Source organism: Actinomadura sp. DC4, from assembly GCF_030406325.1.
Classification (GTDB): domain Bacteria; phylum Actinomycetota; class Actinomycetes; order Streptosporangiales; family Streptosporangiaceae; genus Actinoallomurus.
Window position 1 is genome coordinate 170657 of the sequence record NZ_JAUEQY010000008.1, and the last position, 114558, is coordinate 285214.

At 70.7% G+C, this 114558-nt stretch carries 106 protein-coding genes and 1 tRNA gene (1 of these 107 running past the window's edge); 64 read left to right on the plus strand and 43 right to left on the minus strand.

All coding sequences use genetic code 11. The features are described 5' to 3' along the window. Positions 1–19: 19 nt before the first annotated feature. A complete protein-coding gene (locus tag QWU11_RS15725; RefSeq protein WP_290109145.1) occupies positions 20–1222 on the minus strand; it encodes a sigma-70 family RNA polymerase sigma factor in 1203 nt (400 codons plus the stop codon). 16 nt (positions 1223–1238) lie between these two features. Then, a complete protein-coding gene (locus QWU11_RS15730; RefSeq protein ID WP_290108922.1) occupies positions 1239–1640 on the minus strand; it encodes a YciI family protein in 402 nt (133 codons plus the stop codon). Between the two features lie 145 nt (positions 1641–1785). Between QWU11_RS15730 and QWU11_RS15735 the strand changes: the two genes are divergently transcribed. From QWU11_RS15735 to QWU11_RS15750, 4 genes are all read left to right on the plus strand, one after another. After that, on the plus strand, positions 1786–2133 hold the full coding sequence (locus tag QWU11_RS15735) for a YciI family protein (RefSeq protein WP_290108923.1): 348 nt from the start codon (positions 1786–1788) through the stop codon (positions 2131–2133). Then, positions 2130–3320, plus strand: coding sequence for a sigma-70 family RNA polymerase sigma factor (locus QWU11_RS15740; RefSeq protein WP_290108924.1), 1191 nt, complete (start codon positions 2130–2132; stop codon positions 3318–3320). Before QWU11_RS15735 ends, QWU11_RS15740 begins: the two co-directional genes overlap by 4 nt. A gap of 122 nt (positions 3321–3442) precedes the next feature. Then, complete coding sequence (locus QWU11_RS15745; protein WP_290108925.1) at positions 3443–4576, plus strand: inorganic phosphate transporter; 1134 nt, start codon at positions 3443–3445, stop codon at positions 4574–4576. A 13-nt stretch (positions 4577–4589) separates the two neighbouring features. Continuing rightward, the gene (locus QWU11_RS15750; RefSeq protein ID WP_290108926.1) at positions 4590–4814 is read left to right on the plus strand and encodes a hypothetical protein; all 225 of its coding nucleotides are present in this window, start codon (positions 4590–4592) and stop codon (positions 4812–4814) included. 31 nt (positions 4815–4845) lie between these two features. Here the strand turns inward: QWU11_RS15750 and QWU11_RS15755 are convergent, their stop codons facing one another. Further along, positions 4846–5898, minus strand: coding sequence for an aldo/keto reductase (locus tag QWU11_RS15755; protein ID WP_290108927.1), 1053 nt, complete (start codon positions 5896–5898; stop codon positions 4846–4848). A 59-nt stretch (positions 5899–5957) separates the two neighbouring features. On the opposite strand from QWU11_RS15755, the gene QWU11_RS15760 reads away from it, so the two are divergent. Next, positions 5958–6284 (plus strand): putative quinol monooxygenase, encoded by a 327-nt coding sequence (locus QWU11_RS15760; RefSeq protein WP_290108928.1) that lies wholly within the window; start codon positions 5958–5960, stop codon positions 6282–6284. A gap of 76 nt (positions 6285–6360) precedes the next feature. On the opposite strand, the gene QWU11_RS15765 is transcribed toward QWU11_RS15760, so the two are convergent. After that, positions 6361–7602: a D-arabinono-1,4-lactone oxidase gene (locus QWU11_RS15765; protein WP_290108929.1), complete on the minus strand. Its 1242-nt coding sequence runs from the start codon at positions 7600–7602 to the stop codon at positions 6361–6363. 56 nt (positions 7603–7658) lie between these two features. On the opposite strand from QWU11_RS15765, the gene QWU11_RS15770 reads away from it, so the two are divergent. Continuing rightward, a complete protein-coding gene (locus QWU11_RS15770) occupies positions 7659–8024 on the plus strand; it encodes an MmcQ/YjbR family DNA-binding protein (RefSeq protein WP_290108930.1) in 366 nt (121 codons plus the stop codon). Here the strand turns inward: QWU11_RS15770 and QWU11_RS15775 are convergent. Continuing rightward, a complete protein-coding gene (locus tag QWU11_RS15775) occupies positions 8021–9274 on the minus strand; it encodes a protein kinase (RefSeq protein ID WP_290108931.1) in 1254 nt (417 codons plus the stop codon). The two genes, QWU11_RS15770 and QWU11_RS15775, sit on opposite strands and share 4 nt — an antisense overlap. Positions 9275–9376: 102 nt before the next feature. Beyond that, a complete protein-coding gene (locus QWU11_RS15780) occupies positions 9377–9814 on the minus strand; it encodes a hypothetical protein (RefSeq protein WP_290108932.1) in 438 nt (145 codons plus the stop codon). A 553-nt stretch (positions 9815–10367) separates the two neighbouring features. Between QWU11_RS15780 and QWU11_RS15785 the strand changes: the two genes are divergently transcribed. The 6 genes from QWU11_RS15785 to rpmG all read left to right on the plus strand — a co-directional run bounded on the left by QWU11_RS15785 (position 10368) and on the right by rpmG (position 13668). Next, positions 10368–10829: an SRPBCC family protein gene (locus QWU11_RS15785; RefSeq protein WP_290108933.1), complete on the plus strand. Its 462-nt coding sequence runs from the start codon at positions 10368–10370 to the stop codon at positions 10827–10829. Positions 10830–10921: 92 nt separating this feature from the next. Then, a complete protein-coding gene (locus QWU11_RS15790; RefSeq protein ID WP_290108934.1) occupies positions 10922–11239 on the plus strand; it encodes a WhiB family transcriptional regulator in 318 nt (105 codons plus the stop codon). Positions 11240–11365: 126 nt separating this feature from the next. Continuing rightward, entirely contained in the window at positions 11366–11497 is a 132-nt protein-coding gene (locus QWU11_RS15795) for a hypothetical protein (RefSeq protein WP_290108935.1), read from the plus strand. A 14-nt stretch (positions 11498–11511) separates the two neighbouring features. Then, positions 11512–11892, plus strand: a complete 381-nt coding sequence (locus tag QWU11_RS15800; RefSeq protein ID WP_290108936.1) for a DUF5709 domain-containing protein — start codon at positions 11512–11514, stop codon at positions 11890–11892. Between the two features lie 342 nt (positions 11893–12234). Continuing rightward, complete coding sequence (locus QWU11_RS15805; protein WP_290108937.1) at positions 12235–13419, plus strand: S53 family peptidase; 1185 nt, start codon at positions 12235–12237, stop codon at positions 13417–13419. An 84-nt stretch (positions 13420–13503) separates the two neighbouring features. Then, positions 13504–13668, plus strand: a complete 165-nt coding sequence (gene rpmG, locus QWU11_RS15810; RefSeq protein ID WP_290108938.1) for a 50S ribosomal protein L33 — start codon at positions 13504–13506, stop codon at positions 13666–13668. Here rpmG and QWU11_RS15815 read toward each other — a convergent pair. From QWU11_RS15815 to QWU11_RS15835, 5 genes are all read right to left on the minus strand, one after another. Beyond that, positions 13646–14467, minus strand: coding sequence for a metal ABC transporter permease (locus QWU11_RS15815; protein WP_290108939.1), 822 nt, complete (start codon positions 14465–14467; stop codon positions 13646–13648). The genes rpmG and QWU11_RS15815 overlap by 23 nt on opposite strands. Then, positions 14464–15306 (minus strand): metal ABC transporter permease, encoded by an 843-nt coding sequence (locus tag QWU11_RS15820; protein ID WP_290108940.1) that lies wholly within the window; start codon positions 15304–15306, stop codon positions 14464–14466. The genes QWU11_RS15815 and QWU11_RS15820 overlap by 4 nt, the downstream gene beginning before the upstream one ends. Then, a complete protein-coding gene (locus QWU11_RS15825) occupies positions 15303–16058 on the minus strand; it encodes a metal ABC transporter ATP-binding protein (protein WP_290108941.1) in 756 nt (251 codons plus the stop codon). Before QWU11_RS15825 ends, QWU11_RS15820 begins: the two co-directional genes overlap by 4 nt. Before the next feature lie 2 nt (positions 16059–16060). Continuing rightward, entirely contained in the window at positions 16061–17005 is a 945-nt protein-coding gene (locus QWU11_RS15830) for a metal ABC transporter substrate-binding protein (RefSeq protein ID WP_290108942.1), read from the minus strand. A gap of 272 nt (positions 17006–17277) precedes the next feature. Continuing rightward, complete coding sequence (locus tag QWU11_RS15835) at positions 17278–18318, minus strand: TetR family transcriptional regulator (RefSeq protein ID WP_290108943.1); 1041 nt, start codon at positions 18316–18318, stop codon at positions 17278–17280. A 91-nt stretch (positions 18319–18409) separates the two neighbouring features. Between QWU11_RS15835 and QWU11_RS15840 the strand changes: the two genes are divergently transcribed. Beyond that, positions 18410–19555: a cytochrome P450 gene (locus QWU11_RS15840; RefSeq protein ID WP_290108944.1), complete on the plus strand. Its 1146-nt coding sequence runs from the start codon at positions 18410–18412 to the stop codon at positions 19553–19555. On the opposite strand, the gene QWU11_RS15845 is transcribed toward QWU11_RS15840, so the two are convergent. Further along, entirely contained in the window at positions 19552–20448 is an 897-nt protein-coding gene (locus tag QWU11_RS15845) for a LysR family transcriptional regulator (RefSeq protein WP_290108945.1), read from the minus strand. The two genes, QWU11_RS15840 and QWU11_RS15845, sit on opposite strands and share 4 nt — an antisense overlap. Positions 20449–20544: 96 nt before the next feature. Here QWU11_RS15845 and QWU11_RS15850 point away from each other — a divergent pair, with 96 nt between their 5' ends. Beyond that, positions 20545–21081, plus strand: coding sequence for a helix-turn-helix transcriptional regulator (locus QWU11_RS15850; RefSeq protein WP_290108949.1), 537 nt, complete (start codon positions 20545–20547; stop codon positions 21079–21081). A 41-nt stretch (positions 21082–21122) separates the two neighbouring features. Here the strand turns inward: QWU11_RS15850 and QWU11_RS15855 are convergent, their stop codons facing one another. Continuing rightward, complete coding sequence (locus QWU11_RS15855; RefSeq protein WP_290108954.1) at positions 21123–22613, minus strand: aldehyde dehydrogenase family protein; 1491 nt, start codon at positions 22611–22613, stop codon at positions 21123–21125. A 181-nt stretch (positions 22614–22794) separates the two neighbouring features. On the opposite strand from QWU11_RS15855, the gene QWU11_RS15860 reads away from it, so the two are divergent. Further along, the gene (locus tag QWU11_RS15860) at positions 22795–23658 is read left to right on the plus strand and encodes an NAD(+)/NADH kinase (RefSeq protein WP_290108956.1); all 864 of its coding nucleotides are present in this window, start codon (positions 22795–22797) and stop codon (positions 23656–23658) included. A gap of 131 nt (positions 23659–23789) precedes the next feature. Next, complete coding sequence (locus QWU11_RS15865) at positions 23790–24563, plus strand: SigB/SigF/SigG family RNA polymerase sigma factor (RefSeq protein WP_290108957.1); 774 nt, start codon at positions 23790–23792, stop codon at positions 24561–24563. A gap of 9 nt (positions 24564–24572) precedes the next feature. On the opposite strand, the gene QWU11_RS15870 is transcribed toward QWU11_RS15865, so the two are convergent. Beyond that, positions 24573–25274, minus strand: a complete 702-nt coding sequence (locus QWU11_RS15870; protein ID WP_290108958.1) for a hypothetical protein — start codon at positions 25272–25274, stop codon at positions 24573–24575. Between the two features lie 188 nt (positions 25275–25462). Between QWU11_RS15870 and QWU11_RS15875 the strand changes: the two genes are divergently transcribed. Continuing rightward, complete coding sequence (locus tag QWU11_RS15875) at positions 25463–25633, plus strand: hydrophobic protein (RefSeq protein ID WP_290108959.1); 171 nt, start codon at positions 25463–25465, stop codon at positions 25631–25633. A 66-nt stretch (positions 25634–25699) separates the two neighbouring features. On the opposite strand, the gene QWU11_RS15880 is transcribed toward QWU11_RS15875, so the two are convergent. Beyond that, the gene (locus QWU11_RS15880; RefSeq protein WP_290108960.1) at positions 25700–25867 is read right to left on the minus strand and encodes a hypothetical protein; all 168 of its coding nucleotides are present in this window, start codon (positions 25865–25867) and stop codon (positions 25700–25702) included. Between the two features lie 259 nt (positions 25868–26126). Between QWU11_RS15880 and QWU11_RS15885 the strand changes: the two genes are divergently transcribed. Both QWU11_RS15885 and QWU11_RS15890 read left to right on the plus strand, forming a co-directional pair. After that, the gene (locus QWU11_RS15885) at positions 26127–27038 is read left to right on the plus strand and encodes a DUF1722 domain-containing protein (RefSeq protein ID WP_290108961.1); all 912 of its coding nucleotides are present in this window, start codon (positions 26127–26129) and stop codon (positions 27036–27038) included. Positions 27039–27137: 99 nt separating this feature from the next. Next, positions 27138–27770, plus strand: a complete 633-nt coding sequence (locus QWU11_RS15890) for a hypothetical protein (RefSeq protein ID WP_290108962.1) — start codon at positions 27138–27140, stop codon at positions 27768–27770. Here QWU11_RS15890 and QWU11_RS15895 read toward each other — a convergent pair. Next, the gene (locus tag QWU11_RS15895; RefSeq protein WP_290108963.1) at positions 27767–29197 is read right to left on the minus strand and encodes an alkaline phosphatase family protein; all 1431 of its coding nucleotides are present in this window, start codon (positions 29195–29197) and stop codon (positions 27767–27769) included. The genes QWU11_RS15890 and QWU11_RS15895 overlap by 4 nt on opposite strands. Positions 29198–29414: 217 nt before the next feature. Between QWU11_RS15895 and QWU11_RS15900 the strand changes: the two genes are divergently transcribed. Then, a complete protein-coding gene (locus QWU11_RS15900) occupies positions 29415–29924 on the plus strand; it encodes a DinB family protein (protein WP_290108969.1) in 510 nt (169 codons plus the stop codon). A 111-nt stretch (positions 29925–30035) separates the two neighbouring features. Here the strand turns inward: QWU11_RS15900 and QWU11_RS15905 are convergent, their stop codons facing one another. Continuing rightward, the gene (locus QWU11_RS15905; protein WP_290108974.1) at positions 30036–30398 is read right to left on the minus strand and encodes a roadblock/LC7 domain-containing protein; all 363 of its coding nucleotides are present in this window, start codon (positions 30396–30398) and stop codon (positions 30036–30038) included. A gap of 182 nt (positions 30399–30580) precedes the next feature. After that, positions 30581–30946 carry a hypothetical protein gene (locus tag QWU11_RS15910; RefSeq protein WP_290108975.1) on the minus strand — a complete coding sequence of 122 codons (366 nt, stop codon included), beginning with the start codon at positions 30944–30946 and terminating at the stop codon, positions 30581–30583. Between the two features lie 467 nt (positions 30947–31413). On the opposite strand from QWU11_RS15910, the gene QWU11_RS15915 reads away from it, so the two are divergent. The 4 genes from QWU11_RS15915 to QWU11_RS15930 all read left to right on the plus strand — a co-directional run bounded on the left by QWU11_RS15915 (position 31414) and on the right by QWU11_RS15930 (position 34782). After that, positions 31414–32202, plus strand: coding sequence for a hypothetical protein (locus tag QWU11_RS15915; protein ID WP_290108976.1), 789 nt, complete (start codon positions 31414–31416; stop codon positions 32200–32202). Between the two features lie 116 nt (positions 32203–32318). Further along, on the plus strand, positions 32319–32726 hold the full coding sequence (locus QWU11_RS15920; RefSeq protein WP_290108979.1) for a DUF1003 domain-containing protein: 408 nt from the start codon (positions 32319–32321) through the stop codon (positions 32724–32726). A gap of 123 nt (positions 32727–32849) precedes the next feature. Next, positions 32850–33698, plus strand: coding sequence for an LLM class flavin-dependent oxidoreductase (locus QWU11_RS15925; RefSeq protein WP_290108982.1), 849 nt, complete (start codon positions 32850–32852; stop codon positions 33696–33698). 34 nt (positions 33699–33732) lie between these two features. Then, positions 33733–34782 carry a serine hydrolase domain-containing protein gene (locus QWU11_RS15930; protein ID WP_290108987.1) on the plus strand — a complete coding sequence of 350 codons (1050 nt, stop codon included), beginning with the start codon at positions 33733–33735 and terminating at the stop codon, positions 34780–34782. 6 nt (positions 34783–34788) lie between these two features. Here QWU11_RS15930 and QWU11_RS15935 read toward each other — a convergent pair whose 3' ends face one another. Further along, positions 34789–35805, minus strand: coding sequence for a cytochrome c oxidase assembly protein (locus QWU11_RS15935; protein ID WP_290108989.1), 1017 nt, complete (start codon positions 35803–35805; stop codon positions 34789–34791). 181 nt (positions 35806–35986) lie between these two features. On the opposite strand from QWU11_RS15935, the gene QWU11_RS15940 reads away from it, so the two are divergent. The 4 genes from QWU11_RS15940 (at position 35987) to QWU11_RS15955 (ending at position 41050) form a co-directional block, all read left to right on the plus strand. Then, positions 35987–36472 carry a MarR family winged helix-turn-helix transcriptional regulator gene (locus QWU11_RS15940; RefSeq protein WP_290108990.1) on the plus strand — a complete coding sequence of 162 codons (486 nt, stop codon included), beginning with the start codon at positions 35987–35989 and terminating at the stop codon, positions 36470–36472. A gap of 316 nt (positions 36473–36788) precedes the next feature. Further along, positions 36789–38318 (plus strand): right-handed parallel beta-helix repeat-containing protein, encoded by a 1530-nt coding sequence (locus QWU11_RS15945; RefSeq protein WP_290108991.1) that lies wholly within the window; start codon positions 36789–36791, stop codon positions 38316–38318. Positions 38319–38345: 27 nt separating this feature from the next. Continuing rightward, complete coding sequence (locus tag QWU11_RS15950; protein ID WP_290108992.1) at positions 38346–40592, plus strand: hypothetical protein; 2247 nt, start codon at positions 38346–38348, stop codon at positions 40590–40592. After that, on the plus strand, positions 40565–41050 hold the full coding sequence (locus QWU11_RS15955) for a hypothetical protein (protein ID WP_290108993.1): 486 nt from the start codon (positions 40565–40567) through the stop codon (positions 41048–41050). Before QWU11_RS15950 ends, QWU11_RS15955 begins: the two co-directional genes overlap by 28 nt. 372 nt (positions 41051–41422) lie before the next feature. Here QWU11_RS15955 and QWU11_RS15960 read toward each other — a convergent pair whose 3' ends face one another. The 5 genes from QWU11_RS15960 to QWU11_RS15980 all read right to left on the minus strand — a co-directional run bounded on the left by QWU11_RS15960 (position 41423) and on the right by QWU11_RS15980 (position 48820). Beyond that, the gene (locus tag QWU11_RS15960) at positions 41423–42025 is read right to left on the minus strand and encodes a hypothetical protein (RefSeq protein WP_290108994.1); all 603 of its coding nucleotides are present in this window, start codon (positions 42023–42025) and stop codon (positions 41423–41425) included. Then, on the minus strand, positions 42022–42543 hold the full coding sequence (locus tag QWU11_RS15965) for a hypothetical protein (RefSeq protein ID WP_290108995.1): 522 nt from the start codon (positions 42541–42543) through the stop codon (positions 42022–42024). Before QWU11_RS15965 ends, QWU11_RS15960 begins: the two co-directional genes overlap by 4 nt. Positions 42544–42623: 80 nt before the next feature. Next, complete coding sequence (locus QWU11_RS15970; RefSeq protein ID WP_290108996.1) at positions 42624–46235, minus strand: glycoside hydrolase family 3 C-terminal domain-containing protein; 3612 nt, start codon at positions 46233–46235, stop codon at positions 42624–42626. A gap of 585 nt (positions 46236–46820) precedes the next feature. Continuing rightward, the gene (locus tag QWU11_RS15975; protein WP_290108997.1) at positions 46821–48035 is read right to left on the minus strand and encodes a CHAP domain-containing protein; all 1215 of its coding nucleotides are present in this window, start codon (positions 48033–48035) and stop codon (positions 46821–46823) included. Between the two features lie 143 nt (positions 48036–48178). Next, a complete protein-coding gene (locus QWU11_RS15980; protein WP_290108998.1) occupies positions 48179–48820 on the minus strand; it encodes a hypothetical protein in 642 nt (213 codons plus the stop codon). Between the two features lie 370 nt (positions 48821–49190). Here QWU11_RS15980 and QWU11_RS15985 point away from each other — a divergent pair, with 370 nt between their 5' ends. Continuing rightward, positions 49191–49748 carry a dihydrofolate reductase family protein gene (locus QWU11_RS15985; RefSeq protein WP_290108999.1) on the plus strand — a complete coding sequence of 186 codons (558 nt, stop codon included), beginning with the start codon at positions 49191–49193 and terminating at the stop codon, positions 49746–49748. A 3-nt stretch (positions 49749–49751) separates the two neighbouring features. Here QWU11_RS15985 and QWU11_RS15990 read toward each other — a convergent pair whose 3' ends face one another. Next, positions 49752–50606, minus strand: a complete 855-nt coding sequence (locus tag QWU11_RS15990; RefSeq protein ID WP_290109000.1) for a hypothetical protein — start codon at positions 50604–50606, stop codon at positions 49752–49754. 353 nt (positions 50607–50959) lie between these two features. On the opposite strand from QWU11_RS15990, the gene QWU11_RS15995 reads away from it, so the two are divergent. After that, on the plus strand, positions 50960–52426 hold the full coding sequence (locus QWU11_RS15995) for a multicopper oxidase family protein (protein WP_290109001.1): 1467 nt from the start codon (positions 50960–50962) through the stop codon (positions 52424–52426). A gap of 33 nt (positions 52427–52459) precedes the next feature. Here the strand turns inward: QWU11_RS15995 and QWU11_RS16000 are convergent, their stop codons facing one another. Continuing rightward, positions 52460–52771 carry a hypothetical protein gene (locus QWU11_RS16000; protein ID WP_290109002.1) on the minus strand — a complete coding sequence of 104 codons (312 nt, stop codon included), beginning with the start codon at positions 52769–52771 and terminating at the stop codon, positions 52460–52462. Between the two features lie 226 nt (positions 52772–52997). Between QWU11_RS16000 and QWU11_RS16005 the strand changes: the two genes are divergently transcribed. From QWU11_RS16005 to QWU11_RS16095, 18 genes are all read left to right on the plus strand, one after another. Further along, entirely contained in the window at positions 52998–54011 is a 1014-nt protein-coding gene (locus tag QWU11_RS16005; protein WP_290109003.1) for a hypothetical protein, read from the plus strand. Beyond that, positions 54008–54715, plus strand: a complete 708-nt coding sequence (locus QWU11_RS16010; RefSeq protein ID WP_290109004.1) for a hypothetical protein — start codon at positions 54008–54010, stop codon at positions 54713–54715. Before QWU11_RS16005 ends, QWU11_RS16010 begins: the two co-directional genes overlap by 4 nt. A gap of 461 nt (positions 54716–55176) precedes the next feature. After that, positions 55177–56082: an ABC transporter substrate-binding protein gene (locus QWU11_RS16015; RefSeq protein WP_290109005.1), complete on the plus strand. Its 906-nt coding sequence runs from the start codon at positions 55177–55179 to the stop codon at positions 56080–56082. Beyond that, positions 56082–56897 (plus strand): ABC transporter ATP-binding protein, encoded by an 816-nt coding sequence (locus QWU11_RS16020; RefSeq protein WP_290109006.1) that lies wholly within the window; start codon positions 56082–56084, stop codon positions 56895–56897. Before QWU11_RS16015 ends, QWU11_RS16020 begins: the two co-directional genes overlap by 1 nt. Positions 56898–56900: 3 nt before the next feature. Beyond that, positions 56901–57752, plus strand: a complete 852-nt coding sequence (locus QWU11_RS16025; RefSeq protein ID WP_290109007.1) for an ABC transporter permease — start codon at positions 56901–56903, stop codon at positions 57750–57752. Positions 57753–57758: 6 nt separating this feature from the next. After that, positions 57759–58616 (plus strand): amidohydrolase family protein, encoded by an 858-nt coding sequence (locus QWU11_RS16030; protein ID WP_290109008.1) that lies wholly within the window; start codon positions 57759–57761, stop codon positions 58614–58616. Positions 58617–58673: 57 nt separating this feature from the next. Further along, positions 58674–59687, plus strand: a complete 1014-nt coding sequence (locus QWU11_RS16035; RefSeq protein ID WP_290109009.1) for an ABC transporter substrate-binding protein — start codon at positions 58674–58676, stop codon at positions 59685–59687. 76 nt (positions 59688–59763) lie between these two features. After that, on the plus strand, positions 59764–60780 hold the full coding sequence (locus tag QWU11_RS16040) for an ABC transporter substrate-binding protein (protein WP_290109010.1): 1017 nt from the start codon (positions 59764–59766) through the stop codon (positions 60778–60780). Positions 60781–60813: 33 nt separating this feature from the next. Further along, complete coding sequence (locus tag QWU11_RS16045; RefSeq protein ID WP_290109011.1) at positions 60814–61416, plus strand: SRPBCC family protein; 603 nt, start codon at positions 60814–60816, stop codon at positions 61414–61416. Further along, positions 61416–62276 (plus strand): aldolase/citrate lyase family protein, encoded by an 861-nt coding sequence (locus QWU11_RS16050; protein WP_290109012.1) that lies wholly within the window; start codon positions 61416–61418, stop codon positions 62274–62276. The genes QWU11_RS16045 and QWU11_RS16050 overlap by 1 nt, the downstream gene beginning before the upstream one ends. 26 nt (positions 62277–62302) lie before the next feature. Then, a complete protein-coding gene (locus QWU11_RS16055) occupies positions 62303–63346 on the plus strand; it encodes an amidohydrolase family protein (protein WP_290109022.1) in 1044 nt (347 codons plus the stop codon). Positions 63347–63368: 22 nt separating this feature from the next. Beyond that, positions 63369–65027 (plus strand): thiamine pyrophosphate-binding protein, encoded by a 1659-nt coding sequence (locus tag QWU11_RS16060; protein WP_290109023.1) that lies wholly within the window; start codon positions 63369–63371, stop codon positions 65025–65027. 32 nt (positions 65028–65059) lie between these two features. Next, positions 65060–66034 (plus strand): hypothetical protein, encoded by a 975-nt coding sequence (locus QWU11_RS16065; protein WP_290109024.1) that lies wholly within the window; start codon positions 65060–65062, stop codon positions 66032–66034. A gap of 26 nt (positions 66035–66060) precedes the next feature. Beyond that, positions 66061–66927, plus strand: a complete 867-nt coding sequence (locus QWU11_RS16070; RefSeq protein WP_290109025.1) for an amidohydrolase family protein — start codon at positions 66061–66063, stop codon at positions 66925–66927. Positions 66928–66945: 18 nt separating this feature from the next. Then, entirely contained in the window at positions 66946–67617 is a 672-nt protein-coding gene (locus tag QWU11_RS16075; RefSeq protein ID WP_290109026.1) for a GntR family transcriptional regulator, read from the plus strand. 60 nt (positions 67618–67677) lie between these two features. After that, entirely contained in the window at positions 67678–68406 is a 729-nt protein-coding gene (locus QWU11_RS47310; protein WP_354670851.1) for a VOC family protein, read from the plus strand. Between the two features lie 90 nt (positions 68407–68496). Further along, a complete protein-coding gene (locus tag QWU11_RS16090) occupies positions 68497–69789 on the plus strand; it encodes a VWA domain-containing protein (protein WP_290109027.1) in 1293 nt (430 codons plus the stop codon). Between the two features lie 2 nt (positions 69790–69791). After that, positions 69792–70577 carry a hypothetical protein gene (locus tag QWU11_RS16095; RefSeq protein ID WP_290109028.1) on the plus strand — a complete coding sequence of 262 codons (786 nt, stop codon included), beginning with the start codon at positions 69792–69794 and terminating at the stop codon, positions 70575–70577. 43 nt (positions 70578–70620) lie between these two features. Here QWU11_RS16095 and QWU11_RS16100 read toward each other — a convergent pair whose 3' ends face one another. The 5 genes from QWU11_RS16100 to QWU11_RS16120 form a co-directional block, all read right to left on the minus strand. After that, the gene (locus QWU11_RS16100; protein ID WP_290109029.1) at positions 70621–72306 is read right to left on the minus strand and encodes an Ig domain-containing protein; all 1686 of its coding nucleotides are present in this window, start codon (positions 72304–72306) and stop codon (positions 70621–70623) included. Positions 72307–72435: 129 nt separating this feature from the next. Then, on the minus strand, positions 72436–73044 hold the full coding sequence (locus QWU11_RS16105; RefSeq protein ID WP_290109030.1) for an ATP/GTP-binding protein: 609 nt from the start codon (positions 73042–73044) through the stop codon (positions 72436–72438). Next, positions 73025–73384 (minus strand): DUF742 domain-containing protein, encoded by a 360-nt coding sequence (locus QWU11_RS16110; protein ID WP_290109031.1) that lies wholly within the window; start codon positions 73382–73384, stop codon positions 73025–73027. Before QWU11_RS16110 ends, QWU11_RS16105 begins: the two co-directional genes overlap by 20 nt. Next, positions 73381–73794, minus strand: coding sequence for a roadblock/LC7 domain-containing protein (locus QWU11_RS16115; RefSeq protein ID WP_290109032.1), 414 nt, complete (start codon positions 73792–73794; stop codon positions 73381–73383). Before QWU11_RS16115 ends, QWU11_RS16110 begins: the two co-directional genes overlap by 4 nt. A 99-nt stretch (positions 73795–73893) precedes the next feature. Further along, entirely contained in the window at positions 73894–75303 is a 1410-nt protein-coding gene (locus QWU11_RS16120) for an ATP-binding protein (protein WP_290109033.1), read from the minus strand. A gap of 505 nt (positions 75304–75808) precedes the next feature. Here QWU11_RS16120 and QWU11_RS16125 point away from each other — a divergent pair. From QWU11_RS16125 to QWU11_RS16150, 6 genes are all read left to right on the plus strand, one after another. Beyond that, the gene (locus QWU11_RS16125) at positions 75809–77032 is read left to right on the plus strand and encodes a cytochrome P450 (RefSeq protein ID WP_290109034.1); all 1224 of its coding nucleotides are present in this window, start codon (positions 75809–75811) and stop codon (positions 77030–77032) included. A gap of 286 nt (positions 77033–77318) precedes the next feature. Then, positions 77319–79928: a class III lanthionine synthetase LanKC gene (lanKC, locus tag QWU11_RS16130; RefSeq protein ID WP_290109035.1), complete on the plus strand. Its 2610-nt coding sequence runs from the start codon at positions 77319–77321 to the stop codon at positions 79926–79928. Positions 79929–80146: 218 nt separating this feature from the next. Beyond that, positions 80147–80593, plus strand: coding sequence for a hypothetical protein (locus QWU11_RS16135; RefSeq protein ID WP_290109036.1), 447 nt, complete (start codon positions 80147–80149; stop codon positions 80591–80593). A gap of 694 nt (positions 80594–81287) precedes the next feature. Next, positions 81288–81425, plus strand: coding sequence for a hypothetical protein (locus QWU11_RS16140; protein ID WP_290109037.1), 138 nt, complete (start codon positions 81288–81290; stop codon positions 81423–81425). Positions 81426–81746: 321 nt separating this feature from the next. Further along, a complete protein-coding gene (locus QWU11_RS16145; protein ID WP_290109038.1) occupies positions 81747–82946 on the plus strand; it encodes an FxsB family cyclophane-forming radical SAM/SPASM peptide maturase in 1200 nt (399 codons plus the stop codon). Next, the gene (locus QWU11_RS16150; RefSeq protein ID WP_290109039.1) at positions 82943–84286 is read left to right on the plus strand and encodes an HEXXH motif domain-containing protein; all 1344 of its coding nucleotides are present in this window, start codon (positions 82943–82945) and stop codon (positions 84284–84286) included. The genes QWU11_RS16145 and QWU11_RS16150 overlap by 4 nt, the downstream gene beginning before the upstream one ends. On the opposite strand, the gene fxsT (QWU11_RS16155) is transcribed toward QWU11_RS16150, so the two are convergent. Further along, complete coding sequence (gene fxsT / locus QWU11_RS16155) at positions 84287–86803, minus strand: FxSxx-COOH system tetratricopeptide repeat protein (RefSeq protein ID WP_290109040.1); 2517 nt, start codon at positions 86801–86803, stop codon at positions 84287–84289. It lies immediately after the preceding gene. A 287-nt stretch (positions 86804–87090) separates the two neighbouring features. On the opposite strand from fxsT (QWU11_RS16155), the gene QWU11_RS16160 reads away from it, so the two are divergent. The 6 genes from QWU11_RS16160 to QWU11_RS16185 all read left to right on the plus strand — a co-directional run bounded on the left by QWU11_RS16160 (position 87091) and on the right by QWU11_RS16185 (position 97444). Next, positions 87091–87261 (plus strand): hypothetical protein, encoded by a 171-nt coding sequence (locus QWU11_RS16160; protein WP_290109041.1) that lies wholly within the window; start codon positions 87091–87093, stop codon positions 87259–87261. 693 nt (positions 87262–87954) lie between these two features. Then, positions 87955–90861, plus strand: coding sequence for an FxSxx-COOH system tetratricopeptide repeat protein (gene fxsT / locus QWU11_RS16165; protein ID WP_290109042.1), 2907 nt, complete (start codon positions 87955–87957; stop codon positions 90859–90861). A 132-nt stretch (positions 90862–90993) separates the two neighbouring features. Continuing rightward, positions 90994–91569, plus strand: a complete 576-nt coding sequence (locus QWU11_RS16170) for an AAA family ATPase (protein ID WP_290109043.1) — start codon at positions 90994–90996, stop codon at positions 91567–91569. A 108-nt stretch (positions 91570–91677) separates the two neighbouring features. Then, positions 91678–93537: a Xaa-Pro dipeptidyl-peptidase gene (locus QWU11_RS16175; protein ID WP_290109044.1), complete on the plus strand. Its 1860-nt coding sequence runs from the start codon at positions 91678–91680 to the stop codon at positions 93535–93537. A gap of 919 nt (positions 93538–94456) precedes the next feature. Further along, a complete protein-coding gene (locus tag QWU11_RS16180) occupies positions 94457–96103 on the plus strand; it encodes a methyltransferase (RefSeq protein WP_290109045.1) in 1647 nt (548 codons plus the stop codon). A 138-nt stretch (positions 96104–96241) separates the two neighbouring features. Further along, positions 96242–97444 carry an MFS transporter gene (locus QWU11_RS16185; RefSeq protein WP_290109046.1) on the plus strand — a complete coding sequence of 401 codons (1203 nt, stop codon included), beginning with the start codon at positions 96242–96244 and terminating at the stop codon, positions 97442–97444. 40 nt (positions 97445–97484) lie between these two features. Here QWU11_RS16185 and QWU11_RS16190 read toward each other — a convergent pair whose 3' ends face one another. The 3 genes from QWU11_RS16190 to QWU11_RS16200 form a co-directional block, all read right to left on the minus strand. Beyond that, positions 97485–99035, minus strand: coding sequence for an AMP-binding protein (locus QWU11_RS16190; RefSeq protein WP_290109047.1), 1551 nt, complete (start codon positions 99033–99035; stop codon positions 97485–97487). Continuing rightward, a complete protein-coding gene (locus tag QWU11_RS16195) occupies positions 99032–100579 on the minus strand; it encodes a class I adenylate-forming enzyme family protein (protein ID WP_290109048.1) in 1548 nt (515 codons plus the stop codon). Before QWU11_RS16195 ends, QWU11_RS16190 begins: the two co-directional genes overlap by 4 nt. A 104-nt stretch (positions 100580–100683) precedes the next feature. Beyond that, the gene (locus QWU11_RS16200; RefSeq protein ID WP_290109049.1) at positions 100684–101349 is read right to left on the minus strand and encodes a TetR/AcrR family transcriptional regulator; all 666 of its coding nucleotides are present in this window, start codon (positions 101347–101349) and stop codon (positions 100684–100686) included. A 147-nt stretch (positions 101350–101496) separates the two neighbouring features. Here QWU11_RS16200 and QWU11_RS16205 point away from each other — a divergent pair, with 147 nt between their 5' ends. From QWU11_RS16205 to QWU11_RS16220, 4 genes are read left to right on the plus strand one after another with little or no spacing between them, the layout of a single operon-like run. Next, the gene (locus QWU11_RS16205; RefSeq protein WP_290109050.1) at positions 101497–102756 is read left to right on the plus strand and encodes a cytochrome P450; all 1260 of its coding nucleotides are present in this window, start codon (positions 101497–101499) and stop codon (positions 102754–102756) included. Next, a complete protein-coding gene (locus QWU11_RS16210; protein WP_290109051.1) occupies positions 102753–102965 on the plus strand; it encodes a ferredoxin in 213 nt (70 codons plus the stop codon). Before QWU11_RS16205 ends, QWU11_RS16210 begins: the two co-directional genes overlap by 4 nt. A gap of 2 nt (positions 102966–102967) precedes the next feature. Then, the gene (locus tag QWU11_RS16215) at positions 102968–103909 is read left to right on the plus strand and encodes a fumarylacetoacetate hydrolase family protein (RefSeq protein WP_290109052.1); all 942 of its coding nucleotides are present in this window, start codon (positions 102968–102970) and stop codon (positions 103907–103909) included. Positions 103910–103942: 33 nt separating this feature from the next. Continuing rightward, on the plus strand, positions 103943–104899 hold the full coding sequence (locus tag QWU11_RS16220; RefSeq protein WP_290109053.1) for an MBL fold metallo-hydrolase: 957 nt from the start codon (positions 103943–103945) through the stop codon (positions 104897–104899). Positions 104900–104917: 18 nt separating this feature from the next. Here the strand turns inward: QWU11_RS16220 and QWU11_RS16225 are convergent, their stop codons facing one another. From QWU11_RS16225 to QWU11_RS16260, 8 genes are all read right to left on the minus strand, one after another. Next, complete coding sequence (locus tag QWU11_RS16225) at positions 104918–106090, minus strand: VWA-like domain-containing protein (RefSeq protein WP_290109054.1); 1173 nt, start codon at positions 106088–106090, stop codon at positions 104918–104920. Between the two features lie 3 nt (positions 106091–106093). Further along, complete coding sequence (locus tag QWU11_RS16230) at positions 106094–107314, minus strand: AAA family ATPase (RefSeq protein ID WP_290109055.1); 1221 nt, start codon at positions 107312–107314, stop codon at positions 106094–106096. Next, the gene (locus tag QWU11_RS16235) at positions 107311–108951 is read right to left on the minus strand and encodes an ankyrin repeat domain-containing protein (RefSeq protein WP_290109056.1); all 1641 of its coding nucleotides are present in this window, start codon (positions 108949–108951) and stop codon (positions 107311–107313) included. The genes QWU11_RS16230 and QWU11_RS16235 overlap by 4 nt, the downstream gene beginning before the upstream one ends. Beyond that, entirely contained in the window at positions 108948–110750 is a 1803-nt protein-coding gene (locus QWU11_RS16240; RefSeq protein ID WP_290109057.1) for an ankyrin repeat domain-containing protein, read from the minus strand. Before QWU11_RS16240 ends, QWU11_RS16235 begins: the two co-directional genes overlap by 4 nt. Further along, on the minus strand, positions 110747–111880 hold the full coding sequence (locus tag QWU11_RS16245; RefSeq protein WP_290109058.1) for a gala protein: 1134 nt from the start codon (positions 111878–111880) through the stop codon (positions 110747–110749). Before QWU11_RS16245 ends, QWU11_RS16240 begins: the two co-directional genes overlap by 4 nt. Continuing rightward, entirely contained in the window at positions 111880–113277 is a 1398-nt protein-coding gene (locus tag QWU11_RS16250; protein WP_290109059.1) for an SDR family oxidoreductase, read from the minus strand. Before QWU11_RS16250 ends, QWU11_RS16245 begins: the two co-directional genes overlap by 1 nt. Positions 113278–113311: 34 nt before the next feature. After that, positions 113312–113383, minus strand: a tRNA-OTHER gene (locus tag QWU11_RS16255). Between the two features lie 149 nt (positions 113384–113532). Then, a protein-coding gene (locus QWU11_RS16260; RefSeq protein ID WP_290109060.1) for an AAA domain-containing protein crosses the window boundary here: on the minus strand, positions 113533–114558 show its 3' portion. 315 nt of this gene lie beyond the right edge of the window; 1026 of the gene's 1341 nt are visible here — the last part of the coding sequence; its start codon lies off the right edge, out of view; it ends in the stop codon at positions 113533–113535.

Below are 114558 nucleotides of genomic sequence, written 5' to 3' on the forward strand. Positions count from 1 at the left end.
GGGGTACCGGCCGCCTCGATCACGGCGCGGTCAGGCGGGCGGCCCGGCTCAGGAGGTAGTGGTGCTCCGGGCCGCTCGCGGTGAGGCGGGCCGCCGTGCGGTAGCTCTCCGCGGCCGCCGCGGGCTCGCCCACCATCTCCAGCAGGTGGGCCCGTGCCGCGTGCAGGCGGTGGTGGCCGGGCAGGCGCTCCTCCAGCTCGTCGAGCAGGGCGAGTCCCGTGGCCGGGCCGTGGGTCATCGCCGCCGCGACGGCGCGGTTGAGCGAGACCATCGGATTGGCGGACATGCGTTCGAGCAGTCCGTACAGCGCCAGGATCTGCGGCCAGTCCGTGTCCCCGACCCCGGCCGCCTCGTCGTGGATCGCGTTGATCGCGGCCTGGAGCTGGTACGGGCCGACCGCGCCTCTGGCGAGGGTCGCGGTGATCAGCTCGACGCCCTCGGCGATGGCCGCGGCGTCCCACCGGCTCCGGTCCTGCTCGGCGAGCGGGATCAGCTCACCCGACGGTCCCGTACGCGCGGGGCGGCGGGCCTCGGTGAGCAGCATCAGGGCGAGCAGCCCGGCCACCTCGTTGTCGTCCGGCAGGAGCGCGCGTACCGCCCTGGCCAGGCGGATCGCCTCCCGCGCCAGCTCGCCGCGGTGCAGGTCGGGGCCGACGCTGACGGTGTACCCCTCGTTGAAGATCAGGTACAGCACGTGCAGCACCGAGTGGAGGCGGTCGGCCCACTCCTCGCCGGACGGGAGGCGGAACGGCAGGCCCCTGACGCGCTGCTTGGCCCGGCTGATCCGCTGCGCCATGGTCGCCTCGGGCACCAGGAACGCGCTGGCGATCTCCGCCGTGGTCAGCCCGCCGACGGACCGCAGCGTCAGGGCGATCGCCGACGTCGGGGTCAGGGCCGGATGGCAGCACAGGAACAGCACGGTCAGCGTGTCGTCGCGGTCCGTCCCGGACTCCTCGTCGGCGGGCGGCGCCGCCCGCCGGCCGGCCCGGCGGGCCACGAGCTCCTCCCGGCGGCGCCGTGCCTGCTCACTCCGTACGTGCTCGGTCATGCGGCGCGCGGCGACCTGGATCAGCCAGCCGCGCGGATTGTCCGGCACACCCTCGTCCGGCCACTGGGCCGTGGCGGCGAGCAGGGCCTCCTGCACCGCGTCCTCGGCGGCCTCGAAGTCCCCGAAACGGCGCGTGAGCACGCCGAGGACCTGCGGCGTCAGCCGGCGCAGCAGGTCCTCGCCGTCCGTGTCACACCTCCGGAGAGGGCACCGACATCACCGGGCGTACCTCGATCGGCATGTTCAGCGGGCGGCCGCCGGGCCCGGGTGCGGCCGACACGGTCGCCGCGAGCTCGATCGCGCGCTCGGGCGTCTCGCAGTCGACGATCCACCACCCGGCCAGGAACTCCTTGGTCTCGGGGAACGGCCCGTCGCTGACCACCGGGGCCCGGCCGCCGTCGGCCCGTACGATCCTGGCCTGGTCCGGCATCGCCAGGCCCTGCGCGTCGACGAACTCACCCGAGGCGGCGAGCTTCTCGTTGGTGTCCCGCATGAACGCGATGTGCGCCTGGAGCTCCTCGGCCGACCAGCTGTCGATCCCCGGAAAGTCGGTCTGCGCCGCGCTGAACTGCATCAACATCATGTATTTCATGATCTGTCCCCTCACTGTCACGTATAGGTAGAAGCAGGCGGCGGGTTCTCGACATCGTGGCGGAGATTCTTCCGGGGACCTGTCGATCCGGGTGCGGGCCGTTCGTGTAGAGGGTGAAAGGACCCCTTCCAAGAGGAGCGTTCAGATGAAGCAGTACGTGCTCAACGTCATTCAACCCGACGGCGACCGGCCGCCGCCCGAGGACCTCGGGCCGATCATCGAGCGGGTCATGGCCTGGGAGGGAGAGGTCAAGGCCGCCGGCGCCTGGGTGTTCACCGCCCGGCTGCACCTGGCGAGCACGGCCACCGTCGTACGGATGCAGGACGGCGAGGCCCTGATGACCGACGGTCCGTTCGCCGAGGGCAAGGAGCACATCGGCGGTTTCACGATCGTCAGCGCGCCCGACCTGGACGGCGCGCTCGACTGGGCGCAGCGGCTCAGTGCGGCGACCACACTCCCGATCGAGGTGCGCCCGGTCGACGACGGCGAATGACGCCGGTCGAGCGGGTCTTCGCCGAGGAGTACGGCCGCGCGGTCGCGGTGCTGGTGCGCGTCTTCGGCGACATCGACATCGCCGAAGAGGCGGTCCAGGACGCCTTCACCGAGGCGGTACGCCGCTGGCCGGACGGCGGCGTGCCCCCGAGCCCGGCGGGGTGGATCATCACCACCGCCCGCAACCGGGCGATCGACCGGCTCCGGCGCGAGGGCTCGCGCGCGGACCGGTACGCCCAGGCCGCCCTGCTCAACGCCCGCGACGAACCGGCCGAGGAGGGCGCCGTGCGCGACGACCGGCTACGCCTGATCTTCACCTGCTGCCACCCCGCGCTCGGCACCGGCGTCCAGGTCGCCCTCACGCTCCGGCTCCTCGGCGGGCTCACCACCGCCGAGATCGCCCGCGCCTTCCTGGTGCCGGAGAAGACCATGGCCCAGCGGCTCGTACGGGCCAAGGGGAAGATCCGCGACGCGCGCATCCCGTACCGCGTGCCCGGCGAGGCCGAACTGCCCGGCCGGCTGCGCGCCGTGCTCGCCGTCGTCTACCTGATCTTCAACGAGGGGTACGCCGCCAGCTCGGGCGAGCGGCTGGTCCGGGCGGGCCTGTGCGCGGAGGCCATCCGCCTCGGCCGGCTGCTGGCCGAGCTCATGCCGGACGAGCCGGAGGTCATCGGGCTGCTCGCGCTGATGCTGCTGCTGGAGTCGCGCCGCGCCGCCCGTACAGGCCCGGACGGTGCGCTCGTACGCCTGGCCGACCAGGACCGCGAGCGCTGGGACCACGACCTCGTCGCCGAGGGGCAGGATCTCGTGCGGCGCTGCCTTCGGCGTGACCGGCCGGGGCCGTACCAGGTCCAGGCGGCGATCAACGCCGTCCACAGCGACCCGCCGACGGACTGGACGCAGGTCCTGGCCCTGTACGACCTGCTGTGGTCGTTCACGCCGACCCCGATCGTGGCGCTCAACCGCGCGGTCGCGGTCGCCGAGGTCGAGGGGCCGGCCACCGCGCTGGCCCTGGTCGAGGAACTGGACCTCGACGGCTACCACCTGTTCCACGCCATCCGCGCCGACCTGCTGCGGCGGCTGGGCCGCGACGACGAGGCGGCGCGGGCCTACGACACGGCGATCGCCCGCGCCGCGAACGCCGCGGAGCGCGACTTCCTGATCCGCGGCCGGAGCTCGGTGGCCTGAGATTCGGCTCGGTGGCCTGGAGCGAGCCGTCGCCAGGTCATCGGGCTTACTTCACTTTCCGTTCATAACGGGCATTTAACCTGATCAGAGCCGCCGCCACCCCTTGAGGAGGCCGAGCACTGATGGGTCACTGGTCGTTCCTGGTCGTGGTCGTTGTGATCACGGCGCTGGCATTCGATTTCACCAACGGCTTCCACGACACGGCGAACGCGATGGCGACCTCGGTCGCCACCGGCGCGTTGCCACCGAAGGTCGCCGTGGCGATCTCCGGAGCACTCAACCTGGTCGGGGCGTTCCTCTCCACCGAGGTCGCCAAGACGATCTCGGGCGGGATCGTCGACGACGGCCTGGTCACCCCCTGGATGATCTTCGCTGGACTGGTCGGCGCCATCGTCTGGAATCTGCTGACCTGGCTGGTCGGCCTGCCCTCCAGCTCGTCGCACGCGCTCTTCGGCGGCCTGATCGGGGCGGTCTGGGTCGGCGCGGGCATGAAGGGCGTCCACTTCACCGAGGTCACCGAGAAGATCCTCATCCCCGCCGTCGCGTCCCCGATCGTCGCCGGAGTGGTCGCGATGGTGGCGACCTACCTCGCGTACGTGATCACGCGGCGCGGCCGGGAGCGGGAGGTCACGCGCGGGTTCCGGTTCGGGCAGGTGGCCTCCGCGTCACTGGTCTCGCTGGCGCACGGCACCAACGACGCGCAGAAGACGATGGGCGTCATCACCCTGACGCTGATCTCGGCCGGAGTCCTCTCGCACGGGTCCGGGCCGCCGTGGTGGGTGGTCCTGCTCGCGGGCGGCGCGATAGCGCTCGGCACGTACGCGGGCGGCTGGCGGATCATCCGCACGATGGGCAAGGGCCTGACCGACATCCAGTCGCCACAGGGCTTCGCCGCCGAGACCGCCTCGACCACGGTCATCCTCGCCTCGTCCCACCTGGGCTTCGCGCTCTCCACCACCCAGGTCTGCTCCGGCGGCATTCTCGGCGCCGGCATCGGCCGGCGGCTCGCCGAGGTGCGCTGGAACGTGGCGGGCCGGATGGCCCTGGCCTGGCTGTTCACGCTGCCGGCCGCCGCGGCCGTGGGCGGCGTGTCCGCGGCCGTCGCCAAGCAGGGGACCGCCGGAATCGTGGTCATCTTCGTGGCCGTCCTCGCAGTCGCCTCCGGCATCTACGCCATGTCGCGACGGGACCCGGTCGACTCCAAGAACGTCAACGACCAGCCTGCGGCGCCGGCCATGTCGGCGACCGCGGCATGAGGGGAGGGCGAAGATGGACATCAAGTGGAGCGCGCTCGGCGAGGTGGCCCTGGTCAGCCTCGCCGTGGGCGTCGCGATCGTCGTGATCTTCTCGGTGGGAGTACTCGCGTCGTCCCTCGGCGGGGCTGACGACGCCCCGCCGGCGCGTACGGGCACACTCGCCGCCGGGCTCTGTTTCCTCGCGTGCGCTCTCATCGCGGCGTACGGGATCTATCTCATCGTGCCGCAGTTCCACTGACGTTCGGGGCCTCTCCTTCTCGCCGGGGAGGCTAGTCGACGTACGGGCCGAGCAGTGAGAGGTCGGCGGGGGACAGCCGGTCCTTGGCGGTGTTGGCCTGGTGCCAGTACGGGTAGTTCAGCGGCGGCGCGCTCACCTTGTCGAGGCGGGCGCGCTCCTCGTCGTCCAGCCGCAGGTCGGCGGCGGCGAGGTTGTCGGCCAGCTGCTCGCTGGTCCGCGCGCCGATGACCAGCGACGTGACGCCCTGGCGGCCGAGGAGGTAGGCCAGCGCGACCTGCGCGGCGGAGACGCCCCGGGCCTCGGCGACGTCGACGAGGACGTCGATCGTGTCGTACAGCTTGTCCTCGTCGTACACGGGTGGCTCGTCCCACTCGGTCAGCCGGCGAGACCCCTCCGGAGCCGTCTGCCCGCGGCGGTACTTCCCGGACAGCAGGCCGCCGGCGAGCGGGCTCCAGACGAGGATGCCCAGCCCTTGGTCGATCGCCGCCGGGACGAGCTCGTACTCCGCCTCGCGCGCCTGCAGGGAGTAGTAGATCTGCTGGCTCACGAACCGCTCGTAGCCGAGGCGGTCCGCGGTGCCGAGCGCCTTCATCAGCTGCCAGCCGGTGTAGTTGGACGCACCGACGTAGCGGACCTTGCCGGCCTTGACCAGCGAGTCCAGCGCTTCGAGGGTCTCCTCCAGCGGGGTGACGCCGTCCCACTCGTGCACCTGGTAGAGGTCGATGTAGTCGGTGCCGAGCCGCCGCAGGCTCGCCTCGCAGCCGCGCACGATGTGGTGGCGCGACAGTCCCGCGTCGTTGGGCCCCGGGCCCATCGGCATCCGGACCTTGGTGGCGATCAGCACCTCGTCCCGCCGCCCGGCCACGGCCGCACCGACGATCTCCTCCGACCGGCCGGCCGAGTAGACGTCGGCCGTGTCGATCAGGTTGACCCCGGCATCGAGGCACATGTCGACCTGCCGCCGAGCCTCGTCGGTCTCGGTGTTGCCCACGTTCCCGAACGGCCCCTTGCCGCCGAAGGTCATCGTGCCCATCGTGAGCGCCGACACCCTCAGCCCCGAACGCCCCAGCTGTCGATATTCCATGATTCGATCCTAGTTAGGGCCGGTGGACGGGCCATCGGCGGCCACTTCGAGGAGAGTCGATGATCTTCATTACCGCGAAGTTCCGGGTCCGGGCCGAGGATGCCGACCGGTGGCCGGAGATCTCCCGGGAGTTCACCGAGGCGACTCGCGGCGAGCCGGGATGCCTGTGGTTCGACTGGTCCCGCAGCCTGGACGACCCGAACGAGTACGTGCTGGTCGAGGCGTTCCGGGACGACGACGCGGCGGTCGCGCACGTACGGTCGGACCACTTCACGACCGCCCGGCGGACCCTGCCCCCGCACCTGTCCGAGACCCCGCGCATCGTGAACACCAAGCTCCCCCAGGACGACTGGTCCGAACTCGGTGAGATGGCCGTGGAGCCCTAGAGTCCCGCCCGCGAAGGTCGTTCCAGATCCACGACGGTGCAGTCGAGGAGACTCCGGATGAGCTGCACGCGAAGCGTCAGAACGCCTGGAAAAGACGTCGTTCCAGGAAGTCGTTGGTGAATACGCCGCGCGGGTCGTAGTGGCGGGTCAAGGCGTGGAAGTCGGGAAGTCGCGGGTAGAGGGCGCGCACGGTCTCAGGCGGCGTCGTGAAGAGTTTGCCCCAGTGCGGTCTGGCCTCGTACGGCGCCAGGCGTTCCTCCAGCAGGCCGACCACCGGCAGGACTCTCGGTATGTCCTTGATCCACGTGAAGTGGATGCCGATGCTGTCCCGCCCGTACGCGCTGCTCATCCACAGGTCGTCGCCGGCGATCGTGCGGATTTCTGAGATCTGCAGGACCGGGGCCACCGACGACTTGATCGCGTCCACCGCGCGCAGCGCCTCCGCGGCACGGGAACGCGGTACGAGGTACTCCGTCTGCAGCTCCACCCCGCTGCTCGGTGTGAACTCCGGCCGGAAGTGCGGCAGCCGCTCGTGCCACGGTCCGGATACGCCGAGCTGCTCGGTGCACGGCGCGGCCGAGATGCCGGGGACCGGATGCCTCGGCCCGTCGGCGGGACGGGCCGAGAACCAGTCCGCCGCGAAAGGGTCCGTCTTCGTCTTGATCCACACCTGGTCGACCAGCGGGCCCTGCCAGCCGGTGAACGCGCTGACGCTGTACGCGCTGGAGAACACGTCGTCGAAATGCGAGCAAAGGATCTCGAACGGCAGGTCCTCGTACACGTACTGGCGCAGCGAGAAGGCGGGCCGTACGTCGAGGGTCACGTTCACGACGACCCCGAGCGCCCCCAGTCCGACGACCGCGCCGTCGAAACCCTCCTGGCCCCGGGCCAGCCGGATCAGGTCGCCGTCGGCGGTGAGCAGCTCCAGCGCGGACACGGCGGTGGCGAGGTTGCCGTTCGCGTCGCCGGAGCCGTGTGTGGCCGTGGCGACCGAGCCGGCCACGGAGATGTGCGGCAGCGAGGCGAGGTTGTGCAGGGCGAGGCCGCGTTCGTGCAAACGCCGCCCCACCGAGGCGTACCTGAGGCTGGCGGCGACCGTCACCGTACGAGCCGAGGTGTCGAGATCGAAGACCGGCGGGAGCCCTTCCAGCGAGAGGAGTACGCCCGGTGTGTCGGCGATGTCGTTGAAGGAATGGCCGCTGCCGAGCGCACGGACCCGGTCCGCGCCCGCGACGAGGGCTCGTACCTCGTCGAGCGTGCCCGGCCGTCGTACCTCGGACTGGAACGTGACGCTCCCGGCCCAGTTGGTCGCACTCATCGCCGCCTCCTTAGTCCTGCTAAGGCAACATATAGGGCGGCTACCGAGGAGGGACGATGGACGATCCGCTGGAGCGGCTGCGCGGCATCTGCCTGGGCCTGCCGGAGACGACCGAGCGGATCAGCCACGGCTCGCCGGCCTGGTTCGTCCGTGGCAAGACGACCTTCGTGAGGTACGCGGACGACCACCACGGCGACGGGCGGCTGGCGTTCTGGTGTGCCGCCCCGCCCGGCGTGCAGGAGGCGCTGGTGGCCGAGGACCCGAACACCTACTACGTTCCGGCGTACGTGGGCGTGCACGGCTGGCTGGGCGTACGCCTCGACGTTCCTGCCGACTGGGTGGTGATCGCCGAGCTGGTCGAGGACGCCTACCGGAAGGTCGCCCCGAAACGGCTGGTCGCCCTGCTGGAAAAAGGCGGTTAGCCGCCCGGGACCCAGCTGAACTGCCAGCCGGTGGGGTCGTCCGGCGGTTTCTCGGACAGCGAACACCAGCCGGGGTGCCGGTTCGAACAGCTCATCCAGATCTTGGGCGGTGCGGACGGCCTGAGCCGGGGCGAGAGGGACCGGCCGCCGCGCTGCTTGGCAGCCTGCGACGGCGGCGGCGCGTCGTTGACCGATCGGGCGGCCATGTTGGACCGCCGCTTCGGGGGCGGATGCGCCTTCTGCGGCGGCGCGACCGGGCCGCGCGTCCGGGGCGGCGGTGTCGCGAAAGGACGCTCGCTCGTCGAGGGAACCGCGAAGAGCGCCGCGCCCACCGCCAGCAGCGCCCCGAGCGCCGCGCGGGACCGGGCCCGCCGCGGACGCCGTACGGGAGCGGGCTCCTCCGGCAGAGCGTCGTCGGGAGGCGAAGGAGGATCGGCCGCGAGCAGCGTGGTGAGCGAGGCGGCGGCGGGACGGCCGGCGAGGTCTTCGCCGACGGCGGCGGCGACCAGCCCGCGGACCGGCTCGTCCAGGGAGTCCAGGTCGCGCGGGGTGGTGGCGTCCGGGCTGTGCCCGGTGGCGGCGTAGGCGACGACGCAACCCCAGCCGAAGACGTCGCAGGCGGGGCTCGGCGGCCCGCCGGTGAGCAGCTCGGGCGCGAGCCAGCCGGGGTTGTCGGCGACCGCGCCGATCTCGGCGGGCTCGCCCGAAGTGGAGATCTCCTGGGCGACGCCGAAGTCGACGATCCGCAGGCCCTGCCGGGTGAGCAGGACGTTGGCCGGGGTGAGGTTGCCGTGCACGAGGCCGGACTCGTGCACGGTGGTGAGCGTCTCGGCGAGGTCGGCCGCGAACGCGCCGGCCGCCGAGGGCGAGAGCGGGCCCCTGACGTCGACGACGCGCTCGAGCGAGGGCCCTCCGAGGTATTCGCCGACGAGGTAGGGCGGGGTCCGGTCGGTGCCGTCGTGGAGCAGCCGCGCCGTACAGGAGGCGGGCAGCCCTCGCGAGCACGCGGCCTCCGCGGACAGGCGGGCGCGTACGCGCCCGTGGTCGGTGGTCCCCGCGTGCGTGGTCTTGATGGTCACGAGGCCGCCCGCGCGGTCACGCGCGAGGTAGACGACGCCGGCACCGCTGGAGGGGAGCCGGCCGGCCAGCCGGTGACCGCCGACCTCGACCGGGTCGTCGGCCTGGAGCAACTGCGCGTTCGCGGGGAGGATTTGGTTCTGGAAAGCCTGGAGTATCGCTGGAGTCTTCACACACGCCTCTTAGGACCGCACCGATCTCGGAGGTGGGAGACTCAGATACTGCTACGCAATGAAGTCACTCGCAAGCGGAACGTCGCCAATGGCGAGCTGTGGTCAGCGGACCCCACGCCTCCGCCTGCGGGTCAGCCCGTCGTACGCCACGGCGGTGACCAGCCCGTAGGCCAGGTGTGGCACGACGTCCGACAGCCAGTCGGCGGCCGTCCAAGTGCGCGGGTCGGTCAGCCCGAGGGCGACGGGCGGCCCGTCCCCGGCCAGGGCCGCGGTGGCCGCCGGCATCAGGGCGCCCGCCGGCGTACCCCCGGCCAGGCCGTACACCGCGCCGACGCCCGCTCCGACGCCGATGCCGAGCAGGGCCGCGGCCGCCTGGCGGCGGTTCGCGTCACGCAGGGGCAGGCCGAGCCGGTCGACCACCTGTTCCGGTATCCCGCTCGCGGGCCGCCCGCGCAGCGCCATGTCGGTGTACGTCACGGCGTTCAGCGCCGTCGTGCCCGCCGCGCCGGCCAGCAGCCCGGCCGTCATCCTGTTCCTCATCCGGTATCCCCCTTGAGGTCCTCCTACCCGGTCCGGAACCGCCGGTCGCGAGGGGGATGGCCGGGGGCTTGCGGGCGGCGGGCCGGGAGGCGGCCTTGGCGCGGAGCTGTTCGGCGACGAGATTCTCCAGCAGCTCCGGAGTCGCCCTGATCCCCAGATGATCGGCGCATGCGATCGCGAGGTCGAGCTGGCGGGTCACCGCCGCGGTGTCATCGGGAAACCGGAGGGCCAGCCGGGCCCGGACCACGTCTTCGATACTTTCTCGGCGCATCGCCATCCTCTCGCTCGCGGACTGCTCGACCTTCCGCGCTACCCGCGCCCCAGGGCCCTAATCGGGGCGCCGGGGACGTTCACGCGAGGTTCAGCGCCCGTCACCCCGGCGTCGGTGCCACGTACGCCCCTGCCGCCCCATCCGGCACGCCCGTATCTCCGGCCGAACGCGTGCCGGACCGGCGATGACCTGCGGGGACTCGGTGGCCGGGTGTCTTGTTTGCCCACTTGAGGGCCGGGTAGCGCGACTTATGTACCCGAACGCGATGAGTGGAGGTACTACATGAGTAGCGTGACCGAGAGCGTGGACGTCAACGTCCCGATCCATACCGTGTACAACCAGTGGACTCAGTTCGCCGAGTTCCCGGAGTTCATGGAGGGTGTGGAAGAGGTCAGCCAGGTCACCGAGACGATGACGCACTGGCGCGTCAAGGTGGCCGGGATCACGCGGGAGTTCGACGCGCAGATCACCGAGCAGATTCCGGACGAGCGGGTCGCCTGGCACTCGATCGATGGGCCCGAGCACGCCGGAGTGGTGACCTTCCACCGTACGGGCGAGGACACCACGCGGGTGACGACGCAGATGGACGTCGACCCGGAGGGGTTCATCGAGAACGTCGCCGACAAGGCGGGCGTGCTCAAGCACCAGGCCAAGACGAATCTCAAGCGGTTCAAGGAGTTCATCGAGCGTCGCGGCCGGGAGACCGGCGGCTGGCGGGGGAACGTGGACCGGCCGGAGCCGTGATCCGTGATCGCTGACACCCGGTGAGACCGTCCCCGCCGTGGGGCGGTCTCGCCATCTTTTCCTACACCGACGAGCTTCCCAGAGATGGAGCCATGACCCACGAACTCCAAGACATGGCCCCTGCGGCCTGGATGACCGAGGGTGCGTGCAACGACGAAGATCCCGAGCTGTTCTTCCCGATCAGCGCGAGCGAGGCGAGCGCCGAGCAGATCCAGCGGGCCACCGCGGTCTGCGCCGGCTGTGGCGTCAAGGCCCAATGCCTGCACTACGCGCTGGCCAACACCATCAAGGACGGCATCTGGGGCGGGCGCACCGAACAGCAGCGCCAGTCCCTGACCCGGTCCCGGCGGAAGAAACGCCTCAAGCTGAGAGGCGGCCGGCGCGCTCCGAGCACGCGCACCTTCCGGTAGGACCGCGACGACCCGTGTGCCCATCGGGCTCGCGGCCTCCGGCAAGCGGTCCGGCCGGCTCGCCGGCGAGAAGGCGGACCTCATGATCACCACTGAGCCCACTGCGGCCCGGCCGTGGACGGGTTCGTGGCCGAGATCGAGCCGTACGTGGAGGCGGGCTTCGACGAGGTCGCGCTCATGGAGATCGGCGGGGACGCCCAGGACGACTTCATCGGCTGGGCCGAGCGTGAGCCGCTGCCGGCCCTGCGTTCCCTGTGAGCTTGGAGGCGAAGATGACCGACCGCGATCCGCGTTCGGACCTTGAGGACCAGGGCATCCCGGACCTGCAGGACGGCTATCCCGAGCAGGAGTGGTCCGGGGATCCGCAGGAGGAGCCCGTTCCCGGCGACGAGCCGGTGGCCCTGGACGACTTCGGGACCACCGCCGAAGAACAGCGCGAGGGCGAGTCGCTGGACGGCCGGCTGAGCCGGGAGGAGCCCGAGACCGGGACGCCCGGCACGGAGGAGACGCCGTCCTCCGTCGGCCGGCTCGTGCAGGAGGACGAAGGCGTACGGGACGACACCGAGAGCGAGGAGATCGCCCAAGACGTCGGCCCGGACACCGGAGGCCTCACCGCCGAGGAGGCGGCGATCCACCTGGAGGACGAGGGCTGAGCCCCGCTGGAGTCCACTGTCGGCGAGCCCGCGCGCTGGCCGACAGTGGACTCTTCACGTCTTGACAGGTCTCGACAGAACGAGGTTCGGAAACGTCGCCGCCACACCGGTCACGAGCCGTGGATCGCCGGTCGCGCCAATCTCACTGGCAGCTGACTTTACCTCCGCTTGACCAAGAATCCGCGCGCGTTCAGCCCGCTCAGGGGGGTATGGCTCCCGACCCCGTTCTGACAGAAACGGTTGATCATGCTGAAAGACTAGCTAAATTTAGTACTTCATAAGCGATAGGCCATATGCCAGGATTCGCCTCGTCGTACCTCCCGCCATCTCCTAGGAGAGCCAATGCGACGACGCGTGTCAGGGACCATCCTGGGCGGATTGATCCTCGCCCTGGTCCCCTTCCTGTCCGCTGCGGCCAACGCCGCACCGGCCGCCGCCTCCCACCCGTACCACCACTCCTGTGCCACCCAGCGTGCCGGGTACGCGAGCTGTGACGCTCTCGTACGCAGCGACATCGCCAAGAGCGCGAAGGCGCTGGCGAGCGCGGCCGCCGCCCCCTCCGGCCTCTCGCCGGCCAACCTGCAGAGCGCCTACAAGCTGCCGTCCTCCACCGCGGGCAGCGGTCAGACCGTCGCGATCGTCGACGCCTACAACGCCCCGACCGCAGAGGCCGACCTCGGCGTCTACCGCAGCCAGTACGGCCTCGGCGCGTGCACGACCGCCAACGGCTGCTTCAAGAAGGTCGACCAGAACGGTGGCACGTCCTACCCGGCCACCGACGGCGGCTGGGCCCAGGAGATCTCCCTGGACATCGACATGGTCTCCGCGGTCTGCCCCAAGTGCAAGATCGTGCTGGTCGAGGCCAAGTCCGCCTCGTTCGCCAACCTCGGCGCCGCCGAGAACACCGCGGCGCGGCTCGCCAACGTCATCAGCAACAGCTACGGAGGCTCGGACGCCTCCGACGCGACCTACGGCTCGTACTACAACCACCCGGGCAAGGCCATCACGGTCAGCTCCGGCGACGCCGGTTACGGCGTGGAGTACCCGGCCTCGTCCCACTATGTGACCGCCGTCGGTGGCACTTCGCTGCGGACCGCGACCGGCACTCGTGGCTGGAGTGAGACCGCGTGGAGCGGCGCGGGCAGCGGCTGCTCCGCCTACAACACCGCACTGACCGGCCAGTCCGGTCTGACCGGTTGCTCCCGGCGCGCCGTCGCCGACGTCTCCGCCGTGGCCGACCCGGCCACCGGCGTCGCCGTCTACGACAGCACCGCCTACCAGGGCCAGAGCGGCTGGATGGTCTTCGGCGGCACCAGCGTCGCCGCGCCGATCATCGGCGGCGTGTACGGCCTGGCGGCCAACGCCGCGAGCATCGACAACAACTACCCCTACACCCACTCCAGCGCGCTGTTCGACGTCACGTCGGGCAGCAACGGCACCTGCTCCACCGCCAAGTGGTGCAAGGCGGGCGTCGGCTGGGACGGCCCGACCGGCCTCGGCACGCCGAACGGCACCGGCGCCTTCTGATCCCGGAGCGGGCCCGTCGCCTCCCGAGCGGCGGGCCCGTTTCGTCGTCGGAATATACCCCCCAGGGGTCAGGTTGTGGCGACCATGGCACGCAACCGGACCCGCCCGATCGTCAAGCTCCGCTCGACCGCGGAGACGGGCTACACGTACGTCACCCGCAAGAGCCGCCGCAACGACCCGGACCGCCTTCACCTGCGCAAGTACGACCCGATCGCCCAGCGGCACGTCACGTTCCGCGAGGAGCGCTGACCGTACGGCGGAGGGTGCGCCAGCCGGTCGTGACGGTGAGGGACACCGCGAACGCGGCGCCGGTCACCACGGTGACGGCGCCGCCGGCTGCGACGTCGTAGTCGCTCGACAGGAGCACTCCGGCCAGGCCGCCGCCCGCTCCGGCGGCGACGGCGACCGCGGTCATCGCCGGGATGCGCCGCGTCCACAGCCGGGCGATCGCGGCCGGCGCGACGAGGACCGCGACGGCCAGGATGGCGCCGACGGCCGGTACGGCGACCACGATGACGGCCTCCACTGTCAGCAGCAGCGCGACGTCGATCGCGCCGGGCCGGTATCCGGCGGCGGCGTACCCGTCCGGGTCGAACGCGCGGAACGTCAGCTGACGGCCCGCGACGCCGAGCAGGACCACCACGAGCACACCGGTCACCGCCACCGCGGCCAGGTCGCCGTCCCCGACGGTGAGGATCTGGCCGACCGTGTACGCGGTGAGGTCATGGGAGAAGCCGTTCCGCGCCGAGAGCAGCACGACGCCGAGCGCGAACCCGGCCGACAGCACGACGCCGATCGCGGTCGTCGTGTCCTGCTCCCTCCGGCGCGACAGGGCGAGCACGCCGGCCACGACGAGCACCGCGAACAGGCCCCCGCCGGCGTACAGGTCGATCCCGAAGATGGCGGCCAGCACCACGCCGGGGAAGGTCGCGTGGGTCATGGCGAGCGTGAAGAAGGGCAGCCGCCGCAGCACGATCTGCACGCTGATCAGCCCGCCGACCGCGCCGAGCAGCACGGCCTCGGCGACGGCCCGGTCCACGGCGGTCACGCGGCACCCCGCAGGGTACGGAGCCGTCCGGCCGCGAGCGTACCCAGGTAGAGGACGACCAGGACCAGCACGATGGTGCCGCCGGAGGCCAGCCGCAGCCCGTGGCCGACCGAGGCGTCGTAGCTGATGGCCAGCCCGGCCCAGCCCGCGGTCGCGCCGAGCAGCGCGGCCACCGGCACGATCACCGCGAGCCGGTCGGAGAGCGCACGCGCCGCCGCGGCCGGCACGATGAGCAGCGCGATCACCAGCACGGTGCCCACCGCCCGTACCGAGGCGACCACCACGAGGGCCACGATCGCGTTGACGGCCAGGTCCAGCAGGCCGATCCGGTGGCCCGCGGCCTCGGCGCCGCCCGGGTCGAAGGCCCGCGCCAGCAGCGGGCGCCGCAGGTACAGCAGCGCGGCGAGGACCACGAGCGTCACCGCCAGCGTCTGGGTGAGCTGCTGCCCGGTGACGGTGAGGATCCGGCCGAACAGGAAGGCCGTCAGGTCGGTGGTGTAGCCGGACTCGCGTGAGACCAGGACGACGCCGACCGCGAAGAACGTCGTGAGCAGCACCGCCAGCGCGGTGTCCTCGGCGACCGCGCGGTGCCGGGTCACCAGCGTGAGCAGGACGGCGGTCAGGAGCCCGGCGGCGAGCGCGCCCCAGAAGACGCCGCCCTCGCCGGCGAGCAGGTAGCCGCCGACGACGCCGGGGAAGACGGTGTGGGTGAGGGCGTCGGCCATGAACGCCAGCCGGCGTAGCAGGATGAGCACCCCGACCGTGCCGGCGAGCGCGCCGAGCACGATGAGCTCGGCCAGCGCGCGCGCCATGAACGGCTGGGCGAAGGGCGCGATCATGAGTGCGCGACGATGACGCGGTCACCGCGTACTTCGAGGGCGTGCCCGCCGTACGTGGCGCGCAACCGGCCCGGCGTGAGCGTGGTCCCGGTGGGACCGAAGCCGTACTGACGGCGGTTGAGCAGGCACACCTCCTCACACGCCAGGTGGGCCAGGGCGAGGTCGTGCGTGGCGATCACGACCGCCGCGCCACGCTGCTTCAGGGCGGCGATCGCGTCCAGCAGGGCCTGCTCGCTGACCGCGTCGACGCCGTTGAACGGCTCGTCCAGCAGCAGGAGGCGCGGCTCGGCGGCGATGGCGCGGGCCAGCAGCACCCGCTGCCTCTGCCCGCCGGACAGCGTGCCGAACCGGTCGCGTGCGCGGCCGGCCAGCCCGACCTGGTCGAGCGCCCGCGCCGCCGCCGCGTGGTCGGCGGGCCGGGGCCGCCGCAGCCGCCCGATCCGCCGGTACCGGCCCATCAGCACGACCTGGCCGACCGAGATCGGGAACTCCGGGTCGAGCGTGTCGGCCTGCGGGACGTACGCGACCTCGCGCCGGGCGGCCGCCGGGGCGTGGCCGAGCACGGTGATCCGGCCCGAGCGGAGCGGCACGAGGCCGAGGATCGCCCTGATGAGCGTGGACTTCCCGGCGCCGTTGGGCCCGATGAGGGCGACGGACTCGCCGGGGGCGACCATGCCGTCGATGTTCTCCAGGGCGGTCGCGGCGCCGTACGCGACGCCGACCTCGTCCAGGTCCAGTGCGGGGGTGTCCACGGTCAGCCCTCCAGTGCGTCGACGATGGTGGTCGTGTTGTGGCGCTCCATGCCGAGGTAGGTCGCGCCGGCCGAGCCCGCCGGGCCGAGCGTGTCGCCGTACAGGGAGTCATCGCCGGCCTCGACCGCGACGCCGGCCTCCCGGCCGATGGCCTCGGCGGTCTTGGGCGGCAGTGAGGATTCGGAGAAGATCGCCTTCACCCCGGTCGCCTTGATCTTGGCGACGAGGGTGGTGAGCCGCTTGCCGGACAGCTCGGCGGACGTGTCGAAGCTCGGGATGATCGAGCCGACGAACGTCAGGTGATAGCGGTCGACGTAGTAGCCGAACGCGTCGTGGTTGGTGACGAGCTTGCGCCGGTCGGCGGGGATCGTGTCGATCTGCCGGGCGATCCAGGCGTCGAGCCGCTGCAGCCGGCCGGTGTAGGCGGTCAGGTTCGCCCCGAAGGCGGCCTTGTCCCCGGCGTCCTTGGCGGAGAAGGCCGCGGCGATGTTGCGGTTCATGATCTCGGCGTTCTCCGGGTCGTGCCAGATGTGCGGGTCGCCCGCGGCCTCCTCGTCGGTGCCGTTGCCCCGGCGTACGGCCACGCCCTTGCTGGAGTCGACGAGGGTGCCGTGGAAACCGGCCGACGCGATCGTCTGGTCCAGCCACTTCTCCAGGTGGACGCCGCTCTCGACCACGACGTCGGCCTCGGCGATGGCCTGGACGTCGGCGGGGGAGGGCTCGTAGTCGTGCGGGTCGACATTGGGCTTCAGGATCTGGGTGACCGTGACGTGGTCGCCTCCGACGTTGCGGGCGAAGTCGGCGACCTGCGTGGTGGTCGCGACCACCTTCAGCCGCGCGCCGCTCGTGGCGCCGGCGTCGCTCGCGTGGCTTGAGCCGCAGGCGGAGGTGGCGGCCAGCAGGCCCGCGAGCGCGGGGGCGGCCGGCCGTACGGATCGGATGCGCAATGTGTCTCCTCGATCTAACGATAATGAAAACCATGTTCGCGATGACGGTAATGGTTGTCAATATCGTTAAGGTGTCGGCTACGTCGCCGGGGAAGGCCCCTCCGGGGTGGCCGTCCGTACCCGCGGACGGCACGTACGAGGGATCGCCGGACGTGCTCGCGGAACCGGTCGCGGAGCACCTTGCCGTGCGCCAGGCCGCAGTGGCTGGAGCGCAGGCGCCGGGCGGCGGTCAGCGTGGCCGGCGCGGACGCCGGCCGCGGAAAGTCGGCAGGTCAGGCGGTGGCGGCCGCGTGGCAGGCGCCTCGGGTGTCGGCGCGAGCGACGAGGCGGCCCGCGCGGACGCGGACGGCGGTCTCGGTCAGGTCGCCGACGGCGGGCAGGCCGGCCGCCGTGGCGATCGAACCCGCCGGGTCGTGGATCACCTGCAGTCGTGGCCACGCCTCCGGCGGGAACGCCTGGCGCAGGCAGCCGCAGAGCTCGGCGACGGCCAGCCGGGCGAGTGGCGCCAGCTCGTCCGGGTCGCCGCTGACCAGCGCGAGGGCGACGGTCTCGCCGGGCGGCACGGCACGTACGGCCTCCTCGACGGCCTCGATCCGGTGCAGTCCGAGCACGGCCACCACGCCGTCACGGTCGAGGCGCGCCGCCTCCCCGGTGACCGCGTCGACGGCGGGCGGCGGAGACCACGGCGCGTCGACCGCGTGCGCCGGAGGGACGTACGGCAGGTGCGGCGGCGACCACGCGTCGTCCAGGTCGAGACCGGCCATGCGCTCGCAGGCGCCGGCGATCGTGAACGGCTCCACGAAACCGGGCGCGGCGGCGGCGAGGCGGCTCGCGCCCTGCAGCGTGGTGAGCGCGGTCTCCGCGACGCGCACCATCCGCCCGGCGCCGGTCAGCCGTTCGAGGGCGAGGCCGAGCAGGAGCGCGTCGAGCCGCATGAGCTGCGCGAACGCCTGGCGGGCCGGCTCGTCGGTGAGGATCTCGGGCAGGAGCTCCGCGCCGGGGCCGCGCTCGTCGGCGGAGAGCGGGAGCCGGGCCAGCCAGGCGCGGGCGAACGCGCCCAGCGCCTTGTCGGCCGTACGGCCCGCCGCGACCGGCTCGGGGGCGCGCTCGGCGTCCTCGGCCAGGACGGCGAAGTAGAGGGCGCGCTTGCCGGGGAAGTTGGAGTAGACCGCGCCGCGGGTGAGCTCGGCGCGGTCGGCGATGCTGTCGATCTTGGCGTCGCGGAAGCCGCGCTCGGTGAACTCCTCGCGGGCGGCGGCCAGCACCTTGGCGCGGTTGCGCTCCTGCGTCTCCGCTCTCGTGAGTCGCGCCATCGCCGTGCCCCCTGGTTGCCGTGTGATCACGCCCAAGATACCGTCGGCATTCAGATGATGTGATCATGTGACGTTAACATCTGGAGTGGCCGTGATTCCTGAGATCGACCTGTCGGACCTGGACGTCGTACGGGACCCCTTCACCGCGTACGGGGAGGCGAGGGAGCGCGCGCCGCTGGCCCGGATCCGCACGCCCGGCCTCGGCTCGATGTGGGTCCTCACCCGGCACGAGGGCGCGCGGGCGATGCTGTCCGACCCGCGGTTCTCGCTCGGCGCCGCGAGCTACCTGCGGCCGGAGGTACCCGAGGACTGCCTGCCGTACATGCGGACCATGCAGGAGATGGACGGGCCCGAGCACGCGCGGCTGCGGCGGGCGGTCGCGCCGGCGTTCACCGCGCGCCGGGCCGAGGAGTTCCGGCCGCGGATCGAGGCGGTCGTCGAGACGCTGCTCGGCGGCCTGCCCGGCGGCACGGTCGACCTCGTGCCCTCGTTCGCGCGCCCGCTGCCGATCGAGGTGATCTGCGAGCTGATCGGCGTCCCCGCCCTCGGCCGCCCGCGCTGGCGGGAGTACGGCGCGATCGTCGCGGCGGGCGCGGGCGGGGAGTTCGCCGCGGCCATCCCGCAGATCATGGCGGGCGCCAAGGCGGCGGTCGCGCACCGCCGGGCCGAGCCGGGCGACGACCTGCTCACCGACCTCATCGCGGGCGGCGCCCTGGACGAGACCGAGCTGGTCACGCTGGTCTGGCATCTCGTCTTGGCGGGCCAGACCCCGGCGAGCCTCATCGCCAACGCCGTCGACACGCTGCTCGCCCACCCGGACCAGCTCGCCGCCCTGCGCGCGGACCCGGCGCTGATGCCGGGCGCGGTCGAGGAGCTCGCGCGCTGGTGCGGCCCGCAGCTGCTGTCGATCCCGCGGTACACACGGGAGGAGGTCGAGCTGTACGGCACGACGATCCGTCCGGGTGAGCCGGTCACCGCCGCCCTGGCCACCGCCAACCGCGACCCGCGCGTGTTCGCCGATCCGGAGCGCTTCGACGTGCGGCGAGCGCCGGGGGGCCAGCTCGGCTTCGCCCACGGCCCGCACTTCTGCCTCGGCGCCGCACCGGCGCGCGTACAGACCGAGATCGCGCTGACCGCGCTGCTGCGCCGGTCTCCGGACCTGGCGCCGGCCGGACCGGCGAGACGCGCGCTCGATCCCGGCACCTGGCGCCTGGAGTCACTTCCGGTGGAGCTTTAGGCGACCGCGTGTTCCAGGTCGTCGCGCAGCACGGTCAGCATCCCCTCGGCGGCCTGGGGGCGGTCCGCGCCGGGTGCGCGGAGAACGGCGATGCGGCGGCACCGCGCCGGGCCGGCCATCGGCACCGCGACCACGTCCGGGCGGCGCGAGGCCAGGGACATGCGGGGTACGGCGCTGATGCCGATTCCGGCCGCGACCATGCCCTGCGCCGCCTGGTAGTCCTCGGTGACGAAGCCGACGTCGGGCTTGAACCCCGACAGCCGGCACATCTCGGCGAACGCCTCGTCGTACGGCGGCCGGTGTCCGCGGACGACCCAGCGCTCCCCGGCCAGGTCGGCGAGCCGTACGCGGCGCTCGGCGGCCAGCGGGTGGTCGGCGGGGAACAGCACGTACAGCGGGTCGTCGCCGAGAGGGATCCGCTCCAGGTCGGCGGCGAACGTACGCGGGGCGAAGTCGTAGTCCCACACGAGGCCGAGGTGGACCGACCCGTCGCGCAGGCGGCTCGCCATGTCGGCGGCGGGCACCGAGCGCAGCTCGACCCGTACGTCGGGGAACCGCCGGCGGCAGGCGCGGACCACACGGGGGACCAGGTCGGCGCCCGCGGCCGGGAAGACGGCCAGTCGGACGCGCGCGGCGCCCAGGTCGCGCATCTCGTGTTCGAGGCGCGCGACGCCGGCGAGGAGAGTGACGCTGCGCTCGGCCAGGAGCCGTCCCGCGCCGGTCGGTTCGACCCCGCGCGGTCCGCGGGTCACCAGGGCCAGGCCGAGCTGCCGTTCGAGCAGGGCGAGCTGCTGGGAGACCGCCGACGGTGTCATGAACAACGCCTTCGCCGCGGCGGTGACCGACCCGTGCTCGACGACGGTCGAGAAGATCCGCAGGCGCCGTACGTCCAACAACCGGGACCTCCACTAGTCACACTGAGACTACGTGTCCTGAGCTTACTGTGAAGCGTCCTGTCACCTGCCGAGAGGTCCCCTAAGGTGGGCGCCGTGGGCAGATCGGGTGTTCCGGCGCTGTCGCTGGCCGAGTGGCTGGTGCTGTGCCTGGTCGACGAGGAGCCGACGCATGGGTTCGCGATCGCGTCGGCGACCGGCCCCGAGGGCGAGCTCGGGCGCGTGTGGTCGCTGCGCCGGGCCGTCGTCTACCGCGGGTTGCGGCGGCTGCTGGAGCTGGGCCTGGTGGCCGAGGCCGGGGTCGAGTCCACGCCGCACGGCCCGGCGCGTACGGTGATGCGCGCGACCCCCGAGGGCAACGCCGCCGTACGGCGGTGGCTCACCCTGCCGGTCGCCCACGTACGCGACGTGCGCTCGGAGCTCATGGTCAAGCTGGCCCTACTCGACCGGGCCGGCGCGGACCCCACGGACCTGCTGACCGCCCAGCGCCGGGCGATCGAGCCGATCGCCGGGGCGCTGCGCGCCGACCGCGACCGCGCCCAGGGCTTCGACCGTACGCTCGCCGGATGGCGCTACGAGACCACGGTCGCGACCCTGGCCTTCCTGGACGAGGTCCTGGCCGTCGCGCGCTGACCCCGGGACCGGCGGTGCGGCCCCGGGATCGGAGGCGCGCATCAGAGCTGCGCCGTCACCGCCTTGACCTCGGTGTAGTTGTTGAGCACCTCGTGGCCCATCTCCCGGCCCCAGCCGGACTGCTTGTAGCCGCCGAACGGCAGCGCCGCGTCGAAGACGTTGTAGCAGTTGATCCAGACCGTGCCCGCCCGGATCTTCTTGGCCAGCGCGTGGGCCTTGGAGATGTCCTTGGTCCAGATGCCGGCGCCCAGGCCGTACTCAGTGTCGTTGGCCTGCGCGGCGATCTCGTCCAGGTCGCTGAACGGCGCGGCGACGACGACCGGCCCGAAGATCTCCTCGCGGACGACCTTCATGTCGTTCCGGGTGTCGGTGAGCACGGTCGGCTCGACGAAGTAGCCCCGGTCGCCGTACCGTCCGCCGCCGACCACGGTCGTCGCGCCCTCCGCGCGCCCGGAGTCGAGGTAGCCGGTGACACGGGTCAGCTGCTCCTCCGACACCAGCGGGCCCATCTGGGTCTCCGAATCCATGCCGGGGCCGAGCCGGATGGACTTGGCGATGTCGGAGACACCCTCGATGACCTCGTCGAACCGGCTCTGGTGGACGAAGAGCCGCGAGCCCGCGACGCAGCACTGCCCGTGGTTGAAGAAGATGGCGTTGGCCGCGCCGGCCACGGCGGAGGGGTCGGCGTCGTCGAAGACGATGTTGGGGCTCTTGCCGCCGAGCTCCAGGGACACCTTCTTCAGGTTGCCGGCGGCGGCCTGCACGATCAGGCGGCCGACCTCGGTGGAGCCGGTGAAGGCGACCTTGTCGACGCCCGGGTGGGCGGCGAGCCGCGCGCCGGCCGTCTCGCCGTACCCGGGCACGACGTTGACCACGCCTTCCGGGAAGCCGGCCTCGGCGATCAGCTCCGCGAGCCGCAGCGCGCTCAGCGGCGTCTGCTCGGCCGGCTTGAGGATCACGCAGTTGCCGGTTGCGAGGGCGGGGCCGAGTTTCCAGGCCGCCATCAGCAGCGGGAAGTTCCACGGGATGATCTGCCCGACGACACCGACGGGCTCGCGCAGCGTGTACGAGTGGAAGTTCGCGCCCGGGGCCGTGGGCACGGAGATGTTGATCGTGTTGCCTTCGATCTTCGTCGCCCAGCCGGCCATGTAGTGGAACAGGTCGGCGGCCAGCGGCACGTCGGCCGCCCGCGCGATCGTGTACGGCTTGCCGTTGTCCATCGACTCCAGCTGGGCCAGCTCGTCGGCGTGTTCCAGGATCAGGTCGCCGACCTTCCAGATCAGCCGGCCGCGCTCCGAGGCCGTCATCCGTGACCAGGGTCCGTCGTCGAACGCCGCGCGCGCCGCCCGTACCGCCCGGTCGATGTCCTCCGCGTCGCCCTCCGCGACGTGCGCGAGGGTCTCGCCGGTGGCCGGGTCCGGCGTCGCGAACGTCTTGCCCGACGCCGCGTCCGACCACTGCCCGCCGACGAACATCCGGCGGGGGCTCCCGACGAAGTCGCTGACCCTCTCGTGCGCCGTTGTGATCGACATCTGTGCCCATCTCCCATGCGTCCGCCCGGCGTCTAACCGGGCGTGGTCGAGGTAGTCACAATGAGACGTCCGTGACGGCCCCGGCGCAAGGCTTGGCGAGAAAGTCTCCGCAGCGGCGATCCGCCGGTTCGCCGGCCCACGGGCGGTACGCCCGGGGCGTCGGCGCTCATAGAGTGCTCGCATGGGCATGGTGAACACCGTCGGGCTGGTCCTGCACCCGAGGCGTGACTCGAAAATCGCGATCGAGGCGATCCTCAAGTGGGCCGCGGGCCGGGACGGCACGGTGCTCGGCCTGCCCGAGGAGATCGGCCGGATCGACTGCAGCGCGGTGGCGGTCCCGCCCGAGGAGATGATCGAGCGAGCCGACCTGCTCGTGAGCCTGGGCGGTGACGGCACGATGTTGCGCACGATGCGCCTGGCCGCGGGTCCCTCCACGCCCGTGCTGGGCGTCAACCTCGGCCGGCTGGGGTTCCTCGCCGAGATCGACGTCGACGAGCTCGCCGACGCGCTGACCTCGATCGACGGGCACCGCTACGACGTGGAGCCGCGCATGGCGGTCTGCGCCGAACTCCCCGACGGGAGGGTCGTGACGGCCTTCAACGACATCGCACTGGTGCGGATCCCGGGCGACGGCATGGCCGCGCTGGCCGTCTCGGTGGAGGGCCACCCGTTCGTCCGTTACTCGGCGGACGCGGTCATCGTGGCCACCTCCACCGGCTCGACCGCCTACAGCTTCTCCGCCGGCGGGCCGATCGTCTCCCCGACGGTCGAGGGATTCCTGGTCATCCCGGCGGCGGCGCACTCGGCGTTCAACCGGGCGATCATGCTGTCCGCCGACGAGGCGGTCGCCCTGGACCTGCTGCCGGTCTCCGGCGAGCTCGCCGTGGAGGTGGACGGGGGAGTCGTCACCCACCTGGCCCCCGGCGACCGGCTGGCGGTGACCGCCCTGCCGGCCGCCGCCCAGGTCGTACGCCTCGGCGGCACGACGTTCTACGAACGCGCCCGCCGCAAGCTCCGCGTCAGCGGCAGCGCCGAGGTCGACTGAGGCCCGCAGCGGCTTGACATCCGGAGGCGGCGGGGAAAGTCTGAGGGGAGTTCCGCCCCGGCCGTCTCGCCGGGCGGGCCGGGGTCCAACAGCGCGGCCCTCACGATCGACCGACGTGAGGACGGCTGCCCGTGTCCCGGACCATCGACTATGACGACGGCCATGCCGAAGCATTGCTGAGCGAGCTCGGGGCCATGCCGAGCGAAGACCCCCGGCGCGAGGACATCAGGTCCGAACTCGTGCGCATGCACCTGCCGATCGCCCGCGGCATCGCCCGAAGATACGCGCAGTACGACGAGCCCATGGAGGACATCCAGCAGGCCGCCATGCTGGGCCTGGTCAAGGCCATCAACCGGTACGACGCGACGCGCGGCGAGCGGTTCCTCGCGTACGCGGCGCCGACCATGACCGGTGAGGTGAAGCGCCACTTCCGCGACCGTACGTGGCTGCTTCGCATCCCGCGCCGCCTGCAGGAGCTCCGGCTCGCGATGCGCGCCGCCGGGCGCGACTTCTTCCGTGAGAACGACCGGGCTCCGACCGTACCGGAGATCGCGCGGATCCTGGGGATCGAGGAGGAAGAGGCGATCGAGGTGATCGGCACGTTCGACGCCTACCGGCCGCGGTCGCTCGACATGCCGATGGGCGACGACGAGGACGCCGAGACGTACGGGGACATGCTCGGGGAGACGGACGGCGCCTTGGAGGACGTCGTCGACCACGTCGCCGTACGCCCGATGCTGGAGAGGCTGCCGGAGCGCGAGCGCACGATCTTGCTCTACCGCTTCTACGGCAACAAGACGCAGACCGAGATCGCCGAGCTGATGAACCTGTCCCAGATGCACGTCTCCCGGCTCATCAGCCGTACGCTCGCCCGCCTGCAGGACGAACTGCTCCGGGACGCGTGAACGCCGCGGTCAGAGTCCGGCGAGCTGTCGGCGCGCCGCGCTCAGCAGGGTGCGCAGGGAGTCCTCGTCGATGTCACCGGTGCCCCGCGGGTCGTTGAGCTCCTCGGCCAGCAGCCACTCCAGCAGCGCGATGCGCCGTTTGTGCAGGCCGATCGCCGACCGGCGGTCGCCGTTCTCCTCGGCGACCAGCCGGGCGGCGGACGCGAGGAGCTCGCGGTGCTCGGTCACGGACATGACGGCCAGCCCCGCGCTCACGGGATGCGCGCGGACCTCCGAGTCCGGATGATGCCGGTACGCGTCGTCGTAGCGCGCCTCCCCGGTGAGCCACTCGTCCAGCCGGCTCGCGGCCTCGCCGGGGTTCTCGGCGCCCTCGGGCAGGTCCTCCGCCTGGTCCGGATCGAGCCAGGCCTCGACCAGCCGCCGCTGGAGCCGCGCGACCGGCTCCTCGTACCGCTCCCGCGCGGCGGCCGGCGACTCGCCCAGGACCTCGGCGATCTGCTCCCAGCTCGTGCCGCGTTCCCGTTCACAGGCGATCGCGAGGGTCAGCGCCTCCGCGGCCGTGTCGGCCAGGTGGCCGGCGAGATCGGTGAGCTCCCCGGGCGGGCAGCCGTACTCCCCGTGGGTGGGGACGAGTGAGGTGGCGACCGATCCGGCCTGTGCGGACTTCGCCGACAGGGCGACGCGAAGCCGCGCTTCCAAGCTGTAGTTCAAGCCGTCGTCCATGAAACCCTGACGCCCTTCCTCAAACCTCTGATGTGCCCTGTCAGGGCTACCCGCGACGACGCAGACAAACGTTTCGGGTGTGGCCGCCCACGGCCGGAAGAGCCGGAAAAACAATCGGAGGCCATCGGCATGAAGCCCCGTACCGGGGGTATTCGGCGGCCCGGGAGGTACTGACAATGATTCCGTTGATACTGGTTCTGCTGCTCGCCCTGATCCTCTTCGGTGCTGGGTTCGCCCTCAAGGCGCTGTGGTGGATCGCGGTGATCGTGCTGGTCGTATGGGTGCTCGGCTTCGTCTTCCGTGGCGCCGGTGCGGGGGGTTCCCGCGGTCGCTGGTACCGCTGGTAGCACCTGGGCACGCATAGTGAAGGGCCCGCCACTTCGGTGGCGGGCCCTTCCGCGCCACGGCGCCGATCACCATCCGGTGAGGACCGTGCCGCGGACGTCGGCCGGGCCCACCGGTCCGGCCGGAGTGGTGAACGCGGCGAGGACGGAGGCCAGCAGGACGACGGCGATGACCGCGCCCAGCAGCGCGTAGCGTGCCGGCGTCCGCCGGGACCACGTATTCTGGTAATGGTTCATGGCGGCACCCTAGGAAGATTCGCCTTGTGGGCTCCTTAACAACGCAATAAGAAAGCCTGTGCCGTCCGAATTCCGTTCGCCGCGACGGCGGCGGGCGTGGCCGGTCCACGGCCCTGGACGGCGGGTCGGCCAGGAGCGAGACAGGGGCCCGGGCGCCGGGCGCCCGAACTCCAATGCTCATTCGCGACAACAACTTGTCTGGCTTTTTTATCCGTGGCTAAGGTGTTTTTCACCAGACAGGCGGCAATGGGGGAGGGCAATGAGGCCCCGCATCGGCATCTCCGCGTGCCTGCTCGACGAGGAGACCCGATCCGGCGGTGACCGCGCCCGCTGCCGCTTCCTGGTCGACGAACTCGGTGCGCACGTGGACTGGGCGCCGTACGCCGCCGACGTCGAGACCGGCCTCGGTGCGCTGTGGGAGACCTGGCGCCTGACCGGCCAGAACGGGCTGATCGACCACGGCGGCGTGTTCCCTGCGATCAACGGGCTGCCGAACCCCGCCGCGCTCGACGGCTACATCGTGCGAGGTGATCCGCACGGCGCCGGGGACGGGCCCTGGTACGCGGCCGATGGCCGGAACGCCTTCGCCCGGCGGCTGGGGACGGCGTTCCCGCTGCTTCCCCTGACAGGCGAAAGCGCGCTGGCCCGGGACCTGCCGCACGCCCGGTTCGTCGAGCGGGTCTTCGCCCGCGCGCGGCTCCGTGAGGTGTTCGCGGACGGCTGGCGGACCCGCGACCTCGTGGCCTTCCACACCCGCCACAAGCTGCAGATCCTCGCCCACAGCCCGGCGCGCTACCAGCAGGCGGGGCGGGTCGTGGCGGCGGCGGGCTGCCGGTCGCCGGGTGAGACCGAGGCCGACTACCGGCGCATCTTCACGGAGGCGCTGGCGGACGACGCGACCCGCGGCCGGGCCGCCAACGCCATGCATCGCGTGTACCGCATGATCGGCAAGGGTCTCGACGACGGGCCGCGGCACGACGTGCTCGACCGGATCCAGGCGTACCAGCGCGGTGAGCTGCCGTTCGACACGGTGATCCGGCTGCTGGCGAGCCACGCGACCGGTGAACCGCTGCGCTGGGCGAGCGAGCAGACCTACCTCAACCCGTTCCCCGACGCCCTGCGCCGTCACCTGCTGACGGCGGACGGCGCCGCGTCCCTCGCCACGCCCTGACCCGGCAAAACCTCCGCCAAACCCCGGTCGATCGCGGGCCGCCCGCGCCCTCGCCGGTGTTGTCTGGTGGTTCACACGGCGAGCCGGACGAGGGGGAGCATGCCGGGCCAGCGCAGACCCGAGCTCAGCGTCACCCAGCTCATCGCCGGGGCCGGCGCCACCGTGACGGCGACGGTGGCGGCCTCCTACTTCGGGGTCGGCGGCACTCTGGTCGGGGCCGGCGCGGTCAGCGTCCTCTCGACCGCCGGTGCGACCGTCTACCAGCACTTTCTGGACCGCGGCAAGGCGCAGATCGCGGCGAAGATCCCGGTACGCGCCGGCGGCGCGGTGGGCGAGCGTGAGAGCCCGTCCCGTACGGGACGGCCGTGGCCGAAGTGGTACGTCCTGGCGGGCGCGGCCGTCGGGGTCTTCCTCGCCGTGATGGGGCTGGTCACCGCGTTCGAGCTGGTCACCGGCAGGCCGCTGGCCGACACCGTGCAGGGCCGGGCGGGCGGGGGCACGTCCGTCGACCCGGTTCGCGTCCCCGCACGCCCGGAGCCGGGACCGGTGGCCACCGATGAGGCGACCCCGGCCCCGACGCCGTCGGACCTGACCACGCCCGGCCGTACGCCGACGCCCTCACCGAGCGGAACACCCGCCGCGGTGCCGTCGCCGTCGACCGTCGGCCCGGCGTCCACGCCACCGCGGTCACCGCCCGCCGACGACGACCTCGATCCCCTGCCGACTCCTTAGGGCCTCGGGCGCGGGACCCGGCCCCTCTCCTGCCTCGGCGGGGTCTGGGCCTCGCCGGGAAGTGTCGGCGGCGGCAGCGTCTCGACCTCCTTCTCCGCCTCCTCCAACTGGGCCTTGGTGTCGGGCAGATGTGGCGGGCCCGCGTGGGAGGCGACGCCGAGAGCCGAGGTCAGGTCGCCGAACGTACGGCGGCGCCAGGGGGTGAGGTTGGGGATCCTCACTCTGGTCAGCCGTTCGAGCAGCCGCAGCGGCGAGGTGTGGTCGAACTTCTCCCTCGCCACCCAGCCGCCCTGGGTCCACGGCGAGACGAGCAGGCACGGCACGCGGAAGCCGCCGCCGATCGGCAGGCCCTGCACGAACTCATCCGCGGTGCCCGCGGCGGGCACCGGCGGCGGCACGTGGTCGAACAGGCCGTCGTTCTCGTCGTAGTTGAGGATGAACAGCGTCTTCTTCCACACGTCCGGGTTGGAGGCGATGGCGTCGATCTTGCTGGCGACGTAGTCGGCGCCGGCCGCCGGCATGTAGTCGGGGTGCTCGGACTGGGTGCTCGTGGGGATGATCCAGGAGACCGCCGGCAGCCGGTCGTGGGCCGCGTCGTACTCGAACCGGCCCGCCGAGGAGACCGTCATCCCGCTCTTGTAGAGCGTGGAACTCGTCGGCGCCTTCTGGAAGGCGTCGAAGTACTCCAGCACGTTGCAGCCGTAGTCGTCGGTCTCCTGGTAGACCTTCCAGGTCACGCCGGCCTCGGTCAGCGCCTCGGGATAGGTCTTCCAGCCGTACGGCGTCGGGTCCGCGTTCTTGATGACCGGGCCGCCCTTGGTCCCGCCCGGGTCGATGCTCGCGCTCATGAGGTAGAGACGGTTCGGCCAGGTCGGGCCCAGGACCGAGCAGAAGTAGTTGTCGCAGACGGTGAACGACTCGGCCAGCGCGAACTGGAAGGGGATGTCGGCCCGCGTGTGGTAACCCATGACGTACGGGCCGTTGGCGCCGTCGGCCGCCCGGTGCGCCGGCAGCCACCGGTCCATCTTCCCGTTGTTCCACGCCTGGTGCTGCACGCTCCACGCGTGGCTGGTCGAGGGGATCGCCTGGGCGCTGCTCTTGTGCGTGTCCAGGTGGAAGGGGAGCACGTAGCCGGCCGGGTTGACGGTGTCGGGCTGGTAGAAGACCGACTTGCCGGTGCTCAGCTTGATCGCGTGCCGATCCGAGAAACCGCGTACGCCTGGCAAAGTGCCGAAATAATGGTCGAACGATCTGTTTTCCTGCATCAGGATAACGACATGCTTGATATCGCTGAGTGAGGGCTTGAGCCGCTCCGGCGTGTCGGCCATGGCGCGCTGGACGTTGGGCGGGAGGAATTCGGCGGCGAAGGTGGCGGCGGCGACGGCACCGGCCGCGCCGAAGAGGCGGCGGCGGGTCAGATCGGGCAAGAGGTGCTCCCAACTGGCGGGGGAATGCGGGGCACGATGGACACTGATGCGTCGGAGGGGCGTACGCGATGCGCCGAGATGAACAAAAGCGAACAAATGTAATAATATATGTGTCATGAGGCCCTGACAGAATGTGTCATGGCAATGCGCGCGTCTTCGGCGCAGTTGTCACGGAGTGAGTGGCGGGCGCGTGCGCTCGACTCCCTAAGCTGGCGTGGTGACCACCGAACGCCCTGACGTGCCACTGATCGCCGATGAGCGCACGATGCTCCGCGCCGGCCTCGACTTCCACCGCGCCACCCTCGCCTGGAAGTGCGAGGGCCTGGAGGACGAGGGGCTGAGCGCGCAGGCGTCGCGACCGTCGGCCCTCTCACTCCTCGGGCTGGTCCGCCACATGGCCGAGGTGGAGCGCACGTGGTTCCGCAAGACCGTGAACGGCGAGCACGACCTGCCCAACGTCTGGTCCCACGCCGACGACTACCAGACCGCCTACGACCCCTCCGGCTGCACCCGCGAGGAGGCCTTCGCCGCCTGGCGGTCGGAGGTGGAGCGGGCCCGCGAGATCGAACGCGCGGCCCCGTCCCTCGACCTGGTCGCCCGCCAGCCCCGCTGGAACGAGGACGTCTCGCTCCGTTTCGTCATGCTGCACCTGATCCACGAGTACGCCCGGCACAACGGCCACGCCGACCTCATCCGCGAGGCCGTCGACGGCACCGTGGGCGTCTAGTAGACAGGCCCCTCCGCGATGAGGGCCCTCCGGGTCGGCGGGGACGTCGCGATCCCCGCGGAGCCGGAAGGCCCTCATTCGTAGGAAATCAGCCGCCTCGTGCCGCTGCCCCTAGGCCAGGATGTCGGCCAGCCGGCTGACCGCCGGGCGGGACTGGAGGTGGAGGCGGGCGATGTCGAGACCCTCGTCGCCGAGAACGACGAGAAGACTGCGGTCGCGGATGGCGTAGACGACGATGTGACCGCTCTGGCAGCGGGTCACCACCTCACGGAGTTCGCCCATGCCGACTTCCTGGCCGGTGCTTTTGCCGAGGCCGAGCGCCGCCGCCGCGAGAGCCGCGAGCACGTCCGGCCGCACCTTGTCAGTGTCGGAGGCGATCAGCATTCCGTCCACTGACGCCACTGCGGTGTCCCGTACCCCGACGACCTGATCGCGCAAGGCGTACAGCTCGTTGAGCACCGATTCTTGGATCATCCCCTGTCCTAACTTCACGCTCATTCCGAGATCGGCTTCGCCGTCTGGACGCGTCAGCGCGCGGACATCCCCCGAAATCGGATGTACGTACGACGGACAACGCGTTGGCCGGCTGTCGCCGCCGATGCGGTTCGCGGTCGCCGGCAGACCGGCACGAAGCGGCCATGCCGTGTTCGCGAGGCCTAGAGGGCCACGTCCCGCTCGATGCGGCGGAGGTTGTGGCGGGCGAGCGCCAGGTTGGCGCGGCTCCGGTCGAGCGCGAGGTAGAAGAACAGCTGGCTTCCGCCGCGGCTGAGCAGCCTGATCAGGTGGTACTGCCGGTCCAGCGTGATCAGGATGTCCTCGATGCCCTCCTTGATGCCGAGCGCCTCGAGCGTACGCGCCTTGGCACGTACCACCTCGGTGTTGCCAGCGGACGCGACCTCGAGATCGAGATCGCGGCCGCCCCCGATCATGCCGAGCGTCATGCCGCTCTCGTAGTCGACGAGCGCGGCACCGAGCGCGCCCTCGATCGCCATCGCCTCTTTGAGCGCGGTTTCGATATTCATCGAGCCTCCCACCCCGTGAACTGCCCCCCCGGACGCCGTGAGTGAACGAATCAACGCTCAAGGCCCCGGCTCGCAGGCATTGTGTCTAGAGAAGGCAACGTACAGCCTCAGATAGCGACATGTCGGTCATTTGGCGCTACAAGATACTTTGACCCGTCGCTCTGACATGGGGTTTTAGGGAGGGACCCTTCCTAGTTGCGGCCGGGAGTCAGACTCGCCGCATGATCATGCTGTCCCGCAACCTGGCGGGACGACCTGGCATGATGGCCTCCATCAGCACCCCCTGAACTCCTTGTTCCGATGGATGGGCGACGGTGACATCACCTCTTTCCCCCACTGAGTCCCCCAAGGGAGCCGGGGCTTCAACGCCCAGGTCAGGCATCCTCGCCACCGCTCTCACGCGTCGCGGCGGAGAGCGCTTCTCAGGCACGCTCCGGCTGCACGGCGGCCAGGGCGGCAGCATCAGAATGCAGGACGGCCTGGTCGTCGCCGCCTCGACTCCGGTCGCGCCGGGCATCGAGTCGCTCCTGCTCCGGTCCGGCCGCGTCTCCGAGGAGAGCTGGCGCGAGGTCTTCGACGAGGCGGCCCCGTACGGCCGCCTGTCCGCCGAGCTGGTCGAACGCGGCCTGCTCGGCGCGGCCGCCGTCGAGGTCCTCACCCAGACGGCCGTCTTCGACGCCATCTTCGCGATCGCGGTGTGCGGGATCAGCTCCTGCACCGCCGAGTCCGCCGCTCCGGACGACCTCGCGCCCCTCCTGCCGGTCCAGCCCGGGCTCGATCCCGACCGGGTCGTCCGGGAGACCGCGCGGCGGCTGGACGTCGCCGCCGAGTGGCAGCGCTTCGGGCTGAACATCAACACCCGGCCGCAGCGGCTGCCCGTCGAGCACAGCGCGGCCACCGCTCCCGCGCGCGCCGAGATCCTGGCCAAGATCAATGGCCGCCTGAGCACCCGCGACATCGCCTTCAGCCTCGGCCGCGGCCTCTACTCCGTGCTGACCGACCTGGCCATCCTCATGAAGGACGGCCTGATCGCCATCGATCCCGCTCCGGCGGACCGCCGGCGGGTCGACCCCGCGCAGATCGGCACCGTCCGGCTGGACGAGATCCCGATCGACGAGCTCTCACTCGGAGAGCTGTCGCCCACGGCGCCCGCGCCGGTGCTCCCTCCGGCGCCGCGACCGCCCCAGGGCGCCGAGCTCCCGCGCCGCCGCCGCATGAGCAGAAAGAGGCCCGCCCCGCCCAGCGAGGACGCCTGACCTTCGCGGTTGCCGGGCCCGCGCGCGGTACGAGAGTTTGGTGCGACGCACGCGCTCACACCGACGCGGAGACCGCCCGGTACGGCGGTTCGTTCCGCCGACCGGAAGGCACCGGCATGACCAACCCCGAGCAGGTTCGGCACCACCCGGTCGTGGAGGCGCACCTCGCGCGCCGTACGGCCGACGTCCAGCTGCGCGTCGCCGACGCGATCACCGCTTTCGCGGGCTCCATGCCGTTCGTCTACATTCACGCGGTCGTGTTCGTGGTGTGGATGCTCTTCGTCGAACGCAACCCCTGGCCCGGGCTCACCCTCGTGGTCTCGCTGGAGGCCATCTTCCTGTCCACCTTCGTGATGATCGGGCAGAACCGCCAGGCGTCCTTCCAGCAGGCCAAGGCCGACCACGACTTCACCGAGCAGGAGCTCGAGCTCAAGACGAACACCGAGCTGACCCGCCAGATCCACACCCTGACCGCCGAGCTCCACCGCCGCCTGCTGGTCGAGGGCGAGCGGCCCCGGAGTTAGAGTGGACGAACTCTGAGGTTCGCGCTCCCTCGGATGACGTCGCAGTACGGGAGCACGCCCGCGGGCACCGCGGTGGAGGAGGGGCGACACACGTTGTCCGCATGCCCTTCCGGAGGTCCGCTCGTGAACGTTGGTCTCGGTCTGCCCATCGGCGACCCGCCCGCACTCCTGTCCTGGGCCCGGCTCGCCGACGCCGGTCCCTTCACCGCCCTCGGCCTGCTCGACCGTCTCGTCTACGCCAACCCCGAGCCCCTGGTCACGCTCGCGGCCATCGCCGGGGCCACCTCGCGCATCCGGCTGCAGACCGAGGTACTGCTCGGGCCGCTGCGCGAGTCCGCGCTCCTCGCCAAACAGGCGGCCACCCTGGACCTGATGTCCGGCGGCCGGTTCACCCTCGGAATCGGCGTCGGCGGACGCCGCGACGACCACCTCGCGGCCGGCACCGACATCCGTACGCGAGGCCGGCGGCTCGACGAGCAGCTGGCCACCATGCGCCGGGTCTGGTCCGGCGCGCCGTACGGAGAGGACGTCGGGCCGATCGGCCCGGCGCCGGCGCGCGAGGGCGGCCCGGAGATCCTCATCGGCGCCTTCGCGCCCGCCGCCCTCGAACGCGTCGCCCGCTGGGGCCACGGGTACCTCTGCGCCTCCCCGCCCTGGACCGCGGCTCCGCTGCTCCGCGACGTCGAGCGGTCCTGGACCACCGCCGGCCGTACCGGGCGGCCCCGCATCGTCGCCCAGGTCAACGTGGCCCTCGGCCCGGACGAGACGGTGCGCGACGCACGGGAGGCCCTCGGCTCGTACTACGCCTTTCTCGGCGACACCCGGCACGTCACCGGCAACCTGCTCACCACGCCGCAGCGGATCCTCGACGCGGTGGCGGCGTTCACCGACCTCGGCGCCGACGAGGTCATGCTCTACTGCTGGTCCGGCGACCCCGGTCAGGTGGGACGCCTGGCCGACCTGATCGCCTGACCGGCGGCGCCGCGCCCGGACGGAAGGACGACGCATGAGCCCGGAGGAGATCCTCACCCGCGCACGCCGGGACCGTACGTTCTCGGGCGCGGCATGGGCGTACGGCGGCAGCGCGGGGGTCGCCGCGAGCGGCACTGTCGGCACGCTGTCGTGGGGCGGCGATCCGGTGGGCGAGGACACGCTGTGGGATCTCGCCTCGCTGACCAAGCCGATCGCCGGGCTGGCCGTGATGGCGCTGGTCGAGTCCGGCGAGCTGACGCTGGATGAGACCGTGGCCGCGCACCTGCCGGAGTACGCGGGCACGGACAAGGCGTCGATCACGGTGTTCGAGCTGCTCACGCACACCTCGGGGCTGCCGGGTCAGGAGACGCTCTGGCGCCGGCACGGGACCCGGGACGAACTGCTGGCCGCGCTCGTACGCGTGCCGCTGCGCTTCGCCCCGGGCGCCGCGGTGGAGTACAACTCGCTGGGGTTCGTCGTGCTCGGCATGATCGCCGAGCGGGTCGCGGGGGTCTCCCTCGCGACCCTCGTCGCCGAGCGCGTCACCGGACCCGCCGGGATGGCGCGGACGCGGTTCCTGCTCCCGGAGGCCGATCGCCGGCGCGCGGCGGCCACCGAGGACTGCCCGTGGCGCGGCCGGATCGTCCAGGGCACGGTGCACGACGAGACGGCCGAGGTGCTCGGCGACGCGGCGGCCCACGCCGGCCTCTTCGGCTCCCTGGACGACCTGGCCGCGCTCGGCGAGACGCTGTGCCGCGGTGGCGCGGGCCGGCAGGGACGCGTCCTCGGCGAACGGACGCTCGCGGTGATGACCGAACCCCGTACCGGCCATCTCGCGCTGCGCCGGTCGCTGGCCTGGCAGGGCCGCGACCCGCACCACTCCAGCAGCGGCGACCTGATGAGCCCGGCCGCGTACGGGCACACCGGGTTCACCGGCACGAGCATCTGGGTCGATCCGCTGCTGGACGTCTTCGTCGTCCTCCTCACCAACCGCGTGCACCCCCGCCGCGACTCGGACGCGATCACCCGGCTGCGGCCGAGGTTCGGCAACGCGGCGGTGACCGCCTGCCTGGCGGAGCGCTGACCGGCCCTATCTTCTCTGGTCCGGGCCGTTGAGGCGGGACAGCAGCGCGTTGTACGCCTCCAGCGCCGCGTCGTCCTCGTCGACGTTGCCGCTGGCCCTCAGCCGGGCGCGGTCCTCGTCGCCGGGCGCTGTCCCGTGCCCGGTACCGGCGAGGGCCGCCTGCCGGGCGGACTCCAGGAAGGAGCCGGCGCGTGCCGCGTCCGGCGAGCGGTCCAGCAGCCAGGTCGCGCCGACGACGAGCAGCATCGCGAACATCAGGCCGTCCCCGCCGATCCACATGACGGCGCCGCCGTCGTGGATGTCGCCGAGCGGGCCGACGCCCCAGGACGGGTGCATCGCGGCCCAGGACGGGAACGGCGGGTGCGTCGCCTGCAGGAGCACGACCCCGACGACGGTGTCGGCCGACATGCCCATGAACAGGCTGAACAGCCGCAGCGGGTACGGCAGCGCCGCCGGTGACCGGTCGACGGTCAGCAGGCGGGAGAAGTAGAGGTAGCCGCCGCCGAGGTAGAGCAGGCGCTCGACGGCCATCAGCGCCGGCGAGTCCATCATGGCGTCCATGAAGGACGACAGGTGGATGCCGAAGAGGATGACGATGTAGAGCGCGAGGCCGACGATCGGCGAGCGGAGCAGCCGCGCGGGCCGCGACCGGCGGACCGCCTCGACGTACTCCCCGGCCGTGCCGCTCGTGGCGCGCAGCAGCAGCGCCATCGGGTGGCCCAGGCACAGCAGCCACGGCGCGACCATGATCAGCATGAGGTGCTCGATCATGTGCAGCCAGAACAGGCCGCCGTCCCCGTACACGCCGGGACTGCCCATGATCGCGGCGCCCGTCACCGCGAGCCCGCCCGCGAACGAGAGCGTCCGCGCGAGCGGCCAGGACGGCCCGTCCCGGCGCGCGGCGATCACCCCGGCGAGGTAGATCAGCAGCGCCGCCGCCAGCAGGACGGTGGTGACGGGCGAGAAGCGCCAGGTGGTGAACGCCCGCGCCCAGGTCAGGGGCGCCAGCGGATCCATGTCCATCGATGTGTCTCCAGAGGGCCGGCGCGCTCGTCGTCCGCGCCCGAAAACTACGGCGTGTAGTACATCGAGGCTACACGCCGGCCCGTACGGACCCGTCCCCAGGTCAGCGACCATGCCGGCGGACAGAGGTTGCACAGTGCAATGACTAGCCGCCGGTGCCGTGACCGGGTAGAACTGATCCATGACTGAGCGTGCGACCGGGCCGGTCCGTGCCGCCGAGCCGGTCGGCGACGACGTCGACGCGGTCACCTCGGCGGTGCTCACGGCCTCACGGCTGTTCGTCTCGATCTCCACCCGGTCCCTGGCGGCCGTCGACGACCGGGTGACACTGCCGCAGTTCCGGATGCTCGTCGTCCTCGCGACGTACGGCGAGATGAAGCTCGCCTCCCTCGCCGGCCACCTGGCCGTCAACCCCTCCACGGCCATGCGCATGGTCGACCGGCTGGTCGCCGCGGGGCTGCTGGACCGGCGCACCAACCCGGCCGACCGCCGGGAGAACGCCCTGCGCCTCACCGCTCCCGGCCACCGGGTGGTCGACGACGTCACGGCCCACCGGCGCGCGGAGGTCGCCGCGATCGTCACTCGCATGCCGGCGAACCAGCGGGCGGACCTGGTGCTCGCCCTCCGCGCCTTCACCGACGCGGGCGGCGACCTGCCCGAGCGCTGATCGTCCGGGCCGGTTCCGCGTCAGGGCGGCCAGACATCCGAGGTATATGGGAGGGTGGGGGCGGCCCGGAGGCCTCGGCGGCGCGTCCGACCCGCACCACGCGCCCCGCCCGCCGCCGTACGTGACCTGCTTCCGCGCAACTTCTCGCTGGAATCCAGCAATAACGCAATTCAATCCAGCAAGTGGTCTTGACTCTTGTGAAATATCCGAGCAATGTCCGTACGCGACCTGTTTTACCCCGCCCGGTCCCGTACGGGACCGCGGCCCCGGTCGCGGCTCGGTCACGATCCCCGTACCCGCCAGAGAGGATCGCGTGATGACAGCTCGTGGAAGATCGCTCAAGTACCTGTCTTTGCTGGTGGTGACCGCCGGCGCACTCGTCGTGCCGGGCACCGCCCAGCCGGCCGGCGCCGCCGCCTGCATCCCCTCGGGCACGGACGCGGCCATCAACGCCGCGCTCACCGGAACCGGCGCGACCGCCGTCCTGTGCCCCGGCGCCGTCTTCACCCTGACCAACCCCGTCACCTTCACCGCCCCGAACCAGGTGATAGAGACACAGGGCCTGCCCACCGACACCACCCGGGCGACCCTGAAGGTCGGAGGTTCGCTCACCACGGCGATCAACGGCACCGGCCGGTCCGGCGTGACGGTGGAGAACATCCAGATCGACGGAGGACGCCCCGCCCTCGGCCGGCTGGACGGCGGCGCGCTCATGGAGATGGGGGCCTCCGGCGTCGACCAGACCGTGCAGAACGTCTACGCCCACGACACCCGAAGCTGGTCGACGCTGCACATCATCGAGGGCGCCGTCACGAACAGTGCCCCGGCGTGCCAGGGCGCGAAGATCCTCAACAACACGATCGGCCCGGCCGGCACCGACGCGCCCAGCGGCACGTGGGCCGACGGCATCTCACTGGCCTGCGGAAACAGCACGGTCCAGGGCAACACCGTGCAGGACGCCACCGACGGCGGCATCGTGATCTTCGGTGCGCCCGGGTCCTCGGTGCGGAACAACACGATCGTCGCCAAGACGCGGACGATGCTCGGCGGCATCAACCTCGTCGACTACGCCCCCATGAACGGCAACTACACCGGCACGACCGTCACCGGGAACACCATCAACGCGCAGAGCGCGTTCATCAAGGTCGGCATCGCGATGGGTCCCCAGGTCTGGGGCTGCGGCACGGGCACGAACTACGGCGCCTCGGTCACCGGCAACACGCTGCAGGGCGCCCACATGGGCTACGGGTACGCGGTCAACGGCGTACGCGACTGGACCGTGACCGGCAACACCGACAACTCGACCCACGTCGGGACGCCCAACGCGGGCTGCGGTGGCACGGTCTCGGCGCCCGGCCGGTTCCAGGTGCAGGCGTCGGCCTCCAGCACGTTGCAGCCGGAGTTCACCGGCGCCCAGCTCACGTACGTCCTCGGCGTCGCCGAGCACCCGCCGACGGGCACGGTGGTCGGCCTGCGCGCCCACGCCAACGGCAGGTACGTCACCGCGGACGGCACCACGCCGCTGATCGCCGGCGGGACGAGCGTCGTCACGGCCCAGCAGTTCGACGAGATCGACCAGGGCGGAGGCGCGATCGCGCTGCGCGCCCACTCCAACGGCCAGTACGTCACCGCCGAGAACGCGGGAGCCGCGCCGCTGGTCGCTAACCGTACGGCCATCGGCCAGTGGGAGACCTTCGCGCTCATCCACAACGCGGACGGCAGCGTCAGCCTGCGGGCAGGCGCGAACAACGACTACGTGACGGCGGAGAACGCGGGGGCGGCCCCGCTGATCGCGAACCGTACGGCCATCGGGCCATGGGAAGAGTTCGACCTCGTCCAGGGCTGACCCGGCCTCGGCGGATTGTGAGCGAAGATGAGACTCCTGCCCCTGCTCGCGCTGGTCGCCGCGCTCCTCGGCGTCGCCGTACCGGCCTCGGCCTCCACCACGGACGCCGCCTTCGACGGCTCGACCGGCGCGCTGAACGTCGACTACGCCGGCTACCTGGCCAAACACGACATCGTCTACAACCGCGTCAACACCAACCCCGCGTACGGGCTGACCGTCGGCAACGGGCGTACCGGGGCCATGGTGTGGGGCCAGAACGGCCTGACCATGCAGGTCTCCGGCGCCGACCTGTCCGAGCAGTCGGCGTACGCGGCCGGCCTGGTCAACCTGTACTCCAACCCGGGCATGGACACGGGCTATTCGACCTACCAGCAGCGGCTGTCGCTCTATGACGGGCTGCTGACCACGAAGTACGACGCGAACCGTACGGTGACGATCCTCGGGTCGCCGAACTCCGAGGTCATGGGCATCCACGTCGACGACACCCGGAGCAACGTCTCCAGCGTCGCGCTCGACCTGAGCCTGTGGGACCCGAGCACGGTCACCAACGTCGCCGACGTGCCGGACGTCAACACCTGGAAGACCTACTCCACGTACGCGGACTCCAGCGGCGTGGGCCTGAGCCGGGGCCAGACGGACGCGAACGACTTCGGCTACACGCTGGCCGCGACGGTCGAGGGCGCCGGCTACAGCAGCCAGGTCGTGGACGGCTCGAAGGTGCGGCTGAACATCACGCCGTCGTCCAGCTACACGATCTGGTTCACCGCCGCGAGCCGGCTGAACGCGTCCGGGCACGACTCGGTCGCGGCGGCCCGCAGCCAGCTGGTCTCGGTGAAGGGCACCGGGTACGCGGCGACGCTCGCGAACTACCGCAACTGGTGGCACTCCTTCTGGCAGAAGTCGTTCGTGCAGTACTCCGGCCTGTCCGGCGACGCGGACTACCTGGAGAACGTCTACTACCTCGCCACGTACATGATCGCCTCGGGCGGTTACGGCAACTATCCGTTCCACTTCATCAACGGGGTCTACCGTTCCACGGGCGACCAGACGAAGTGGAGCAACGGCTACTGGTACTGGAACCAGCGGGACGTCTACAACTCCTTCCTGGCCTCGAACCACGTCGACCTGATGAGCGGCTTCAACCGGCTCTACAGCCGCAACTCGGCCGCGCTGAAGTCCTCCACCTCGACGCGTTACGGTGTGGACGCGCTGTGGGTGCCGGAGACGATGGGCTGGGACGGCAACGCGCGCGGGACCGTGGGCAGCGACTACACCAAGAACATCCTGTCCACCGGCACCGAGGCCGCGTACAACATGTACCTGCAGTACCGGTACTCGAACGACGTCACCTACCTGCGGAACACCGCGTACCCGTTCATGCGGGACGTCGTACGGTTCTACGCGGCCAAGCTGACCCGGGACGGTTCGGGGAAGTACTCCATGGCGAGCTCGAACGCGCACGAGACGTACTGGAACGTCCCGGGCGCCATCACCGACCTGGCCGCCGTACGCAGCCTGTTCCCGGTGACCATCCAGGCGAGCCAGACCCTGGGCCTGGACGCCGACCTGCGGACCCAGTGGCAGAACATCCTGGACGGCCTGGCGCCCTATCCCTCCGACGGCAGCGCGTACCTGCCGCACACGCCGCCGATCGCCCAGACCCGCAACGACGAGAACGTCGCCTCGGAGGCGATCTGGCCCTACAACACGACCGGCATCGGCGCGCCGGACTACCAGACGGCGCTGAACACCTGGAACCGCCGGCCGTTCCCGTACGACAACGTGTGGGCGAACGACGCGATCCAGGCGGCGCGGCTCGGGCTGGGCGACCAGGCGTACAACGGTCTCAAGACGATGCTGCAGAAGTACCAGAACTTCCCGAACGGGCTGACCGCCAACACGAACGGCGTCTTCGAGTACCTCGGCGTGCACCTGTCGGCGCTCAACGAGTCGCTGCTGCAGAGCTACAACGACAAGATCCGCGTCTTCCCGGCGGTGCCGTCGGACTCCTCGTTCACCGGGAAGTTCACGCTGCTGGCCAAGAACGGTTTCCTGGTCAGCTCCGAACGCGAGGCCGGCGAGATCAAGTACGTCGGCCTGAAGAGCCTGTACGGGGCCTCGGCCACGGTCGTCAACCCGTGGGGCACCCAGCAGGTCCGGGTCCGGCGGACCTCCGACAACGCTATCGTCACCACATCGTCGGCGGGGGGGGGATCACCTTCCCGACGTCGCCGGGGTCGGTGTACGTGGTGGAGCGGACGGCCAAGCCGCTGACCTCGTATTCCTCGGCCCGGCTCACGGGCACCGCGAACCAGGACGCGAAGTCACTGCGCAGCACCAGCTCGACACTGGGCCTGGGACGCACGGCGAGCGGGACGGTGAACGACCCGGCGCTGACGTACGACGCGAACTGGTTCGGCAGCTCCGGGCGCGGGCTGGGGGACTACAACGACGACGTCCACTACACGTACACGAACGGAGCGACGGCGCAGTACACCTTCACGGGTACCGGGATCGCCTACCTGTCGGAGAAGAACGGCGACATGGGCAACGTCGACGTCTACATCGACGGGACCTTCCAGGCCAACGTCAACCTGTACGTGAGCGGCGCCCGCCAGTCCCAGCAGGTCGTGTACAGCAAGACGGGCCTGGCGAGCGGAGCCCACACCATCAAGATCGTCAACAAGACCACGTCGGTCGGCATCGTGGACGCCCTGAAGATCACCTCCTGACCGCGCCTCCGTAAGAAAGTCGTCGTCTGGCGGCGGTTCCGCGACCTGCCGGAACCGCCGGTCCCCGACATCGGCGAGGACGTCGAGGAGCGTACGTCGGTCCTGCGGGGTCCCCGGCCGGCTTCCGCGTATGGTCCAACGATCACTACCAGCCGCACACGAGGTCGGCCGGAGCATGGCAGGCCGACCATCCCCAGGCGAAGCCGGGCGGCAGGTTCTTCTTCACCGGCTTCGGCGGCAGGTCCGTGGACCGACAAGAAGCCCACCTCGCCGCCTGCCAAGCTGCCCTTCTGACCTCCCGGCGCCGAGCCGCCCGTTCCCAGAGGAGCGGGCGGCTGATCGGCCATCGCGACAGCGCGGACATGGGAGTCGTCAACGCGTCGTCGCCCACCGGACGAGTTGATCGTTGGCTCCGTACCGGATCATCGGCACGCACAACAGGACGAACACCGCGGACGCCGTCGCCCATGCGAGCCGCTTCGCGACACCCTGGGCTCGACCGATCCCGAACCCGAGAACGGAGGTGATCGCGAACAGGAGCAGCGCCACCTCCATGGCCGTGACCAGGCAGCCGTGGTGAACGAGCGCCGGATCGACGGCCCTGCCGGCACTCTGGTGGAGCCGGGACGTGGCCCGAGACCATGCCGCCACCAGGTCCGTCAGACCCAGCCCGAGCCCGGCGGCGACGGCCAGGCCGATTCGCCGGGGCTCCCGCACTGTCCACCGGGCGACCAGCAGGCCGGACGCCAGCGCGAACACCTGGCCGATCCAGCCGCCGGCGGTGTAGCCGAAGGTGGCCATGGCCCGCCACTGCCCCAGCCGCTGTGCGCCGTCCTGCGGGTCGGTCCATAAGTCACCGCCGAACTCCAGGTTCGAGGGAACCAGCAGGATGGCCGTGACCGCGGTCAACGCGGCAAGGCCCAGGTAGGTGAGGAGTATCCGGCTTCGCCGGCCGGCCGGTGAGATCGGCGTCACGTCGGCAAGTATCCCCGGCGATGCGAGTCACGAGATCGTGGTCGGTAGGTGACGGCGGCGAGGCCGAACGCCAGCCCGCCCGCCACGAACAGCGCGTCCGTCCACCCGCTCGCGAACACCGCCCAGGCCGACGGGTGCGCCGTGCCGACCAGCTCTTCCGTCGTCAGACCGGTCAGCCCGTCCGGCAGGAGCCCGGTGACGCGGACGATGTCGTCGAGGACCCCCGCGAGCCCCCTCGCGCCCAGGAGGACGCACCCGGTCCACGCCGCGAACAAGAGCAGCGGACGCGGGATCCGCCGCCCCCACTCCTGGGCCAGCGCGAGCGGCAGCACCGTACCCACGACCGTCATCACGAAGAGGGCCACCGTGAACAGGTCCGCGAGCACCCGCGCCGTTCCCGAGTGGTGGACGTCGGACGGGGTCCGCAGGCCCGTGGCCACCCAGACCACGTGCCAGGCGAGGAAGGTCAGCACCCACGCGAACGCGGCGTAGGCGGTGGTCCGGGAGGAGAGGTTCATGCCTCCCACGATCGGCGGGTGCGGGGCGCGGTGCCTCCCTCGCCAGGGTGGTCCGCGCCCCTCGTCCGGAGGAGACCGGCTCAGCCGCCGGTGGTGACGGTGAAGATGTGCATCGCGTTCGTGCCGCTGGAGACGCCCTGGCTGATGTTCGGCAGGGTGACCAGTTCGATCTGCTTGCCGGCCTGCAGTTTCACCGTCGCCATGAACAGGTGGACGGTCTGGTTCTGCCTGCCGCCGGACGTGTTGATGTACGGGAACGTGGCGACCGTGTCGCCGCCGCCCGCCCACCAGTCCGGGAAGCTGATCGTGAACGGCTGGGTGCTGCCGTCCGTGTAGGTGATCAGGCCGCTGCCCGACGCGGTGTCATTGTTCGCCAGGCCGAGGAAGCCGAGCTCCGCCCCGGAGCCCGAGTAGTCGAAGGCCTGGCCGCCCGCGACGACGTTGTCCGGCTTGCCCGCCTCCACGTCCGGCCAGGTGAAGGTCAGGCCGCCGTGCGAGACCGTGCCGCCCGGGGTGATGCCCGCGGCGGCGAGGGCCTGGGCCGACAGGCTCAGGCCGCCGCCGTCCAGGTTGCCCTCGGACGGCCGGGCGTCGTCGGTGACGGCGACGTTCCCGTACGCGTCGGACAGTGACGCGAACGGGATCGCCACCAGCGTCGTCGCCGAGCCGCTGCCCGTACGGCCGCCGCTCTCGTAGGTGACCGAGGCCTGCAGCTGGTAGCCGGCCCGTGCCGCGTCGGAGGGGACGCCGACCGACCACGTCGTCCGTACGGTCTGCCCGCCGGCCACGCTCGCGAACGAGTCCGGCGAGGTCGGCGTGGCGGTCCAGCCGGACGGGGTGGTCAGCGACATCCTCACGTCGCTCAGCGCCGACGGGCCCGAGTTGGTGAACGTGGTCGTCGCGGTCGTGGCAGAGCCGGGCTCCACGGTCGACGGGCCGCTGACGCCGAACGGGTACGCCGCGGAGATGACGGCCGACCCGGTGACGCCGTTCACGGTCGCCTTCAGCGTCGTGACGCCCGACCCGACCACCTTCACGTGCCCGGCGGCGTCCACCGTCGCCACGCCCGGGTCGGTGCTCTGGTAGCGGACTCTCGTGTGCGAAAGATCGACGAAGGACTGGTCGTCGTTGACCGCCTCGACCACGTTGTCGGCGGTCACGGACAGGTTCCGCTTCTCCTTCACGTGGTCGGTGTCGTCCTTGATCCACTGGTTCTTGCCGGTCAGGTCGATGGTGTCGCCGACCTTGTAGCTCACCGCCTCCGGCTGCACCGTGACGTACCGGGTCTTCGGGGTGAGCGCCCCGGTGACCCGTACGGCCGGCGAGGCCGCGTCGGTGGCCGAGTCGCCGCCCACCGAGAACCGGTAGGTGCCCGGCGGCACGAACGAGCGCATCTTCTGGGCGTCCCACACGCCGAGGTCGGCGAGCTTGACCGTCAGCGCGACGTGCTCGGTGGCGCCCGGCGCCAGCACCGCGGTCTTGTGGAAGCCCGCGAGCCGCTTCTTCGGCATCTCGACGCCCGGCACGGTGAACGGCGTGGCCGCGTAGATCTGGGCGACCGTCGCGCCCGCCTTGGAACCGGTGTTCCTGACGTCGAACCGTACGATGACCGAGCCGTCGGCCGTCGCCGTGGAGCCCGCCGTCACATGGGAGTAGGCGAAGTTCGTGTAGCTCAGCCCGTACCCGAAGGGATAGGTGGGGGTGCCGGTGAAGTACTGGTACGTACGGCCGAGGCCGCCGGTGGCGGAGGGCGTGACGTCGTAGTCCGCCATCGGCGGCAGCTGCGAGTCGTCCTTGAACCAGGTGAAGTTCAGGTGCCCGCTCGGGTTCTGCCCGCCCAGGAGCACGTCGGCGAGCGCGGTGCCCTGGCTCTCGCCGTTGTAGCCGCTGAAGACGATCGAGGACACCTTGTCCTGGACATCGTCGATCTTGACCGGCCCGTCGGACTGCACCACGAGTGCCAGCTTGTGGTTGCCCAGCGCGGCGGTCTTGTCGATGAGGGAGTCGTAGTCGCCGGGCATGGCCAGGCTCGTACGGTCCATCCCCTCGTGCGCGACGGCGTCGTCGGTGCCGACGAAGACGACCACCAGGTCGGCGGCCTTGATGTCGGCCTGCGTCGCGTCGCTGAGCTGGGCCTCGCCCTGCGCCGTCGTGGACGTGCCGGCCGCGTCGAACACCACCGAGGCGGACGGGTTGGCCGCCTTGACCGCGGACGTGATGCCCTGCACGGCGTTGACCTGCTTGGCCGGGTCGCCGGAATAGCCGCCCAGCGTGACCTTGTTCGCCAGGTCGCCGAGGACGACCACCTTGTTCAGCTTCGTACCGTCGGCGGGCAGCAGGCCGCCGTCGTTCTTGAGCAGGACGAGCGAGTTGTCGGCGACCTTCTCGGCCAGCGCCTGGTGCTCGGGGCTCTGGATGACGTCCTTGGTGATCTTGGTGTACTTCACCCGGTCCGGCGGGTCGAACTCCCCGGTCCGCATACGGATGGTGAACAGGTGCACCAGCGCGGTGTCCACGACGCCCTCGCTGAGCGCGCCGGCCGCGATGGCGTCCCGGATGTTCTGCGCGGTCGCCTCGGCACCGGTGCAGTTGACGTTCGTGCCGGCGCGCAGCGCGTACGCCTGGCCGCCGGCCTGGCCGGAGACCGTCGCGCCGGTGGCCGTGTCGGTCCAGGTCGGACTGGACTTGTGGTCGGTGGTCCAGCCGGGCGGCGCCCAGTCGTGGCCGCCCGGCGGGAGCTGCCACGTGGTGCCGACCGCGCCACAGTCGGAGGTGACGTAGCCGCCGAAGCCGTACGTCCGCTGGGCGAGCTGGTTCACCGTGTAGGTGTCGGCCACGGCCGGCGTGCCGTTGATGGCGTTGTAGGAGGTCATCAGGCCGGACACGTGCGCGTCCTCGATGAGGTCGCGGAACTGGGCGGTGTAATACTCCCGCAGCGTACGGTCGTCGGTGTCGGAGCTGATGCCCGTACGGTCGTTGTCGGTGTTGTTGAGCGCGTAGTGCTTGGCGGTGGCGGCGACCTTGAGGTACGGCGTCGTGGCCCTGCCGTCCTTGGTCTGACCCTGGTAGCCGTTGACGAAGGCACCGGCCATCTGCGCGACGAAGTACGGGTCCTCGCCGAACGCCTCGTCCGTACGGCCCCAGCGCGGGTCGCGGTCCAGGTTGACGGTCGGCGCCCAGTACGTCAGGGAGCCGTAGTCGTCCTTGGCCGGGCCGATGTTGTTCGCGCCGGCGCCCCACAGGGACTTGTCGAGGAAGCCGCGCGCCTCGTCGGAGATCGCGGTCGTCTCGTCGTACATGAGACTCCGGTCCCACGACATGGACGAGGCGAAGTTGGTCGGGAAGCTTGTGGCCGGCACCCCACCCGAGGCCGAGCCGTGGTTCGTGTTGGCGCCGAGAGTGTTGACGCCGTGCTGGCCCTCGCTCCAGTAGGTGTACTGCTGGACGCCCAGCCGGGGGATGGCCGGCGCGCTGTTGGTGTGGAGCTGGGCGGCCTTCTCGTCGAGCGTCAGCCGCGAGACGAGGTCGGCGGCGCGCTCCTCGAATGAGTAGTGGGTGTCCTTGTAGATCGGTGTGGGGGTGTCGGCGGCGCGGGCCGCCGGCGTCGAGACGCCGGCCAGGCCGATCGCGCAGGTGAGGGAACACGCGGCGGCCAGGAGGCCACGCCACCGCGGGGACAGGGGTTGTGCCATCGTTCGACTCCGTGAACCACGCATAGATGTGGCGCGTTTCGGCGGAGGCCTGGGGCTGTTCGCGTGATCCACGGTCATCGTTATGACGAAGTCAGACATAAGTCAATGCACGAGACGATCCGGGCTCGCCCAGGTCAGCGCGGGCGGATCTGCCGCTGCGGCGACCGCGGCTGCCTGGAGACCGTGGCCGGCCCGATCGCCATCGCCCGCCTGCCGGGGCCATCCGGTGACCGTCGCCGACCTGCTGGAACTCATCGCCGCCGGCGACCGGGGCGCCGTACGCGCGCTGGAGGACGCCGCCGAGGAGGTCGGGCGGGCCGGTCACGCTGCTCGACCCGGAACTGATCGTGATCGGCGGCGATCTGGCGGCGGTGGGGAGCGCTTGTCAGAACCGGTCGGGCGCGGCATCGGCCGCTACGCGCCGGCCCGTCGGCCGAGCCGGTGCGGATCGTCGGAGGCGAACTCGGCGACGACGCCGAGGTCCTCGACGCGACCGGCATGGTCCTCACCGACGCCCCCCGCCCGCCGCCCTGTGACGCCGACGTGACCCGGGCCGGGCGCCCCCGCGGCCCGGCCCGGGTCAGGTCAGATGTGGCCGCCGGTGTTGGAGGCCCAGGTGCTGCCGCCGGCGGTCTTGTAGAGGACGACGTTCCCGTCGCCCTGGACGACCAGGTACGACGGCCCCCGGCCGCCCGTGTAGGTGGTCCAGACGGCGCCGCCGCCGGCATAGAGGACGAAGTTTCCGTCTCCCTGCACCGTGGCGTCCGCGCCGGGCCGTCCGCCCGTGTTGGTCGCCCAGAGCACGTGGTAGCCCGGCCCGTACAGGACGAGGTTCCCGTCGGCCTGCATCAGCAGGGCGTATCGGCCGTCGGTGGAGCGGAGGTAGCGGCCCGGGTACAGGACCCCTCCGGAGTCGAGCCGGTTGGCGCCGTCGTAGGTGTAGGTGGCGTGGCCGCCGGTGTTGGAGACCCACGTGCTGCCGCCGGCGTCCTTGTAGATGACGGCGTTGCCGTCGTCCTGGAGCTGCAGGTGTGAGGACCCGCGGCCGCCCGTGTCACTCGCCCAGACGACGTCGCCGCCGGATCCGTACAGGACGAGGTTGCCGTCGGCCTGCATCACCGCGTCCTTCACGGCGCGGCCGCCGGTGTTGGTGGCCCAGAGGGGGTGGTAGCCGCCGCCGTACAGGACGAGGTTGCCGTCGTTCTGCAGGATCAGCGTGAACTGCAGGTCGCTGGAGGCGAGGTACTGGTCCGGCAGGAGCATCTCCCCTGCGGCCAGCTGATTCTTGCCGAAGAAGTGCGCACCGCCCACTCCGGCGCCCTGCCCCGAACCACCCTCACCGACGGGAAGGTCCTTGAAGTGGAGGTACGCGGTCGGCGAGCCCGCGGAGACGGTCCGCTCGCTGTACCGGCCCGTGTAGCTGTAGTTGTACTCCTCGACGGTGACGTTCCCTCCGGAGACCGCCTCGACCCAGGCGACGTGGCCAGAGGACCACCAGGCGACCGCGCCGATGGCGGGCGTCGTGTCGACCGGAACGTTCTCGGCCAGAGCGCGCTGCCTCCACTGCGTGGCGTCGGCATGGAAGTCCATCTCGTAACCGTTACGCGAATGCAGGCGCCAGGCCACGAAGGACGTGCACTCGCGGTTCCACTCGCCCCAGGTGTCGGCGACGGAGTCCTGAGCCGTGTTCCTCCATTGGGCCGGATAGTCGTCGGTGCCGGCGAAGGCGACCGGAGCCGTGACCGCTCCGGTCGCCGCGATGACGCCGATCGCCGCTAACAACGTCAGTAGAGAGCGCACTCTGCGCCATACCGCCTTTGGTCCCATGCCGTCCTCCCGTGAATTTCGTGAACTTCACGGGGGACGTTAGTCCGGACCTCCGTTAAGGGCGTCCGGCGATCGATCGACTTTTTCACCGCCGCGGCGTACGACAAAGTCGTAGCTCAGGCACCCGCCCAGACGATCGGCTTCTCGAAGTACGGGGTCACCTTGTTGGCCTTGTTCGGGCCGTTCTTCCACACCACCTGCCGGATGGAGCCGCCGCCCGGCATCAGGTAGGCCAGGCAGCTGCTGTAGGACTTTCCATTCTTGAACGGCTTCGGCGGCGTGATGTCGTCGCACCGGGTGAAGGTGCCCATGAAAATGATGTTGTTCTGCTGCTGGCCGCGGTCGTCGATCGCGTCGAGCGTGACGTCCGGGTCGTTGTTCGTGCCCGTGGGCGCCGTGCTGCTGAGCGTCTTGATCCGCACCTTCACGTAGTACGGCGTCGACTTGCGCTCCTCCGGCTTGAGCTGCACGTTCTTGAAGTCGCCGATCGTGCCCTTCGTGATCGACAGGACGTTGACCTGCAGCTTGAAGCCCTTCTGTGCGGTCTCCAGGCTGCCGCCCGCCGGGACCCAGCCGACGGTCGCGGCCTGGCCGAGCCGCAGATGCGTGCCCGGAGGCGTCAGGCCGGCCGAGCCGGCGGGGGCCGCGTCGGCGGTCGTCTCCGACGGCGCCGGCCCGGCCTTGTCCGAGGACCCCTTGCACGCGACGAGGCCGAATGCCAGCACCGCGACCCCGGTACCTGCGACGACTCGCCTCATCACGATCCCTTTCCGCATGCCCGACGCGAGCGGCATTCCCCGGCCACTCGATTCGCGGTCGTAAAGCCCCGCCGGACGATCCCCAGTAATCGATTTCACCGTTACCCCTGCGTACGCGTTCCGTTGGTCGTGAAGACCGGTCGGAGGTAGCACGATCAATTCCGGAAAGCGGTTCACCGCCCGGAGAGGAAAATTCGGACATTCGCCTACGGGCCATCCGGCGTACGGCGTCCGGCCTGGTGATCGATTGCGCGGCGTGGCCGGATCAGGCCAACACGCGGCTCGCCGATGAGTCTTCTCGAAGCGGCCGCGCGCCTTCGCGGACTGTTACACAATCGCGGTCACCTGGAGGACAGCGGAGGGAACCGCGATGAGAAAGATCGTCTTCTTCATGTCGGTGTCACTCGACGGCTTCATCGAGGGACCGGACGGCGACCTGGACTGGCACATGGTCGACGACGAGGTGCACACCCACTTCAACGAGGAGCTCGCCGCGATGGGCGCCTTCGTGAACGGACGGATCACCTACGACCTGATGCTCGAGTCCTGGCCCACCGCCGACACCGACCCGTGGAGCACCGAGCCCATGCGGGAGTTCGCCCGCATCTGGCGCGACACACCGAAGATCGTCTACTCCCGCTCCCGCGACTACACCGACTGGAACCCCACCGTGATCCGCGAGGTCGTCCCCGCGCAGGTCGCCGAGCTCAAGGAGAAGGCGGGCGGCGACCTGGCGCTCGTCGGCGCCGACATCGCCGCGTCCTTCCGGCGGCACGACCTGATCGACGAATACCGCCTGTTCGTCCACCCGGTCGTCATCGGAGAGGGCAAGCGCCTGTTCCGTACGCGCGAGCCCAAGTTCGACCTCCGCCTCGCGGAGACGCGGGCGTTCGGCAACGGAGTCGTCGGGCTCCGCTACACCCGGTGAGACTCAGGAGGGCACCCGCAGCGTACGGAGGAAGACCGGCAGCAGCCACGGCCGCCGGCCTCCCACGGAGACCTTGCGGGCGAGGACGGCCCGCGGCTTGCTGACCCGGCCGAACATCATCAGCGTGAAGACCGCCGGGTCGAACCTCACCCGTACGTCGGTGTCCTCGCCCGGCGGCTCGGCGGTCACCCGGCCGTTGCGCAGCACGAGGGTGACCGGCTCGACGTAGTCGGACCGGAACTCCACGGCGATGCGGCGGTCGCGCGGCGGCCCGCCGCCGTCCAGGAGCCGCCCCACACCGTTGCGGGCCAGCCCGACCATGAACATCTCGAAGAAGTAGGCCGCGTCCTTCGAGGGGACGGCCCACGGATGCCCGGTCGTACGGGCGATGTCGTGGCCGTGGAGCAGCAGCTCGTTCAGCAGGTGCGCGAAGAGCCCCGCGACCGGGACCTGCGCGCCGCCCAGCCACGTCAGCGGCTCTGACGGGTCGCGCCCCTCACTGCTGTCCAGCATCGTCCCGATGTGGTCGCGCAGCATGGCCGCCAGGACCTGCGGGTCGCGCTCGATGAAGTGCGCCAGCGTCAGGTCGTTGATCGCGTTGACGTCGTCGACCGTGGTCTCGGGCAACCGCTCGGTCAGGCCCGGGACCGGGAGCGGCTCGGCGCCCGGCCCCAGAAGCGTCGTGTTGAGCCAGGCGAGCGAGGTCACGTGCGCGGCGGTCACGGCCACCGACCAGTTCGGTGTCACCTCCGCGCCGGGGTCCTTCGCCGTGGCGACCATCTCGGCGAAGCGGTCCCCGGTCTCCCGTACGGAGGTACGGACTCCCTGCCACTGGTCCTTTTCGATGGTCGCGGCCATGGCGGCTTTCCTTTCTCGTCGCTTCGTGGTGCCGGGCGGATGGCCGGTCCATCGCGCCCCATCACGTCTATGTTTCCTTCTCGCATCTCCTTGAGTGCGATTATGTGAAAGCGAGGAGAGCACACTGGAAGAAGCGTTTTCGAGACCCGGATGCGATGATGCGCGCCGGTGAAAAGTGCGCTATTCGCCTTCGTGCAGGGATGACTGGCTGGCCCGATCCGGCCATGGATCTGGCTATACGGCGCCTTAAGGCATATCCACAATGTTGATGTTCCTGCGCCGACTCGAATTCTCCTGTCCGCGCGAGACGGGTCTTTTTCTCACGCAGTTGTCTTGAGCGACCGGGAGGGCACGTGCTTAGCAGGCGAAAGGTTTTGGCGCTCGGGGGCGTCGTGAGCGGGGCGACGCTCGCCGGTGTGTTCAGGAGCGCCCAGGGCGCGGACGTCTCCTACGACGAGCACCACGGCATGGTCATGCCCAAGTCGCAGCCCTGGCGCGAGGTGACCGACGCGCCGGTGACGCCGTTCACGGTGCCCATGCCGCTGCCCTCGGTCCTGACGCCCACGGCGTCGCACGACGGCTGCGACTTCTACCGGGTCGCCATCCGCACGGCCAACGCGGAGATCATTCCCGGCTTGCAGACCCCGGTGATCGCTTTCGACGGCAGGTTCGTGGGCCCGACGATTCGCGCCAAGGTCGGCCGGCGCGTCTCCGTCACCTTTGACAACAGGCTCGGTGAGGCCGCCAACGTCCACCTGCACGGCGGCCACACCCCGTCGGCCAGCGACGGCTTCTCGATGGACTACATCAACGCGGGCACGCAGCGCGTGTACGACTATCCGAACCTCCAGCGGGGCGCGACCCTCTGGTACCACGACCACGCCATGGGCTTCGAGGACGTCCACGTCTACGCCGGCATGCACGGGTTCTACCTGCTCGACGACCCGGCGGAGAGCCGCTTCGGCCTTCCCGGCGGTCAGTACGACGTCCCGATCATGATCCGCGACGCGCAGATCGACGACACCGGCGCGATGATCAAGCAGGACCCGGACGCGCGGAAGGTGCTGATCGCCAACGGGAAGGCCCAGCCGTACTTCCAGGTCGCCGCCCGTAAGTACCGGCTACGGCTGCTCAACGCCTCGATCTACCGCTTCCTCACGCTGAGCCTCGGCGGCGCGGAGATGATCCAGATCGGCTCGGACGGCGGCCTGCTCCCGGCGCCGGTGTCGCGCACCGAGCTCCCGATGAGCCCGGCGGAGCGCGCGGAGATCGTGGTCGACTTCTCGCGCCATCCGATCGGCACCAAGCTCGTCCTGTCCGACACGATCGGCCCGGTCATGCGCTTCGACGTCACCCGGCACGCCGCCGACCAGAGCCGCGTCCCGGACGCGCTCGTGCCGCCGCCGTCCCTGCCCGCGGCGACCGTGACCCGCGACTTCGCGCTGAGCATGGACCCGGACAACCCGTCGCACTACATCAACGGCAGGACCTTCGACCCGAACCGCGTCGACGTCTCGGTCCGGCGGGGCGCCACGGAGATCTGGCGCGTGACCAACAAGGACACCGACTTCGGCGGCGAACCGGGCGTGACGCTGGACCACAACTTCCACCTGCACCTGGTGCAGTTCCGCGTCCTGGACCGCGACGGCGGACCGCCGCTGCCGGGGGAGTCGGGGCTGAAGGACACGGTCCCGGTGCGGCCGGGGGAGACGGTCCGGCTGCAGGCGACGTTCACCGACTATCCGGGCCGTTACCTGTACCACTGCCACATGATCGAGCACTCCGCGTACGGGATGATGGGCCGCTTCGACGTCGTGTAGGGCGCGGGTGACGGGGGAGCGCGGGCTCCCCCGTCATCGCGTCGTGTCGTGCCCGATCAGCCGGCCCCGGTCGCCGACCGCGTCGGCGGCCGCCTTCGCGACCTCGACCAGCGCGGTGGCACCCGTCGAGGTGACGGCGGTGAGGACGTCGCTCACGACCTCCTGGAACTGCTCCTCCGGCTCCCGGACGCGGATCTCCGCCTCGCCGTCCTCGGCGATGACGACCATGAGGCCGAAGGGCAGGTTCGCGTCGGGGAGGGCGAGCGGCCGGCCGGGCCGCAGGTCGATGACCTGGCCGCCACGGCGGTGGTCCACGACGGACTCGCGGACGATGTCTTCTGACACGGCTGTTCTCCCCCTGAAAACGCTGTCTGCCCTGTTAACCCATTGAACGCACGTCCTCAGGGTACGGGCGGCGGGTGATGGTCACGAAATCGCATCTAAATCGGCGTGTACGCACTTTTTCCATTCGGCCGGGTCGCGTAATGCAATCGCGGAACGCCCGGAACGCGGCAACGGCGTTCCATCATTTGTACTATTGCCCGTGTCGAGCCCCCTGCGGGAGGCAGTGATGCCGGGACGGTCGCATTTGCTGGCGATGTCGCTGGCCGGTGTGGTGTGCTGCCTGGTCGCGCTGGTCATCGCGCACCGGTGGGCGCGGACCGGCGAGCCGATCGCCGCCGATGTCACCGGGTGCGCGGTGTGGTTTCCCGACACGGACGTCTATCGGTGCGACTACCGCTGGAACAAAGACGGACGGCGTTTCTCCGGCCGGTTTCGCGGAGAGAACCGGCCGGACGGAGACGTCGTCCAGGTGTGGATCGACGCAGGCGACCCGTCGCACGTCGAGACCGGAAAGAGTCTGGTGCCGCCGGTCGTGCTGTTCGCCGCGCTGGGCCTGGGGCTGGCGGCGGCGACCACCCGCCTGGCCGGCGCGACTCTCTCGCGCGGCGGCCGCACGGCCGTGTTCGGCGTGGCGCTCCTCACCGCGGCGGCGCCGGCGGCGGTGATCGTCTCACGGGCCGTACGCGAGCCCGGCCCCCGGCCTCCCGCTTCGCGGGGGCCGGCTCCGCGCGCTCCGGTCCTGCGCGCGGTCGAGCCGGCTCCGGCACCCGGCGCCGTCTCCTCCTGTTTCGACGGCGCGCGCCGCGACGAACGGGTCAGCGTCGAGGACATCCGCCACGACACCCGGACCAGCGTCCTGCGGCTGCGCGGCACGGGCGCCGGCGGCACGATGACCGTGCCCGGGATCGTCTGGTCCCTGGATCTCAGCCCCGACGGCACGACCCTCGCCGCCGGAGACACCGACGGCGCCGTACGCCTGTGGAACATCACGACGAGGCAGGTCACGGCCACGTTCGTCGGCGAGGGCTGGATCGACGCGGTGGCCTTCGACCCCGGCGGCACGACGCTCGCGATCGTCGACGGCAACGTCGTACGGCTGTGGGACGTCGCCTCCCTGCACGCCGTCGCCACGTTGTTCGGCCACGGCGTCGGCCTGTACTCCGCGCGTTTCGCCCGAGGCGGCGGGACCCTTCTCGTCTGCGAGGGCGACGGCCTCATACGGCGGTGGGAGATCCGATGACGCTCGCCGTGCTGGCCGGCATCGCCCTGCTGTTCGTCGTCGCGCCCTCTCTTCTGGCGCTGCACCGCGGCTACCGCGCCCGGCGGTGGGTGGCGGAGGTGACACCGGTGCTGACCTGCGCGCAGTTGCGCGAGGACTCTCCTCCCCGCGTGGCGGTGGCGGCACGGACCAGCGCGCAGGAGATCATCCAGGCGCCGGTGTCGGGCGAGGACTGCGTCTGCTTCTGGACCTTCTACCGCCGCGGCACGTACGACGAGTCCGACAACAGGGACACCTGGTACGACGAGCGCCGCGACATGGTCGGCCGCATCGTGATCGAGGACGACACGGGCAGTGCCGTCATCACGCCGGAGCTCGCCGAGCGCACGCTGACCCACGGCCACGACCGAGTGGTGACCACCGCGCACGAGCGGACGTCCGCCCCGCCGGGCGGCGCGGACTCCTGGGTCGAGGAGACCCAGGTGTGGCTGGTACGGCCCGGCGTCCCGCTGTTCGTCATCGGGACGGTGGCGGCCGGCGGCACGCCGACCCTGGACCGCTCCTCGGACCCCGGCGGCGAAGGCGTGGCCGCCCGCTCCCGCGCCGAGGTGCTGGACCACCTCGCCGCGCGGATCGCCCGCTCGGCCGCGGGCGCCGGCGCGACGGCCTTCGCGGGCCTCGTCCTGTTCTCCCTCGGCACCGGCCTGATCCTGATCCACCGCTAGGCAGGCGGGAACCTCCCGCGTGGCCTGATGGCTTAACGGACGGCGATTGTCCAACACTGTTTCGGCACCCAAAGGTGTTGTTCCTGGACATCTTGCAGCTATGAGTCGGCGATGTTACGCTCGCCTCACTTATTGTTCGACAATCACTGATACAGGCTGGCGGGGCGCAGCGCCAAGGAGGCGGGGATGCCGATCGAGCAGCTCGACCTCAGTGGTGAGAACCTCCGCTTAACCGCCGGGAGTGCGCCGGCAGGCGAAATGAGGCGTCTCGTTCAGGGGCACGAGGCGCCGAGCATTCTCCGGTGCCGCTGAGACGGCACATAGCGCTACCTGGAAATCGTCGACGCGCCGCCGGAAGCGCGGCGGGTCGCGGTCTTGATCGAGGGCGGAGAGCGCGTTTCGCGTTCCCCGAGGTGGCCGCTGGAACGACGGATTCTGAAGTCACTGGAAGGTTAGAAGCCTTGAACACGTACACCGTGGCAGTGCGCAACTACGCGCATACGACACCGTTGAAAACGGGCGAGCGCCAGGTCGAGAACTGCCGGCTGGAATTCGTGGAGATCGACCCCATCTACAAGGCGTTCGCGCCGATGGTGCGCGAGCTGAAGTACGACGTGTCGGAGATGGCGATCGCCACGTATCTCCAGGCGCGGGACCAGGGCAAGGCGATCAGCCTCCTTCCGATCGTCATGAACGGCGACTTCCACCACCACTCCCTCTCGCAGTGGCCCGGCGGGCGGATCCAGGATCCGAAGGATCTCGCCGGCCGGCGCGTCGGCGTACGGGCGTACAGCCAGACGACGGGGCTCTGGGTGCGCGGCGTCCTCAAGGAGGAACACGGGATCGACGCCGACCAGGTCACCTGGGTCACCACGGAGGGGCCGCACGTCGCCGAGTACGTCGAGCCCCCGAACGTCGAACGGACCGAGAGCAAGCTCCTCGACCTGCTGCGCGAGGGCGACCTCGCCGCCGCGGTGCTCGGCCCCGTGGCCATCGACGACGACGGCGCCGCGCTCGTCCCCGTCATCCGGGACTGGCGGGAGGCCGAGCATGCCTGGTTCGAGCGCCACGCGACCGTGCCGGTCAACCACATGCTCACCGTCCGCACCGACGTGCTGAAGAACGATCCCGAGGCCGTCCAAGGCATCTACGACGCCGTCACGGCGAGCATCGACGCCGCGAAGGAGGCCGCGAAGAAGGAGGGCCCGGAGACGTCACGGCAGCGCGCCGTCACGTACGGCCTGAACGACGCGCTCTTGTCCGCGCTGAACGTGGCCGTCCGGTACGCCCGCGAGCAACGGCTCATCGAGTCCGATTTCACGGCCGAGGAGCTCCTCGCCGACTTCACGAAATATCTGGACGCCTAATGCCCGCCACCGAGGAGAAGAAGGCCGGCCGCTCCACGAAACTGGCCGTCGAGTCGGTCTCACGCAGCTTCCGGTCGATCGTGAACCGGCGCCGCGCGGAGTTCGTCCCGGTCCTGAACGACATCTCGTTCACGATGTACGAGGGTGAGATCGTCTCGGTCGTCGGGCTGAGCGGGTGCGGGAAGACCACGCTTCTGCGCATCGTCGGCGGTCTGCTGGAGCCCGACGAGGGCACCGTACGGGTGGACGGCGACGCGGTGAGCGGACCGGGCCTCGACCGGGCCATCGTGTTCCAGCAGCCGTCCCTGCTGCCCTGGCGCAACGCCCTGCGCAACGTGGAGTTCGGGCTGGAGCTGAAGAAGGCCGGCAAGAGCGTGCGAACGGAGAAGGCACGCGACGCGCTCGGGCTGGTCGGGCTGCGCGACTACGAGAAGTACTACCCCAAGCAACTGTCCGGCGGCATGCAGCAGCGCGTCGGCCTGGCCCGCGCCCTCGCGGTCGAGCCGGAGATCCTGCTGATGGACGAGCCGTTCTCCGCGCTGGACGCGCAGACGCGCGAGGAACTCCAGATGGAGCTCCTCGACCTGCACGCCCAGACCAAGAAAACGATCATGTTCGTCACCCACGACCTGGACGAGGCGATCTACCTCAGCGACCGGGTGCTCGTCCTGCTGCCGCATCCGGGACGAGTGCACGCGGTGGTCGACGTCGACCTGCCGCGGCCCCGGGCCAACATCCTGGACATCAAGTCCGACCCGGCGTTCATCAAGGCCCGCGACACCGTGGCACGAGGCATTCGTGCGGGAGGCGAATGAATCATGGCGACAGATCGCGCGGTAGCGCAACGCTCCGCGGCCGACGGCGAGTCGGCGACGACGGAGGAGCAGTGGGTACGGCGGCTGCGGCGGGCGGAGCGGAAGCGCACCGGTCTCGTCTGGGCGCTTCGCCTGGCGGTCGCGGCCGTGATCCTCGTGTCGTGGCAGATCATCGGTAAGCGGGACCCGCTGTTCACGTCCTATCCGACCGCGGTGGCCCAGGCGGCGTGGGACGAGACCAGGTCCGGCGCGCTCGGCGGCGCCGTCGCGCGGAGCTTTGAGATCCTCGCGCTCGGGCTGCTGCTCGGCATCGTGGTCGGTGTCGTGGTGGGGCTGATCATCGGGCGGTACTCCCTGATCGCCTCGTCGGTCGAGTGGATCATCAGTGCCCTCAACGCGACGCCGCTGCTGGCCATCATCCCGCTGGTCATCGTGTGGTTCGGGCTCGGCCTGGAGTCGAAGGTGGTCACGGTCTTCGTCCTGACCGTGTTCTCGATGCTCCTGAACACCGCCGCCGGCGTCCACGAGGTCGAACAGAACGTCCTCGACGTGAGCCGGGCGTACGTCGCGTCCGAGAGCCAGGTGTTCCGGAAGATCATCCTGCCGAGCGCCGTGCCGTTCATCATGACCGGCCTGCGGATCTCCATCGGACGTGCGCTCATCGGCACGGTCGCCGCGGAGTTCTTCACCGGGATCTCCGGGCTGGGCGGCCTGATCCAGAAGTACGGGGCCAGCTACCAGACCGACTACATGCTCGTTCCCGTCCTCACGCTGATGCTGCTCGGCGTCATCTTGACCGGGATCGCGCGCTGGCTCGAGAACGTCGTCGCGCCCTGGCGCGAGAGGACCCGGTGACCGGCGATGCCGACGGCCGACATCCACACGCACATCATCTCGCCGGACACCGAGCGGTACCCGATCGCGCCGATGGGCGGCAACCGGTCCTCGTGGTCGGTCGAGCGTCCCGTCGACCTCGACGGGCTGCTCAGGAACCTCGATGAGGCCGCCGTCGAGAAGGCGGTCGTCGTCCAGGCCTCCACGGCGTACGGCTTCGACAACTCCTACGCCGCCGACTCGATCGCCGGGCACGAGGATCGTCTGATCGGCGTGTGCTCCGTCGACTTCCTCGCCGGCGACGCGCTCGACCGGATCGCGTACTGGACCCAGGAGCGCGGCTTCGCCGGTGTCCGCATCCGCGCGGCCGACGGCACCACGCCCGTGGGCCGGAGCACGCGGCTCGACGACCCGCGGCTGGAGCCCGTCTGGTCGCACCTGGAGGCGGAGCGGATCCCGGTCTGCGTCCAGATGCACTCCCATCACGCGCCCACGCTGCTCTCGGTCCTCGGGAGCTTCCCGGACCTCGTGATCGCTCTCGACCACGGCGCCCGGCCGCGTCTCGACGGCGGACCGCCGTACGCGGCGGCCGAAGAGCTGTTCGGGCTCGCCGCGTACAAGGGCGTCTTCTTGAAGATCACGCCGGTGACGGTCCAGCGTGCCGACAAGGAGCCCGGCGGCGACGGCGGCAGCCTCGTCAGGCGGCTGGTCGACGGTTTCGGCTCCGAACGCGTCGCCTGGGGCTCCAACTTCCCGGCCTCGAAGGGCGCCCTGGCCGACCTGCGCGGTGTCGTCGAGGGCGCGATCGGCGGGCTCACCGAAGAAGAACGGTCCGACATCTTGGGGCGGACCGCCGCCCGCATCTACCCCCGGCTCGCGGTCTGAGCATCCCTCTGATCTGCCCGGAAGGCAGATCGCTCCTTGCATGACACGGAGATGGCTATGGACAATTCGCTTTCGCGGCGCTCCTTCCTGGGCGTGACGGCAGGTGCCGGCATCGTCGGCGCGACGGGACTCCTGACCGCCGGCTGCTCGGACGCCGGGGGCGGTGGCGGCAACTCGGTCCGGATCGTGAACACGGCCGCGACCGCCTCGCTCACCATCAACCACCTCATGGACGAGCTCGGCTACTTCAAGAGCTTCGGCGTGAACCCCTCGATCAAGAACGTCAGCTCCGGGAACCAGGTCGTGGCGGCGCTCGGGTCGGGCTCGGGCGACATCACCGTCCTGAGCGGCTTCATCGGCGTGTTCCCCGCGATCGAGAAAGGGATGAACCTCAAGGCGCTCGCCGGCACCCAGGTGATCGCGACGGAGGCGTTCTTCACCGGGAACCCGCAGATGAAGTCATTCCACGACCTGGCCGGCAAGACGCTCGGCGTGGGAGCCGTCGGCTCGCAGCTGTACGACGGCTTCATGGCCCTTCTCAAGAAGTACGACATCCCGCAGAAGAGCGTGACGTTCCGCAACGTCGGGAGCAGCGCGGACTCCTTCAAGGCGGTCATGGCCAAGCAGATCGACTGCGGCTACGGCCAGGTGGGCGACCAGGCGCTCGCGCAGAAGAAGGGCGTGCGGATGCTCAACACCGTCAACGGCGAGCTTCCGCTGTACATCAACCAGGGCGCGGTGGCCTCGGCCAAGGCGGTCAAGAGCAAGCGCAAGGCGCTGGTGAAGGTGCTGGCGTCGTACGCGAAGCTCTTTGAATACCTCACGACTCCCGGATCCAAGAGCAAGTACGTCGCGGCCTACGTCGCCGCCGGCGGAAGCCAGGACGAAGGTGAGATCGAGTGGCAGTTCATCAACCAGAACAAGGCCTACTCGCCGACGCTCGACCTACCGGTCGCGAAGGCGAATTACGTGCAGCAGCTGAACGTCGAGGCGGGCAGCCAGAAGAAGGTGATCCCGTACGAGAAGTACACCGACCTGAGCCTTCGGAAAGAAGCGCTGGCGCTGTTGTAAGAGCAGTTCATGCCGGAAGGACCTCATCGATCTGCCAGGGCGGCAGGTCGTCCCCTTGACGTAAACGGAGACGGTCATGAACCAATCGCTCTCGAGACGCACCTTCCTGGGCGCGACGGCCGGCGCCGGCCTCGTCGGCGCGGCGGGCTTCCTCACCGGCTGCTCTGACGGCGGTGGCGACGACAACGGCTCGATCAAGATCATCAACACCTCCGCCACCGGCGCGATCGCCATCAACCACCTGATGGACGAGGGCGGCTACTTCAAGAGCTTCGGCGTGAACGCCAAGGTCACGAACGTCAGCGCCGGCAACCAGGTGCTGGCCGGAGTCGCCTCGGGCTCGGCCGACGTCACCATCCTGAGCGGCCTCATCGGCGTCTTCCCGGCGATCGAGAAGGGCCTGAAGCTCAAGCTGCTGGGCGGCACGCAGGTGGTCTCGACCAGCGCGCTCTTCAGCGGGAATCCGCAGGTCAAGTCGGTCCGCGACCTGTCCGGCAAGACCCTGGGCGTGGGAGCCGTCGGCGCCGAGCTGTACGACGTCTTCGTCGCCCTGCTCGCGAAGTACCAGATCTCGCCGAAGGACGTGACCTTCCGCAACGTCGGCAGCAGCGCGGACTCCCTGAAGGCCGCGCTGGCCAAGCAGATCGACTGCGGCTACGGGCAGGTCGGCAACAAGGCGCTGGCGGAGACGAAGGACGTCCGGATGATCGCCACCGTCAACGAGGAGCTCCCGCTCTGGATCAACCAGGGGGCGGTGGCCTCGGCCAAGGCGGTCTCGGGCAAGCGCAAGACACTGGCCAAGACCCTGGCCGCGTACGCGAAGCTCTTTCAGTACCTCACCACCGCCGAATCGAAGAGCAAGTACGTCGCGGCCTATGTGGCCGCCGGCGGGAGTCAGCCCGAGGGCGACCTCGAATGGCAGTTCATCAACCAGAACAAGGCCTACTCGCCGACGCTGGACCTGCCGATGGACAAGCTCAACTTCATCCAGCAGCAGAACGTCAGGAACGGCAGCCAGAAAAAGGTCCTGGACGCCAAGGAATACACCAACACGAGCATCCGGACCGACGCGCTGGCGTTGCTGAAGGGGTAACGGAAGCAAGCTATCCGATCGGGGTTCACTGCATTGATAAGAATCGCGGAAGAGATCGCCGTCCCGAGTCCGCCGGAACGCGTCTGGGCGGTCGTGTCGGATCCTTCGGACGTCGTTTCCTGCGTCCCCGGGGCCGAGCTCGGCCAGGCCCATGACGATGGTTCGTTCGACGGGGTCCTGGTCGTCAAGTTCAGCGCGATCCGGGTGAAGTTCGCCGCCCGGATCTCCCTCGAACTCACCGAGTCCGAGCTCGAGGGCCGCCTGTCGGCCCGGGGCCGGGACGGGCAGGGGGCCACGCGCTTCAACGGCCACGCCACGTTCCAGGTGGCCGAGGGCGCGGACGCCGGGACCTCGCGCGTGATCGTGGACGGCGAGGTGAACCTCACGGGCAAGCTCGCCTCGCTGATCGAGTCGGGCGCGGGAGTCGTGGTGTCCCGGATGACGAAGGAGTTCTCGGCGCAGCTCGTCGAACGCTGTGCCGAGCCAGACGTACCCGCCGTGTCCCCCGACGTGCCGCCCGCGCCGGTGGTCGTCGCGCCGGCACCGCGAACCGGCCTGGCCGCCCGGCTGCACGCCTGGTGGACCCGGCTGACGAACCGGCGGCGGCCGGCGGAACAGACGAAGGAGGCCGGATAGTGGCAGCGTCCAGGCTCAACGGCGTGATCGGCGGGCTGGAGGCGGGCCGGCACGTCTTCGCGGCCTTCGCGCCGCCCGAGCCTGCCGCCGCGATCGAGTTCAGCACCACCGCGTACGACGCCCTGGTCTTCGAGACCGAGCACCGGCCCTGGGACGCCACCGCGCTCAGGGACAGCCTGCAGTACCTCCTCAACCGGCGGCAGATCTTCGAGGCCGAGAGCCTCGCGCCGGCCCGCACGCCGCTCGTCCGTATCCCGGTCAACGGCGTCGAGAAGGCGCAGTGGCATGCGAAACAGGCGCTGGACCTGGGCGCGTACGGGATCGTGTGGCCGCACATCGCCTCGGTGGAGGAGGCCCGCAACGCGGTCGCGGCCTGCCGGTTCCCGCGGCTCCCGGACGACCCCCGCTTCGAGCCCGCCGGCCTGCGCGGCGACGGCCCGACGGCGGCGGCGCGTTACTGGGGCGTCTCGAACGCCGAGTACTACGCGCGGAGCGACGTCTGGCCGCTCGACCCGGACGGGGAGATCCTCGTCGTCATCATGATCGAGGACCAGCGCGGCATCGAGAACCTGCCCGCGATCCTCGACCAGGTGCCGGGGATCGGGCTGGTCCTCATCGGCGAGGGCGACATGAGCCAGGAGCTGGGCATCCCCCGCCAGTACGAGCACCCGCGCATGCGCGAGTGCAAGCGCCGGATCCTGGAGATCTGCGGCGAGCGGGGGGTCGCCGTCGGCCATCCGCACGTGACGGCCGGCAACGTCGAGCAGGTGCTGGCCGACGGCTACCGCTTCCTCATGTCCGCGCCGGTGCGGACCCACCCGGCGCTCGACCTGGGCCGGACGCTGACCGGCCGCGCCTGAGCCACCCACGGATTCGGAGACTGCCAGTGTTCATCGACTGTCACGGTCACTTCACCACGGCTCCTCCCGCGCTCGGGCAGTGGCGGGAGCGGCAGATCAAGGCGTTCGAGGAGTCGGGCGCGCGAGTGTCGCCCGACGAGCTCGACATCGGCGACGACGCGATCCGCACCGCCATCGAACAGGGGCAGCTGAAGCTCCAGCGGGAGCGCGGCGTGGACGTCGCGCTGTTCTCCCCGGGCGCGGGAAAGATGGCCCACCACTACGGCGATGCGGAGACCAGCCTGGCCTGGTCGCGGGTCAGCAACGACCTGATCAGCCGGGTCTGCGGGCTCTTTCCCGACCGGTTCGTCGGAGTGTGCCAGCTCCCGCAGTCGCCGGGGGAGGCCCTGGCGTCCTCGGTACGCAGCTCGGCGGCCGAGCTCGAACGGTGCGTCGAGGAGCTCGGTTTCGTCGGGTGCCTGCTCAACCCCGACCCGTCGGACGGGTACTGGCAGTCGCCGCCGCTGACGGACAAGGTCTACTACCCGCTCTACGAGAAGATGGTGGAGCTCGACGTCCCCGCGATGGTCCACGTGGCGATGTCGCGGAACCCGGCGCTGCAGGGCACCTGCGCGCACTATCTGAGCGGCGACACCGCGGTGTTCATGCAGCTCTGCCTCTCGGAGCTGTTCACCGACTTCCCGACACTGAAGTTCATCATCCCGCACGGCGGCGGCGCCGTCCCGTACCACTGGGGGCGGTACCGCGGCGTGATGCAGGACCAGGGGCGGCCTCCGCTGGAGGAGCTGGTGCTGCGCAACGTCTTCTTCGACACCTGCGTGTACCACCGGCGCGGGCTCGAACTGCTGCTGGACGTCATCCCCGCCGAGAACGTCCTGTTCGCCTCGGAGATGATCGGCGCCGTCCGCGGAGTGGACCCGGAGACGGGCCACCGGTTCGACGACACGAAGTACCTCCTGGAGTCCATCGAGTCGCTGGGCGACGCGGACCGGCGGGCGGTGTTCGGCGGCAACGCGCTGCGGGTCTTCGGACGGCTGGAGGGCGTGCTGAAGTCCCGGGGCCGAGTGTGACCTATCCGAAGGAGCTGGGGAATTGAAGGCTTATGAAGCGCTCGCCGAGGCGTTCGTCAGGGAGGGTACGCGCGACGTCTTCGGCATGATGGGCGACGCCAACATGCACTGGATGAACGCCCTCGCGCAGCGGGGCGTCCGCCTGTACGAGGTGCGCCACGAAGGGTCCGGCCTCGGCATGGCGGACGGATGGGCGCGTACGGCCGGGGCCCCGGGCGTCGTGACGACGACCAGCGGGCCGGGCACGTCGCAGCTGGCCACCTCGATGATCGTGGCGAGCCGCGCGCGTACGCCCCTGGTCGCCTTCTGCGGAGAGACGACCTGGGGCGACCAGGGCGCCGTGCAGTATCTGGACCAGCGGCGATTCGCGGCCGCGATCGAGTGCGAGTTCGTCCACCTCTCCCGGCCCGACCTCGCGGAGGAGGCCGTGCAGCGCGCCTTCTACCTCGCGCGAACCGAGTCGCGGCCGGTCATGCTCAGCGCGCCCATCGACGTCCAGACGAAGGACTACGGCGAGGAGGACCTCGACTCCTACGTCCCCTCGACGGACCTCATCACCCGCCCCCGGCTGCTGCCCGATCCGGACCGCGTCGCGACGGCCGGCGACATCGTCGAGGCGAGCAGGCGCGTCGTGATCATCGCCGGGCGGGGAGCGCGCGCCGCGGGCGCCGCGGAGCAGATCCTCCGCCTCCAGGAGCAGACCGGCGCCCTGCTGGCCACCACGTTGCAGGCCAAGAACTGGCTGTGCGGCGACACCGACTACCACGTGGGGATCTCCGGGCTGTTCGGCAGCAAGGTGGCGATGGAGCTCCTGCAGGAGGCCGACTGCGTGATCGCGGTCGGCGCGAGCCTGAACCACTACACGATCGAGCACGGCTACCTCTTCCCCGAGGCGAAGTACGTGCAGGTCGACACCTCGCCGCACATCGTCATGGGCAACGGCGCGGTGGCGGACTGCTACATCCAGGCCGACGCGGTCACCGCCCTCACCGAGCTGAGCCGGGCCCTGGAGAAGCGGTCCGTACGCCACGAGGGCTTCCACACCGACGACGTGCTGCGGCGGCTGACCGCTCCGCTCCAGGAGCCCGCGGAGTACCAGGGCGAGCGGGACCGTCTCGACCCCCGCGAGGCCATCCGGGTCATGGACGCCGAGATCCCCGGCGAGATCGGGCTGGTCCTCGGCAGCGGCCACCAGGTCGACTTCGGCACCATGCTCTTCCAGCGGTCGCGGGAGGTGCTGTCGAACTACGGCATGTTCGGCGCCATCGGCCAGGCCCCGCTGCTGACGATCGGGTCGATCGTGGCCAGTGGCGGCAGGCCCGCCTTCGTGGTCGAGGGCGACGCCAGCTTCCTCATGCACCTGCCGGAGTTCGAGACCGCCTGCCGGTACGGCCTGCCGATCCTGGTCGTCGTCATGAACGACGAGGCGCTGGGCGCGGAGTACCACAAGCTGCGGGTCAACGGCCTGGACCAGGAGCTCGCGGTGATCCCGACGCCGGAGCTGGGAGACGTCGCGGTGGCGCTCGGCGGCAGTGGCGCGACGGTCCGTACGACGGACGAGCTCAGCGCCGCCCTGGCGGACTACGTGCGCGACCCCCGGCCCACCGTGATCGACGTCCGGATCACCAGAAACGTGCTCAGCGTCCCGTACCGCCGGCTCTGGTACGGGGAGAACGTGTGAACGACGCCGGCCACTCGATCGAAAGGCGGAAGATGGACAAGCTTTCCGTGGCTCTCGGGGAGTACCCCCACGGACAGGCCCTGCTCGACGGCGACGTCGCGGTGGAGGGGTACCACGTCGAGCCGGTGGAGGTCAGGCCGATCATCGGCGCGTACCGCCGCATGATCCGGGACCTGGAGTTCGACGTGTGCGAGCTGGCGCCGGCGTCGTACCTCATGGCCCGCCAGGAGGGGGTGCCGCTCACCGCGGTGCCCGTCTTCCTCAACCGGCGCTTCCACCACGGCGACGTGCAGTGCGCCGTGGGCTCGGGCATCCGGGTCCCGTCGGACCTGGAGGGACGCCGGATCGGCGTCCGCGCGTACACCGTGACCACGGCGGTGTGGGTGCGCGGGGTCCTCCAGGAGGAGTACGGCGTGGACATCGGGAAGATCACCTGGGCGGTGGACGACGACGACCACATCGAGGGCCGGGCCCCGGCCAACGTCGAGCGGGTCACCGACGGCCGCTCCCTCGGCGAGCTCCTGCGCGCCGGGGAGATCGACGCCGCGTTCACCGGCAACGCCGGCACGGGCCGGGCCGGCGCGCCGCGGGCCGGCTGGACGGCGACGGCAGCGTCCCCCGCGGCGGACGACGGCCCCTATCCGCTCTTCGCCCAGTCCGAGGTGCTGGCCGCCGACTGGTACCTCCGTACGGGGATCTATCCGCTGCACTCCCTGATCGCGCTCCGCTCCGACCTCGTCGAGCAGAACCCCGGCCTGCCGACCGCTCTCTACGCGGCGCTGGCCGAGAGCAAGCGGCGGCAGGTCGCCGCGGACCCGGAGTGGTCGGCGCTCAAGAGGTTCGCCCGGCAGGCGGAGCAGATCCACGGCGATCCCGTCCCGTACGGCCGCGCCGCGAACGAGGCGAGCCTGGAGGCGATCGTGCGCTTCTCCCGTGAGCAGGGCCTGCTAGACGCGGACTTCCCCGCGGACCGGCTCTTCGCCGAAGGCGACTACCCGGACGCGTAGCCACACCACTCGGAGAGGTTGGAACCATGGATGTCGTCGACACGCACTGCCACATCATCGCGGAGGACCTGACCGCGTACCCGCGGGCGCCGCTCGGCGGGAGGCAGTCGGAGTGGGCCGCGGCCCGGCCGGTCACCGCGGAGGGCCTGCTCGCCCGCATGGACGAGGTGGGCATCCGCCAGGCCGTCCTGGTGCAGGCCACCACGGCGTACGGCTATGACAACTCCTATGTGCTGGACAGTTTCCGGCGTGCGCCGGACCGCTTCATCGCCGTGGGCACCTTCGACCCGCTGGAGCCCGGGGCCGGCGCGCGCCTGGTGGCGGGCTGCCGCGACGACGGCCTGGCCGGAGTACGGCTGTTCACGAGCGGCAGCACCGTACCCACGCAGGGCGAGTGGTTCGCCGCGCCCGAGACGCAGGAGTTCTGGGAGGCGGCCGGCGAGCTGGGCATCACCGTCTGCCTGCAGATGCGCCTCGGCCCGGCGACGAAGCAGCTGGTGTCGGTGCTGGAGAGATTCCCCTCCGTACGGGTGCTCCTCGACCACATGGGATACCCCGACATCGCCGCCTCGCCGTCGCGCGCGGGGAAGGAGGTGGCCGAGCTCGCGCAGAACCCCGGCCTTCACCTCAAGCTCACGCACCGGAACCTCGAACGGCTGCGGGACGCCGGGGAGCGGGCGGACGATTTCCTCCAGCCGGTGCTGAGCGCGTTCGGCGCGGAGCGGATCGCCTGGGGCTCCAACTGCCCGGCCGCTGAACAACCGCTGACGGAACTCCTCGAACTCGCGCAGAATGTCCTGGGAACCCTGCCGGAGGAGGCTCGCGAGCAGATCTTCGCGGGCACGGCCCGGCGGCTGTATCCGGGGCTCGGCACGGCCCAGACTTCCAACTGAGGTACATAGGCGATCACTGTGGATCAGAGCGGCAACAACGGCATCGCGGAGACGACCCGAGGGTCGGCCACCCGGTACAGCCAGGCATATGAGGGGCTGCGCTCGCTGCTGCTGTCCGGGAGCATCGAACCCAACACGCGGCTGACCGAGGCGGACCTGACCGGGATGTTCAACGTCTCGCGCGGCACGATGCGCTCGGTCCTGGTGCGGCTCGTGCAGGAGGGCTACGTCACCAGCGAGGTCAACCGCGGCGTACGGACGAGGAGCTTCTCGGTCGAGGAGGCGGCCGACATCCTGGAGGCGCGGGAGACGCTGGAGTCCGCCCTGGCCGGAAAGGCCGCGGAGCGGGCGACGGAGGAGGACGTCCGCGAGCTCCGCACGACCCTCACCGCGATGGAGGAGGCCCAGGCCCGCGGCGACCAGGCGGAGTACTCCAAGGGCAACCGGAGGTTCCACCAGCAGGTGAAGGAGGCAGCGCACCAGAGAACCCTGGCGCGGGCGTACGACGGCCTCCTGTATCCGCTGGTGATGCGGCAGTACCGCAACATCTCGGCCCCGCACCCGCGACGGGGCTCGCTGGAGGAGCACCAGGCCATCTTCCTGGCCATCCTGACCCACAACGCGGACGCGGCCGTCGCCACCATGCGCCACCACGTCAGCTCGGCCCGCCAGCAGCTGCTCCTGGAGTAGCCGGCGGCGAGTGTCGGACCCGCCGGGGAGGATGGGGGAACCGACGACGAGGGAGAGCACATGATCGCCGAGCTGAAGGCGGTGGCGTTCGACGCGCCGGACATCGCCGCGGAGGCCGACTTCTACACCGCCCTGGCGGGCTGGACGCAGAAGTACGCCGACGACGAGTGGATCACGATGATGACGCCGGACGGGTGGCGCATCGCGTTCCAGCGCGCGCCGGACCACGTGGCGCCCCGGTGGCCCGACCCGGCGGCGCCGCAGCAGGCCCACCTCGATCTACGCGTGCCCGACATCGACGCCGCCGCGGACCGGGCGGTCTCGCTCGGCGCGACGCTGCTGCGGCGCAACGAACGCTGGCACACGCTCGCCGACCCGGCCGGTCACCCGTTCGACCTGTGCGTCAAGGAGGACGACCCGAACACGACGGTGATGGGCGTGATGCTCGACTGCCCGGACGCGACGGCGCTGAGCGCGTTCTACTCCGAGCTGCTGGGCAAGCCGGTCACGTACGAGGGGCCGGGCGTCGCGATGATCGGCGAGGACGGAAAGATGCCCGTGCTGTTCCAGCAGGTCGAGGACTACCGGGCGCCACGCTGGCCCGACCCGGCCGCGCCGCAGCAGGTCCACTTCGACCTGCTCGTCGAGCGCGCCGACCTGGAGGCGGCCGAGCGGGCGGCGTTCGCGATCGGCGCGGTGAGGCTGCCGGGTGAGGGCGACGACTGGCGTGTGTACGCGGACCCCGCAGGCAAGCCGTTCTGCCTCACCTGGAACGAGGTGCCGGAGTAGCCGATCGGATCCGGCGCCACGAGGTTCGCCGGTCACCAGGCGTGAATGTGCGGATTATGCTGCCTGTCCCAAGATCATTAAGATCCCCGGGTGATCAACAGACGAGGCCCCGCGGCCAGTGTGCTCGTGGGCATGCTGGCCGCCTTGACGATAGCCGCAATGCCGCCGGCCTCCGCTGGGGAACCGACGGAAGAGGAAGCGCCGAAGGTCGAGCTGGTGCTGGACTCCAGCGGCTCGATGCGCGCCACCGACATCGACGGCCGCAGCCGGATGTCGGTCGCCCAGCAGTCCTTCGACGAGGTCGTGGACGCGCTGCCCGAGGAGACGCAGCTCGGCATCCGCGTCCTCGGCTCGCGCATTCCCGTGGCGAACAACCAGGCTCTCGGCTGCCGGGACACCCAGCAGATCATGCCGGTCGCCACGGTCGACAAGGCCAGGGCCAAGTCCGCGATCGCCACGATGCGGCCCACCGGCTGGACGCCGATCGGCCTCGCCCTCCGCGGCGCCGCCCGTGACCTGGGTACGGGCGAGACCACCCGGCGGATCGTCCTCATCACCGACGGGGAGGACACGTGCGGGTCGCCGGGCCCGTGCGACGTCGCGCGCGAACTCGCCGCCCAGGGCACGCACCTGATCGTGGACACGCTCGGGCTCACCCTCGACGACAAGGTACGCCGCCAGCTCACCTGCATCGCCGGCGCCACCGGCGGGACCTACACCGCCGTCCAGCACCAGACCCAGCTCACCAGCCGGCTGAACCAGCTCGTACGGCGGGCGCACGACACGTACCGCCGTACCCCGCGCCAGGTCGGCGGCAGCAGCCGGTGCGCCAACGCCCCGATCCTGAGCCCCGGCGTCTACGCCGACCGCGAGCGCTTCGCCGAGCACCGCTGGTACCGCGTCGCGGTCGCGCCGGGACAGGAGCTGCGCGCCTCGGTGAGCGTCGCGCTCGACCGCACGCTGAACCCCGACTACGGGGTGCTGCTGCGTGCGGTGTCCACGAGCGGGCAGGAGATCGTCCGCGGGACCGACGCGGGCAGCGGGCGTACGGACGTGCTGTCCACCGGGCTGCGCTGGTCGGACCAGCGGTCCTCGGCCACGCCCGAGCCCTCGACGTCGACCGAGACCGGCACCGAGACCGCGACGAACCTGGTCTGCCTCGTGGTGAGCAACTCCTTCTCCGTCCCCGCCGGCGTCCAGACCGCGCCCGGGATGCCACTGGAACTGACCGTCGGCGTCGTGCCGTCCTCACCCACCCCCGGCGGCCCGTCCCTGGGCCGCGGCTGGCTGCTGCTGGTCGTCCTCGCCGGCGCCGGCCTGTTCGGCGGCCTGCTCACCGGATGGCTGGCCCGCTGGCGGGTCGCCGTCTGGAAGGAGAACTGACCATGCGCGCCGCCCTTCTTCTGAGCCTGCCGTTCGCGGGCCTCGTGGCACTGGCCGGGCCCGCCCTCGCGGAGGAGACCCCGACGCCGAGTCCCAGCGCCACGGTCACCACCGCCGGGACGTCCTTCCTCACCGCGACCAAGGTGGAGGCCGACCAGCCCGTACGGGTGTCCGGCTCCACCGGCGACTACCAGTACTGGTCCTACGAGGCCGCCGCCGGAGAGACGGACCGGCTGGCCATCACCATCACCCTGCCGCCGGGTTCGAGCCGGCACGGCCCGGCCACCTGGACGGTCGACGTCTTCGACGGCCTGCGCCGCCGTCAGGCGTGCACGGCCGGTTCCCAGACCTCCACCGCGGCGACGGGCACCGGGACGGTCGCGCTCCACTGCCTCCTGCGGCAGGTCCGCTCGTGGGCCGACCCCTGGTCCGACGAGCCGCTGCCGGGCACCTACTACGTACGCCTGTCGGCGACCGGGCTGCCGGAGCAGGACCTCGGCCTGCCGATCCAGACGGACGTGACCCTCGACGCGCACGGAGGCGACGCCCAGCCCGACAACGCGAAACTGAAGGCCCCGCTGTCCCCGAAGGTTGACCCCGGAGCCACCGTGGCGCCGCAGGCCGCGCCGTCGGCGAGCCCGGAGGCCGGCCCGCTGCAACGCGCGAAGGGCTGGTTCTCCTGGCCGTCCGGCCGCTGGTGGTGGACGATCGGCGGCGGAGTGCTGGCCGCGATGACCGGCGTTGGCGGCTACAGCCTGACCCGCCACCCTCGCCGCTGGTTCCGCTGAGACCGGCCGGGCCCTTCGCGGGCCCGGCCGGACTTCACGCGTGTCAGGTGGTGGTGAGGGCGGTGTCGTCGAGGACGAACGAGGTCTGCTTCTCGTAGTCCTCGGCGCCGGTGAACTTCAGCGTGATGGTCTGGCCGATGTAGCCGTTCAGGCTGACGCTGTGCTGCGTGTAGCCGGTGACGGGGTTGAGGTTGGAGTACGTGGCCAGCGTGGCCAGGACCGTGCCCGAGGCGTTGACGAGCTGGACCTTCAGCGTGTCGTACGCCGTGGTGCCGGTCTCGGCCGTGTCCACGTGCAGCCAGTACGAGAGCGTCGCCGAATGGGCCGCCGAGGGGATGGTGACCTGCTGGCTCAGCGTGTCCGTCGTGGTCGTGCCGTAGCCGTCGAGCCAGGCGTCCCACGAACCCGAGCGCGCCGGTTCCTTGGTCCCGCTGTAGATGACCTTGGTGGTGCCGGTCCAGGGCGCGGCGGTGCCGGTCTCGAAGCCCGGGTTGCCGAGCAACTGCGAGCCCCCGCCTCCCGAGCCGCTGATCGTCCAGGTGAATGACGCCGAGCCGGAGGGGCCCGTGGAGTCGGTCGCGGTGACGGTGACCTGGCTCGTGCCGGCGGTGGTGGGCGTACCGGAGATCAGGCCGGTCGACGCGTTGACGGACAGGCCCGCGGGCAGGCCGGTGGCCCGGTAGGACAGGGTGCCGCCGGCGTCGTCGGAGGCGGAGATCTGCAGGCGGGCGGCGGTGCCGACCGTGCCGGTCTGGGCTCCGGGGTTGGTGACGGTGACCCCGCCCGGCGGCGTCGAGGTGGAACCCGCGGCGAGCCAGGCGGTCGTGTTCAGGCCGATCGCGGCGTCGGTGCCCGCGGGGTCGTTCCAGCCGTCGTACAGGGTGTTGCCCGACTGCCCGGTGCCGTCGTCGATGGTGGAGCTGTCACCCCAGATGGCGACCCGGCCGCTGCCGAACGTGCTGCTGACGAGGAACGCCCCCGTGTTGCCCGAGGGGGTCGCGCCGGTGAGGTACACCAGCCCCTTGACGTTCGGGTTGTCGGCGGGGTGCAGCGTGAACGTGGTGCCGTTCCGCAGGATGCTGCCCTTCACCGTGCCGAACGGGCCGTTGATGATCGGGTTCGAGGTGTCCTTGATCGCCACCGGGTTGTCGGTGGTGATGTTCAGCAGGTCGACCGAGAAGCCGAACGGGTCGGTGTTGTCCACGCCGTTGCCGGTCAGCAGGTCGTTGATGACCTTGGGGGAGTCCCAGCCGTCACTGTTGCGGTCGCTGCCGGTGTGGTCGGAGATCAGGAAGAGGCCGCCGCCGTTCTGGACGAACCGCATGACCGCGGTCTTCTCCGCGGTGCTGAGCTGGACGTTGGGCTCGGGCAGCACGAACGTGTCGAAGTTGGACAGGTCGAGGGCGCTCGAGGTGTTCCCGTACGTGATGGTGTTGCCGCTCGGCAGCGTCTTCAGGCTGTACTGACCGCTCTTCTGCAGAGCGACGCCCCAGGAGGACAGCGCGCCGGTCCAGTCGGTCTCGGCCTGGGGCGTCGAGTCCTGCTGGAGCGGGTCGGGCTGGCTGGTGCTGATGATCCAGTCGGCATTTCCGGCCGTCTCGGCCTTGGTGTTGTCGAACAACACGCGGTGGACGGTGGCGGCGGGCGCCGGCGGGCGGTCCGGCGCCTTGGCGAGGACGGGGGAGCCGACCGAAACGGTCAGGCCTAGTACGGCCGCCCAGAGAAGCACTTGTCTAGGACGGCGGGACAGGGAAATGCGCACGACGCCTCCTGGCGGGAGAAGCGGGCTGATGAACAGTCGCCATCATGAGCGCAGAATCCGACAAAAGCCACCTATGCCCGCAAAGCACGTGCTGCCTTATGAGGCGTTCTCCTGCGCGGTGGACAAGGCGTAAAGGTGGTTCACCAGCGTGATGAGCACTTTCTTACTCGATCCGCGCTCACGGGCGTCGCAATCGATGATCGGAATGTCGGCCGACAGGGACAGCGCGTTGCGGACCTGCTCGACCGAGTGCTGCGGGCCGCCGAAATTGTTCACGGCCACGATGAACGGCATTCCGTGGTGTTCGAGGCGGTCGATGGCGTACCAGGAGTCGGAGACGCGGCGCGTGTCGACGATGACGACGACGCCCAGGGTGCCGGAGAACAATCGGTCCCAGAGGAACCAGAACCGCTCCTGTCCGGGCGCGCCGAACAGGTACAGCACCATCTCCTCGTTCAGCGTGATGCGGCCGAAGTCGAAGGCGACCGTCGTCGTGGTCTTGGCCTCGACGCCGGCGGCGTCGTCGATCCCGACCCCCGCGTGCGTCATGACCTCTTCGGTGCTGAGCGGCCGGATCTCACTCACCGCGCGGACCATGGTGGTCTTGCCCACGCCGAACCCGCCGACGATCACGATCTTCAGGGCGTTGCTCGCGGTACTCCGCAGGGGCGGACGATCGAGCTGGTCAGAGCTTTTCGAGTCCAACGAGCACCTGCTTCAAGACCGCCGAATCGGTCAATCTGGATGGGGTGGAGGAGGACGACGGGTGGCGCGCCGTGACGCGGCCGGTGTCGAGGAGATCGCACAAGAGGATCTTGACGATGCTGACGGGAAGCCCGAGCTCGGAGGAGATCTCCACGACCGCGGTGGGCAGGCGGGCCATCCGGAGGATCTTCACGTGCTCGGACTGCATGCCCGGCGCAGGATCGCACTCGCTCACGATCAGTGTGACCAGGTCGAGCCTGCTCTCGTCGGCGCGGCTGCGGCCACCGGTGATGGTGTACAGCCGGTCGGGGTCCTCGCCATCGAGTGGCCGTCGGCTCATATCGGTCTCCCCTCGGGCTGGCGCGGTGCGGCGGTGAGGTGCTCACCGAGCTGTTCGACGAGTTCGTTCATGTTGTGGCCCAGGAGGCCGATGTCGGACTCCTCGGCCGCCACGACCGCGAGGTGGGCGCCCTCTCCGGCCGCCACGATGAAGAGCAGACCGCCGTGGAACTCCGTCATCGACTGCCGCAGGTCGCCGGTGCCGTCGCCGAACTCGATGGACGCGGCGTGGGACAGGCTCTGGATGCCCGAGGCGATGGCGGAGAGCTGGTCGGCCTGGTCGACGCCCAGCCCGTGCGTGTTGCAGAGCTTGAGGCCGTCTTTGGACAGCACGAGGGCGTGCCGGGTCCCCGGCGTCCTCTCCAGGAGGTTCTCGAGCAACCAGTCGAGATCACGATCTGTGGTCTTCATCGGGATTGCGGGCGACGACCACGGCGCTCGCGCCGGAGGACGCCCCCTCCCTCCAATCTCAATCCGTTGTGGTGCCCGGCCGGCCGACCGGCACAGGAGTCAGGTCTCGTCGTGGGGCGCGACGTCGTCGTCGGCGCCTTCGGGTCGATCGACCTGCGGAGTCCGGCCGGTCTGGATCGCGTCTCGGAACGTGCTGAACTTCGCCGCGGTGTCGGACGGGCGGCCCGTCGCCGTCCGGGCCGCCCCCGTGATCGCCGGCCGGGACGCCGCCGCGAGCGTCTGGCCACGGCGCCGCTTCGGCAGGCCGCCGGTCTCTCCTTCGGGAACGTCCATGGATTCCGCCTCCTCCGGCGCGGCCGCGGTCACGGCCGCGGTCTGCGGCTCGTCCGGAGCAGGCGCGGTCCGCGGAGGCTCCGCGGGCTCCTCGATCTCCGTGATCAGCCGCCGGGGGATCATAACGACGACGCCGGTGCCGCCGCGCGAAGAAGGCCGGAAAGAGACGGTAAGGCCGTACTTTCGGGCGAGGCAGCCCACGACAGCCAGGCCCAGCCGCGTACCGGACAGCGTCGTCAGGTCGAGCTGTGCCGACGAGACGGCCTGCTCGGCCCGGCGCAGCGCGGCCTGGCTCATGCCGAGACCCGCGTCCTCGATCGTGATCACGACGCCCGCGTGGACCTCCTCCACGTACACGTGGACCTCTTCGGAGGGGGGCGAGAAGCTCGTGGCGTTGTCCATCAGCTCGGCGAGCGCGTGCATGACGCCTTCGGCGGCGTACCCGGCGACCGCCGAGGTGCTGGTCGAGTGCATCCGTACGCGCTGGTAGGCGCTGATCCGGCCCACCGCGCCGCGCCCGATGCTCTCCATCGTGATCGGCTTGGTCCAGCGCCGTCCCGACCGGGCGCCGGTGAGCACCGCGATGCTGTCGGCCAGCCGACCCGCCTGCGCGGTGCTGTGATCCAGCCGCAGCAGGTCGCCGAGGACCTCTTCGTCATGCCGCTGCTCCATGTCGCGCAGGTCGGCGAGCATGCTGGTGGCCAGCGCCTGGACCCGGCCCGCGGCGCTCGCGCAGGCGGCCATCGCCGCCGCGCGCATGCGCTCGCCCCGGCCCACCTCTTCGGCGAGCGTCCGGAGCGTACGCCGGTGCGCGTCACCCGCCGGCTGGGGCATGTCGGAGAGCACACTGTCCACCGACGCGCCGTCGCGCAGCCGCTTGACGACCTGGGGCATCGCCTCGTCGGCCAGCCGGACCGCCTCGGCGTCCAGGGCGGAGACGCGGTCGCGCAGGCCGCGTACGGTGTCGCGGCCGTACACCACGAGCGCCACGGTGACGAAGAACAGAACCGCCGCCGCACCCGAGCACACGGCCACCAGCGCGCGATCCGCCGAGGCCTCGGCCACCGCCCACAGGCACGCGCCCACGGTGATGACCGCCGCGGCCGGCAGGGCGAGCACCGCCCTGTTCGCCGGCAGGCGGCCTGCCGTGCGGCGAAGGATCGTGTGTGCTGACATCGATCAGCTCCTCGTCAGCGGTTTGGGCGGACAGACCGGTCGGGCAGAGCCGAAAATTCCGCACCGTGCGGTCGAGGACCCACCCGGCCTACGGAACGTCGCACAGTCCCCATACGGACCTGCTGGAACCTGCGCCGCTCGCGAGACCGAGATCCTAATGCGCCACGAGGTGGTTGACCACCCTTTGTAGTTCTCTGCCCCCATTTGCGTGTTTCGAGCGTCATGACTGACGGTCAGTTACTCCGCAGGTCACAGGAATGCCGGGCTCTGTCACCAGGCACGATAGATGCCGCCATCGTGTCCCGGCCCGGTCCTCGCGCCAGATCATCGTGTCCACACCTGGACGCGGGTGAACTCCGTATGGATGGGCGTTGAGCCGCATATTGCGGAAAAAGGCCGATCAATCTGGGGAAATATGGCCGATGGGCCTGGTCCCGGTCTAGGATCGCCGTCCTACGGGCGACCGGTCCCGTCTTGAGTCGATCGATATCGCGGGTGATGGCACATGGTGCAGGGGAAAGTGCCGGAGACCGGCGGCGCGGTGCCGCTGTACGGGGAGCGCTTCGAAGGGGCCACCGAAGAACTGTTCCGGGAGATGCGGCGGGAGCACGGTTCGGTCGTGCCGGTCCTGCTCGAGGACGGCGAGCCCGCGTGGCTGGTCATCGGCTACCGCGAGGCGCATCAGGTCCTCGCCGACAGCCGGCTGTTCTCCCGCGACCCGTACCGCTGCAACGGCCCGGACTACGTGCCGCCGCAGGCCGTGGGCTACACGCCCGGCATGCTCATGTCCCTCGACGGGGAGGTCCACGCGCGTCGCGTCGGCGCGGTCGCCGACGCGCTCGCCGAGGTGGACCAGTTCCAGCTCCGGGGTGACTGCGAGCGGTTCGCCGACCGGCTGATCGACACGTTCGCCGCCACCGGCGAGATCGACCTCATGGAGCACTACGCGTACCGGATGCCGGCGCTCGTCATGGGCGGCATGCTGGGACTGCCCGACGCGGACCTCCTGGGCGTCGCCGAGGACATGAAGATCATGAGTAACGGCCGCGAAGACGCCATGGACGCCTACATCCGGTTCACCGGCGTGATGGCGCGTCTCATCGAGGCCAAGCGCGTACAGCCGGGGCAGGACGTCATGTCGCGCCTGCTCGGGTACGACACGGGCATCACCGACGAGGAGCTGATCCACGACATCCTCGTCGTCATCTCCGGCAGCCAGGACAACACCGCCAACTGGATCGGCAACACGCTGCGCCTCATGCTGACCGACGACCGCTTCGCGCTGACCCTCTCGGGCGGCCGCAGCAGCGTCGGCCAGGCGCTGAACGAGGTGCTGTGGGAGGACACGCCGGTCAAGGCCGCCCCGGGCCGGTGGGCGACGCGGGACACCGAGCTCGGCGGCCGTACGATCCGGGGCGGTGACGTGATCATCGTCGGGCTGGCCGGCGCCAGCGCCGACCCCCGCGTGCGCTCCACCGTCCACGGCGACTCGGGCGGCAACCACGCCCACCTCGCGTTCGGCACCGGCGACCACGGCTGCCCGCATCCGGCGCCGGAGCTCGCCGAGGTCATCGCGCGGACCGCCATCGAGGTGCTGCTCGACCGCCTTCCGGACGTACGCCTCGCGGTTCCGGAGGAGGAGCTGCAGTGGCGGCCGGCCTTCCACGTGCGCGGCCTGGCGGCCCTACCGGTGCGTTTCACCCCCGCGTACGTCGTGGAGCACGGCTGACCCCGTCGCCGTGACCGCGTGAGGTTGGCCGTTTCAGGACATGCCCGCCGTCCGCATGCCCCGAGGGCGTGCGAACCGGCTGCGGGCCTGCGGCGACGAGACCCTCGACCCGGTATCTAACGGTCAAAAGCTGGCAAAGTAGTCATCTGGCGCAGATGCGGTCGATAGGTGATACTCGGACCCACAAAGCGCGGAACCCTTTTCTTTCGTCGTTTCGAATTCCCGCCCGCACTGCCACGTGGGCCGCTCTCGGCGTGCCCGGTCGGCCGGTGAGAGGAGTGATTCGGTGGCACTGGACATGTCGTTCCTGATTGCCGATCCGGATTACTACGAACCCTGGGACAAAGCCGATCCGGGCCCGCGTTTCGACGCGGGCGTCATGCCGCCCGGCTGGACGCGGCTGGACGATGGCGCGTGGACTCACTGGGGCAGGGCCGGTCTCGTCGTCCCGGACCAGGGGTGGAAGATCCACGTGTCCAGTTCCCTGCCCAACGCGCAGCACGTGCTGGCCGTGGTCTCGGCGGTGGCCGTCGAGTCGGGCGTTCCGTTCAAACACCTGGCCGGCCGCAACACGTTCTTGATGGCGCACGACAAACATGCCAACCGGGTGCAGAGCGGAAAGTTCTGCACTCTCTATCCGCCCACCGAACAGTGCGCGCTGCGGATATTACGCCGGCTGGCCGATGATCTGTCCGGGATCGGCGGGCCTTTCGTGCTTTCCGACCGTCGTTTCGACGCGAGCCAGTGCGTCTCCTACCGGTACGGGGCGTTCCGCGGCCGGTTGCGAATCGACGCGGAGGGCCGGCACATACCGACCATGGCCGGCTCGGACGGTGCGGAGATCGACGACGTACGCCGGCCGTCGTTCTACCTGCCGCCCGGCGTCTCCGATCCGTTCCGGCAGGCCGTCCCGGACACCGGCGACGGGGCGGTCGCGCTGCACGGCTACACCTTCGAGGCCGTACTCCGGCACAGCAACGCCGGCGGCGCCTACCGGTTCCGCGCCGAGGACGGCGAGCCGGTGTTCCTCAAAGAGGCCAAGGCGCACAACGGCTACACCGCCGACGGTGCCGACGCGAAGTCGCGGCTGAACGCCGAGTACCTGACCCTGCTCGCGATCCACGCCCGCGAGCCCGGCCTGTGCCCGCGGCCGGTCGAGCTCTTCCACCACTGGGAACACAGCTTTCTCGTCACCGAGTTCGCGTCCGGCATCCCGCTGTACCGGTGGATGGTCATCAACAACCCGGCGTTGCGCATCGGGCCGCACGTTCACGAGGTCGCCGCGTACCACCGCCGCTGCCTGGCCGTGCTCGACCGGCTCGACGCCCAGCTCGGCCGGCTGCACGAGTTGGGGTACGTCTTCATCGACCTCAGCCCGACCAACGTCCTGGTCGACGATGACGACGAGGTCCGGCTGATCGACTTCGAGGCGGTGCAGCCGGTCAAGGCCGTAGGGCGGATCATGGGCACTCCGGGCTACCTGCACCCCGACGCGTTGTCCCTGGCCGGGCGCGATCCCGTGGAGATCGACCGGTACGGCCTGGCCGCCCTGGCGCTGACACTGGTCTTCCCGCTGCACGAGGTCGCCGAACGCCATCCGCGGGCCCTGGACCATCTGCACGCCGACCTGTCCGAGCTCGCCCCGGTCGCCCCCCGGTTATGGCGTAGCGCCATTCGCTGCCATGACCGTGCGGAGGAGTCCCGCCTGCCCACGCCGGAGGCCGTACGCGATGACCCGTTGGCCGCGTTACGCGAGCTGGCCGACCGTACGGCGGACACGCTGGAGGCGATGGCCCGGCCCGGCGACCCGGCGCGGGTCTACCCGACCGGCCCGCTGGGCCACGAGACCGACACCCGTGCGGTGGCGGCCGGGACCGCCGGCGTGCTGTGGGCGCTGCACCGCGCCGGCCGTAAGTGCGACCCGGTCATCGTCGGCCGGCTGCGGGACGACGCATTGGCCGCGGCCGACACCAGCGCTCCCGGTCTGTTGCACGGCAGCGCGGGGGTCGCCTGCGTACTGGCCGGTCTTGGGGAGTCCGACGCGGCCGAGACCCTGCTCACCGCGGCGGCGGAACATCCGCTGAACGACGCGTCCGCCGCCCTCGGCGGCGGTGCGGCCGGGACCGCGCTCGGGCTGTTGGCCCACCACCGGCTCACCGGCGAGCGGCGCTGGCTGGACCTGGCGCAGCGGCTGCTCGACGACGTTCCCGAGGGCCCCGAGCTCACCTCGCGGCTGAGTTCGACCAGCCAGTCCGGGCTGGTGGGCGGACGGACGGGTGTGGCGCTGGCACTGTACGCGCTCTATCGCCGAACCGGAGACTCGCGGCTGTTCGACCGTGGCATGCGGTTGCTGGGGGAGGAACTCGCGTACGCCGAGCCGATTCCGGTGGACGGGCTGGGCTTCAAGACCACCCCCGCCGACCGCCGCGTCTATCCGTACCTGTTCGCCGGCAGCGCGGGGTACGCCGCGGTCCTGTCCCGCCATCTCGCGCACCGGCCGGACGCGGAGTTCGGCGTGGCCACCGATTGGGACGCGTCCGACGCGCTGGAGCGTTGCCTGCGCGCCTGCGCGGTCCGCTTCGCGGTGTTCCCGGGGCTGTTCCCGGGTGTGGCGGGGCTCGCCGTGACGCTGGCCGGCGCCGGGCGGCGGCTGGGCCGGCCCGAACTCGTGGACGCGGCGTTCACCAGTGCCCGTGGCCTGTTCCGGTACGCGATCCCGCGCGAGGACGGAGTGGGCTGGCTCGGCGAGCCCGGACAGCGGCTGTCCGCCGACCTGTGGTCCGGCTCGGCCGGAATTCTTCTCGCCCTGCGCTATCTGCTCCATTTCACCCCCTTTGACACCTCCGGCGGTCAGCCGGGGGAGACGGTGGTCCGTACGTCCGACGAAAGGAGTTGACCGGTATGGAGGAAGTTCTGCGTTTGCAGAGCGAGGTCGCGGCCCAGGAGGAACTGGCCTGCGGCGTGCTCACCCTGAGCAGCAGGGGCAGCATCTGCCAGTGACCTCGCGGCCTGCCGGGTACGGCGGCGTCCGTACCCGGCGGGCTTCGCGAATTGCCACGCTCGGATATGCGGAGAGCTCTACGCCCATTCGGGTGGAGACGTATCATGCGTGGCATGAGCGACCCTTTCCTGCGCTCCTCCGGTGACGTAATTCCACCCGCGATAAGGAGCGTTCCCCCGTCATTTCATGACATGTTGCGCGAAGCGGGTGTTCCTCAGGAACATATTGACGAATTCGAGGCGCTTCGCGAGCGTTGGAGCGATTTGGTCGCCGATCTTGGCCGAGCGCTGGAGAACTCGGGCTTCGCGCGCCACGACCCCATGGGCGAGGGCGGCGGCTACTGGATCTGCTGGCACCTGCGCGACGACGGCGTGATGGTGACATGGGCCGTCACCAACGACAGGTCGGTCGAGTTCGGTGACGCGATGTCCGCCATCATGCATCCGACGCTGATGGCGGTCCTCATCGAGTGCGGCTTCGAGGCCGAACTGATCCCCGAGGGCGACGAGGACGCGGGATCCGTCCTGGTGACGGGCCACGCCGGAGCGCCCCCGGAGTAACGGGCCGGGGGTCTGGGGGGCCGCTGGTCGAGGTGCGCTTCCCCGGTCGGATGCGGTTCGGTGTGCCACACCGGTTCCCCGGTCCCGCGTCGACGCAGAAACCCACCCGATCCCGCCCGAGGGGTCGTAGTAGGTCGCCAGCGCCCGGTCGCCTCTGACCGGCAGGCCGTTGCGCCGTACCGGCCGGAAGTGTTCGGGCCGCTACGGCGGCGCCGGGGCGCGGCGCTGACCTCGATGACCCCCTCGTAGGAGAGCCGAACCTCGGGCACGGCGGTGGACCCACAGGCGCCGTCCGGACGTATCGATGCGTTCGACCCTGGCTGCATCGGCCATCACCACGAACGTGCCGATCCGTTCGCCCGGCGGCGGCGGCTCGCCGTCCCCGCCGAGGTCGTCTCCTCCGGGGACCGGCCGTCGCAGGTCCGAGTGCCACCGCCGGTCGCCACGCGCAGGTGACCGGGGAACCGGGGCCCGACGCGGTGGACGTACGCGGCTCCACAGCACGTCGCCGGACGGAGGGGACGGCGCGCAACACGCTCCGCCGCACAGCACGTACAGCGCCGCCAGACGGCCGGACCAGCCCGGCAACGCGCGATCGCCGGGCCGGGCCGCTCCTGGTGGGCGCCCAGGGCTACGGGGTGTTCGCGACCGGGACGGCGGGCTGGCCGCCCGATGGCCCAGCCACGGATCCACGATGGTCGACCACGGGCGAGCCCGCGTCCTGGAAGCGGACGATCAAGGCGGATCCCGCCGCCTCCGCGAACTGCACCCGGACGGCACGATGGCCGACGGCCCGATCGTGCCCGGCGAGGACACCTGCGGGCGGTCATGAGCGCAACCGGGCGGGCCACCTTCTGGCGTGAGGAAAGGCTCCACCTCGCCGACCCCGACCCACCGTGACCGCGCGGGACGACCACCGGGTTCACGACCTCGGCCCGGGGCTGCCGCTACTCGCCGACGCCGGCTCGCGTTCATCCGACATGGCCGCCTGACCTCCGACAACGGCGCCCTAAAACTATGGAAAACTCGGCGTCTCCGAAGATCTGAACGACCGGCGGTGTGGTCTGCCGACCACTACGCTTGGGATTTCTCACCGGTCCTTGCCAGGGGGCGCCTCGAGAACTACTGAGTATCTGTGGAAGGCTGATAGAGCGTGTCTTCTGAGTGGCCTGCTTCGCTCGATGTCGCGGGCCTGCTCGCAGGCGGCTGGCGTCCCCTGTCTTTCCGGGAATTCATTCTGAAGATCCACAGTCGTTGTGACTTGGCCTGCGACTACTGTTACATGTACGAAATGGCGGACCAGAGCTGGCGTGACCGCCCACGCTTTATGTCTGCCGATGTGATTGAGCACGCTGCCGCTCGCATTGCCGAGCATGCCCAGACCCATGGTCTGACTTCGATCGATGTGGTCCTCCACGGTGGCGAGCCACTCCTGGCGAGCCACGATCTGATCACTCACGTTGTCACGACGATCCGCGACGGCGTCGGACCCGCAGTCGACGTCCGGATGAGTATGCAGACCAACGGGGTGCGCCTGCCGTCATACCTTGCCCTCCTTGACCGGCTCGGAGTACGGATCGGGGTCAGCATCGACGGCGATGCCGAGGCGAACGACCGGCACCGGCGATATCGCCGCGGGGGAAGCAGCTACGAGGCGGTGACCACCGGACTGCGGTTACTGTCCTCCCACTACCGCCATCTCTTCGGTGGTCTGCTCTGCGCGATCGACGTGGCCAACCCGCCGCTGACGGTGTATGAGGCGCTGCTGCAATTCGAGCCGCCGGCGATCGATTTCCTGCTGCCCCACGCCAACTGGTCTGAGCCGCCCCCAGGACGCGGACCAGGGTCGGACGCCACCCCGTACGCGGACTGGCTGATCGAGATCTTTGATCGGTGGTACGGAGCGCCACAGCAGGAGACCAGCGTCCGATTGTTCACTGAAATCATGCATCTTCTGCTTGGTGGCACATCGAGCAGCGAGGCGATCGGGCTCTCGCCCGTGACGGTGGTCGTCATCGAGACCGACGGCAGCATCGAACAGTCCGACATGCTGAAGTCCGCCTATTCCGGTGCGCCGCAGACCGGTCTCCATGTGGCGGCCGACCCACTGGACACCGCGCTCACCCTCCCGTCGATCGCCGCCCGTCAGCTCGGGGAGTCGGCTCTCGCAGATGAGTGCCGCCGCTGTCCCGTCCACCGTGTCTGCGGCGGCGGCCTGTACGCCCATCGTTACCGTCCTGGGTCGGGCTTTGCCAACCCGTCGGTCTACGGCCCTGACCTGCACCGGCTGATCTCCCACATCTCAGATGTCCTCACCACTTCTTTGACCGCACGCGCGAACGGAACGGCATGAGCGTCGACTACCACCGGCTTTCCGAGAAGGCGTTCACCGCCCTGGCTACGGGCGGTGGAGGTCCGTCCACGATGAGCGTCCTGTCTGACGCCTCGTACAGCAAGCTTCTGCTGCTCATGCACGGCGTCCTGCGACGATCGACCGGCCACGCCGACGCGGCCGAGTTCGCATTCGGTTACGACCTGCTCACGAGGGTTCAGGACACGGCGCCGGTCGAGGCCGAGACGGTCCTTCGGCATCCGGCGGTTCGCGCGTGGGCACGGCACGCAGTGAAGGCCCTGACGGTCGGTGCGCCAGACCCTGACCTGGGACGGCTTCCGATTCTTGCCGTCGCGGCCGCCATACGGGCCGGTGTCGCCGGTACGGTCGAGGTCCATGCGCCTGGCGGAGACTTGGTTCTGCCTACGTTGGGCCGGGCACTCCTGCGCTCAGATCGAGCGGTGGTCGAGGTGACGGCCCACGGCGCCCGGATCCACTGCCTCGCCGGCGCGGCCGGATTCACCGCCGAGGATGCGGCGGTCGATTCCGTGACCCTGCCGGCTGATCTTCACCACGACGCACCCGGCTGGCGGGCGATGCGGCGACTCTCGGCGACTTGCGAGGGCGTCCGGCTCGACTTGACCATTGACGATGTCGACCCGTACCGGCTGCCCGCCGCGACCAATCTGGCGGGATCGCTGACCGACCGACAGGTCCAGGAGTGGCAGGCCCTTCTCGTCCCCGCCTGGGAGCTGCTCGTCCGTCACCACGAGGTGACCGCCTGCGATGTACGATCGGCCCTGCGAGTGGTCACCCCGCTGAGGCCGCCGTCGCACGGCCAGGCGAGCGCCACCGGCCGGGACACGTTCGGTGCCATCGGAATGTCCGCCCCGGTCGACCCCCAGTCGTTCGCGGAGACGCTGGCCCACGAGGTCCAGCACACCAAACTGACGGGTCTGCTCGACGTCGTCCAGTTGTCGGAACCGGACGATGGCTCGCGCTACTACGCCCCGTGGCGCGACGATCCTCGGCCGGCCAGCGGATTGCTGCAAGGCGTCTACGCCTATCTCGGGGTCACGGCCTTCTGGCGCCGCGAACGCGCCAACGGCGCGACCGGTCATGCCGACACGGAATTCGCTCGATGGCGTGCCTCATCTCTTCTCGGCTGCGAGACATTGCTCGCGAGCGGCCGACTGACCACGGCAGGGAACGAGTTCGTCTCCCGCGTGCGTGCGACGCTGCTCAGCTGGGCGGATGATCCCGTCCCGGCCGAGGCCATGGCCTCGGCCGCGCGGGAGAACGCCCAGCACCGCGCCGAATGGCGGCAGCGGAACGGCGAGATCTTCATCCCGGTCGCGTAATCAGATCAACGGAGGGTCGAAGTCGAAGTCGAGGTGACGGCCCGCCCGGGCGGTCTTCACATCAGGATGCTCCGGGAAGAGCGCCTGCTCGTAGTTCGACAGAGTAACCGCGGCGAACGCCGCCGCCTTGTCTTCCGCACCCAGAGCCCTGAGGTCGATGATTAGATTTGCGGCACATCCAAGTGCGACCGGGTGCTTGTCTCCGAGGGCTCCGCGCACGCGCTCCAACGTTTCCTCTCCGAGTGCGCATGCCCGGTCCAGCTCATGCAGCGCCGCCAGGTCGCTGGCAAGGTTGATCGCCACGTTCAATGAATAGTGGTGGTCTTGACCGACCTTCGCCTTCAGACCGGCCAGGCACTTCTCGTCGAGCTCTCGTGCCTTCTCGACCGCGTTCTGCACTCGATGCAGCAGCGCGACGTTGCCTTCACATGCCAAGGTGAACGGATGCGCAGGACCATAGACGAGGCTGTAGCGGCGCGCGACGTCCTGGGCGCGGTCGAACGCCTCATCGATATGTCCGACAGTACGCTCCGCATTGGCGAGGCAGGTCGCGGCGGCCAGGGTGTCGGGATTGTTGAGACCGAACAGCCGCTTACACCGCTGATAGACATCCTGCGCCATGTCCAGAGCTTGCTGCCAGGCGCCTGTCCGGCGTAGCGCGATCGACAGGTCCCGTCCGGTCCGGAGGGTCCACGGATGCTCGGCGCCGAGTTCTTGCCGGCCGCGCTCCAACGCCTCCTCGCCGATGTCGCGGGCCGTGCGGTACTCGCCGTGTTGCCGGATCACCCGGGCGAGACCGTTCCAGGAGCCGAGCACCTCCCAGTTGATATCGCCGGCGGCGGCATCACGCTGACCGATGAACGCGCGCTTGTGGAGTTCTCTCGCGGCTCCGTACCGGCCGATGAGGCCGTAATCCAGCGCCAGATTATTGATGCTGCGTAGGGTTCGTGGATCGTCTTCGCCGAAGGCTTGAACATGGCGCGCACGAGACTCCTCGTCCAGTTCGGCCGCGGCGGCGAAGTCACCAAGAGCCCGCAGGTCGCCGCCGAGAGCGCGAGCGGCCGATAGCGTGGCCGCGTCGTCGTTTCCGAAGATCTCCTTGGCACGGTCGTGTGCCGCCCGATCGGTCTCGGCGGCCAGTGCGTAATCTCCTAGTTCGCGGAGAATGTCGCCGCGACGCGTCTGTGCGGTCAAGAGCAGACGATCGTTCTGCCCGCCTGGTTCGTCCTCCCAGCGGCGGAGCAGATCCTCGACGATCGCCTGCGCGGTTTGACGGCCGCCCGACTGGTAGAGATATCTGACGACGTCGAGAACGAAAACGCGTACGTCATGCTCGATGCTCTCCGTCACTCGGGCCGGCTCGAGGTGGGGCACAAGCGCGGCGAAACGCGGCCACTGTCGGACCTCGTCGGGTCCGCCAGGCACGCTCTTGGAGAGCAGCACGTGAACGTCATGACGCAACGAGGCCTGATCCTCCGCACTCAGCTGTTCACGGAGCAGAGCCTGGACCAGCCGGTGAATCTGGATGGTCCGGCCCTGAGGATTCACCTTGACGAGCGCGAAACGGTTCAGTTCGCTTACCGCTCTGGTCAACATGATCGGGTCGCTCAGCACTTCTCTGAGCAAGGGCCTGGCCAGGCCGGCCGAACGTCGTAGTACGTCTGGCGGGATGGGATCGGGGCCGAAGAACGCGAGACAGCGCAGAAGCTCGACCGCTTCGGGGAGCCTGGACTCGAGCGTCGTGACCGAGACGCTGCATGTCGCGGACATCGACTTCGGATATCCCGCCGCCGGGGTCTGGTCGAGCAGTTCGTCGGCGCGTTCGCCGAGCAGACGGAGGTATTCGTCGACCGAGATCCCGGTCTCGGCTTTCAGCGCGGCGGCCTGCTCGAGAGCGAGAGGCAGGTCGCCCAGTTCTTCGGCGAGGCGATCGGCGTCGCCTGTTGAGATGGCGGCGGGAACGCGCCGGAGCAGGAACTCCACGCTCTCCTCTCGCCGGAAAACGTTGATCTCCAGCGTCTCGACGACGCCGCGCCAATTGTAGTTACGGGTCGTGAGGATCACATGGCCCGGGCCGACCGGGATCAGATCCTTGAGGTCCTTCGGATCGTTCGCGTTGTCGAAGACGAGAAGCCATCGAGCGTAGGGTTCACCCCTGCTCAAAGCGGCTAAGACCGCTTTGGCCGCCTCGTCGTGGCCGCTGACCGATGGTGGCGGAAGGTTGAGTGACGGCGCGAGGTCCGCGAGAGCCTTGACGGCGGATGTCGGCTGGTCGGCGGGGATCCACCACACGAGCTCGTATTCGGAGCGATATTGCCAGACGTACTCGATGGCGAGCTGGGTCTTTCCGACTCCGCCCATGCCCTGCAGCGCGTGGGCGCCTTCGGCCTCGGCGTCACCGCTGGGCACGACCGCCGTCGCCGCGTCGCCGATCCGCGCTCTGAGCAGTTGGAGAAGCTCGACCCGGCCGGTGAAGTTGCGGTTACGGCCAGGTATGCCACCCCACACCTCTGGCATCGGGCCACGATCGCTTACCTCTGTCACGTGTGCCTCCGCGTCCTGATGGCCCGGCTAGTCAAATTATGAGGGGATCACATGCTGCCGCAACCTGCGGCACGGATGCAGTCTCGCTACCTGTCGAGCGGTGCAGATAGCACATAAGGGATCAACCGGAAAGATTGCCCGTACTGATCTTGTCGCACACGCCCTCCACGGCTGCGCTTACGCCGGGGTGGACGTGGGATGCCGTCGAGGTCGGCCGTACCATACTGGTTACTCTGTTGAGCGTGATTATAGGGGACCATATGAGTGTCGATATCGACCAGGACGCACGTGAACTTTTGGACCTCACCGGCGAAACTCTGCGAGGTCTGGTGAGGCAGGATGGAAATGCGCTCGACATTGCGCTGAGCCGCATGCTCGACGAGGACGATGTCACGACTGAGGTATCGGCGGGTTTCCAAAGCCGTATTTGAATGAAGGGGGCATTCACCGCCGGATCGCGCGGGCCGGAGGCCGAGTGCCATGTGATCGGCGAATGAGCGTTCGAGAGGAGCCATGGTCGTCCGGCTGAGGGCGTGGGCCGGACCCGCCTCTTCGAGCTCGCCCGTCGGACCCGCTGAAGGCCGTGTGGCCAGGTCGCCTGAGTCTCTGGAGGTCAGCCCGGCGCCCTTGCCGGCCTGAGGCTCGCCTTCTTTCCTGGGCGGAGATGGCGAGGGAGCGGGCTGTCCCGGCATGGCGGAGAACCGAGCATGCCTGATATCGCCGGCTGTGGCCGCCGGGACGTCTCGCAGTGTCAGCGCTCGGTGCTGCTCGTGGTCTCTGGATCGCCGCGCGCACCGCTCCGGCAGAAAGGCCGGTCCGATTCCTTTGGTGCATTCGTGTGAACGTTGGCTTCTGGAATTCCGGTCTGACGAAGGAGGGGGCGATCTTCTGTTAGGGGGCGGTCGACGTGGCCAGATTCGCGTTCGCGAGCAGGAGATATGTTCACCCCCAAATGGTGGCCCTAAAAGAGGTATTTTCTGGCTACATGACCGAATCACTCCACTGTGCATGGCCTCCTCGGCGGGAGCGTGGCACACTGACGAATGAGTCCGGAGGACTCCGGACGACTCCGAACGACTTCGGCGGGTGCCCCTTCCAGGGTGGTGGCCTTAAGGCGGGTGTGGATGCCGGGTGAGGCCGCTCAGCGGTTCATCTCAGATCTGATCAGGCTGCGCCGCGAGGCGGGAATGCCGAGCTACTCGACGCTCGAGCGTCTCAGTGACCGCCGACTCAGCCGCTCGACCATGAGCGACATCCTCACGGGAAAACGCGTCCGCCTCCCGGAGTGGCGTTTCGTCGTGGCCTTCGTCGCCGCGTGCCGTGCCGCCGCGGTCGAGAGCGAGTTGGACCCTGACGGCCTCGGCGCCCCTGCGGCATGGAAACGACGCTGGGACGACGCCGCCTCGGGATTCACCGACACCTCTTATCCCGGTCAGGGCGGTGCCGGACTGGCGCGAGGAACCGATGCGGTGCTGCGGCCGGGCCCAGGCGTCGCCATGGTCGGACCGGTCCCCACTGCGCCCGCGCCCACCGACTTCCCTGAGCACCCTCCTGCACACCGTGCCTGGGGCCCAGTACCCCCACGCGTACACGAGTTCGTCGGCCGTCGAGAGGAGCTCGATGCCCTACGCAGATCCCTGGCCACGTGTGGCGACAACAGCGTGATCGCCGTTCAGGGCCTCGGAGGGGTCGGTAAGACCCAGCTCGCCGTCGAGTACGCCCACCGTTACGAGAGCGAGTACGACTTCGTAGGGTGGGTCTCGGGAGCGACACGAGAGTCGGCCACGGCAGGTTTGGCCGCCGTCGAGTTAGCGGCCACGTCGAAGCTGCGCACGCACGAGCGAGCGAGCGCCGTGGTCGAGGCGCTGCGGGTCGGCCGTCCCTATGCCCGATGGTTGCTGGTCTTCGACGATGCGGACGATCCCGACCAGGTGAAGGACCTGATGCCGCCCGGACCGGGGCACATCATCATCACCACGCGGAACAAACGCTGGAATGCCTTCGAGGATCTCCTCGAGCTCGACGTTCTCACCCGGGACGAGAGTGTGGACTTCCTGCGTCGCCGGATCCGTGGACTCTCCGCGGCCGACGCGCACGGGCTGGCCGAGGCCGCCGGCGATCTGCCTCTCGTCCTTGAGCACGCGGCCGAGTCGCGCATGCCGGTTCAGGAGTACCTGACGCGGCTGGAGAACGCGCCGCGCGCACTGCTGTCGGAGAACCCGCCGTCGGGTTACCCGGTACCGGTCACCGAAAGCTGGGAGGTCGCGATCGGGCGTTTGCGGGAGGACTCTCTCGACGCTTGGGAACTGCTCCAGTGCTGTTCGTTCTTCGGACCGGGACCGATTCCGCTCGAATCACTCGAACGCGGGCGATACCTCCCCCATTCGTCTGTGCACGCCACGCTCCTGGACCCGATCCGGCGCGGTCGAGCGACCATCGCCCTCGGCAGGACGGGCCTTGCGCGGGTGAGTTCGGCGCGTCGCACGATCCAGGTCCACTGCCTTGTTCAGAGCGTCGTGCGTGACGGGCTGAGCGAGGACCGGACACGGCGGTCGCGGCACGACGTCCATCTGCTCTTGGCGGCTGCCGATCCCGGCGACCCTGACGATTTCGACAACTGGCCACGCTACGAGGAGCTCCGTGGCCACATAGGCCCTTCCAAGGTGGAGGGTTGTCATGACGTGGCCGTACGGCGGTTCCTTCTGAACATGGTCCGTTACCTGCGGATCGTCGGCGATCCGGTGGCCGCCCGCGCGCTGGCCGACCAAGGGCTCGGACAGTGGCCTGATTCTGACGACGAAGACCCGGATGCGGTCGCCATGAATCTGGCGCTCAACCGCTCAAAGGTGGACGCGTTGTGTGCGCTCGGCCTGTATAAGGATGCCTTGGGGCTGTTCCGGACGACCTATGAACGGATGACGGAGACGCTCGGCGACGAGAACGAAGAGACGGTCATCCTCGGACGCACCAAGGCGACCGAGCTCCGCAGGAGCGGACGTTTCCTCCCGGCCCTCGAAGCGGACCAGGAGTCCGTGGCAACGCATCGACGGGTGTTCGACAGCGATCACCCACAGACGTTCATGGCGATCAACAACCTCACGATCGACCTCACGCTGAACGGCACCTACGAGGGAGCGGTCAAGGAAGGGGAGAAGGTCTACCGCGACTGCCTGACCTTCTACGGTCGCAACGACCATCCCGCCGTGCTCGTCTACCAGAACGCCATGGCACGCAGCATGCGTCTGGCCGGTCATTACCGTGCGGCCCTCGAAGTCGCGATGCAGGTGCACGAGGGGTACCGCTCGCTGATCCGGCGCGAGATCCTCAAGGCGGACCATCCGTGGGTGCTGACCCATGCGAACGATCTCGCCGTCGCCAGGATGGCCGCCGGTGCCCCGAACGCGCTCTCGCTGGCGAAATCCGTTTATTGGGATAGCCGTAGGGTCTTCGGTTTCGGCCATCCGCAGACACTCGCCGCCCAGGTGACGCTCGGCAGCGTGCTCCGTGGCGCGGGGCGGCTGAGTGAGGCGCTGGAGATGACCGGCGACGCAGCGCGCCACTACGCGACGACGCTGGGCCCCGAACACCCCTACACCCATGCGTGTTCGGCGAACCTGGCCGCCGCACGAGGCCAGGGCGGCACCCTGGCCAAAGCGCTCGGCCTGATCGAGACAACGGTGGCCGGCCTGCAGGAAACAGTGGGTGACGATCACCACTACACGCTCGCCGCGAAAGTGATCTACGCGAACATCCTTGCGGAGGCCGGCGGCACGGAGACCGCACTGAACGCCACACGCGAGGCACTGAACGGTCTCCGACAGCTGCTCGGCCCCGACCACCCGCACACTCTTGCGGCCGAAGGGAACCTCAGCCTGGTACTGGCCGAAGTCGGCGACGACGCGGAAGCGACGGTCACCCGCGCCGGTCTGCATCCGCGCTTCCAGCAGTCGCTCGGTGAGCGGCACCCCGAGGTATCCCGCTTCGTCGAGCGTCAGCGGCTCGACATCGAGTTCTTCCCCGTACCGATCTGAGTCGGTGGATCGAGGAATCGCGTCCGGGACTTTCCGCCAGGCGGATCCACGATCTGGAACATCTGGGGCGTTTCACCCGTATCTCTCATACAGCACCCACTCATGGCTGCGACGGCGCAGGAGGTGAGTGCGATGGTTCCCCTGAAGGATCTCCGTTACCCGGCAGGGTCGCTGGTCCTGCTGGCGGGCCTGCCCGGCGCGGGCAAGAGCACGCTGTTAGCGCGGCTGTACGAGGTGCGCGGCGACGAGACCGGGCCGGTGAGGGCCGGCGGCGTCCGGGTGATCGACTCGCGGCAGTCGCGCAACTGGTGGGCGCGCTACCTCGGGCCGGTGCCGCCGCGGATGCGTACGCCGCTGGTGCACGCCACCCACGTCTGGCGCATCGCCCGTTCGCTGCTGCAGGGGCATGGCGTCCTCGCGCACACGCGTGGCACGTGGCCGCAGATCCTGTACGGCTTCGCCTGGCTCGCCCGGCGTCGCGGTACCGACATGCATCTGATCCTGCTCGACGTCTCCCCGCAGGTAGCGCGCACGGGACAGTACGCGCGGGGCCGCGCGGTCACCGCGATCACCTTCGCCCGGCAGCGGCGGCGCTGGCGGGTGCTGGTCGACCGCGCCCGTACCGGCGATCTGCCTCCTGCGGCCAGTGTCACGGTGCTGGACCGACCGGCCGCCGATCTGCTGGACGGTATCCGCTTCGACGCGTGACGGCGTGAGGACGCGAACCCGGCCGGAACCGGTCGTTCGGCCGCCCGCCCTTGCGTCTCCAATCCTCTTTACATGCAATGTCGCATACCCCCCTTCTACGGAGCCCCCATGCGACGACGCATGCTCGGCGCGATCGCCCTCACGGGCGCGATCGTCGCCGGCCCGGTCCTGCCGGCCCATGCCGATCACAAACCCGCGATCAAGATCATCGGCGGCGAGACACAGCCGGTCTTCTCCCGTGCCGACGCGGTCACCCAGACCGTTGATGTCGAGGTCCCGGTCGACAGCGACGCCGATGGAGTACGCGACCGGGTGCAAATGCGGATCATGCGCCCGAAGGAGACCGACCAGGGGCTCCGGGTGCCGACCATCGTCGAGCCGAGCCCGTACTGGGCCGGGGGCAACGACGTCCCCAACCACGACGTGGACATCGACGACCTCGCCCTGAACCGCCAGAGCGCCCGCCAGGCCAGCCCGGCCGACGCCGCCGTCTTCCCGGGCTACTACGACAACTACTTCCTGCCGCGCGGGTACGCCGTCGCCGACGTCGACAGCCTCGGCACCGGCGGCTCCACCGGCTGCCCGACCTCCGGCGCACGCAACGAGCAGGCCGGTGCCAAGGCCATCGTCGACTGGCTGACCGGCCGCGCCCGCGGCTGGGCGCCGGACGGCACCCCCGTCAAGGCGACCTGGTCCACCGGGAACGTCGGCATGATCGGTCAGTCCTACGACGGGACGCTGCCGAACATGGCGGCGGCGACCGGCGTCAAGGGACTCAAGGCGATCGTGCCGATCGCGGGCATCTCCTCCTGGTACGACTACTACCGCGCGAACGGCGGTGTCCTCGCGCCCGGCGGATTCCAGGGCGAGGACCTCGACGTCCTGGCCAAGTACGTCTACACACGCGCCGACCGTGAGATCTGCAAGAAGGTCATCGACGACATCGAGGCACGGCAGGACCGTGACACCGGCGACTACAGCCGGTTCTGGAACGAGCGGGACTACGTCCAGGACGCCACCAGGGTCCGCGCGGCCGTCTTCGTCGTGCACGGGCTGAACGACTGGAACGTCAAGACCAAGCAGTCGGTGCAGTGGTGGAACGCGCTCGCCCGCGCCGGCGTACCCCGCAAGCTCTGGCTGCACCAGGCGAACCACAACACGCCGTTCCGCTGGCGGGTCGAGGAGTGGCTGCGGCAGACCCACCACTGGTTCGACCACTACCTGTACGGGATCCAGAACGGCATCACCAAGGAGCCGCGCGTCGACATCGAGCGGGCCCCGGGCCAGTGGGAACAGCACTCGGACTGGCCCGAGCCGGGCACCCGTACGCTCGACCTGCACCTGAACGCGCCGGGTGAGCTGAGCACGAAGGCGCGGTCCGGCGCGCCGCAGTCATTCGTCGACGCGGGCCGGACCCGTACGGCCGAGCAGCTCACGGACGCCTGGACCCAGCCGGACCCGAACCGGCTGGCCTACCTGACACCCGCACTGACCGCGCCCCTGCGCGTGGGCGGCACCCCGACGATCTCACTGCGCGCCTCTCTGGACGGCCGCTCGCCGTACCTGACCGCCCTGCTCGTCGACTACGGAACCGACACCAGGCCGACGGGCGTCGTGCAGAGCACGGGGGAGCAGGTCTGTTACGGCGAGAGCGTCCCGGGCGACTCGGGCTGTACGACCCGTACGGCGCACGTGACGACGACCCAGCCGTACAAGATCGTGACCCGCGGCTGGCTGGACGCGCGCAACCGGCACGACCCGTCGCGGACGGAGCCGCTCAAGGCGGGCAGGATGTATGACTTCCGGTGGGACTTCCAGCCGAACGACTACGTCTTCAAGGCCGGCCACCGGCTCGGTGTGGTCGTGATCTCCACGGACTACGACTACACCCTTCGCTATCCGGCCGGTACGAAGGTGACGCTCAAGCCCGGCCAGAGCGTTCTGCACCTGCCCGTCGCTCCGCGCTGAGCCCTGCGGGTGACGTCGTTCTCGTGAGCGGCGCCCCTCGAAGGGCGGCATGGTGCCGGAAAGCGGTGGGGAGGGCCGGGACGTCCCGGCCCTCCCCACCGAGGCGAGCCTGCCGTGGCTCTTCGAGAAATATGCGATGAGACCTTTTTCGGGGTGAAAAGGATCAATTAACTTTCCCATTCCCATTGTCTGCAATGGCGGACGTTGGACTCGCATCACCGCAGAAAGGCTTCAGTGTCCCTGTCGTACATCTGGCGCTTAATGCGGACCGGCGGCAAACCGCACGTGCCACGCGGCACCGTCACGTCCCGGTGGACGCCGCCGGATCGGCCGGTCGAAGAGTCGACCGTACATGAGGCGGATGCCTTCGACCCTGCCGGGGAGCGGCCCGGCGATGTTCAAGGGGCCCGCTCCGGGGACGTCTATGGCATGGGTCGGCTCGGAGAAGCAGGCGTTCTCCGCCAGTGCCGACGTAGTCAAGCCTCTGGCGCGAAGGGGCCTGAAGGCCGAGGTCGATTCGGCCGGTTCGTGATCGCCACGAACCGGATCGACGTGGTCGGCCCCCGTACGGCACCCGCGAGCACCTGCGCACCGGAGAGATCAGATGGCGCAGCCCCGGGACACCGGGCGACGGCGAGAGGTGGTCCTCAGCGAGCGGAGGCCGCCTGCCGACCGACTGAGACGCCTGTGAACTGCGCAGTTTTCGATACGGACATGCTGATTAACCTGGCCGACCCCGAGCGTCGGTACCCTACCGCCTGACATTACACTGCTGTGACTACGAGTAATGGGCATATGTTCACGGCTGCGGCAAATGGAAAAGGCGGTTTCTATGGATATGGCCGAAGCGTCGTACGCACGGACCGGAGCAACGGACACCGGACTGGACGAGGTCGATATTCGGCGTATTCTGCAGGTGGTGGAATTCCTCGAATCCCACACCACTGAAGAACTGCTCGCCTGCGTCCTGCCAGGCGACGCGGCGCACGTGGCCGCCGATCTCGCCCGGCAGTGCCGGTTCGCCCACGGGTCCGTCATGGTCTTCCCGACCGCCGAGGTCGGCGAGCTGCCCGGCGAGCTGATCTCCGGACCGCCGGCGCCCAGCGTCGTGGTGCGCGGCAGGGTGGCCCGCCGCTACGGCCTTCCCGAGGCCGGCCTGGGGATAAAGATCGTGCACGCGACCCTGCCGTACGGCGCGGTGGGCGACGCCGACGACATCGAGATCTTCCTCTGCCCGGCCGGCGCTCAGAAGATGATGGACGACGAACGGAACTCAGGCCACGAGACCCATTTCGCGCTCAAGGTCATCGCACCCGACGAGGACCGGCTGGCGCGGCTGTGGGACTTAATCACCGGACCTGGGCAGATGTCGCCCGACGGCGGTGGGTTCAACCCGCACGAGGGGCCGATCGGCCGTACGGTGCTGTACTTCCGCGCCGACGGCCGGCTCGACCCGCAGGGGTGGCCGCGCCGGCTCGAACTCCTCATCGACGGCGAGCATCGGATCCTGGCCACTCACCTGCCGGCCGGCTCACCGCAGGAGGAAAGGCTGCCGGAGACCGTCACGCCCGGCGATGAGGAACCCACCCGGCGGATGCTGGAACTGCTGACCGGAGCCTGGGCCACCCAGGCGCTCTGCGCCGCCGCCGAGCTGGGAGTGGCCGACCACCTGCTGGCCGGGCCCGAGACCAGCGCCTCACTCGCGCGCCGGGTGGGCGCCGACGCCGACCTGCTGCACCGGGTGCTGCGCTACCTGGGCACCTTGGGCGTCGTACGCGGCGACGACCGGGGCTGGGAGCTCACCGAACTCGGCCGTACGCTCCAGACCGGGGCGCTCCGCGACGTGGCGCGCCTGTACGGCGGGGTCTTCTATCGCAGCTTCGGCTCCCTGGCGCATTCCGTCCGTACGGGCTCGAACGCCTTCGAACACGCCTTGGGAATGGCGCCGTTCGACTATCTGAACGAGCACCCCGACCAGGCCCAGATCTTCCACGGCGCGATGGCGGCCGGATCGTCGTGGTTCGGCCGGGTCCCGGAAGTCATCAACTTCAGCGGCGTGCGTACGGTCGTGGACATCGCCGGCGGCCATGGCGACCTCCTGCGGCACATCCTGGCCGCCTCTCCGGGCACCCAGGGCGTGCTGTTCGACCAGCCGGCGGTGGTCAAGGCGGCGCAGGAGAGCCTCGGCCAGACCGACCTCCTCGACCGGTGCGAGCTCGTCGCCGGGGACTTCACCGAGGAGGTGCCGCACGGCGGCGACGTCTACCTACTCTCGCGAATCCTCCACGACTGGGACGACGAGCAGTGCGTGAGGATCCTCGCCAACTGCCGGAGGGCCATGCCGGAGACGGCCCTTCTCGTGGTCATCGAACGCCCGATCCCCGCGGACGGCACCCCCTCCCTCGCCATCGCCTGGGATGTCCATATGTCCGTCAACAACCTCGGCGGCCGCGAACGCACCCACGAGGAGTACCGCCGGCTCCTGCGTTCCGCCGGCTTCTCCCTGATCGACGCGCGCCCCCTCGCCCTGGACATGGCCGCCCTGACGGCCGCGCCCACGTCCTGATCCGTTCGCGGGATCCGAGACCGAGGAGCCCGCCGAGCCGGACAACGGTGTCCTGGCTCGCGGTCGCTCACCCGGAAAATCCGGTACCGGACTGTCGGTGGTCGCTGCCAGAATGCTCGGCGGAGGTAAGTAACCACCATGACTGTTGAGCCTTACCGCAGAGTGCTGGCCAATCCCGGTGTCCGGCTACTGCTCCTCGTCGGGCTGCTCGCCCGGATCCCGGTGATCGCCGCCGGCCTGACCCTGACCCTGCAGGTGGTCAACGGGATGGACCTCGGGTTCCTGCGGGCGGGGCTGGTCGGCGCGGCCTCGACCGCCGGCATCGCCGTCGGTGCCCCCGTCGCGGGGCGCTTCGTGGACCGGTACGGGCTCCGGCCGGTGCTGGCGGTGACCACGGTCGCCCAGCTCGCGTTCTGGCTGTCGGCCGCGTCACTGCCGTACTGGCCCCTGGCCGCGGCGACGTTCGCCGCGGGCGTGCTGATGCTGCCGGTGTTCAGCGTGATCCGCCAGTGCGTGGCGGCGGCCGTCCCGGCCGAGCAGCGCCGTACCGGATTCACCCTCGACTCGATGCTCGTCGAGGTCTCGTACATGATCGGCCCCGCTGCCGCGGTCTCCTCCACCGCCGCGTTCGGCAGTGGCTGGACCATGGTCCTCGTCGGACTGGGCCTGGTCGGCGCGGGCGTGGCGCTGCTGGCGGTGAACCCCCCGACCCGTACGGACGAGGAGCGCGAGGTGAAGAGCCCCGCGGTCTCCAGACGGCAGTGGCTGACGCCGGCGCTCCTGGCCCTGCTGGGCGTCACGCTCGCCGCGACGTTCGTGCTGACCGCCGCCGAGCTCAGCGTCGTCGCGGTTCTCAAGGCCGACGACGCCACGAGGTGGACCGGCCTGGTCATCGGCCTCATAGCGCTGTCGTCGCTGGTGGGAGGCTTCGTGTACGGCGCCCTGCCTCGAGGCTTCTCCCCGCTGGTGATGGTCGGCGGCATCGCCGTCCTCACCGTCCCGCTGGGCCTGGTGGGCGACTGGCAGTGGCTGTGCCTGGCCCTGATCCCGTCGGGCCTGTTCTGCGCCCCGGCCCTGTCCGCGACGGTCGACGCCGTCAGCCGGCGGGTCCCCACCGCCGCGCGCGGGGAGGCCATGGGTCTGCACGGCACCGCCCTGACCTTGGGTCTCGCCGCCTCCGGCCCGGTCACCGGCCTGGTCATCGACCACTGGGGCACGGACTGGTCCTTCGCGGTGGCGGGCGTCATCAGCCTCCTCCTGATCGTGCTGGCCACCCCGTTCTGGCGCCACGGCCGGCCGCCCCGCCCGGCCGTGGAAGCCGCCCTGTCCGTTCCGCGCTAGCCGCTCGGCGGACACCCTGGAGGCGATGGCCCGGCAGGCGCTATCCGCCCGGCTCGGCTTGGCGCAGGAGGAAACGCTGGACCTTGCCGCTCGGCGTCTTCGGGAGAGAGTCGACGAACCGGACGCGCCTCGGGTACGCGTGGGCCGCGTACTCGGTCCTGACCAGATCCTGCAGTTCGGCTTCGAGTCGCGGGCCCGGAGTCGCGCCGTCGGCCGGCACGACGTGGGCGACGACGACCTCGCCGCGCAGCTCGTCCGGCTCGCCGACCACCGCCACCTCGGCGACCGCCGGGTGGGCGGTCAGCACCGACTCGACGTCGAAGGGCCCGATGCGGTAACCGGCGGCGAGGATGACGTCGTCGTCGCGGGCGGTGAAGTAGAAGAAGCCGTCCGCGTCGACCCGTCCGGTGTCGGCCGTGAGGTACCACCGTCCGTCCGGCGTGAAGCGTTCCGCGGTTCGCTCGGGCGCCTCGACATATCCCTTGAACCACATGAGCGGGCTGTCCGTGGTGTCCAGCGCGAGCTCGTCGTCGACGACCGCGGGCGTGAACCCCGGCAGCGCCCGGCCCATGGACCCCGGTCTGACGGCCGTACGGACGGCCTCGTGCCAGCCGTTGACGATCACCATGCCCTGTTCGGTCTGGCCGTAGTGGTCACGGACCTCAGTGCCGAGCGCGCCGGGGGCCCACGTGGTCACGTCGGGGGTCAGGGGCTCTCCGGCCGACGACGCCCGGCGCAGCCGGGCCGCCGGGCCGACCGTGACGTTCATCAGCGATCGATACATCGTGGGGGCGCCGGCGAAGTTGCTGACCTTGAACTTCTCGATGACGGCGTACGTCCGCCGCGGATCGAACCCGCCCTCCAGCAGCACGTTCGCGCGCCCTGCGGCGAGCGGGCCCAGGACGGCGTAGTAGAGACCGTACGCCCAGCCCGGGTCCGCCGCGTTCCAGAGAACGTCTTCCTCGGCGACGTCCAGGCCGTAGTGCATGTACGAGCGGAACGCGGCGAGCGCGCGTACGGGCACGGGGACCGCCTTGGGAGCCCCGGTCGTGCCGCTCGTGTAGAGCTCGATCAGCTGACCGTGCCCGCCGACCGGAGTCCGGCCCTCCAGCGGCGCGGAGCGGTCGATCCGCGCGTCCAAGGCGGCGCCGGTCTCCAGCACGCTCACGCCGTCGACGGACTGCGGCTTCGCGCTCTGCGAGGGTTCGCTGATGACGAGCCGTACCCGGCTGGAGCGCAGCCGCATGCTGATCGCTCCCGGCGCGAACGCGGTGAACAGCGGCACGTGGACGGCGCCGAGACGCCAGATCGCCAGCAGGGAGACGACCAGTTCGAGCCGTTTGCCCATCAGCACGGCCACCCGGTGCCCGCGCTCGACGCCGAGGTCCTGGAGCACCGTGGCCATCCGCCGTGACCGGTCCGCGAGCTCGCCGTAGGTGATCACGCGCGCCGACAGGTCCGAGGCGACGAACGTGAACGCGTGCGCGCCGGGGTCGTGCCGGTCGCACAGCAGCCACGCGGCGTCGGCGTCGTCCGCCGCGGCCTCGCGCAGCCACGCGTCGATGGTGTGGGAAACCTCGGCAGCGGTCACCGCTCCTCCTCAGGGACGGGTGTGTTGGGGGCAAGCCGGTCGTCGCGCAGCGCGAATCGGCGGATCTTGCCCACGCTGGTACGCGGGAGCTCGTCGATGATGTGCCACTCCCGCGGCCGGGCGGCGGACGCGAGCTGGTGCTCGGCCCACGCGGCCAGTGCGTCCGGTTCGGGGGGAGCGGCGGGGTCGCGGGGGACGACGTGGGCGACGGTGAGGTGGTCGCGGACCGGATCGGGCCGGGCGGTGACGGCCACTTCGAGGACGCCGGGCGCCTCGCTCAGCACCGCCTCCGTCTCGCTGAGGCTGACGTTCTCGCCGGCGATCTTGACGATGTCGTCGGAGCGGCCCAGGAAACGCAGGGCGCCGTCGGGCTCCTCCCGGGCGACGTCGCCCGTACGGAACCAGGCCCCCTGCTCGAAGGCCGCGTTCGTCAGGTCGGGCGCGTCGAGATAGCCGGCGAACAGGTCCACGCCGCGGGTGCCGCGTACCGTGATCACGCCCTCCTGGCCGCCGGACAGGCGCACGGCACGCCCGGGCAGCGGCGGGCCGATGAGATCGTGACGAGGCGGGTCGTGGTCGTCGGCGGTCACGACGGCGAGCGTCTCGGTCATGCCGTAGAGCTGACGAGGCGGCGTGCCCGCCAGCCGTCCGAACTCCTGGTGCTGGTCCGACCCGACATTCTGGGCGAACCACACGTGCTGGAGCCGGGCCGGCTCGGTGCCGGGCGGCGTCCGCGCGAGGATCATCCGCATCGGCGCGGCGAACAGGCTGGCGTGCGTCGCGCCGAGCCGATCGGCCTGGCGGACCCAGCGGCTCGCGCTGAACGTGGCCGTCAACGCGACACTCGCCCCGGTGAGGATCGCGGGAGCGAAGCAGTAGAACTGCGCGTTGGCGTGGAACAGCGGCAGGACCACGAGCCACCGGTGCGTGGGCGCGAGACCCGCCGCACGCGCCATGGCCCCGGCGACGTGGGCGTAGTTCGCCTGGGTGAGGACGACGCCCTTGGGCTCGGACGTCGTGCCGGACGTCCACATCACGGCCAGCCGGTCGGCCGGCCCGGGAGCCGCCGTACGGACCGCCGGGTCCTCGGGCGCGTCGAGCGGCCCGCCGGCGCGGACGTCGTCGGCGGTCTCGTCGAGGACGACCACCGGGACCCCGGCCGGCGACAGCGCCCGGTGGTAGGTCTCCGCGCGGGCGCCGGCGCAGAACCCGATGGCCGGGCCGGTGCGCTCGGCCTGCCGGCGCAGGTCACGCTCGGTGGCCGCGGGGTCGGCCGGTACGATCCAGGCGCCGATCCGCGCGGCGGCGAGCCAGAGCGCGACGAACGCCGGGCTGTTGCGCAACGCCAGATGAACGGCGTCGCCCTTCCCGACGCCGCGCGCGGTCAGCAGCCGGCAGGACGCGGCGACGGCCCGGTCGAACTCCCCATAGCTCCAGGTGTGCGTGCCGTCGTCGGTGCTGAACACCAGGAACGGTGCGTCCGGTGACCGCGTGACCGTGGCCGACCACATCGCCGCGAACGTCGCCTCGTACGCCCCATCCACGCCGGCCTCCATGCGGTAACCGCGATCGTGGCGCCAGGTTCGCCGACGACGAACGAATTGTCAACACTCCGTCGATTTTTGTCGACGCTGTGACGAGAAAGGACCTACATGTCGGGGTCGATCCCGACGACACGCAGCATGGCGACCGTCAGCGCCTCGACGAGGTCGGTGATGTCGGCGTCGTCGCGCGGGCGCGAGTAGTGCATGAACAGGTTGCGCTCGACCATCCAGCACGCGATCTCGGCGGCCGCCCGCGAACCGCCGAGGGCGGCGACGGCGGGGGTGCAGGCCGGCTCTTGGTCGATGCGCTCCGCCATGGCGTCGGCGAAGCGCCCCATGATCGACCGCCAGTGGTCCGTGGCCTCGTCGGCGTGGGCCGACCGCTCCGTCGCCGCCAGGAAGACCGCGCGGTGCTCGCGCCAGCCGACCGCCGCCGACACGACCATCGCGCGCAGGTACGACGCGAGGTCGGGCGCCTCGGCGAGGGCGACGTTCCGCTCGAACATCTCCTCCGACGCCTGCTCGATCAGCTGGTCGACGATCGCCCACTTCCCCTGGAAGTAGAAGTAGAGGCTGGAGCGGGAGACGCCCGCCGCGCGGGCGACGCGCTCGATGGTGAGCTCGCTCGGCGAGTGGGTCTGGAGCAGGTGCTCGGCGACGTCGAGAAGCTGCTCGCGACGTCGGTCGCCCTTGCGCAACGAGTCGTCGAAACGGCGCGGCCGGGTCGCCGCGGCGTCGCTCCCGGCCGTGTCGCGGGCTCCTGAAGTCATGGTCCGAACGCTACCCGCGGACCCGGTGGCGGTGGGCCGCCCGGCAGTCTCGACATACCGTCGAGAATTCTCGACGGACCGTTGACTTCGGCCGGTCGCGTCCGCACACTGCTCGTAATCCACGTCACAGTCGACTCGGGAGGCGCCATGGCAGGCGAGACCACCGCAGCGAAGAGCGGCACGAGACCGGCCGAGCGAATACTCGCGGACCTCTTCGGCGGTGTGGTCCAGGACCCGTTCCCGCTGTACGACGAACTGCGCGAGACCGGCGACGGCGTGCACTACTCGCCGCTGCTGCAGAGCTTCTTCGTCACCCGCTACGCCGACGTACGGCGGATCGCCACCGACCACGGCACGTTCTCCAGCGACCTGTTCGACGTCACGCCGGCCGGCACGCACGACCCGGCCGACGCAGAGCACCGGCGGTTCGCCGAGATCGCCTCACGGCTGTTCATGTTCGCCGACCCGCCGGTGCACAGCCGGATCCGCTCGACGTTCCGTACGGCGTTCACGCCCGACGCCGTCGAGCGCTGGCGTGGTGCGGTGCTGGGCGCGACCGCGTCCCTGCTCGAGGACTTCGAGCCCGGCAGCGAGGTCGACATCATGCCGAGGTTCGCGGCGGACGTGCCCGTGGCCGTGATCGCCTCGATCCTCGGCGTCCCCCGCGACGCCTGGGGCAGCTTCCGCACCTGGTCGTTCGCCTACGCCTCGACGTTCGACCCGATGGTGCAGGGTGAGCGGCGGGACGAGGCGATCCGCACCAGCCTGGTGCTCTTCGACTTCCTCGCCGGCCTCGCCGAGCAGCGCCGGGCCCACCCCGCCGACGACCTGATCTCCACCATCGTGCACACGAAGACCGACGACGGCGACGTGCTGGGCGAGGTCGAACTCATCGCACAGATCGCGCTGCTCCTGGTCGCGGGCAACGAGACGACCACCAACCTCATCGGCAACGGCGTCACTCTCCTGCTCGACAATCCCGGGGCGCGCGCCGAGATCACCGCCGCGCACGGACTCCTGCCGAAGGCCATCGAGGAGATGCTGCGGATCGACCCGCCGCTGCACCTCACCTTCCGGCTGCTCACGAAGGACGCCACCGTCGGCGAGCGGCACCTGCCGGCCGGGACGCTCGTGGCGCCGTGCATCGCCGCGGCCAACCGTGACCCGCGCGCCTTCCCCGACCCCGGCCGCTTCGACATCCACCGGGCCGAGAACGGCAAGCACCTCGCGTTCCTGCACGGCATCCACTTCTGCGTCGGCGCCGCGCTGGCCCGCCTGGAGGGACAGGTGGTGTTCGAAGAGCTGCTGCGGCACTATCCCGGCTTCGGCAGCGGCGCCGAACCCGCCGTACGCCGGACGCTCAACGCCGTCTCCCGCGGCTGGGAGAAACGGCCGGTGCTCCTGTGAGCGGCATCGACATCGCGGTCCACCCCGAGCGGTGCATGGCGATGGGGCTGTGCCGGGCCGTTGCGCCCGACGTCTTCGGCACCGACGATGACGGCTGGGTCCGGCTGCTGGAGCCAGGACCCGTGGCGGATCGTATCGACGACGTCCTCGACGCCGCCGAGTCCTGCCCGGTCTCGGCGATCGACGTCGACATACCCCCAAGGAGGTAACGATGCCCTGGACGACAGTGCGGCACGACGGGCGAGAACGGCTCGGGCTGGTCGCCGGAGACGAGATCGTGCTGGCCGACGACGACCGGACCATGCTCGGCCTGGTCGCGGCCGGCCGGACGGCGATGTCGGAGTTCGCCGGCGAGCTGCGCCGTACGAGCACCGACGTCATCCCCCTGAAGGGAGCCTCACTGGCGGCACCGGTGCCGCGCCCGCCGTCGATCCGCGACGCGCTGTGCTTCCTGGAGCACATGCGCGGGTGCATGCGCGCCCTCGGGCGCAGCCCTGACCTGCCCGAGGTCTGGGACCAGGTGCCCGCCTTCTACTTCGGCAACCCGGCCGACGTCTACGGTCCCGGCGATGACGTGGCGATCGCACCAGGTTCGGCGTGGTTCGACTACGAGCTCGAGATCGGGGCGGTGATCGGCCCCGGCGGACGCGACCTCGATCCCGTGGCCGCGGAGGACCACATCGCCGGCTACACGTTCTACTGCGACTGGTCCGCCCGCGACCTGCAGCTGAAGGACCTCGCGCAGGGACTCGGGCAGGCCAAGGGCAAGGACTCGGGCACGACGCTCGGGCCGTGGCTCGTCACGGCCGACGAACTCGCCGACCACCGCGTCGGCGGCCGGCTCGCCCTCGACGTCGCCGCCTCCGTGAACGGTGAGCAGGTGGCGAAGGGCACGACCGCCGACATGGACTGGAGCTTCGGCGAGGTCGTCTCCTACTGCTCACGCGGCGTCGACCTGCGTCCCGGCGACGTCATCGGCTCCGGGACGATCCCGGGCGGCTGCCTGCTCGAACACGTGACGGGCGACCCGGCGACCTACGACGGCTGGCTCAAGGCCGGTGACGTCGTGTCCCTGTACGGGCCCGAGCTCGGGCGCACCCGGCAGACCATCGTGCCCGGCGCCCGGGTCCACCGGCTCCGCTCCGGCCACTAGCCACGCCGCTCATACGAAGAAGGACAGGCGACCATGACCGAGTACACCAAGGGGCTGCACGAGGTGGCCGACCACGTCTGGGGGTGGCTCGCGCCCGACGGCAGCTGGGGCTGGAGCAACGCGGGCCTCATCGAGGGTGACCGGGCGAGCTTCCTCGTCGACACGCTCTTCGACCTGCCGCTCACCGCGGAGATGCTGGCCGCGATGTCGGAGATCACGGACCGCAGCCCGATCACCGACGCACTCAACACGCACGCCAACGGCGATCACTGCTACGGCAACCAGTTGCTGGCGCCGGAGGTACGGATCCACGCGACGCCGCTCTGCCGGCACGAGATCCACGACGTCCCGCCGGCGATGCTGCACCAGCTCACGACCACCGACCTGGGGCCGGAGCTGACGCCGTACGTGCGGCGCATGTTCGGGGCGTTCGACTTCTCCGACATCACGCTGCGCGAGCCCGACGCCGGGTTCGAGACCGAGGCGACCGTCACCGCAGGGGGACGCGAGGTCCGGCTCGTCCCGCTCGGGCCGGCCCACACCGGCGGGGACGCGGTCGCGTACGTCCCGGACGCCGGCGTGGTGTTCGCGGGGGACCTGCTCTTCATCGGCGGCACCCCGGTGACCTGGTCCGGCGACCTGAACGGATGGATCGCCGCCTGCGACACGATGGTGGGCTGGGATCCCGCCGTCGTCGTCCCCGGCCACGGGCCGGTCACCGACGCGAGCGGCGTCCTGGAGGTGCGCGGCTACCTCACGCACGTACGCGACGGCCTCGACGCCTCGATCAGGGCCGGATGGTCGTGGCAGGAAGCGGCCGACCGGATCGACCTCGGGCCCTACGCCCGGCTGCCGGACTCCGAACGCATCGTCATCACGGCCTACAACGTGTACCGGACCCGCGGAGTCGACCAGGACGAGTCCAGCGTGATGGACCTGGTCGTACAGATGTCCGCCTGGCTGCGCGGGCGGGACGCGGCCCTGTCCTGATCGCGGACCGGCGGCGCGTCAGGCGGTCGGGGAAACGCGAATCGCCTCGACCCAGGCCGGCGGGGGTGACGCGCCCGCGCCGATGAGCGCGGCGATGAGGCGGGACGACGACGGTGCCTCGGGCCACGGAGTGAACCCGTCCGTCAGCACGATCACGACGCCGGGCCGCTCGGGCAGGGCGAGGGCGGCCCGGATGCCGACGCGCATGTCGGTGCCGCCGCCGCCGGTGAGCGTGACCTGCTGTGCGGACGTCACCCGGGCCGCCGTCTGCACGTCGGCGTCGCAGGCGAGCACGGTGATCCGGTTGCCGCCGACGCCGACCTCCCGCAGCACGCCGGTGACCTCCGCGAGGGCCTCGGCGAGGTCGTCCTTGCCCATCGACCCGGAGGTGTCGATGACGATCGCGACGGCCGGCAGCGGGCGGCGCAGGCTCGGCAGCACGACGCCGCGCAGCGCGGCGGTGCGGCGGGACGGGCGGCGATAGGTGTAGTCGACCGCCCCGGCGGCCCAGGCGACCGCCTCCCGTACGGCGCCCGCGAGCACGCGCCGCCAGTCGACCGTCGGTTCGAGGATCTCGTTCGCCCAGCGTTGCCAGCCGCCCGGGAGGGAGCCGCGGTTGCGCTGGTGGGCGCGCATCGCCTCGGCGGTGTGCCGGCGCAGCGCCTCGGCCTCGACCGTGCTGACGCCACCGGGCTCTGCGGCGATCTCCCAGTCACCCGGCGAGCCGTGGGCGCCGGAGCCGCAGTCGGAGCAGACGACCGACGGAGGAAGATCGGGGAGGTACTCCTCGAACAGCCGCCCGGTCGCCAGCCCGAAGGCGCCGGGCTCCACCCGGCCCTCCGGCAGCGCCAGCCCGTCGGCGAGCAGGTCGTCGTTGATCTCGCAGTCCTGGGCGACGTTCACGCGCGGCCGGTCGCGCTGGTCGGCGGCCGCCAGCCGGTCCGTACGGCCGTGGTGGTCGCGCAGCAGGTGCGCCACCTCGTGGATCCAGACGCCCGCGAGCTCGGGAACGGGCGTCGCCGCGACGAACGCCGGTGACACGTAGCACCGCCAGTGCCGGTCGACGCCCATCGTCGGCACGCCGTCGCTCGGCACGACCGTCAGGGAGTACAGCGCCGATGCGAGGTACGGCCGTTCGTTCGCGGCGCGGTACCGCGCCGCGAGCAGCTTGACCCGGTCGAGCTCGGCCATGGGTCAGGAGCCGCCCGGCAGGGCGCCCGACAATCGGAGCAGGTCGAGGAACGCGTCGATGCCGTCCGGGACCGGCCAGCGGGTGTCGCGCAGGGCGGCCAGGTCCGCGGCGGCCCGGGCGGCGACGTCGGGTATTCCGGCGTCGACGGCCTTGGCCAGCACCGCCCAGCCCGCCTCCCAACGCCGCCGCGTGAGGTCGCTCTGCACCGCCGAGACGACGGCCGTCAGGAAGGCGAGCTGCCGATCGCCCCGTTTCGGCAGCGCGAACGCGGCCGGATCGGCCAGGACGCGGTCCGGGTCGGGCAGGTCGAGCTGTTCGAGGTAGGTCAGCAGCTCCAGCCCCGCGCCGTCGCCGACCGCGCCGATCACCGCCGCCGCGACCGCCTTCTGGTCCGCGTCGGCGGCGTACCCGACCGCCAGCAGCCGCAGCGCCATCTCCCAGGTGCGCGGCGACGGCCAGGCGCCACCCCGGCTCTCCGCGTCGCCGGGCAGGTGGTGAGCCAGGCCGGGCCGGGCGGTGAGGAACCCGGAGATCACCCCGCGGGCGCGCGCGACCGCACTGGGCACCCGGGCCGGGTCGACGATCGGTACGGGCACGGCCGGCCAGGTCCCGGCCATGCCTCGCGCGACCGTACGCGGGTCGTGCGTCCACCGCAGGTGCACGAACCGGTTCGCGAGCGGCGGGCTGAGATGCCAGCCGTCCGCCGCGCTGGACGGCGGGTTCGCCGCGGCGACCACCCGCACCGTTTCCGGCAGCGCCAGGCTGCCGACCCGCCGTTCGAGGACGACCCGCAGGAGAGCCGCCTGGACGGCGGGGGGAGCGGAGGACAGTTCGTCGAAGAACACCATGCCGCGCCCGGCCACGGACAGCCGTACCGCCCAGTCCGGCGGCGCCATCGGCACTCCGGTGGTGGCCGGATCGGCACCGATGATCGGCAGGCCGGCGAAGTCGGACGGCTCGTGCACGCTGGCGATCACCGTCTCCAGCGGGACGCCGAGGCCGGTGGCCAGTTGCTGGAGGCCGGCGGACTTGCCGATCCCCGGCTCGCCCCAGAGCAGCACGGGCAGGTTCGCGGACACCGCGAGCGCCAGCGCCTCCAGCTGCGGGTTCGCGGCCGGCTCCGTACGCGGGGACGTGAGCCGGCGGCCCAGCTCGTCGGCGGCGGCCAGCGGGTCGGTCGCGGAGCCCTCATCGGCGGCGTTCAGCGGTCCTCGTCCTTTCACGACAGTGAGTCCAGGTCCAGATCGGTGCGCTTCCAGATGCGGATGAGATCGTGGAGCGACCGGCCCTCGTCGTCGATGACGTCGGGGTGTGCTCCGGCGGCCAGCAGCGCCCGGACCAGCGAGGCGGAGCCGTTGTCCCCGACCGCCACGTGGAGCGCCGTACGCTGGTTGTGGTCCACGGCCTCGAGGTCGACTCCGGCCTCCAGCAGCCGCGGCAGCAGGATCTCGTGGTCCAGGTGGATCAGGGCGTGCAGGAGCGTACGGCGCCGCCCGTCACGGAAGCGCGGGTCGACCCCGGCGTCCAGCAGTGCCAGGACTCCGGGTGTGTCACCGTGCTGGACGCGGGCGTACAGCTCCCGCCGCTGCTCCTTGAGGGCCTTCGGCAGCCGGCCTTCGCCGGAGGTCATCGCCTGCGCCACGGCGAAGCACCCGGCGACCGCCCCGCCGAACGCCCGCATCGCCTGCTCCCGCCGCTGCTCGTCCTCGCTGTGCGGCATCCCCAGCGCGCCGTCCTGGAAGCACACCTCGTGCCACTCGCCCCGGCACCGTACGCGGACCGGGGCCGGGAGCTGCGGATCCGGCGGTCCGGCCGGGCCGGCGGGGTCCTCCCGCAGGGGGAAGAGCGCGGCACGGACCAGCGGGTGCAGCCGGTCCGGATCCGCGTCGCCCTGCCGGAGCACGTCGAGATCCGGCAGCCGCCGCCAGGCCGCCTCGGGCAGTATCGGCGTACCGCCGGTCTCCTCGGAGCGGACCGCCCGGACCAGCAGGCCGCGGTCCCGTTCCCGGTTCTCCAGCAGCACCCCGCTGCCCCAGAAGCACCGGATCAGGAAGCGACGCCCGATGCCCTCCTCGGTGAGCCGCCGGACCTCCGGCTCCAGCGTGGTCAACGCCAGAGCGGGTTTTTCCAGGACCCGCCGCATGGTGATCTCGCCGTACCAGTTGAACACGAGCGGTGCCGGGTCCAGCTCGATCCCCGCCGCGGCGAACGCCGCCTCGATCTCGCCGCGTTCGTGCAGCGACGTGACCCATTCGGCGTGGGCCGCCGGGTCGGCGGGACCGGGGTCGGCGGTGGGCAGGTCCCCGGCGGCGCGCGAGGTTCCATCCGCGTCGAGGAACGGTGGCCGGTCCCCGCCGCCACAGCGTTCCAGCAGCGCACCGGTGTGCCGTACGTCCCACAGATGCCGCAGCGTGCTCCAGTGATGGACGCCTGAGATGTCGGCATGGTCGATCCGGCCGTAGGACAGGCGCAACCGCTGCGGCCCGTCCGCCATGGTGGGCGTGGTGACGTGGAGGTACCGCGCGCCGGCGTAGCCGCGCAGTGCGATCGTCAGGCCGGTGCGCATCGTCGTACGCCCTCCCAGGATGCGTGGCAGATGCCAGCGCAGCAGGTCGGGCGCGAGATGGAGGAGGTCGTCCTCGACCGCGCCGCGATGCCTCCGGGGGAGGTCGGCCAGGTCGAACGCCACCTCGACGTTCGCGGCGGCACAGGCACCGCGCCAGTCCCCGGCGAGGCGCCGCTCCGTGGCCCGCTCGATCATCCACCGGGGCACGGCGTACCGCAGGATCCGCCGGCGGCTCGACGCCTCGTCCGGTGGATACGTCCGCGTAAGGCGCGGCGGGGAGTCGATGGCGTTCACTCTTCCTCGAGGAGTTCCGGGTGCTCGTGTTCGATCCGGTCCGCGATGAAGTCCAGCTCGTCGCGCTGGAGCAGGTTGATCAGCCGGTGGAGCGACACGTCCTCGCCGTGGATCTCGCCGGTCACGTCGATCCGAGCCCCGGCGTCGAGCAGTGCCCGTACGAGCGCCACCGAGCCGTGGCCGCAGATCGCGGCGAACAGCGGCGTGCGGTTCTCCGCGTCCGTGGCGTCGATGTCCAGGCCCGCGGCCAGCAGACGGGCGAGCAGGCCGTCGTGGTCGAGGTGCCGCAGCCGGTGGGCCAGCTCGCGCCGCAGGCGGCCGTGTACGTCCGGATCGGCGCCGGTGTCGAGCAGGTGCAGCATGTGGAGCAGGGTGCGCCGCCGGCCGTCGCGTACGCGCGGATCCACGCCGCTGTCCAGCAGCCGCAGGACCCCGGGGAGGTCGCCGTGCTGGACCCGCGAGAACAGCTCTCTCCGCCGGTCGCGCAGGGCCTTGGGCAGCCGCCCCGTTCCGGAGGTCCACGTGTGGCCTACGGCGAAGCAGCCGGCGACCGCGCCGCCGAACGCCCGCATGGCGGTCTCCCGCTGCTGCTCCTCCGCGCTGTGCGGGATGTCGAGGCGGCCGTCGCGGAAGGAGACCTCGTGCCACTCGCCCCGGCAGCGGACCCGTACGGGCTCGGAGCGTTCCGGATCGGGCGGCCGCACCGGGTCGCCGGCGCGACCCGGGGTCAGGGCGTCGCGGACCAGCGGGTGCAGCCGCTCGGGCGGGTAACCGTCCCGCAGGAGGTCCAGATCGGGCAGGCGGCGCCAGGACGACTCGGGCAGCACCGCGTCCCCGGGCTCCGAGCCCATCTCGAACTCGACGATCCGTACGCGCAGCCCCGATCCACCGCTCTCGAAGGAGAGCGCCGCGTACTGCCGGTAGGGGATCCAGAACCGGCCGGTTCCCAGTGCCGCCGAGAGACGGCGGACCTCCGTCTCCACCCGGGCCAGGTCGAGGGGCATGCGCGCGAGAACGTCGAGCGGGTCGACGCCGTTCACGCTGTAGGACGGATCGACCTCGACCGGCGCGGCGTCCAGCTCGATGCCGGCGGCCGCGAACGCCGCCTCGACCTCGCCGCGCTCGTGCAGCAGCGTGACCCATTCGGCGAACGCCGCCGGATCGGCGCGGCCGGGGTCCTCGGCCGGAAGCTCTTCCGCCGAACGCGGCGTGCCGTCGCCGCGCAGGAACGGGGCGCGGTCCTCGCCGCCGCCGCAGCGTTCCCGCAGCTCGCCGGCGTGGCGCACGTCCCACAGGTGACGTGACGTGCTCCAGTCCTGGACGACGTTCCGCCAGAACGCGCAGTAGGCCCAGTCGGTCTCCAGGTAGGCGCCCCCGCCGGGGACCGGCCCGGCGCGCAGGGACAGCCGCTGCGGGCCGTGGACCATCCAGTGAGGTGTCCACAGGTACAGGCGGGGAGCCTCCGGGTGCCCGCCCGGCCGCCCCAGGACCATCACCTGGTCGGGCACGATCGTCGTACGCCCGCGGTCCAGGCGGGGCAGGTGCCAGCGCAGCAGGTCCGGGGCGAAGTGGGACAGGTCGTCCTCGACCGCCGCCGCGACGGCGTCGCCGTGGGTGTTCGCGACGTCGGCCAGGTCGACGGCGACATCGATGTTGGCGGCGGCGCAGGCGCCGCGCCAGTCGCCGGCGAGGCGCCGTACGGTCGCCTGCTCGATCATCCACTCGGGCACCGCGTACCGCCGGATCCGCCGCAACCGCGATGCCTCGTGCGGCGGATACGAACGGGAGGTGGCGCTCACCGGTAGAGGCTTCCGATCGCGTGCAGGTCCGGATGGGGCCGGGCGGCGGGACGGAGGCGCGGCGCGAGCGCCCGCTTCACCCGGCGGGGCACGCCGGGGCCGAAGCCGACGTACTCCAGACGGGTGTCGTCGGGAACGGCGTCCAGCAGGGTCTTGGCGCCACGGCCGGTGACCCCGGTACGGCGCAGCTCCAGCCGCCGCAAGGGGCTGCCGGGCAGCGCCGCGGCCAGCGCGGCCGCGCCCGTGTCCCCGGTGGCGTTCGCGGGCGCGCCGAGACTCCGCTCGGACGGCGGACGCCCCAGGTCGAGCGCCTCGATGCCGCCGAGGGCGTCGGCCAGCGCGCGGGCGCCGTCCGGGCCGATGCCGTTGCCGCCGAGGCCCAGGCGTACGGGCCGGGCGGGGTCGGCCGCCGCGGCGAGGGTCGCCACGCCGGCGTCGCCGAGATGGTTCGCCGGAAGGTAGAGCTCGCGGACGCCCGCGTCCCGGATCAGCGCGGCCAGCAGGTCCGCCGACTCCGTTCCCAGCCCGTTGCCGCCGACGAACAGCCGCTCGACGGGTTCCGGCCGCTCGGTGAGCACGGCCAGCAGCACCCGCAGTCCGTCCCGGGTGAGCCCGGTGTTGACCAGGTCGAGGGTGCGGACCGTCGTGTTCCGCCGCAACATCGCGGCGAGCGCGCGGGCTCCGGCGTCGCCCACCGGGTTCCGCTTGAGCCATACCGCCCGTACGGTCGCGTCCCCGGCGAGGCGGTCGGCGAGCGCCCCGGCACCGTCCGCGTCGATGCGGTTGCAGCCGAGGTACAGCGTCTCCAGGCCGTGGCCGGGGACGAGCGAGCCGGCGACGGCCCGTGCCCCGTCGCTCCCGATGGCGTTGGTGCCGAGGAGCAGATGGACGGCGTGCGGCGAGGTCGTCGCGACCGGGAGCAATCGCGCGGCCCCGGCCGGGCCGAGGCCCTGCTTGCACAGGTCGACCCGGCCGCCGGGCCGTACGGTGCCGAGCGGGAAGGTCTCGTCGCGCGTCACCGGGGCCTCACCGGCCAGCCGCGCGAGCAGCGGGTCGAGGTCCGCCGGATCGGCCGGCGGCACGTCGGGGTGCTCGATCGCGGGGCAGCGTACGGGCGTCGGCTCCATCATCACCAATCCACCGGTCGGTAGTCCTTCAGGAACAGGCCGGCCATCCGGTCGCCGCCGACACCGCGCACGATCGGGTCATAGACCCGGGCGGCGCCGTCGATGACGTCCAGCGGCGGCCGGAACCCCGCCTCCCGCTGCGCGGTCTTGTCCGGGTGGGGGCGTTCGTCGGTGACCCAGCCGGTGTCCACGCTGTTCATGTGGATACCCGAGGCCGCGTAGTCGGCGGCGGCCGTACGGGTCAGCATGTTCAGGGCGGCCTTGGCCATGTTGGTGTGCGGGTGGCGGACGGTCTTGTACTCCCGGGAGAAGCTGCCCTCCATCGCCGAGACCTGCACGACGTACCGGTCCGGGCTCCTCGCGGCCTCCAGCAGGCCGCGCAGCCGCGACGTCAGCAGGAACGGCGCGAAGGAGTTCACCAGTTGCACCTCCATCCACTCGGCCGGGTCCACCTCGTGCAGCCGGAGACTCCAGCTGTTGCGGTCGCGCAGGTCGAGCGGCTGACCGGTCTCGTCCGTACGGCCTGCGGGGAACAGCGCCTCCACGGGCTTCGCCGGGACGGGTGCGTGGCCGGCGGCCGGTATCGCCCGGATCGGCGTGTCCGCCACGTCGATCCGGGCGGTCGGGCCGGTCAGGGGGACGCTCTCCGCCGCACGGACCTCACGGTGGTACGCGGCGGGCCGCCGGATCGTCTGGGCCGCGTTGTTGACGAGGATGTCGAGAGAGTCGAACCGCTGGTGGACGGCCTCCAGGAGACCGGCCACGGCCGCCACGTCGAGCAGGTCGACCCCGTGAACGTGCACCCGATCCAGCCACTCTCCGGCGTCGGGCACGGCGGCGAACCTTCGTGCGGCGTCCCGGGGGAAACGGGTGGTGACCAGGACCTCCGCGCCGTCGCGCAGCAGCTTCAGCGCCAGCTGAAAACCGATCTTCACCCGGCCACCGGTCACGACCGCCCGGCGGCCGCTCAGATCGCACCGGGCGTACCGGCGGGCCAGATTCTCCTCGGCGCAGTCCGGGCAGAGCAGGTGGTATTCGGGATGCACTCGCCCGTAGGCGGCCTTGCAGACGTAACAGGACCGCGTCCCCGCCAGCGAACGCCACGCCGTCGCGGGCCGACCCTGGTCGGCCGCCGGGCCGGGATCCTGCTCCCGGTAGCGGACCGAGCCCGCCGTGGCCACCTGATCACGCCGCCTGCGTTCGGCGTGCCGCGCCGCCTTGCGCGCCTTCTTCCCCGCCCGGTACAGCTGCGCCGCGGCCTCGTGCACGGCCGCCCACCGGGGATCACCGGGTTCCGCCGCGCGGGCCTGGGCCATGATCTCCAGGCAGGCCGCGATCTCAGCCGGGGCGCCTTCGCCGGGCGAGGGCGTCTCAGCCAGGTCGGTATCGACCACCGCCACCGACACCCCCGCCGATCACTTCCAGGATTTGGGGCAAGGCTGGTCGGATTCGAACCGACGTCCTCCAACCCGCTGTAAGGCGCGACGACCTCTGCGCTACAGCCTTGCCGCGGCAGAGCCTAGCGAAGAGGGCGGACATTTCATGGCAAATAGACGGCGAACCATTCGCTCGGACCAACCCGTAGGCGTGCGTCAGAACTCCTCCCACCGGACCTGGTCCGGATGACCAGCGGCCATCCGGTGGATATCTCGGAGTCAAACGGCGCGTACGCGGTGGTCGGACAGGTGGGCGAGGATCGCCTGGTTGGCCTCCCAGCCGTCGGGGAACTTGGCCGGGACGTTCAGATGGACCGGTTCGGTGGAGGGATGGGCGTCGAGGAGGTCGGCGATGCCGGCGCGGGCCACGACGATGCAGGACTGCCGGTGGCGGGACGCGAGCACGCACAGCCGCCCGGCTTCGAGGTGGAACGCGGTGGCGTCGCGGCGGCCCGACAGGGGATGGACCACGATCGTGACTTCGAACTCCCGGCCCTGCAGCCGGTTCGCGGTGTCCACGGTGATCTGCGCCGCGCCGGGGATGCGTGCGAGCGCCCGGCGGATCTGGTCGGCCTGGTCGCGGTGGGCGACTCCGATCGCGATGCGCGACGGGCCGATGTCCTGGCCTCCGGGACGGCGTTCGCAGACGCCGACCGCTCCCAGGGTCAGCAGGCGTGCGGCGATCTGGGCCGCGGCGTCGGCGGCCTCCGCGTCGGTGCGCAGCGTATGGCGGGCGGGCAGTTCGTGGAGGGCCCAGCCCGTACGGGCGGCCATCGCCAGGGTCTCATCGACCGCGCTCCCGAACCCGGCCGCGGTGAACTCCAGGCGGCGCGTGCCGTCGGCGGTGGCCGCGCTGAAGCCGGCGAACGGATAGAACGCGGCGGAGACGATCGGGGCCGCCGAGGAGGGAAGCCGCCAGGAGACCGGGAGGCGGTGCGGCGGGGCCAGCTCGGGGTTCTGGGCGAGCACCACGGCCACCGCGCTCTGCATCGGGTCGTACGGCAGGCCGATCCAGCGTGAGGTGTCGATGATCGAGAACGGGTCCAGCTGCCCGGGATCACCGACGAACAGGGCGCGTTCGAAGCGGCCGGCGATGGACAGCAGCATGTCGGAGCGCATCTGGTACGCCTCGTCCACGATCGCCCAGGCCCAGCGGTGGTCCTTCACGGTGGCCCATTTGGCCGCGGTGGCCAGCACCACGTCGGCGTGGCCCAGGTCGTCCGCCTTCCGGGCGATCGTGATGTT

Excerpts from the sequence above, each read along its gene's own strand:
- QWU11_RS15730 (WP_290108922.1), bottom strand. The coding sequence starts at position 1,640 with ATGAAATACATGATGTTGATGCAGTTCAGCGCGGCGCAGACCGACTTT.
- QWU11_RS15735 (WP_290108923.1), top strand. The coding sequence starts at position 1,786 with ATGAAGCAGTACGTGCTCAACGTCATTCAACCCGACGGCGACCGGCCG.
- QWU11_RS15740 (WP_290108924.1), top strand. The coding sequence starts at position 2,130 with ATGACGCCGGTCGAGCGGGTCTTCGCCGAGGAGTACGGCCGCGCGGTC.
- QWU11_RS15745 (WP_290108925.1), top strand. The coding sequence starts at position 3,443 with ATGGGTCACTGGTCGTTCCTGGTCGTGGTCGTTGTGATCACGGCGCTG.
- QWU11_RS15750 (WP_290108926.1), top strand. The coding sequence starts at position 4,590 with ATGGACATCAAGTGGAGCGCGCTCGGCGAGGTGGCCCTGGTCAGCCTC.
- QWU11_RS15755 (WP_290108927.1), bottom strand. The coding sequence starts at position 5,898 with ATGGAATATCGACAGCTGGGGCGTTCGGGGCTGAGGGTGTCGGCGCTC.
- QWU11_RS15760 (WP_290108928.1), top strand. The coding sequence starts at position 5,958 with ATGATCTTCATTACCGCGAAGTTCCGGGTCCGGGCCGAGGATGCCGAC.
- QWU11_RS15765 (WP_290108929.1), bottom strand. The coding sequence starts at position 7,602 with ATGAGTGCGACCAACTGGGCCGGGAGCGTCACGTTCCAGTCCGAGGTA.
- QWU11_RS15770 (WP_290108930.1), top strand. The coding sequence starts at position 7,659 with ATGGACGATCCGCTGGAGCGGCTGCGCGGCATCTGCCTGGGCCTGCCG.
- QWU11_RS15780 (WP_290108932.1), bottom strand. The coding sequence starts at position 9,814 with ATGAGGAACAGGATGACGGCCGGGCTGCTGGCCGGCGCGGCGGGCACG.
- QWU11_RS15785 (WP_290108933.1), top strand. The coding sequence starts at position 10,368 with ATGAGTAGCGTGACCGAGAGCGTGGACGTCAACGTCCCGATCCATACC.
- QWU11_RS15790 (WP_290108934.1), top strand. The coding sequence starts at position 10,922 with ATGACCCACGAACTCCAAGACATGGCCCCTGCGGCCTGGATGACCGAG.
- QWU11_RS15800 (WP_290108936.1), top strand. The coding sequence starts at position 11,512 with ATGACCGACCGCGATCCGCGTTCGGACCTTGAGGACCAGGGCATCCCG.
- QWU11_RS15805 (WP_290108937.1), top strand. The coding sequence starts at position 12,235 with ATGCGACGACGCGTGTCAGGGACCATCCTGGGCGGATTGATCCTCGCC.
- rpmG (WP_290108938.1), top strand. The coding sequence starts at position 13,504 with ATGGCACGCAACCGGACCCGCCCGATCGTCAAGCTCCGCTCGACCGCG.
- QWU11_RS15820 (WP_290108940.1), bottom strand. The coding sequence starts at position 15,306 with ATGATCGCGCCCTTCGCCCAGCCGTTCATGGCGCGCGCGCTGGCCGAG.
- QWU11_RS15835 (WP_290108943.1), bottom strand. The coding sequence starts at position 18,318 with ATGGCGCGACTCACGAGAGCGGAGACGCAGGAGCGCAACCGCGCCAAG.
- QWU11_RS15855 (WP_290108954.1), bottom strand. The coding sequence starts at position 22,613 with ATGTCGATCACAACGGCGCACGAGAGGGTCAGCGACTTCGTCGGGAGC.
- QWU11_RS15860 (WP_290108956.1), top strand. The coding sequence starts at position 22,795 with ATGGGCATGGTGAACACCGTCGGGCTGGTCCTGCACCCGAGGCGTGAC.
- QWU11_RS15875 (WP_290108959.1), top strand. The coding sequence starts at position 25,463 with ATGATTCCGTTGATACTGGTTCTGCTGCTCGCCCTGATCCTCTTCGGT.
- QWU11_RS15880 (WP_290108960.1), bottom strand. The coding sequence starts at position 25,867 with ATGAACCATTACCAGAATACGTGGTCCCGGCGGACGCCGGCACGCTAC.
- QWU11_RS15885 (WP_290108961.1), top strand. The coding sequence starts at position 26,127 with ATGAGGCCCCGCATCGGCATCTCCGCGTGCCTGCTCGACGAGGAGACC.
- QWU11_RS15890 (WP_290108962.1), top strand. The coding sequence starts at position 27,138 with ATGCCGGGCCAGCGCAGACCCGAGCTCAGCGTCACCCAGCTCATCGCC.
- QWU11_RS15905 (WP_290108974.1), bottom strand. The coding sequence starts at position 30,398 with ATGATCCAAGAATCGGTGCTCAACGAGCTGTACGCCTTGCGCGATCAG.
- QWU11_RS15910 (WP_290108975.1), bottom strand. The coding sequence starts at position 30,946 with ATGAATATCGAAACCGCGCTCAAAGAGGCGATGGCGATCGAGGGCGCG.
- QWU11_RS15915 (WP_290108976.1), top strand. The coding sequence starts at position 31,414 with ATGCAGGACGGCCTGGTCGTCGCCGCCTCGACTCCGGTCGCGCCGGGC.
- QWU11_RS15920 (WP_290108979.1), top strand. The coding sequence starts at position 32,319 with ATGACCAACCCCGAGCAGGTTCGGCACCACCCGGTCGTGGAGGCGCAC.
- QWU11_RS15930 (WP_290108987.1), top strand. The coding sequence starts at position 33,733 with ATGAGCCCGGAGGAGATCCTCACCCGCGCACGCCGGGACCGTACGTTC.
- QWU11_RS15935 (WP_290108989.1), bottom strand. The coding sequence starts at position 35,805 with ATGGACATGGATCCGCTGGCGCCCCTGACCTGGGCGCGGGCGTTCACC.
- QWU11_RS15940 (WP_290108990.1), top strand. The coding sequence starts at position 35,987 with ATGACTGAGCGTGCGACCGGGCCGGTCCGTGCCGCCGAGCCGGTCGGC.
- QWU11_RS15945 (WP_290108991.1), top strand. The coding sequence starts at position 36,789 with ATGACAGCTCGTGGAAGATCGCTCAAGTACCTGTCTTTGCTGGTGGTG.
- QWU11_RS15950 (WP_290108992.1), top strand. The coding sequence starts at position 38,346 with ATGAGACTCCTGCCCCTGCTCGCGCTGGTCGCCGCGCTCCTCGGCGTC.
- QWU11_RS15965 (WP_290108995.1), bottom strand. The coding sequence starts at position 42,543 with ATGAACCTCTCCTCCCGGACCACCGCCTACGCCGCGTTCGCGTGGGTG.
- QWU11_RS15970 (WP_290108996.1), bottom strand. The coding sequence starts at position 46,235 with ATGGCACAACCCCTGTCCCCGCGGTGGCGTGGCCTCCTGGCCGCCGCG.
- QWU11_RS15980 (WP_290108998.1), bottom strand. The coding sequence starts at position 48,820 with ATGAGGCGAGTCGTCGCAGGTACCGGGGTCGCGGTGCTGGCATTCGGC.
- QWU11_RS15985 (WP_290108999.1), top strand. The coding sequence starts at position 49,191 with ATGAGAAAGATCGTCTTCTTCATGTCGGTGTCACTCGACGGCTTCATC.
- QWU11_RS15990 (WP_290109000.1), bottom strand. The coding sequence starts at position 50,606 with ATGGCCGCGACCATCGAAAAGGACCAGTGGCAGGGAGTCCGTACCTCC.
- QWU11_RS16005 (WP_290109003.1), top strand. The coding sequence starts at position 52,998 with ATGCCGGGACGGTCGCATTTGCTGGCGATGTCGCTGGCCGGTGTGGTG.
- QWU11_RS16010 (WP_290109004.1), top strand. The coding sequence starts at position 54,008 with ATGACGCTCGCCGTGCTGGCCGGCATCGCCCTGCTGTTCGTCGTCGCG.
- QWU11_RS16020 (WP_290109006.1), top strand. The coding sequence starts at position 56,082 with ATGCCCGCCACCGAGGAGAAGAAGGCCGGCCGCTCCACGAAACTGGCC.
- QWU11_RS16025 (WP_290109007.1), top strand. The coding sequence starts at position 56,901 with ATGGCGACAGATCGCGCGGTAGCGCAACGCTCCGCGGCCGACGGCGAG.
- QWU11_RS16030 (WP_290109008.1), top strand. The coding sequence starts at position 57,759 with ATGCCGACGGCCGACATCCACACGCACATCATCTCGCCGGACACCGAG.
- QWU11_RS16035 (WP_290109009.1), top strand. The coding sequence starts at position 58,674 with ATGGACAATTCGCTTTCGCGGCGCTCCTTCCTGGGCGTGACGGCAGGT.
- QWU11_RS16040 (WP_290109010.1), top strand. The coding sequence starts at position 59,764 with ATGAACCAATCGCTCTCGAGACGCACCTTCCTGGGCGCGACGGCCGGC.
- QWU11_RS16065 (WP_290109024.1), top strand. The coding sequence starts at position 65,060 with ATGGACAAGCTTTCCGTGGCTCTCGGGGAGTACCCCCACGGACAGGCC.
- QWU11_RS16070 (WP_290109025.1), top strand. The coding sequence starts at position 66,061 with ATGGATGTCGTCGACACGCACTGCCACATCATCGCGGAGGACCTGACC.
- QWU11_RS47310 (WP_354670851.1), top strand. The coding sequence starts at position 67,678 with ATGATCGCCGAGCTGAAGGCGGTGGCGTTCGACGCGCCGGACATCGCC.
- QWU11_RS16095 (WP_290109028.1), top strand. The coding sequence starts at position 69,792 with ATGCGCGCCGCCCTTCTTCTGAGCCTGCCGTTCGCGGGCCTCGTGGCA.
- QWU11_RS16110 (WP_290109031.1), bottom strand. The coding sequence starts at position 73,384 with ATGAGCCGACGGCCACTCGATGGCGAGGACCCCGACCGGCTGTACACC.
- QWU11_RS16115 (WP_290109032.1), bottom strand. The coding sequence starts at position 73,794 with ATGAAGACCACAGATCGTGATCTCGACTGGTTGCTCGAGAACCTCCTG.
- QWU11_RS16120 (WP_290109033.1), bottom strand. The coding sequence starts at position 75,303 with ATGTCAGCACACACGATCCTTCGCCGCACGGCAGGCCGCCTGCCGGCG.
- QWU11_RS16125 (WP_290109034.1), top strand. The coding sequence starts at position 75,809 with ATGGTGCAGGGGAAAGTGCCGGAGACCGGCGGCGCGGTGCCGCTGTAC.
- QWU11_RS16135 (WP_290109036.1), top strand. The coding sequence starts at position 80,147 with ATGAGCGACCCTTTCCTGCGCTCCTCCGGTGACGTAATTCCACCCGCG.
- QWU11_RS16140 (WP_290109037.1), top strand. The coding sequence starts at position 81,288 with ATGGTCGACCACGGGCGAGCCCGCGTCCTGGAAGCGGACGATCAAGGC.
- QWU11_RS16150 (WP_290109039.1), top strand. The coding sequence starts at position 82,943 with ATGAGCGTCGACTACCACCGGCTTTCCGAGAAGGCGTTCACCGCCCTG.
- fxsT (WP_290109040.1), bottom strand. The coding sequence starts at position 86,803 with ATGCCAGAGGTGTGGGGTGGCATACCTGGCCGTAACCGCAACTTCACC.
- QWU11_RS16160 (WP_290109041.1), top strand. The coding sequence starts at position 87,091 with ATGAGTGTCGATATCGACCAGGACGCACGTGAACTTTTGGACCTCACC.
- fxsT (WP_290109042.1), top strand. The coding sequence starts at position 87,955 with ATGCCGGGTGAGGCCGCTCAGCGGTTCATCTCAGATCTGATCAGGCTG.
- QWU11_RS16170 (WP_290109043.1), top strand. The coding sequence starts at position 90,994 with ATGGTTCCCCTGAAGGATCTCCGTTACCCGGCAGGGTCGCTGGTCCTG.
- QWU11_RS16175 (WP_290109044.1), top strand. The coding sequence starts at position 91,678 with ATGCGACGACGCATGCTCGGCGCGATCGCCCTCACGGGCGCGATCGTC.
- QWU11_RS16185 (WP_290109046.1), top strand. The coding sequence starts at position 96,242 with ATGACTGTTGAGCCTTACCGCAGAGTGCTGGCCAATCCCGGTGTCCGG.
- QWU11_RS16200 (WP_290109049.1), bottom strand. The coding sequence starts at position 101,349 with ATGACTTCAGGAGCCCGCGACACGGCCGGGAGCGACGCCGCGGCGACC.
- QWU11_RS16205 (WP_290109050.1), top strand. The coding sequence starts at position 101,497 with ATGGCAGGCGAGACCACCGCAGCGAAGAGCGGCACGAGACCGGCCGAG.
- QWU11_RS16215 (WP_290109052.1), top strand. The coding sequence starts at position 102,968 with ATGCCCTGGACGACAGTGCGGCACGACGGGCGAGAACGGCTCGGGCTG.
- QWU11_RS16220 (WP_290109053.1), top strand. The coding sequence starts at position 103,943 with ATGACCGAGTACACCAAGGGGCTGCACGAGGTGGCCGACCACGTCTGG.
- QWU11_RS16225 (WP_290109054.1), bottom strand. The coding sequence starts at position 106,090 with ATGGCCGAGCTCGACCGGGTCAAGCTGCTCGCGGCGCGGTACCGCGCC.
- QWU11_RS16245 (WP_290109058.1), bottom strand. The coding sequence starts at position 111,880 with ATGATGGAGCCGACGCCCGTACGCTGCCCCGCGATCGAGCACCCCGAC.